At 57.1% G+C, this 115,343-nt stretch carries 89 protein-coding genes, 15 pseudogenes and 1 riboswitch (1 of these 105 running past the window's edge); of the genes and pseudogenes, 49 read left to right on the forward strand and 55 right to left on the reverse strand.

Features of this window, described 5'->3' with window-relative positions; translation table 11 throughout:
* On the reverse strand, nucleotides 1–3,567 hold the 5' portion of the coding sequence (locus tag N1937_RS27890; protein WP_311202857.1) for a DUF4082 domain-containing protein. Its footprint begins 3,444 nt before the window's first position; 3,567 of the gene's 7,011 nt are visible here — the first part of the coding sequence; its start codon is at nucleotides 3,565–3,567; its stop codon lies beyond the left edge, outside the window.
* 639 nt (nucleotides 3,568–4,206) lie between these two features.
* Between N1937_RS27890 and N1937_RS27895 the strand changes: the two genes are divergently transcribed.
* A complete protein-coding gene (locus N1937_RS27895; protein WP_170257028.1) occupies nucleotides 4,207–5,514 on the forward strand; it encodes an exopolysaccharide biosynthesis protein in 1,308 nt (435 codons plus the stop codon).
* Nucleotides 5,515–5,593: 79 nt separating this feature from the next.
* Complete coding sequence (locus N1937_RS27900; RefSeq protein WP_170260154.1) at nucleotides 5,594–7,102, forward strand: O-antigen translocase; 1,509 nt, start codon at nucleotides 5,594–5,596, stop codon at nucleotides 7,100–7,102.
* A gap of 73 nt (nucleotides 7,103–7,175) precedes the next feature.
* Here the strand turns inward: N1937_RS27900 and N1937_RS27905 are convergent, their stop codons facing one another.
* Genes N1937_RS27905 through N1937_RS27930 form a run of 6 tightly spaced genes read right to left on the reverse strand, consistent with a single transcriptional unit; the run spans nucleotide 7,176 to nucleotide 12,707 of the window.
* Complete coding sequence (locus N1937_RS27905) at nucleotides 7,176–8,393, reverse strand: DegT/DnrJ/EryC1/StrS family aminotransferase (RefSeq protein ID WP_260060225.1); 1,218 nt, start codon at nucleotides 8,391–8,393, stop codon at nucleotides 7,176–7,178.
* Nucleotides 8,390–9,361: an NAD-dependent epimerase/dehydratase family protein gene (locus tag N1937_RS27910; protein WP_130698480.1), complete on the reverse strand. Its 972-nt coding sequence runs from the start codon at nucleotides 9,359–9,361 to the stop codon at nucleotides 8,390–8,392. Before N1937_RS27910 ends, N1937_RS27905 begins: the two co-directional genes overlap by 4 nt.
* Nucleotides 9,358–10,077 (reverse strand): acyltransferase, encoded by a 720-nt coding sequence (locus tag N1937_RS27915; protein WP_170257017.1) that lies wholly within the window; start codon nucleotides 10,075–10,077, stop codon nucleotides 9,358–9,360. Before N1937_RS27915 ends, N1937_RS27910 begins: the two co-directional genes overlap by 4 nt.
* The gene (locus N1937_RS27920; RefSeq protein WP_170257016.1) at nucleotides 10,067–11,170 is read right to left on the reverse strand and encodes a DegT/DnrJ/EryC1/StrS family aminotransferase; all 1,104 of its coding nucleotides are present in this window, start codon (nucleotides 11,168–11,170) and stop codon (nucleotides 10,067–10,069) included. Before N1937_RS27920 ends, N1937_RS27915 begins: the two co-directional genes overlap by 11 nt.
* Entirely contained in the window at nucleotides 11,167–12,204 is a 1,038-nt protein-coding gene (locus N1937_RS27925) for a Gfo/Idh/MocA family protein (RefSeq protein WP_162116584.1), read from the reverse strand. Before N1937_RS27925 ends, N1937_RS27920 begins: the two co-directional genes overlap by 4 nt.
* On the reverse strand, nucleotides 12,201–12,707 hold the full coding sequence (locus N1937_RS27930; RefSeq protein ID WP_017969292.1) for an acyltransferase: 507 nt from the start codon (nucleotides 12,705–12,707) through the stop codon (nucleotides 12,201–12,203). The genes N1937_RS27925 and N1937_RS27930 overlap by 4 nt, the downstream gene beginning before the upstream one ends.
* 536 nt (nucleotides 12,708–13,243) lie before the next feature.
* On the opposite strand from N1937_RS27930, the gene N1937_RS27935 reads away from it, so the two are divergent.
* Nucleotides 13,244–13,999 carry a LuxR C-terminal-related transcriptional regulator gene (locus N1937_RS27935; protein ID WP_017969293.1) on the forward strand — a complete coding sequence of 252 codons (756 nt, stop codon included), beginning with the start codon at nucleotides 13,244–13,246 and terminating at the stop codon, nucleotides 13,997–13,999.
* A gap of 236 nt (nucleotides 14,000–14,235) precedes the next feature.
* On the opposite strand, the gene N1937_RS27940 is transcribed toward N1937_RS27935, so the two are convergent.
* From N1937_RS27940 to N1937_RS27970, 7 genes are all read right to left on the reverse strand, one after another.
* Nucleotides 14,236–15,225: a glycosyltransferase family 2 protein gene (locus tag N1937_RS27940; RefSeq protein WP_170257014.1), complete on the reverse strand. Its 990-nt coding sequence runs from the start codon at nucleotides 15,223–15,225 to the stop codon at nucleotides 14,236–14,238.
* 94 nt (nucleotides 15,226–15,319) lie between these two features.
* A complete protein-coding gene (locus tag N1937_RS27945) occupies nucleotides 15,320–16,330 on the reverse strand; it encodes a glycosyltransferase family 8 protein (protein WP_260060226.1) in 1,011 nt (336 codons plus the stop codon).
* Nucleotides 16,331–16,362: 32 nt separating this feature from the next.
* The gene (locus tag N1937_RS27950; protein WP_222281260.1) at nucleotides 16,363–17,415 is read right to left on the reverse strand and encodes a UDP-glucuronic acid decarboxylase family protein; all 1,053 of its coding nucleotides are present in this window, start codon (nucleotides 17,413–17,415) and stop codon (nucleotides 16,363–16,365) included.
* Between the two features lie 45 nt (nucleotides 17,416–17,460).
* A complete protein-coding gene (locus tag N1937_RS27955) occupies nucleotides 17,461–18,954 on the reverse strand; it encodes a sugar transferase (RefSeq protein ID WP_260060238.1) in 1,494 nt (497 codons plus the stop codon).
* Nucleotides 18,955–18,961: 7 nt separating this feature from the next.
* Nucleotides 18,962–19,828, reverse strand: a complete 867-nt coding sequence (locus N1937_RS27960) for a WecB/TagA/CpsF family glycosyltransferase (RefSeq protein WP_222304452.1) — start codon at nucleotides 19,826–19,828, stop codon at nucleotides 18,962–18,964.
* Nucleotides 19,829–20,557: 729 nt separating this feature from the next.
* A complete protein-coding gene (locus N1937_RS27965) occupies nucleotides 20,558–22,684 on the reverse strand; it encodes a right-handed parallel beta-helix repeat-containing protein (protein WP_260060227.1) in 2,127 nt (708 codons plus the stop codon).
* The gene (locus N1937_RS27970) at nucleotides 22,681–24,000 is read right to left on the reverse strand and encodes an O-antigen ligase family protein (protein WP_260060228.1); all 1,320 of its coding nucleotides are present in this window, start codon (nucleotides 23,998–24,000) and stop codon (nucleotides 22,681–22,683) included. Before N1937_RS27970 ends, N1937_RS27965 begins: the two co-directional genes overlap by 4 nt.
* Nucleotides 24,001–24,394: 394 nt before the next feature.
* Between N1937_RS27970 and N1937_RS27975 the strand changes: the two genes are divergently transcribed.
* From N1937_RS27975 to fcl, 7 genes are all read left to right on the forward strand, one after another.
* Nucleotides 24,395–24,610, forward strand: coding sequence for a hypothetical protein (locus N1937_RS27975; protein ID WP_260060229.1), 216 nt, complete (start codon nucleotides 24,395–24,397; stop codon nucleotides 24,608–24,610).
* A 9-nt stretch (nucleotides 24,611–24,619) separates the two neighbouring features.
* Complete coding sequence (locus N1937_RS27980) at nucleotides 24,620–25,570, forward strand: glycosyltransferase family 2 protein (RefSeq protein ID WP_260060230.1); 951 nt, start codon at nucleotides 24,620–24,622, stop codon at nucleotides 25,568–25,570.
* A complete protein-coding gene (locus N1937_RS27985) occupies nucleotides 25,567–26,667 on the forward strand; it encodes a glycosyltransferase family 4 protein (protein WP_017969304.1) in 1,101 nt (366 codons plus the stop codon). The genes N1937_RS27980 and N1937_RS27985 overlap by 4 nt, the downstream gene beginning before the upstream one ends.
* The gene (locus N1937_RS27990) at nucleotides 26,661–27,803 is read left to right on the forward strand and encodes a glycosyltransferase family 4 protein (protein WP_260060231.1); all 1,143 of its coding nucleotides are present in this window, start codon (nucleotides 26,661–26,663) and stop codon (nucleotides 27,801–27,803) included. The genes N1937_RS27985 and N1937_RS27990 overlap by 7 nt, the downstream gene beginning before the upstream one ends.
* Nucleotides 27,800–30,001, forward strand: coding sequence for a GumC family protein (locus tag N1937_RS27995; RefSeq protein WP_260060232.1), 2,202 nt, complete (start codon nucleotides 27,800–27,802; stop codon nucleotides 29,999–30,001). Before N1937_RS27990 ends, N1937_RS27995 begins: the two co-directional genes overlap by 4 nt.
* A 98-nt stretch (nucleotides 30,002–30,099) precedes the next feature.
* Nucleotides 30,100–31,203 carry a GDP-mannose 4,6-dehydratase gene (gene gmd, locus N1937_RS28000; protein WP_260060233.1) on the forward strand — a complete coding sequence of 368 codons (1,104 nt, stop codon included), beginning with the start codon at nucleotides 30,100–30,102 and terminating at the stop codon, nucleotides 31,201–31,203.
* Complete coding sequence (gene fcl / locus N1937_RS28005) at nucleotides 31,196–32,254, forward strand: GDP-L-fucose synthase (RefSeq protein WP_260060234.1); 1,059 nt, start codon at nucleotides 31,196–31,198, stop codon at nucleotides 32,252–32,254. Before gmd ends, fcl begins: the two co-directional genes overlap by 8 nt.
* Here fcl and N1937_RS28010 read toward each other — a convergent pair.
* A pseudogene (locus tag N1937_RS28010) lies at nucleotides 32,217–32,702 on the reverse strand (integrase core domain-containing protein); the annotation flags it as partial. The gene fcl and the pseudogene N1937_RS28010 overlap by 38 nt on opposite strands.
* 253 nt (nucleotides 32,703–32,955) lie before the next feature.
* Here N1937_RS28010 and N1937_RS28015 point away from each other — a divergent pair.
* Nucleotides 32,956–33,324: pseudogene (locus N1937_RS28015) on the forward strand (IS66 family transposase); the annotation flags it as partial.
* Nucleotides 33,325–33,941: 617 nt separating this feature from the next.
* On the forward strand, nucleotides 33,942–34,655 hold the full coding sequence (locus tag N1937_RS28020) for a GntR family transcriptional regulator (protein WP_003549684.1): 714 nt from the start codon (nucleotides 33,942–33,944) through the stop codon (nucleotides 34,653–34,655).
* 358 nt (nucleotides 34,656–35,013) lie between these two features.
* Here the strand turns inward: N1937_RS28020 and N1937_RS28025 are convergent, their stop codons facing one another.
* From N1937_RS28025 to N1937_RS28085, 13 genes and pseudogenes are all read right to left on the reverse strand, one after another.
* Entirely contained in the window at nucleotides 35,014–35,685 is a 672-nt protein-coding gene (locus tag N1937_RS28025; RefSeq protein ID WP_131586615.1) for a Crp/Fnr family transcriptional regulator, read from the reverse strand.
* 34 nt (nucleotides 35,686–35,719) lie between these two features.
* The gene (gene ccoS, locus N1937_RS28030; RefSeq protein ID WP_003549679.1) at nucleotides 35,720–35,878 is read right to left on the reverse strand and encodes a cbb3-type cytochrome oxidase assembly protein CcoS; all 159 of its coding nucleotides are present in this window, start codon (nucleotides 35,876–35,878) and stop codon (nucleotides 35,720–35,722) included.
* Complete coding sequence (locus N1937_RS28035) at nucleotides 35,875–38,160, reverse strand: cation-translocating P-type ATPase (protein ID WP_260060235.1); 2,286 nt, start codon at nucleotides 38,158–38,160, stop codon at nucleotides 35,875–35,877. Before N1937_RS28035 ends, ccoS begins: the two co-directional genes overlap by 4 nt.
* A complete protein-coding gene (locus tag N1937_RS28040; protein WP_131586619.1) occupies nucleotides 38,157–38,642 on the reverse strand; it encodes a FixH family protein in 486 nt (161 codons plus the stop codon). The genes N1937_RS28035 and N1937_RS28040 overlap by 4 nt, the downstream gene beginning before the upstream one ends.
* Nucleotides 38,639–40,207 (reverse strand): cytochrome c oxidase accessory protein CcoG, encoded by a 1,569-nt coding sequence (gene ccoG, locus N1937_RS28045; RefSeq protein ID WP_260060236.1) that lies wholly within the window; start codon nucleotides 40,205–40,207, stop codon nucleotides 38,639–38,641. The genes N1937_RS28040 and ccoG overlap by 4 nt, the downstream gene beginning before the upstream one ends.
* 176 nt (nucleotides 40,208–40,383) lie before the next feature.
* Nucleotides 40,384–40,568: pseudogene (locus tag N1937_RS28050) on the reverse strand (hypothetical protein).
* An 11-nt stretch (nucleotides 40,569–40,579) separates the two neighbouring features.
* Complete coding sequence (gene ccoP, locus N1937_RS28055) at nucleotides 40,580–41,443, reverse strand: cytochrome-c oxidase, cbb3-type subunit III (RefSeq protein ID WP_131586623.1); 864 nt, start codon at nucleotides 41,441–41,443, stop codon at nucleotides 40,580–40,582.
* Between the two features lies 1 nt (nucleotide 41,444).
* The gene (locus N1937_RS28060; protein ID WP_017969139.1) at nucleotides 41,445–41,597 is read right to left on the reverse strand and encodes a CcoQ/FixQ family Cbb3-type cytochrome c oxidase assembly chaperone; all 153 of its coding nucleotides are present in this window, start codon (nucleotides 41,595–41,597) and stop codon (nucleotides 41,445–41,447) included.
* Between the two features lie 8 nt (nucleotides 41,598–41,605).
* Nucleotides 41,606–42,340, reverse strand: a complete 735-nt coding sequence (gene ccoO / locus N1937_RS28065) for a cytochrome-c oxidase, cbb3-type subunit II (RefSeq protein WP_003549661.1) — start codon at nucleotides 42,338–42,340, stop codon at nucleotides 41,606–41,608.
* An 8-nt stretch (nucleotides 42,341–42,348) separates the two neighbouring features.
* Complete coding sequence (gene ccoN / locus N1937_RS28070; protein ID WP_131586625.1) at nucleotides 42,349–43,971, reverse strand: cytochrome-c oxidase, cbb3-type subunit I; 1,623 nt, start codon at nucleotides 43,969–43,971, stop codon at nucleotides 42,349–42,351.
* Nucleotides 43,972–44,372: 401 nt separating this feature from the next.
* Nucleotides 44,373–44,864 (reverse strand): annotated as a pseudogene (locus tag N1937_RS28075) (IS5 family transposase); the annotation flags it as partial.
* A gap of 941 nt (nucleotides 44,865–45,805) precedes the next feature.
* Nucleotides 45,806–46,639 carry a hypothetical protein gene (locus tag N1937_RS28080; RefSeq protein ID WP_011654238.1) on the reverse strand — a complete coding sequence of 278 codons (834 nt, stop codon included), beginning with the start codon at nucleotides 46,637–46,639 and terminating at the stop codon, nucleotides 45,806–45,808.
* Nucleotides 46,640–46,642: 3 nt separating this feature from the next.
* Complete coding sequence (locus tag N1937_RS28085; protein WP_003551831.1) at nucleotides 46,643–47,314, reverse strand: hypothetical protein; 672 nt, start codon at nucleotides 47,312–47,314, stop codon at nucleotides 46,643–46,645.
* A 1,056-nt stretch (nucleotides 47,315–48,370) separates the two neighbouring features.
* Here N1937_RS28085 and N1937_RS28090 point away from each other — a divergent pair.
* The 9 genes and pseudogenes from N1937_RS28090 (at nucleotide 48,371) to N1937_RS28130 (ending at nucleotide 56,832) form a co-directional block, all read left to right on the forward strand.
* Nucleotides 48,371–49,222, forward strand: a complete 852-nt coding sequence (locus N1937_RS28090) for an electron transfer flavoprotein subunit beta/FixA family protein (protein ID WP_131586627.1) — start codon at nucleotides 48,371–48,373, stop codon at nucleotides 49,220–49,222.
* Nucleotides 49,223–49,239: 17 nt separating this feature from the next.
* Entirely contained in the window at nucleotides 49,240–50,376 is a 1,137-nt protein-coding gene (locus N1937_RS28095; RefSeq protein WP_003551827.1) for an electron transfer flavoprotein subunit alpha/FixB family protein, read from the forward strand.
* Nucleotides 50,363–51,670, forward strand: coding sequence for an NAD(P)-binding protein (locus N1937_RS28100; protein WP_131586629.1), 1,308 nt, complete (start codon nucleotides 50,363–50,365; stop codon nucleotides 51,668–51,670). Before N1937_RS28095 ends, N1937_RS28100 begins: the two co-directional genes overlap by 14 nt.
* An 11-nt stretch (nucleotides 51,671–51,681) precedes the next feature.
* Nucleotides 51,682–51,978: a ferredoxin family protein gene (locus N1937_RS28105; protein WP_003551823.1), complete on the forward strand. Its 297-nt coding sequence runs from the start codon at nucleotides 51,682–51,684 to the stop codon at nucleotides 51,976–51,978.
* A 195-nt stretch (nucleotides 51,979–52,173) separates the two neighbouring features.
* Entirely contained in the window at nucleotides 52,174–53,724 is a 1,551-nt protein-coding gene (nifA, locus tag N1937_RS28110) for a nif-specific transcriptional activator NifA (protein WP_131586680.1), read from the forward strand.
* 191 nt (nucleotides 53,725–53,915) lie between these two features.
* Entirely contained in the window at nucleotides 53,916–55,409 is a 1,494-nt protein-coding gene (gene nifB, locus N1937_RS28115) for a nitrogenase cofactor biosynthesis protein NifB (RefSeq protein ID WP_131586682.1), read from the forward strand.
* 15 nt (nucleotides 55,410–55,424) lie between these two features.
* Nucleotides 55,425–55,619 carry a 4Fe-4S binding protein gene (locus tag N1937_RS28120; protein WP_003551816.1) on the forward strand — a complete coding sequence of 65 codons (195 nt, stop codon included), beginning with the start codon at nucleotides 55,425–55,427 and terminating at the stop codon, nucleotides 55,617–55,619.
* A gap of 135 nt (nucleotides 55,620–55,754) precedes the next feature.
* Complete coding sequence (gene nifT / locus N1937_RS28125; RefSeq protein ID WP_017991528.1) at nucleotides 55,755–55,961, forward strand: putative nitrogen fixation protein NifT; 207 nt, start codon at nucleotides 55,755–55,757, stop codon at nucleotides 55,959–55,961.
* A gap of 136 nt (nucleotides 55,962–56,097) precedes the next feature.
* Nucleotides 56,098–56,832 (forward strand): annotated as a pseudogene (locus tag N1937_RS28130) (hypothetical protein).
* Nucleotides 56,833–56,928: 96 nt separating this feature from the next.
* Here the strand turns inward: N1937_RS28130 and N1937_RS28135 are convergent.
* The 6 genes and pseudogenes from N1937_RS28135 to N1937_RS28160 all read right to left on the reverse strand — a co-directional run.
* Nucleotides 56,929–57,230: pseudogene (locus N1937_RS28135) on the reverse strand (DUF982 domain-containing protein); the annotation flags it as partial.
* A gap of 3 nt (nucleotides 57,231–57,233) precedes the next feature.
* Nucleotides 57,234–58,013 (reverse strand): ABC transporter permease, encoded by a 780-nt coding sequence (locus tag N1937_RS28140; protein WP_168285988.1) that lies wholly within the window; start codon nucleotides 58,011–58,013, stop codon nucleotides 57,234–57,236.
* Between the two features lie 3 nt (nucleotides 58,014–58,016).
* Nucleotides 58,017–59,051 carry a nodulation factor ABC transporter ATP-binding protein NodI gene (nodI, locus tag N1937_RS28145; RefSeq protein ID WP_131586684.1) on the reverse strand — a complete coding sequence of 345 codons (1,035 nt, stop codon included), beginning with the start codon at nucleotides 59,049–59,051 and terminating at the stop codon, nucleotides 58,017–58,019.
* 37 nt (nucleotides 59,052–59,088) lie between these two features.
* Nucleotides 59,089–60,366: a chitooligosaccharide synthase NodC gene (nodC, locus tag N1937_RS28150; RefSeq protein ID WP_131586633.1), complete on the reverse strand. Its 1,278-nt coding sequence runs from the start codon at nucleotides 60,364–60,366 to the stop codon at nucleotides 59,089–59,091.
* A gap of 22 nt (nucleotides 60,367–60,388) precedes the next feature.
* Nucleotides 60,389–61,039, reverse strand: coding sequence for a chitooligosaccharide deacetylase NodB (nodB, locus tag N1937_RS28155; RefSeq protein ID WP_131586635.1), 651 nt, complete (start codon nucleotides 61,037–61,039; stop codon nucleotides 60,389–60,391).
* Nucleotides 61,036–61,626, reverse strand: a complete 591-nt coding sequence (locus N1937_RS28160) for a NodA family N-acyltransferase (protein WP_131586637.1) — start codon at nucleotides 61,624–61,626, stop codon at nucleotides 61,036–61,038. The genes nodB and N1937_RS28160 overlap by 4 nt, the downstream gene beginning before the upstream one ends.
* Nucleotides 61,627–61,883: 257 nt before the next feature.
* On the opposite strand from N1937_RS28160, the gene nodD1 reads away from it, so the two are divergent.
* The 8 genes and pseudogenes from nodD1 to N1937_RS31615 form a co-directional block, all read left to right on the forward strand.
* Nucleotides 61,884–62,816, forward strand: a complete 933-nt coding sequence (nodD1, locus tag N1937_RS28165) for a transcriptional regulator NodD1 (RefSeq protein ID WP_131586639.1) — start codon at nucleotides 61,884–61,886, stop codon at nucleotides 62,814–62,816.
* 656 nt (nucleotides 62,817–63,472) lie between these two features.
* A complete protein-coding gene (locus N1937_RS28170) occupies nucleotides 63,473–63,751 on the forward strand; it encodes an acyl carrier protein (RefSeq protein ID WP_077988156.1) in 279 nt (92 codons plus the stop codon).
* Complete coding sequence (locus N1937_RS28175) at nucleotides 63,752–64,963, forward strand: beta-ketoacyl-[acyl-carrier-protein] synthase family protein (RefSeq protein ID WP_131586641.1); 1,212 nt, start codon at nucleotides 63,752–63,754, stop codon at nucleotides 64,961–64,963.
* Between the two features lie 379 nt (nucleotides 64,964–65,342).
* Entirely contained in the window at nucleotides 65,343–65,915 is a 573-nt protein-coding gene (gene nodL / locus N1937_RS28180; RefSeq protein ID WP_003551796.1) for a nodulation O-acetyltransferase NodL, read from the forward strand.
* Between the two features lie 571 nt (nucleotides 65,916–66,486).
* Nucleotides 66,487–68,313 carry a glutamine--fructose-6-phosphate transaminase (isomerizing) gene (gene glmS, locus N1937_RS28185; RefSeq protein ID WP_131586643.1) on the forward strand — a complete coding sequence of 609 codons (1,827 nt, stop codon included), beginning with the start codon at nucleotides 66,487–66,489 and terminating at the stop codon, nucleotides 68,311–68,313.
* Between the two features lie 77 nt (nucleotides 68,314–68,390).
* Nucleotides 68,391–68,876 (forward strand): MaoC family dehydratase, encoded by a 486-nt coding sequence (locus N1937_RS28190; RefSeq protein WP_003551781.1) that lies wholly within the window; start codon nucleotides 68,391–68,393, stop codon nucleotides 68,874–68,876.
* Nucleotides 68,877–69,043: 167 nt separating this feature from the next.
* Nucleotides 69,044–70,492 (forward strand): efflux transporter outer membrane subunit, encoded by a 1,449-nt coding sequence (locus tag N1937_RS28195; RefSeq protein ID WP_131586645.1) that lies wholly within the window; start codon nucleotides 69,044–69,046, stop codon nucleotides 70,490–70,492.
* Nucleotides 70,493–70,697: 205 nt separating this feature from the next.
* A pseudogene (locus tag N1937_RS31615) lies at nucleotides 70,698–71,055 on the forward strand (IS110 family transposase); the annotation flags it as partial.
* A gap of 134 nt (nucleotides 71,056–71,189) precedes the next feature.
* Here the strand turns inward: N1937_RS31615 and N1937_RS28210 are convergent.
* From N1937_RS28210 to N1937_RS28225, 4 genes and pseudogenes are all read right to left on the reverse strand, one after another.
* A pseudogene (locus N1937_RS28210) lies at nucleotides 71,190–71,543 on the reverse strand (ATP-binding protein); the annotation flags it as partial.
* Nucleotides 71,464–71,808, reverse strand: a complete 345-nt coding sequence (locus tag N1937_RS31620; protein ID WP_419425047.1) for a Mu transposase domain-containing protein — start codon at nucleotides 71,806–71,808, stop codon at nucleotides 71,464–71,466. The pseudogene N1937_RS28210 and the gene N1937_RS31620, both read right to left, overlap by 80 nt.
* 356 nt (nucleotides 71,809–72,164) lie before the next feature.
* Entirely contained in the window at nucleotides 72,165–73,019 is an 855-nt protein-coding gene (locus N1937_RS28220) for a calcium-binding protein (RefSeq protein ID WP_003551775.1), read from the reverse strand.
* A gap of 313 nt (nucleotides 73,020–73,332) precedes the next feature.
* Nucleotides 73,333–73,527, reverse strand: a pseudogene (locus N1937_RS28225) (SfnB family sulfur acquisition oxidoreductase); the annotation flags it as partial.
* A 938-nt stretch (nucleotides 73,528–74,465) separates the two neighbouring features.
* Between N1937_RS28225 and N1937_RS28230 the strand changes: the two are divergent.
* On the forward strand, nucleotides 74,466–75,116 hold the full coding sequence (locus tag N1937_RS28230) for an outer membrane protein (RefSeq protein WP_131586686.1): 651 nt from the start codon (nucleotides 74,466–74,468) through the stop codon (nucleotides 75,114–75,116).
* Nucleotides 75,117–75,141: 25 nt separating this feature from the next.
* Here the strand turns inward: N1937_RS28230 and N1937_RS28235 are convergent.
* A pseudogene (locus tag N1937_RS28235) lies at nucleotides 75,142–75,249 on the reverse strand (IS6 family transposase); the annotation flags it as partial.
* 362 nt (nucleotides 75,250–75,611) lie between these two features.
* Here N1937_RS28235 and N1937_RS28240 point away from each other — a divergent pair.
* Complete coding sequence (locus tag N1937_RS28240; protein ID WP_131586647.1) at nucleotides 75,612–76,355, forward strand: helix-turn-helix transcriptional regulator; 744 nt, start codon at nucleotides 75,612–75,614, stop codon at nucleotides 76,353–76,355.
* A 756-nt stretch (nucleotides 76,356–77,111) separates the two neighbouring features.
* Here the strand turns inward: N1937_RS28240 and N1937_RS28245 are convergent.
* Entirely contained in the window at nucleotides 77,112–77,699 is a 588-nt protein-coding gene (locus tag N1937_RS28245; RefSeq protein ID WP_245505357.1) for a phage tail protein, read from the reverse strand.
* A 121-nt stretch (nucleotides 77,700–77,820) separates the two neighbouring features.
* Nucleotides 77,821–78,516: a protein RhiA gene (locus N1937_RS28250; protein ID WP_003551764.1), complete on the reverse strand. Its 696-nt coding sequence runs from the start codon at nucleotides 78,514–78,516 to the stop codon at nucleotides 77,821–77,823.
* A 543-nt stretch (nucleotides 78,517–79,059) separates the two neighbouring features.
* Here N1937_RS28250 and N1937_RS28255 point away from each other — a divergent pair.
* From N1937_RS28255 to rpoN, 10 genes are all read left to right on the forward strand, one after another.
* Nucleotides 79,060–79,626 (forward strand): acyl-homoserine-lactone synthase, encoded by a 567-nt coding sequence (locus N1937_RS28255; RefSeq protein ID WP_131586653.1) that lies wholly within the window; start codon nucleotides 79,060–79,062, stop codon nucleotides 79,624–79,626.
* Nucleotides 79,627–79,962: 336 nt separating this feature from the next.
* Complete coding sequence (locus N1937_RS28260) at nucleotides 79,963–80,121, forward strand: hypothetical protein (protein ID WP_003551761.1); 159 nt, start codon at nucleotides 79,963–79,965, stop codon at nucleotides 80,119–80,121.
* 73 nt (nucleotides 80,122–80,194) lie between these two features.
* On the forward strand, nucleotides 80,195–81,793 hold the full coding sequence (locus N1937_RS28265; RefSeq protein WP_311202854.1) for an asparagine synthase-related protein: 1,599 nt from the start codon (nucleotides 80,195–80,197) through the stop codon (nucleotides 81,791–81,793).
* Between the two features lie 589 nt (nucleotides 81,794–82,382).
* Complete coding sequence (gene nifH / locus N1937_RS28270; RefSeq protein WP_003551759.1) at nucleotides 82,383–83,276, forward strand: nitrogenase iron protein; 894 nt, start codon at nucleotides 82,383–82,385, stop codon at nucleotides 83,274–83,276.
* A gap of 96 nt (nucleotides 83,277–83,372) precedes the next feature.
* Entirely contained in the window at nucleotides 83,373–84,869 is a 1,497-nt protein-coding gene (nifD, locus tag N1937_RS28275; RefSeq protein WP_131586657.1) for a nitrogenase molybdenum-iron protein alpha chain, read from the forward strand.
* A 97-nt stretch (nucleotides 84,870–84,966) separates the two neighbouring features.
* Entirely contained in the window at nucleotides 84,967–86,508 is a 1,542-nt protein-coding gene (gene nifK / locus N1937_RS28280; protein WP_260059731.1) for a nitrogenase molybdenum-iron protein subunit beta, read from the forward strand.
* Between the two features lie 53 nt (nucleotides 86,509–86,561).
* Nucleotides 86,562–87,983, forward strand: a complete 1,422-nt coding sequence (gene nifE / locus N1937_RS28285) for a nitrogenase iron-molybdenum cofactor biosynthesis protein NifE (RefSeq protein ID WP_131586662.1) — start codon at nucleotides 86,562–86,564, stop codon at nucleotides 87,981–87,983.
* A gap of 53 nt (nucleotides 87,984–88,036) precedes the next feature.
* Nucleotides 88,037–89,383, forward strand: a complete 1,347-nt coding sequence (gene nifN, locus N1937_RS28290) for a nitrogenase iron-molybdenum cofactor biosynthesis protein NifN (protein ID WP_131586664.1) — start codon at nucleotides 88,037–88,039, stop codon at nucleotides 89,381–89,383.
* Nucleotides 89,384–89,725: 342 nt separating this feature from the next.
* Nucleotides 89,726–90,049, forward strand: a complete 324-nt coding sequence (fdxB, locus tag N1937_RS28295) for a ferredoxin III, nif-specific (RefSeq protein ID WP_131586688.1) — start codon at nucleotides 89,726–89,728, stop codon at nucleotides 90,047–90,049.
* 305 nt (nucleotides 90,050–90,354) lie between these two features.
* Nucleotides 90,355–91,962, forward strand: coding sequence for an RNA polymerase factor sigma-54 (rpoN, locus tag N1937_RS28300; RefSeq protein ID WP_441005672.1), 1,608 nt, complete (start codon nucleotides 90,355–90,357; stop codon nucleotides 91,960–91,962).
* Between the two features lie 58 nt (nucleotides 91,963–92,020).
* On the opposite strand, the gene N1937_RS28305 is transcribed toward rpoN, so the two are convergent.
* Nucleotides 92,021–92,581, reverse strand: coding sequence for a hypothetical protein (locus N1937_RS28305; protein WP_131586666.1), 561 nt, complete (start codon nucleotides 92,579–92,581; stop codon nucleotides 92,021–92,023).
* A gap of 131 nt (nucleotides 92,582–92,712) precedes the next feature.
* Nucleotides 92,713–93,372, reverse strand: a complete 660-nt coding sequence (locus N1937_RS28310; protein WP_131586668.1) for a transcriptional regulator — start codon at nucleotides 93,370–93,372, stop codon at nucleotides 92,713–92,715.
* A 1,300-nt stretch (nucleotides 93,373–94,672) separates the two neighbouring features.
* Here N1937_RS28310 and N1937_RS28315 point away from each other — a divergent pair.
* Together N1937_RS28315 and istA are read left to right on the forward strand one after the other, a co-directional pair.
* A complete protein-coding gene (locus N1937_RS28315) occupies nucleotides 94,673–95,107 on the forward strand; it encodes a hypothetical protein (protein WP_245505360.1) in 435 nt (144 codons plus the stop codon).
* Nucleotides 95,108–95,311: 204 nt separating this feature from the next.
* Nucleotides 95,312–96,477, forward strand: a pseudogene (gene istA, locus N1937_RS28320) (IS21 family transposase); the annotation flags it as partial.
* A 353-nt stretch (nucleotides 96,478–96,830) separates the two neighbouring features.
* On the opposite strand, the pseudogene N1937_RS28325 reads toward istA, so the two are convergent.
* A pseudogene (locus tag N1937_RS28325) lies at nucleotides 96,831–96,981 on the reverse strand (IS5/IS1182 family transposase); the annotation flags it as partial.
* A 76-nt stretch (nucleotides 96,982–97,057) separates the two neighbouring features.
* On the opposite strand from N1937_RS28325, the pseudogene N1937_RS28330 reads away from it, so the two are divergent.
* The 3 genes and pseudogenes from N1937_RS28330 (at nucleotide 97,058) to N1937_RS28340 (ending at nucleotide 99,571) form a co-directional block, all read left to right on the forward strand.
* Nucleotides 97,058–97,881: pseudogene (locus tag N1937_RS28330) on the forward strand (IS5 family transposase).
* A gap of 211 nt (nucleotides 97,882–98,092) precedes the next feature.
* Nucleotides 98,093–98,440 carry a hypothetical protein gene (locus tag N1937_RS28335; protein WP_245505361.1) on the forward strand — a complete coding sequence of 116 codons (348 nt, stop codon included), beginning with the start codon at nucleotides 98,093–98,095 and terminating at the stop codon, nucleotides 98,438–98,440.
* 420 nt (nucleotides 98,441–98,860) lie between these two features.
* Complete coding sequence (locus tag N1937_RS28340; RefSeq protein WP_131586672.1) at nucleotides 98,861–99,571, forward strand: hypothetical protein; 711 nt, start codon at nucleotides 98,861–98,863, stop codon at nucleotides 99,569–99,571.
* 217 nt (nucleotides 99,572–99,788) lie between these two features.
* A riboswitch (TPP riboswitch) is annotated at nucleotides 99,789–99,900 on the forward strand.
* A 132-nt stretch (nucleotides 99,901–100,032) separates the two neighbouring features.
* Here the strand turns inward: N1937_RS28340 and N1937_RS28345 are convergent.
* A pseudogene (locus tag N1937_RS28345) lies at nucleotides 100,033–100,155 on the reverse strand (IS66 family transposase); the annotation flags it as partial.
* A 2-nt stretch (nucleotides 100,156–100,157) separates the two neighbouring features.
* Nucleotides 100,158–100,469: pseudogene (locus N1937_RS28350) on the reverse strand (transposase domain-containing protein); the annotation flags it as partial.
* Nucleotides 100,470–100,588: 119 nt separating this feature from the next.
* On the opposite strand from N1937_RS28350, the gene N1937_RS28355 reads away from it, so the two are divergent.
* On the forward strand, nucleotides 100,589–101,014 hold the full coding sequence (locus N1937_RS28355; protein WP_260059733.1) for an ACT domain-containing protein: 426 nt from the start codon (nucleotides 100,589–100,591) through the stop codon (nucleotides 101,012–101,014).
* Nucleotides 101,015–102,261: 1,247 nt separating this feature from the next.
* Here the strand turns inward: N1937_RS28355 and N1937_RS28360 are convergent.
* The 4 genes from N1937_RS28360 to N1937_RS28375 form a co-directional block, all read right to left on the reverse strand.
* Entirely contained in the window at nucleotides 102,262–105,519 is a 3,258-nt protein-coding gene (locus N1937_RS28360; protein ID WP_260059734.1) for an error-prone DNA polymerase, read from the reverse strand.
* Complete coding sequence (locus tag N1937_RS28365; RefSeq protein WP_260059736.1) at nucleotides 105,516–107,027, reverse strand: Y-family DNA polymerase; 1,512 nt, start codon at nucleotides 107,025–107,027, stop codon at nucleotides 105,516–105,518. The genes N1937_RS28360 and N1937_RS28365 overlap by 4 nt, the downstream gene beginning before the upstream one ends.
* Nucleotides 106,948–107,700: an ImuA family protein gene (locus N1937_RS28370; RefSeq protein WP_260059737.1), complete on the reverse strand. Its 753-nt coding sequence runs from the start codon at nucleotides 107,698–107,700 to the stop codon at nucleotides 106,948–106,950. Before N1937_RS28370 ends, N1937_RS28365 begins: the two co-directional genes overlap by 80 nt.
* A 91-nt stretch (nucleotides 107,701–107,791) precedes the next feature.
* A complete protein-coding gene (locus N1937_RS28375) occupies nucleotides 107,792–107,983 on the reverse strand; it encodes a hypothetical protein (protein WP_260059738.1) in 192 nt (63 codons plus the stop codon).
* Between N1937_RS28375 and ligD the strand changes: the two genes are divergently transcribed.
* Nucleotides 107,982–109,046 (forward strand): non-homologous end-joining DNA ligase, encoded by a 1,065-nt coding sequence (gene ligD / locus N1937_RS28380; protein ID WP_260059739.1) that lies wholly within the window; start codon nucleotides 107,982–107,984, stop codon nucleotides 109,044–109,046. The genes N1937_RS28375 and ligD overlap by 2 nt on opposite strands.
* A gap of 62 nt (nucleotides 109,047–109,108) precedes the next feature.
* Entirely contained in the window at nucleotides 109,109–109,882 is a 774-nt protein-coding gene (locus tag N1937_RS28385) for an SOS response-associated peptidase family protein (RefSeq protein ID WP_260059740.1), read from the forward strand.
* Nucleotides 109,883–110,172: 290 nt separating this feature from the next.
* On the opposite strand, the gene N1937_RS28390 is transcribed toward N1937_RS28385, so the two are convergent.
* The 5 genes from N1937_RS28390 to N1937_RS28410 form a co-directional block, all read right to left on the reverse strand.
* Nucleotides 110,173–110,499 (reverse strand): hypothetical protein, encoded by a 327-nt coding sequence (locus N1937_RS28390; protein WP_260059742.1) that lies wholly within the window; start codon nucleotides 110,497–110,499, stop codon nucleotides 110,173–110,175.
* Nucleotides 110,500–110,833: 334 nt separating this feature from the next.
* On the reverse strand, nucleotides 110,834–111,955 hold the full coding sequence (locus N1937_RS28395; protein WP_260059743.1) for a metallophosphoesterase: 1,122 nt from the start codon (nucleotides 111,953–111,955) through the stop codon (nucleotides 110,834–110,836).
* 98 nt (nucleotides 111,956–112,053) lie between these two features.
* The gene (locus N1937_RS28400) at nucleotides 112,054–112,923 is read right to left on the reverse strand and encodes an SDR family NAD(P)-dependent oxidoreductase (protein ID WP_260059745.1); all 870 of its coding nucleotides are present in this window, start codon (nucleotides 112,921–112,923) and stop codon (nucleotides 112,054–112,056) included.
* A gap of 73 nt (nucleotides 112,924–112,996) precedes the next feature.
* Entirely contained in the window at nucleotides 112,997–113,422 is a 426-nt protein-coding gene (locus N1937_RS28405; protein ID WP_260059747.1) for an RrF2 family transcriptional regulator, read from the reverse strand.
* A gap of 200 nt (nucleotides 113,423–113,622) precedes the next feature.
* Nucleotides 113,623–114,804 carry a Fic family protein gene (locus N1937_RS28410; RefSeq protein ID WP_260059748.1) on the reverse strand — a complete coding sequence of 394 codons (1,182 nt, stop codon included), beginning with the start codon at nucleotides 114,802–114,804 and terminating at the stop codon, nucleotides 113,623–113,625.
* Between the last annotated feature and the right edge of the window lie 539 nt (nucleotides 114,805–115,343).

Raw genomic sequence — 115,343 nt, forward strand, 5'->3', positions numbered from 1 at the left:
GTTGATCGCATAGCTATAGGCGCCAGATGCATTGAGAACGAGACTGCCATAGGTGCCGTTCAGCGCCGAGCCGAGCGTTCCTGATGTCGCACCGAAGACCACTGCCGTGACGGTCTTGGTGTCACCGGCGTCCGGATCGGTGTCGTTGGTCAGCACGTTGCCGCTGGCAACCACGCCACCCGAACCATTGGCAACCCCGCCCTTCTCCGTCGCATCCCCCGTATCGGCAACTGCCGTCGGCGTCGTGTTCGAGCTCGGCGTGGTAAACATCACATCGACCCAATAATTCGTCGACTGGTAGGTGCTTGTGGGGTACAGGCTGGCGCTCCCATAAGTGTACACGCCGTTGCCGCTGGCCGGCGCCGTGAGCGGGCCGCTCGTCACGTTCGAGGTGAAGTAGCTAGTGGTCGTGGAATAATGACCGCTACTCGTGTGATAAGACGCGGTGTAGTTTTGTCCAACGGTCAGCGATACCGGGCTGGTAAAATAGGCAGTCTGCCAGCCGCTGGCAGTCTCGTTCGTGAAGGTGAGGGTCGCAAGCTTCGTGCCGGTGCTCGACCATAAAGAACCCGTATGTGTACCCGTATCGAGGTCGCCCTTGTAGAAACGAATGCCGGTGATCGTGCCGGCCACGGAAGTCTGGAATTTGACGCCGAGTTCAACGGCTGAGGTATCGTTGGTGTTGACGACCGCTGGCGTCGCCGAACCGAAGAGAGAGGTGTAACTCGGCCCGCTGACGGTGACAGTGCGTCCCGCGGAGGGTGTTTCCAGATTGACGTTATCGTCGACTGCGCGTGACCGGATGGTGTATGTGCCCGCGGTCTGCGGCGACCAGGTATAAGTCCAGTTCTCATCGCCCGTCGCCGGATGCCAGCTCGCCCCGTTGTCGGTCGAGACTTCGACCGCTGCGATGACCCCGCCTCCCGTATCGGTAGCGGTGCCGGTAATCGTCACGGCGGATCCAACGGTCGCCGTGGCGGGTACCGTGATGACCGAGGTCGGTGCAGTATGGTCTGACGAAGCAGTCCCGGCAGTAAGCCCGGATTGCAATGTCCCCGGCTGAATGCCCATGTCGGCAAGCAGATTGACCATTGCCTGCTGCACGCGAGGATCGGTCGGAGTCGCCTGGTTGTCATGATTGTCGCTCAGGCCCCATGTCCAATAGACCGTACCGGCGCCGAACACCAGCGCACCGCTCGGCGCACGATAGAGCGTCAGATTGTGGGTCGCGGTCGCATCGCCGGTCGTATTTCCATAATCGAGCAAATAGGTGCTGACCGGAAGCGTCGTCGATGACAGCTTGACGAGACCAGCCGGATCGAAGCCATTATCGGACGCTTCGTCCCATTCGTAACCAAGATAGTTCTTGGTGAGCGTTGCCGTCTGGCCAGGCTGAAGATTGGCGACGCTCGTATTGCGCCAGAAGCGCAGATTGGCGTCGTCATATCCGACCGTGATCGCGCCGAGATTGCTGCCGACATCGTCGACCTTGAACAGCTGTCCGGTCAGTGAGTTTTCGGGGTTGCCGCCGCCGATAGCGGGTGGGCTGAAGCGTGGATCGCGGAAGGTGCCGGTCCATTCACTGGAAGGATCGATGCCGCTGTTGGCCCAGGTCTCCTTGTAGGTGATCAGGGTGCGATAGGGCGTGCCATCGGCGCTATACGCATTGCCCCAACGGGTACGCCAATAGACCTCGTTGCCGCTCCAGAACATGAGGTTGACGCCGGCATCGCGCGCGGCTTCCACATTGGTCCGCTGTTGACCGGACCAGTATTCGTCGTGCCCCGCATCGATATATGTCTTGTGATTGAGCAACAGGCTGCCATAGCGGTCGGCGTCGACACCCGACATGTAGGAAACATCATAGCCGTTCTGTTCCAGCCAGGAGATGCCTGCATATTCGGCGCCGAACAGATAGTCCTGTGGGCCGGCATAGGTGCCGACCCCGCCGCGGGTCGCGATCGGTCTGTTGTAACTGACCGCATAGGCGCGACCGGCACCCTGCCCCGTCGCCGGGCCGTTGCCGCCATAGAGGTTTGCGCCACCCCAGCCGTTGTAAGCCTGCCAGGTCTCGTCTGCCGTCTGGAAAACGATGTCGCTATGGCTGGTGTCGTCGCGCACGATGAAGGGGATATGGTTTTCGCCGGAAGTGCCATCCTGGCGCACGAGCTTGGCGATATAGACCCCTGAGACGGCATCATCGGGTACGGTCCACGATGCGGAGACGGCCCAGTTGCCGGCATCGACCGTGCCGGTCGTGGCATTACGCAGCGGACTGGGCTGCGTCTGCAACCCAGTATGCTGCATGGTCGCGACCTTGCGGGCGCCCATGCCGCCATAATAGCCGAGCCGATAGATGTCGATCCGGTAGTTGGTGGAATTCGTGTTTATCTTGAAGCTGACCGTCTTGCCGTTGTCGACGCTGATGTCGGTCGCAAACCCTTCGATGTTGGTGCTGCCCGCACCGTCGATACCCCACTCGCTCTCCGGATTGCCCTGCTTCTGGTTTTCCAGCACGATCGCGTTGCTGGCCGTCACCGCGGCCGCCGCCAGATTTTGCGTTGTCAGCGAGCGCTGCGCGGAAGGTTGAGGCGGCGTCGTCACCGAGCCGGAAAGGATGCCGACACCCTTCGTGGTGGTGCCCTTTCCAGTCTCTCCGCCACCGGGCAACGATCCGTTCAAGATCGTCGAATCCGTCCACGTTGCGGTCCCGCGCCAGCCCGAGAGCGGGGACAAGTTCCGATCGAGAAGCGGATCGCTGACCGAGGCGCCGATGGCCTTCTTGATCGTCGCCACGTAGTCCGGCCCTTCGGTCAGCCTGGTTCCCGGCAACTGGCCATCTTGCTGAAGCAAGGCGCCACCATGGGCCCAATCGAGAATCCGCGTGGGGGACGTATAGTAGCCGCACCCGCACACACCAAAGGGCATGCCAAACGCCAGCGCATTTGCCCCAGCATGCTGCCCGGTCGACTGCGCCGACGGCGTCGACTCGAGAATGACGACCTTGCCGGAGTGCGCACGCTCGCCCGTCACAGCAGCAGAACCTTGGCCCGAAGCTGTCGGTGCAGGGCCTTGCGGAATATACGGAGCCAAAGGATCATCGCCAATGAGGCTCATTCCAGCGTAGGTGCGATAAAGAGATGATTGGGCCCCGAACGCAACTCCGTTCGCGTTCCGCCCGAAACCTGCAATACTAGGCGTGTGGGCGGGCAACACAGACGCGGCAGTATCACCGCTTCGCACCCCCATCTCGCGATTTGTTGCGACAGCGTCGGGCAAGGGCGGCGATTCGCGGGTGATATTGGTCCGACCGTCCGGGTCGTCGATCACGTTCACTCTATGTTGCGAGTCATGCTCGTTGAGCGCCGCGTTGTTGTAGGGATTGTCGACAAGGCTACCATACTTGTTTCCATCCGCAGTTTGCACGGATGCCGCAAGTTGAGCACTGTCCTCGTGCCTTTCTGCAGGCTTGCGCGGCCTTCCCTTGCCGCCGACGGTCAGCCATGCGGGAATCAACGAATCCACCAGGAGTGAGCGCGAGATCCACCGACGAGCGTTGCGATACATGGCAGGCACCTTCCGCGAGATTGTGAGGATCGAATCTATGAGGACCGCTCGATACGCGGCCCTGAAGTGTAGTCGAAAAATGAGAGAGTATATGCTACGCCTTTCGCTCTACAGGCGGCATCCTTTGGGCAACCGGCCGTGTTGCGCGCCCACGTGATCGATGAGACACGCGGAGATCTGCCGCTTGCTGTGCAAAGCTTGCAGCCGCATAGGCCATTGAGATGGCGGCGTCTTCGGTCGTCAAGATCTGGCACGAGAACGGCCTTGTGCCGCACCGCTGGCGCTGCTTCGAGTTGTCGAACGAAAGGCGGCGACGCAGGTCAATATCGTCGTCCGGCAAAATTGGCGATGCGAGCATAAAGGCTCTGCCGCGGGGGATTACGGTTCTTCGAGGCTAGCGCGCCCGAGGCGATGCCTCTGCGTCGCGCCGAAGATATGTGTTTCTGCTCGATTTAGGCTTAAGCATCCTCCCCACCTCATCAATTGTGATTAGGCAAAGTAAACGACCTCCACCTTCCTCAAGGCTTCGACAGACTGCACACTAGCGATCTGGTTTCGGGCTTGGCGTCCGGCGTTTGAACAGCGCCTAAGGCATTGGACCAGCGTCCGTTGAAGGATGTTTTGAAGGCGAGACATGTAATGAATCTATCGCACCGTGCCCCTCACCCGTTCTTTCGCGCCACGTTTGTCATCAGCGCACTCGTCTTTCTTGCCGGGGCCGTGTCGCCGGCTCTCGCCGATAGCGCCCCTTTGGCTCCGCAAACGAAAATCCGCCTGACGGTCGTCCAATGGATGCCGTCCAAGGGCCAGTTTGAGCGATGGGATGCGATTGGCGGCGAATATACGGTTTCAGATGCAGGTGAAGTCTCCCTGCCCTTTCTGGGGCCGCAGCCGGTTGGACTGGACAATACGAGCCTCACCAACGAGATTGCCAAGCGCCTTCAGGCAAAGATGGGTTTGGCCCAGGCACCTGCTGTGACGATCGACGTTCTCGACTATCCGTCCATTTACGTCGTCGGAGACGTGACAGCGCCGGGACAATATAAATTTCACTCCGGCCTCAGCGTCCTGCAATCCCTGGCCATGAGCGGCGGCCCGTTGCGGGCTGCGGCACAGCAGCAATCGGAGACGATCAAGCTTGCCGGCGAGTTGCAAGAAATCGACCATTCGCTGCTACGCAGTTCGGCGAAGCTCGCGCGGCTGCAAGCGGAGATGGCCGGCTCGAAGGAGATCGTCTTCGATCAGCCGCCCGCTACCGATCAGCAATATGCCGAGAGTATCTACCAGGAGGAGCGGGTCATTTTTCAGGCGCGTGCAAACGCGCTGGACAAGCAGTCGGTGGCCCTCGTCGAATTGCGCAATCTCTTGACGGCAGAAATCGACACGCTGGAAGAAAAGCTAAAAGGCTCGGATGACAATATCCAATCGGTCGAAGAGCAACTGACGAGCGTGAAGACGCTGGTCCAGAAGGGCCTCACGATCACCTCACGCCAGATGGATCTGGAACGATTGCTCACCACCTATCGCTCCGACCGGCTCGACCTGGTCACCGCCATCATGCGGGGCCGCCAGGCGATCAACGAAACGACGCGAAATCTCGAGGGACTTTCCGACACTCGCCGCAGCGAGGTGGCTTCAGAGGTGCAGGCGGAAAAGGCCACTCTCGATCAGCTCAAGTTGAAGCGCGACACCACGCAACAACTGCTTCTCGAAGAACTGTCGAACGGCGCTAGGGCGAATAACCGTGGTGAGGACCTGCCGCTGACGTTCATTGTGAGCCGGCGGGACAAGGGACAGGTCAATCAATTCCAGGCCGCCGAAACGACCGAGTTGGTGCCGGGCGACGTGGTCAGGGTAACGCGGGCTCGCAGCGCCGATGCGCTGTCCGAGGACGCCGCTGCGCTGCCTGTTCAGACAGAGGCGCATGTCAGTCAGGTAAGCCGGTGATCCGCAAAATGCATGTGCTGCAATCGAGCCCGCGGCGGGAGATTGAACGCTGGCCCGGGATAAACGGCCAGGGTTTCCGATGACTTTGAGGATGACCCCACCCAGCAGTTCGACCTACACCCAGATCCTCAAATCGACGATGTTGATGGGCGGGTCTTCGCTCGTCAACGTCGCACTCAGCATTGTCAGAAACAAAGCCATGGCTGTTCTGCTTGGGCCGGAAGGCGTGGGGCTGATGGGCCTTTACGGGTCGATCCTCGATATCGCGCAGGCGATTGCCGGGCTTGGTGTGGGCAGCAGTGGCGTGCGCCAGATTGCCGAAGCTGCTGGCACCGAGGACGCAGAAACGATCGCACGATCAGCAACAGTGCTGCGACGCATATCGGTGGTGCTCGGGTTGCTTGGTGCGCTCCTTCTCGCCGCGTTGGCATTCCCGGTCTCAAATTTCACTTTCGGCGGCTACCAGCATGCCGGTGCGATTGCATTGCTGTCGCTGGCAATCTTCTTTCGACTGGTCTCTGCAGGGCAAACTGCATTGATCCAGGGCCTGCGCGGCATTGCCGATCTTGCCCGTATCAACGTGCTTGCCGGGCTTATCGGCACGGCTGTCAGCATCCCGCTGATCTATCTGTTCGGCCTGCAGGCGATCGCACCGTCCCTCGTGGTGATTGCGGCTGCTTCAATCCTTCCGACCTGGTGGTACAGCCGGCGGATCTGCCCGCATCCCTCGCCAATGCCCACGCGCCAGTTCGGTCGGGAAGTGTCGGCACTGCTCAGGCTCGGCTTCGTCTTCATGGCAAGCGGGCTTCTGACCTTCGGCGCAGCTTATGCCATCCGCCTCATCGTGCTGAAGGAGGGCGGCGTCATGGCGGCTGGATTATACCAGGCGGCCTGGGGCCTTGGCGGTCTCTATGCCAGCTTCATCCTGCAGGCGATGGGGACGGATTTTTATCCGCGCCTGACTGCGGCAGCCGAGAACAATGCCGAATGCAATCGGCTGGTCAATGAACAGGCGGAAATCAGCATGCTGCTCGCTGGCCCCGGCCTGCTCGGCACCTTGACGCTTGCGCCGCTGATGATGAGCCTGTTCTATTCGGCGGAATTTCAAGGGGCAGTCGATCTTCTGCGCTGGATCTGCCTTGGAATGATGCTGCGGATTATTTCCTGGCCGATGGGTTTCATCGTCGTGGCGAAGCGTACCCAGGCGATTTTCTTCTGGACGGAGGTTGCGGCGGCAATCGTGCATGTGGGGCTTGCCTGGCTCTTCGTATCGCTGCTCGGTACGCAAGGAGCCGGCATGGCGTTTTTTGGCCTCTATGTCTGGCACAGCATCCTGATCTATGTGATCGTGCGGAAGCTGACCGGTTTTCGCTGGTCCGCCGCCAATCGCAGACACGCGCTGCTTTTCTTGCCCGCATCGGGACTGGTGTTCCTGATGTTCTCGATTTTGCCGCTATGGCCGGCGACGGTGATTGGCTTCGTCGCCGTCGCTCTCTGCGGGCTCTATTCGCTGCGCATGCTGATCGACCTGCTTCCGCCAGAGTCCGTGCCAGCAACCATCCGCGGATGGATCACCAAATTAGCATAACGAAACAATGCGCGCATCCCGCGATACGCGCATTGTTTTGCTATGCAAATTGCTACGTCAGGCAAATGCGGGTTCAGGCGACAGCGACATCCATGGCACGTTGCACGCTGGCGGCTCCGACGGTCGCTTCCGCAAGGGCTGCGCGAAGGGCCTCCACGACCCGGTCCAGGTCAGACACGGTCATCTGGGCATAAAGCGGCAGGATTATCGTTTGCTGTTGCGCAGATACGCTTCGCATCAGGCTGGTGGCAGCGCGGTGGGAGCCCTCACCAGAATAGGCTTTCTCCAGATGAATGTTCATCACCCCGCGCCTGGTCGAGATCCCCTGATCGAGCAGGGCCTGCATGACGGCCCGCTGGTCGATCGTATCGGATAATCTCACACAGAAGCTCTGCCAGTTGCTGCGAGCCCAGCGCGGCTCGGCCGGCAGAGAAAGCCCGGCAATCGTCGACAGACGTTCGCAATATTGCTCGGCAAGCAGCCGGCGCTGGGCAACCAACTCCGGCAGCCGCCGCAACTGCTCGCGTCCGACGGCCGCCTGAAGATCGGTCATCCGGTAATTGTAACCCAACTCGTCATAGTCTTCGAAGATGACCTGTTTCGAGCCGTGACGAACGGCATCGGTGACGCTCATGCCATGCTGGCGCCAGAGCCGGAATTTCCGATCATATTCGGGATTGGCCGTCGTCAACATGCCGCCATCGCCTGTCGTGACGACCTTCCTGGGGTGGAAGGAGAAGCAGGCAATATCGCCATGCGCTTTGCCGATCTTTTCCCAACGGCCGTCCCAGAGGATTTCGCTTCCCGTCGCACAGGCTGCATCCTCGATGACCGGTATCTGGTGGCGCTTGCCGATGTCAACGATGGCGCGGAGATCGCAAGGCATGCCGAGTTGATGCACGCAAAGAATTGCCTTGGTGCGAGGCGTGATTGCCCTTTCGATCAGACTGGCTTCGATGTTGTAACCATCTTCTTCAATATCGACGAAAACAGGCACCGCATCGCAGTAGCGAACCGCGTTTGCGGTCGCGATGAAAGAATGGCTGACCGTGACGACTTCATCACCGGCGGATATGCCGACCGCCTTCAGGGCCAGATGCAACGCGGTCGTGCAATTGGACATGGCGCAAGCATGCGCGGCGCCCACAAAGGCGGCGAATTCACGCTCGAAAGCCGCGACTTCCGGCCCTTGCGTCACCCATCCCGACAGAATAACGCGGCGCGCAGCCTCAGCCTCCTCCTCCCCGAGGACGGGTTTGGCGACCGGAATTGTGGATTGAGATGAGCTCATGCAGCCGCCCCCCCTGCGTTGGTCTGCATTTGCCACCAGGCAACGAGATCACGAAGCCCTTGCTCCATGGAGATCTCCGCCTTGAAGCCGAGGAGCCGTTCGGCCTTGCTGATATCGGCAAGGCGACGGGTCACACCGTTGACCGTGCGGGCCTCTTTGTGCTGCGGTTCGAGTGAGGAACCCATAATGTCGCTCAGCATCTTGGCGAGTTCCAGCAGGCTTATTTCCTTGCCGCTCGCGACGTTGAACACTTCGTCCGTGACATCGCTTTTGGCCGCCAGAATGTTTGCGCGGGCGATGTCGCGTGCATCGACGAAGTCCATCGTTTGGCTACCATCCCCATAGATGAGGGGCGGCATCCCGGCCATCAGGCGTTCCATCCAACGGATCAGAACTTCCGTATAGGCGCCGTAAACGTCCATGCGCGGCCCATAGACGTTGAAATAACGCAGCGCGACATAGCGCAGGCCGTACATCTCCGCAAAGCTACGCATCAGCCCCTCGTTGAATGTTTTCGCCGCGCCGTAGATCGTCCGGTTATTGTACGGATGATGCTCTTCGGTCGTTGGAAAATTCTCGGCAAGCCCCAGAACGGAGGCGGAAGAGGCAGCAACGACCTTCGATACGCCCGCCGTGACGGCGGCTTCGAGAACGTTGAACGTGCCCTCCGCAAGGACATCGAAAGCCAGCCGTGGCTCTTCGGCGCATTGCGTGATGCGGATCGCGGCCTGATGAAAGACGATGTCGACGCCTTCGAAGACTTTTGCCAGAAGCGCTCTGTCGCGGATATCTCCGTCGATGATCTTTAGAGGCGCGCTTGATATCGCCGAGCTGAGATTGTCCCGGCGCCCGCGCACGAAATTGTCGAGGACAATGATCTCGCGAGGTTTTTCCAATGCGACAAGATCGGCAATATGCGAGCCGATCAGACCGGCACCGCCGGTAATGAGCACCCGTTTGTCTCTCATGATCTTCCCTCACGCGACATGTTCGTCATCGGATCATTATCCGAACGCCAACGTATGAATTTCGCAGGGACACCTGCGGCGACCGAGAACGGCTCGACGTCGGAAACGACAACTGCCCCGGCTCCAACGATCGCCCCCTTCCCGATGGTCACGCCGGGAAGAATGGTTGCATTCGTTCCGATATCGGCCTCTGCACAGATTCGTACCGGCTTGATTTCAAGATCCGTGCGAATGATCGGCACATCCAAGGGCAGTGCCGTGTGGGCCGAGCCAAGCACCTTGGCGCCGGGTCCCCACCCGACAGAATCCTCGATCACCAAATCGCGAGCGTCGAAATAGGCCATCGGCCCGATCCAGACATTATCGCCGATCTTGCACCGGCCGTCGAAGCGACCCTGGATATAGGCCTGAGCCCCGATGAAGACGCCATTGCCGATGTCGAACGTCTCGGGATGTTTGAAACCGGCACCGCCTGCAACCTGCAATCCTGTGCCACAACTCCGCGTGATGGCTTGCCAGATGGCTTTTCGCATCAGAGTATCGATGACACCGTCACCGGTCGCGAAACGACCGTAGAGCTCGATCAGGCCAGCGCGCCCGTATGACTGCCTGAGTTCTTCAGCCAGCCCGGCCTGGTAGGCAGGGTCCGCCGGCCTTTTATGACGGCCATGGACCGCTTGCACGATCCGGGCCTCGCCCGCACGATTAGCTGACATAGGTGTTCTCCAGCGCGGCGGCCACCTGGTCGACGTGCCACGCCGGCATCTCGGGATAGATCGGCAGCGAGAGGACCTCCCTTGCGGCAGCTTCCGATATTGGGAAATCGCCGGCCTTGTAACCAAGGTCGGCATGGGCCTTCTGCAGATGAACTGGGATCGGATAGTGCAGCCCGGACTGAATGCCCTCTTCGCTCAATACGCGCTGAAGCTGGTCGCGATCGCGGCTTCTGACGGCATAGACGTGATAGACGTGGCGCCGGTCGGCGATTTCGACAGGCGTCCTGAGATTCGCCGAACCGCCAAGCAGCAACGAGTAGCGACGTCCATGGGCGCGCCGCGCTTCGGTCCAGGCTTCGAGATGCCGGAGCTTGATGCGCAGGATCGCACCCTGAATGGCATCCATGCGGTAGTTGAAGCCCTTCAGCAGATGGTGATAGCGCTGTTCCTGACCCCAGTCGCGCAGCATGCGCATCGTCTTGGCCTGATCGTCGCTGTTCGTGACCACGATACCCCCCTCGCCGCAAGCGCCGAGATTTTTGCCGGGATAGAAGCTGAAGCAGCCGGATGTGCCGATGCTGCCGGCGCGCGCGCCTTTGTATTGCGCTCCGTGCGCCTGGCAGGCGTCCTCGATGACCGGTATCCGGTAGTGATCGGCAATCGCCTTGATCGCATCCATATCGGCCATCTGACCGTAGAGATGGACGGGAACAATGGCCCTGGTTCGGGGTGTAATCTTTGCCTCGAGCTGAGCCGGATCCATCGTGAGCGTCACCGGCTCGACATCGACGAATACCGGTCGTGCACCTGCGTAGCAGATCGCCGATACGGTCGCGACGAAGGTAAATGGCACGGTGATGACTTCATCGCCGGGGCCGACGCCTGCCGCGAGAAGCGACAGATGCAGGGCACTCGTCCCGGTGTTGACGGCTATCGCATGTTTGACGTTGCAATAGTCCGCGAATTCCTGCTCGAGGCGAGCGACCTCCTCGCCCAGTATATATTGCCCCGAGGCCAGGACGCCAAGCACGGCGGCGTCGATTTCGCTCTTGATGGATTGATATTGTGCCTTGAGGTCCAGGAACGGGATCATGCAATGCGCCTCGCCTCTTCAAGCTCGATGATACGACCGCGCTGGGCGAGCGATCGGCTTGCGGCTTCAAGGATGCGAACGACCCGCAGCCCGGCTTGGCCATCCGTAATCGGCCGCAAGTTTTGCTCGATGCAATCGACGAACTGATCCAGTTCGCGCTTCAACGCCTCGGTCATGTCGAGCTTGGGCGCCCACATGTCGCCGCTGCGGTAGCCCACCAGCATCTGATGCACCTTCTCGCCGTAGGCTTGAGAATTGGGGTTCATCGTGATGCCCTTGTCGTAGACCTTGATCTTTTCGCTGGGCTCCAGATCGTCATAGACGATCATCTTGTTGCTGCCGCCGATCAGCGTTCGGCGCACCTTGACCGGCGCCAGCCAATTGACGTGGATGTGGGCAATGAGCTTGCTCTCGAAGAAGAGCGTCAGATAGGCGATGTTCTCCGGCTCGCCGAGTACATGGCTCATGCCCGTCGCAGAAACAGCCACCGGCCTTTCCTGCAGGACATGGTCCAGGATGGAGAGGTCGTGCACGGCGAGATCCCAGATGACGCTGACATCGTGCTGGAAGAGCCCCAGATTGACCCGCACAGAGTCGTAATAATACATGTCGCCCAGGCCGCTTTCGACCAGTTCGCGCATCTTGCGGACGGCGCCGGTATGGACGAACGTATGATCCACGGCCAGCACGAGGCGTCGGCGCGCGGCTTCCTCGACCATCCGCGCGGCCTCCTCCGTCGTCGATGCCATCGGCTTTTCGACGAAGACATGCTTTCCGGCCATCATCGCCTGCATTGCGAGCTTGAAATGGGCCGAGACCGGCGTTGCGATGGCGATTGCATCTACGCGTGGATCGCGCAGGACTTCCTCGAACTTGTCGGTGATCGTTACCGCGGGATACCGGCTTTTAACAGCCGCCAACCGTTCGACATTCAGATCACAAACTGAAACGAGGTGCGCGCCGGCCGCTTCCGAGATGTTGCGAACCAGATTCGGACCCCAATACCCATACCCGACAACAGCGATTCCGATCATTTCATTCCTCCCAACGCATACATGTCGACTGGCCCGTCATTGACGCGACCGATCACCCTGGCTGGAACGCCCGCGACAATGGCGCCATCAGGCACGTCCTTTGTTACAACCGCTCCGGCGCCGACCTGGGCAGCCTCTCCGATGGTCACGCCAGGCAGAATGGTGGCGTTGCTGCCGATCGATGCGTGGCGCTTGACCAGTGTAGGGATGAGGATCCAGTCGGCTTCCGTCTGTAGGCTGCCATCCGGATTGACGGCGCGCGGGTACATGTCGTTCGTAAACATGACCCCGTGGCCTATGAACACGCCATCTTCCAGCGTCACGCCCTCGCAGAGGAAGGAATGGCTGGAGATCTTACAGTCTTTTCCGACGATGACGTTCTTCTGAATCTCGACGAAGGTGCCGATGCGGGTTCCTGCTCCGATCGTGCAGCCGTAGAGATTCACAAGATCTCGATGGTGAATGACGCTGCCGTCACCCAGCTTGACGTTTGATGCAATCATCCCTGCAAACCCCTACTCATAACAGGCCCGATTTTCAGTTAAACAAAGGTCGATTGCGTCCAAGGTTATCCAGGACAAATACTTCTCTCCGTTCCAAAGAGAATTGTTTTCTTCATCTGAGTAAAGAAACAAATCGTTTAAGCTTATCCGCCGAAAGGCGTATCTACTTATGATGACTTACGTCCTGGTTTATGGCCCTGTCCAACATTGGTGGCGGGTACCTCTCGCACTCGTCGGCTCGCCTACGCCGGAGACAGCGATTGTTTCCATGCATTTAGGGGTTCATTGCCAAACGGTGGGGTAACAAGCGAGATTATCCCGCAATCGGCCCAGTAAGACCTAAGTCTATACTCAGGCTTATCTTCATTTTCTTATCCAATAATAGAAGTTGTGTAGTACTTAACCTATATTAGCTACTGCAACGCCCGTCGAATTGTGGTAATCGATTCCTACTTTAGAGTTTCATAAACCCCCGTATTGAGAGGGGTTGGTACTCGGGCCGTAGTGGCGTAACGTGTTAGAGGGAGGGTGAAGCTGTGAATTCAGCACTTATACCGAATCTAGACCGCAGGCAGGAAAACATCTCTCTTCCCCTTAAGATAGAAAATAACGCGCACCTGTCGGCAAGGCACACGCATTCGCTTGTCATTCTCGATAATCGTGAACTTGATAGGCAATGCTTGGCGCAATGCATGGCTGCCGAAAAGGCGGATTTGGAGATTCTGGCATTTGGATCAATTGAGGAGTGGAAGCAGAAGCGCGACGAACATCCTCCGCTTTCGGCAATCCTCTTGAACGTCGGCGGCAAAAAGATCGATGAACCGGCCGTTTCGGAGCAAATCCGCAAGCTTGCGTCAGAATTTACATCGACGCCACTCATCGTATTGGCTGATAGCGACGATTTCGGCCAAATCGTCAGGGCCCTTGAGTACGGAGCCAAAGGGTTCATACCCGCCTCAGTCAGCGTCAGTGTCTGTATGGAGCTGATCGCGCTGTCAGTGGCAGGAGGAATTTTTGTGCCTGCAAGCGCCCTGTTCGCCATGCGTCACTTGCTGGACTCGAGCAATTCGACCGCCCGCCCGCTCTCCGGCATATTCACGGATCGTCAGGTCGAAGTCGTGGAGGCGCTCCGACGCGGAAAGGCGAACAAAATTATCGCTTATGAGCTCAATCTGCGAGAAAGCACGGTAAAGGTGCACGTTCGCAATATTATGAAGAAGGTCAAAGCGACGAATAGGACGGAAGTCGTGTTCAAGCTCAACGACCTGTTCCAGACCAGTATTCCGGCATGAGCGTGAGTAAGGTGTTGTACTGATCGTTGTTGGGGTATAACTTTTCGTATCTTGTAACCATGTCTTGCTCAAATCACCCGGTGGCGCGAATGCGTCACCGGGTCTTTTGATACCGGGGGGCCTTCCATCGCGTCCCCCCGCGATCTTGGCGCGATCTTGGCATGAGTAGCGATCGAGCGCTCAACCACCCGACTGTCGTTTGCGTACTTGCGGAGACCTGGGTCGGACCTCCCTATTCATCCTGCAACTCGTCGCCCGATAGAATTCAAGGCGCACCAGTACTTTGGGCCGATTGTTTGCTTGCAGACCAACTTGATCCAGGGCAATGAATTTCGCACCTCGGGAGAAACCTCGAGAGCAAAACGCTGAATAGCCGCGGCTGTGGGAACATCGAAATTATTAAATGCCATGCCCGCCAGCCGAAGCGCCTCTTTGCCGAGATCCCTGGTAAGAAAACGTCTTAATTTCTCATCTTTCCTGAGGCTTTCAGCGCCTTGGCGAAATAGAATATCGAAAGCCTGTTTTCGTTGCCGGAGGTCGGGAAGGATACTTTGGCCATAGTATTGTAGCGACATGTTCGAAGCATGTCTGCGGTATACTGCCTGGTCTTCGTTGATGTAGCCCACTCCGGCATGTGATGCGAGCCGCAGCCACATCTCCATATCGCCGGCATGCGGCAGTTCCATATGATAGCCGCCGACCTGTTTTTGCAGTGTCGTTCTCACGACGGCCGTCGGTGTCGGAACCAGGTTGTTTGCTCCACTCAACCGTATGAACTGCGGACCGGACAAGACCTGCATAGGAGGCACACAATTGTCGCCGAGAGGATCGACGCGCTTACTGACGCCACTCGGTTCAGCTATGAGCGCGTTCCCGAACGTAAATCCCACATGCGGATGATTGCGCATCAGCTCGGAAGCGCGCCCTAGCGCGCCAGGCAAGAGATAATCATCCGCAGAGAGAAGCAGGAATAGGTCGCCGCCCGCCCACTCGATTCCCCCATTATAGGTGGCGATGTGGCCCTTGTTTGCCGCGTGCCGCCGATAGGTGACCCGTTTGTCCCTGGATGCCAGGGCCGTTCCGACTTCCGGCGTATTGTCTGGCGAGCAGTCATCCAGAATAAGCACGCGCACATCGACGCCTGCTTGTGAAAGAACACTACCAACGCATTCCTCGAGGAAATGAGCGTAGTTGTAGCAGGGAATGACGACATCAACGCGTTGCAACCTTGTTCCTCCGCAGGCAATCGTTTCGTTCGGAGCATTTCATGGAACCCGAACTCGGCTTCGTTTCGCTCTTAAGCGTTCCTCGCTCCGCGATTCACTGGCGCGGCGTCGATGCATGCGCTCGCATAGCCGATTTCGCGCAGGACCATGCCGCTCTCAACAAGGCGGATCGGGCAAGCAGCCGCGAGCCTGCACGCTTAAGGCCACTCTGAACGCGCGCCCAACGGCTAAGCGCAAAACGGGTCCGGGACCGAAACGTATCGTAAAAGGCGACGTTAGGGCTCAAGCTTCCTGATTTCCAGGGCTTCACGTTGGTCACGAAATGAACGATCGCGACCTTCTGGTCGAGCGCGATGCGGGTGATCGCCTGCGTTGGTTCGAACTGAAAATTCCAGGCACGGTCCAGGATCTTCCACTTTCCGTCGCAAGCAAAGTTAAGAGCGTCCTGATCCGAATATTCCGTCGTCGGAAAGCGGTCGAGATAGTCCAGAGATCGTTCCGATATTCGCTCGTTTCGCCATTTTTCAAGGTCGATAAGGAGAATGCCGGCGTTGAAATAACGTTCGACCCGAGGGCCGCCGGTTGCACCTGGTCCGTTGCGCATGACATTGTCCAGCCAGTAATCCGGCACGGCGCCGATCACTGCCTCGCCGAGATCGATATTCCACAGCTGTTCAAGCGCAGTCAGGACCAGGATGTCGCCATCCAGATACAGAGCCCGATTGCAGGTCTGCGGAAGGAACTGCGGCAAAAGGAGTCTCGCGAAGGTCATCCTCGAAACGCCGGGGCGAGTGGAAAATCCGCTTGCGAAGGACAATGTGGCGATGGGATGCCACTGGATGACCGCAGAATTTGCGGGCAGAGAATCAAAGATCAGTCGCTTTGTTTCTTCGCCTATTCCCTCGTGAACGACATGGATGTTCAAGGGCCATGCGCTTCGGTTATTCTCGGCGACCGATCTAAGAGCGGTCGCCAAGGGAACGGCGTAGGCCGCATCGACCGCAAAGACGATGGGCCCCAACCGCTGTGTTGCACCCGCAAGGGCGGCTCCTGTTCGTATGCTATGCACATTCATGTTTCCCGGCACTATCCCATCGAAAGACATCAGCTTCGACTTGCAATGATCGACGTTGCAGTTCACGGCCCGATTGATACGGCTTCCTGAGCGGGAAGGCCGACGGCCGGGCTAGGCAGATAGGTGTAGGCCGTTCGCGAGGACTGGACACCAAGCGTGCTCTTGACTCCGCCAGAAAGCTTCCACTCGAAATACGCGATCGTTTTCTCGAGCCCCTGTCGCAGGTTCACTGTCGGCTGCCAGCCCAGGTCCTGCTTTGCGCGGCTGATGTCTGGCTTGCGCTGCGTCGGATCGTCAATCGGCAGAGGCTTGTAAACGATGCTTGATTTCGATCCCGTCATCTCGATGACCATTTCGGCCAGTTCCCGGACCTGGAATTCTCCCGGGTTACCGAGATTGATCGGACCCGTAACGCCAGCCGGCGCCCCCATCAGGCGGATGAAGCCCTCAATCAGATCGTCTACATAGCAGAAGGAGCGCGTTTGGGTGCCGTTGCCGAAGATGGTGATCGGCTCGTTTTGAAGCGCCTGAACGATGAAATTGGAGACGACGCGGCCGTCATTGGTCTGCATGCGCGGCCCGTAAGTATTGAAGATGCGGGCTACGCGGATTTCCACGCCATATTGACGATGGTAATCGAAGAACAATGTTTCGGCACACCGCTTGCCTTCGTCATAACATGCCCGCGGCCCTATGGGATTGACGCTGCCTCGATATTCCTCGGGCTGAGGGTGGACTGCCGGATCGCCATAAACTTCGCTCGTGGATGCCTGGAAGATCTTCGCCCTGGTGCGTTTTGCCAAGCCGAGCATATTGATGGCCCCGTGCACATTGGTCTTCACGGTCTGTACGGGGTCGTGCTGATAGTGGACCGGAGACGCCGGACAGGCGAGGTTGTAGATCTCGTCGACCTCCACATAGAGCGGGAAGGTAATGTCATGGCGGAGCACCTCAAAGCGAGGATCGTCAAGAAGATGCAGCACATTGTCGCGCGAACCGGTGTAGTAATTGTCCACGCAGAGGACGTCATTGCCCTCTCGCAAAAGCCTTTCGCATAGGAATGATCCTAGAAAGCCGGTACCGCCGGTTACCATAATTCGCTTTTGTCCGTGCATTGGTGTGCTCCGTTGTTGACGGTTGCCTCGCGAAAGCGAGGATGGTCAGTAGGCTCCCCTGCGCTTGAAGACCGCAGGGATTGTGCTGAGGAGAATCTGGCAGTCAAACCACAGCGACCGGTTGTCGATGTAGAACTCGTCGAGTTGCTGCTGCAGCTCGATATCCGCATTGCTTCGTTCGGATATTTGCCAAAGGCCCGTGAGCCCCGGCGTGACGGAACGGCGCTTGTTTCGAAATTCGCCGTCCATAGCCAGGAGGTGATATTCCGGGAACGGACGCGGCCCGACGATGGCCATCTGGCCGGCAATGATGTTTGCCAATTGCGGGAGCTCGTCGATGCTCGAAGAGCGCAGCATATGTCCTATAACCGGAAGGATGCGCGGATCGTCCTTGAGCTTGAAGTGGCTCAACCACTCGGCGCGCATCGTAGGATTGTCTCGGAACAGTGCTTCTAGGCGCTGTTCTGCATCTTGGTACATCGTCCTCAATTTCAGGACGTGCACCGGCTTGCCGGATCGCCCTTCCCTAGTATGCCGGAAAAAGACGGGACCTGGATCGATGGCATAGATTGCGGCCGCTGCAAACGCGATAAATGGCGCGACCACGATCATTGCAGGGATGGCGATTGCGAGATCGAGGATTCGGCGAACCGGATCCGAGTTGACCCAACTCCCACCGGTGGTGAGGCGAATACCGATCTCTCCGCCGACGTCCGCAGGTCGCAATCCGCTTACCTTGAGGCTCGGCGTGTCGGACAGCAAAATGACTTCGGCAAACTTCCGACGCAGCGCCGCCAAGTCGGGTACAAGCGAGCCTGTGTCACCCGCAATCACGGCAATGGATGGCACGCAATCGGGCAATGCCTCCAAAGTATCGGGGGAAAAGGGCTCCGGCCTGATGCCATACTGCCAGTGGTTCTTGAAATGGGCCACGAGAGCGGGAGTAAGGTTGCACCCCCCTATGACAACCGCACGCTCGCCCCACATTCCAAGTTTCCAGCACAGGCCTCGCGCCAGCCAATGCACAAATGGCTGAACAATCAGCCCGAGAGCGAGGAACCCAATAACGGCAAGCAGCAGTCGTTCCCCCTCGGGCAGGATAATTGCTCCGAATGCCGCCAGGACAGCCACCTTGGCGGCAGCTATGGTGCGCCGCCGTAGGTGTTCGTGGTCATGTAACCGATATCCAGGATAGAGGCCGGCCGATGCGTAGAGAACGATCGCAGCAAGCGCTGCGATCGAGAAGGTGCGCTCCACTATCGCGCCGTCCGAACCATTGGGGAGAAAGGACAGGAGAGCAAAATAGGCAATCAAATAGCTTGCGATGTCGCCGCCGATCAGGAAGGACGAGGTTGCAAACCGAGGAAGCCCACGCCGTAGTGCGACGGGCATATTCGGTCCTGCCCATACAAAGGCATCGGTGGGCTTAGCTGCTATGGGTGGCACGGAACCTGCCGGAATCGCCCGCGCCGTCATGTCATTTGATATGGCTGCTTTCGACGGGCCCGGTGTCATTGCTGGCGACGCAAATAAGGACATGATGGCTTTACACCTTTGCAGCTGCTGCTTTTGGCGCGCTTGATCCAAAAACCGCGTCTTCGATCGGAAACTTCCGAAGCCCCAGTCTCTGGAATGCCGTCAGTGAGATGAAGGTCGGCACGACGAGCGCATAGCGCCGCCATAGCCGTCGCGGCTCGCATAAAAGACGAAACGCCCATTCGAAGCCGCTTCTTTGAATGAACCTTGGAGCCTGCCGCTTGAGGCCGGCGTGGAAATCGAATGCGGCTCCGACACCGATGAGCATCGATGCTTCCAGACTATCGCGCATGCGCGCCATCCAGAGTTCCTGCTTGGGACTGCTCAGCCCGACCCAGATGATATCGGCGCCCGACCGATTAAGCCGGTCAGCAATATCCGTTTCCTCCTGCATCGACAGTTTGCGAAAAGGCGGCGCATAGGAGCCGACGATCCGTGCTTGCGGAAATTTTGCCAGAAGGCGCGCCTGCAGTTGTTCGAGCGTTTCGGCCGTTGCACCATAAAGGAAGTGGCGCAAGCCCTTAGAGCGGCCGGCATCGAAAACCGATAACATGAGATCCGGTCCATAGACCCTGTCGCTTTCGGCATGACCAGCACGCTTCAATGCCCAAACAAGCGGCATGCCGTCGGGGGTTACGAGGAACGCCCGGTTATGTATCGACCGGAGCTCGGGATCATCTTGACAGCGGACGATGCCGTGCGCGTCGCGAACGCACACATATTCCTTCCTGCCGTCTTCGATCGCATTTTGAATAAATCCAGTCGCGCTTTTGAGATTGACTGCCGAAACGCGAACACCAAGGACATTCGTCCATTCAAAGGAACCCTTTGGATGAAGAACTGAAGTTTGGCTGCTGCCTGCTGGTTGCTTTCCCATGACCTACGCTTTCGCGATCGAAACTATCATCAGAATATCCCGGCAGGCCGATTGCCTCCATACTTGCAGCTCCAGCTATTGGACGTAGACGAGATTTCATATTTACGTCTTATGCCACGATGACGTACAATATTCGAAGTAAGTCTATGTACCCTACAGCTTACCCTGTTGCTCTTTTTTGATGACCGTTGCCGCGAAATGGCGCTTCGACCCGCGCAGAGCCGCAGAAGCTATTCACTCTAGTGCGATCAAAGCTGGTGAGGTTCGAGCGCGAGCAAAGCCGGGGAGAGACATGGTCAACCCAATAGGCGAGATGAGGCCCCGGCTGGCGAACATTCAAAGTTGTCCGACAGAACCAACCGGCTGCGGAAAGATCCAAGTTCCAACGGCTATGTGTCATATGGTCATCAGGGAATTCCTGACAGCTGAGCAAGTGAAACGCTTGAGCCTGGCAGGATCTTCGAACGGATCTGGCCGCGGCTTCGCCTGGACGCTCAAAAGGCCTTCACCTTGACGCGATCGATCATTCGACGGCTCGGCAGAAGCCTCGCGCAGGATGCGAGTTGGGCAAGGGTTGGAATTTCGCTTTGAAATCGGCGCCACTCAGATGTGGTCACCGTTCCTGCCTGCGGCAGTTAGCAGCAGCGCGTGCACGCCATGATTGAAGGGATAAGTCGCCATAGCTGAGGACTTTATCGCAGCAGAACACCCTCGTCGCGACGCCTTTTGTTATTCGGGCGGCGTGACTACGCTTCCGGTGTCCTCCCCAGCCTTCTGAAGATCTCCTAGACTGCCAAATTCTCCCGGACGCATGATCTCCGGATGTACCCTGAAGCTCTTGTCATTCAAGTTGCCGCTGTAGCGGTTGCGCGCGAATTGCACAAATCCAAGCCCAAGATCGGGAGCGTTGACATACGCTACAACGCCGCTGTCACTGTCAACCGATACAACATTCTCCTCAATACGATTAGGGCGTGCCCATGGCGGACGCCAACCCCTGCCGGTACCGTCATCAACGCGAAAAGCCGCGCCTGATCCGTGTGTGATGACGTTGCCCGCTACCAGGTTGCTCCAACCGCCGTTGATACCAATCGCCGCGACGTTGCCCGAGAGCGTATTTCCCTCGATACGCAGCCCGCTCGCCTTCCCATCCGTATAGATCGCCCAGCTGATAGGCGACGGCCATTCGCTGGTGTCCTCATATCCGGGAGGCCAGAACGTCCCATCGACCCTGTTCATAAGATGACCGGTCCCGGTCACCAGATTGGAGCGGATGGTGCTGTTGAGAGGATCTGCCTGCTCGCCCATCATCTTGATGGCGCCGCCATCTGCGGTCTGCTGATTGGCGTTACGGATCTCGTTATGCTCGATGACAGCGTTATAGACGGCGTCGTTAGAACCCCATAGCGAACCGCCGGCGATTCCGAACTGCGCCGTGTTTTCGATCAGGTTGTCGGCGATCCTGACATTGTCAGCCGCCTGGAACCATATTCCTGCGGTTTCAATGTAAACCTTTCCGATGTCATGGATATGGTTTGAAAGGATCCTGGAGCCGCTCGACTTGCCGAACGTGCCATAATTTGTGCCGACGTAAATCCCGTTGCCAGCGACGTCCGCAACCACATTGCCGGCAATCAACGCATCCTTGCTTTCCGTCACATGGACCCCGACGCCGACATTTTCGATGCTGTTGCCGAGAATCTTGACGCCATCAGCGTGTTCGATCCGTATGGCGCCAAAACCTCTGGTTTCCGTATAGAACTTGCCGCTGCCTTCAGGAGCTCCGTCTCTAAACTCGAGCCCTGATATGACCATCCTATCGGCCCCATCCAATTTGAAGAATGTCGGCAGAATGCCAGCAACGACGACGGAATTGGGTAACGACTGATCGACAGGGATATACTGAAGCTGGCCCGCGACAAGGTCATACCACCACTCTCCGGGAGCATCGAGCAAGCCCTTGGCTCCGGTTAGGAAATAGCGGCTGCCTTCTGCGGTAAAGAAATAGCCTGTGCCTTTCGTATGCACAGTCCGGCCTGCGCCATCGATGGATACAACTGGGAGCGTGTCATTGCCCCACTGGCTTCCCGGTTGAAACCCCCCGACGATGTCCACGACCAGCCCACTTGTATCAGCCATTGCCGGAAGATCGCCGGCATGGAAACAAAAGCGCGTGTTTCCTTCCCACAGGTCGATGGCAGGCTCGCACTTTGCGGCAAACAACCATCCCTTGCGTGGATCGCCATCAGCGGGAGCATTGGGATATCGTGCCCGAGTTTGGCGTTTCCCATTGACGAAAAGGTCACCGACCCCTTCATCCGGTGGCAATTTCAGCGGCGCCGTCCAGCGACCATCGGCCTGCTGCGCCCAGTTACGCACGCGCAGCCCCCCATGCAAAATCGGCGCTTCATTGCACCTTGCCGTGAGCATCAAGCCCGTATCGCGGGAGTCAAAGACGATCGGCTGAGTAAGGTAGTAATCGCCTTTACCCAGCGCGATTGTGTTGGTGCCGCCCTTCTCACGGGCAGCATCACGGGCTCTTTCAATGCTGGCGAAAGGACCGTCGCCGCCCTGCTGATTTGCTGTCGGAAGGAGGCCACTCCAGGTGTCTTTGCCATCGGGAGAAACGTAGAATATCGTCCGCGCCCCAGCGCTGCTGCTCAATATGTCGCTTAAAGAAGTCCCATTCAACTTGGCTGAGAAAGTCGCGGGAGCTTCCGCACAAGTCGCCTCCCTGACGAGCATCTGCAAGCGCTCAGGCGCATCTATCTCTGTCCCGACTGGAGCCGGATTGCCGGACTGCGGATAGAGCATGACAGGCAAAATGCTCAGGATCAGTCCAAAATGCCGCCTCATGATATCTGCGACCCGCTCGCAAGGCCACGCGAGGGCGCCTGCCAAGGTGGCGAACGGCTGAGCGAAACGACGGGCGCGTACAGCGAAAACATGATGATGGCTGCTGTAAACAGGATGAAGATGGCGTCATTCTGAACGAAAAAAATACTCTCGGTCAGATTCATCACCAGAATCATGATTGTAAGGACGTTAAGCCAGAGCCACCCGTACTGCGTATCGTGACAGTGAAGGACCGCACCCCGGCGGATTGCCTGGGGAAGCATCAGAACAAACGGAATCATTCCCATTATTCCAAAGCTTAACAAGATATCGCGATATCCATTATGCGCATGGGGCGCCGGCCATCCGAGCTTTAACCACATGTGCGTCGCTTCTGGGTTCGCGGTTGTCCAGAAAGCCTGGTAGCCATAACCAAGAAACCAACGATCGGATATTTCGCGATCAACCAGTTCCCACAATGGCACCCGACCGGTCAGAGTCGCGTCCTTGCCGAGCGCTTCAAGGGCCGGAACCAGGAATTCGTGAAGCGAAATCAGAATGCCGAGAGCTAGCTGAATAAAAAACAGGACGATGACGACGCGGCCAATGCTGCTGCTTCTTTGCAGGAGGGAATAAAAGCCGATCAGGCAATACGCCACTGACGTTGCAATGATCGCGGTCATTGATCCAGAGCTTGCAAGACAGACCATACCCGCGGCCAATACGATGAACGCGGTTCGCCGCAGGCCAAGCCTCCCGTCTATCAGCACGGCCGTCGCGACCAGGATCGTCAGAGCCGCATACCAGCCCAGGACGTTCTTGTGAATGAAGACGCCCCGCATAGCACCATCCGGCATACTGGCGAGGGCTGGTGACACCAAGGAGATAGCCACACTGAGGACGCTGCAGGTTCCCAGGGTCACGAATAACAGGAACAGCAGCTGCCTTGGCGTGAACCGTATCGCCAGAACGTAGGAAAGAAGTACGCAAAACAAGAGGCCAATTGCGCGCCTCAAGGTCGTTTGAGGTGCTATTGACCACAGGGTAGACAAAAACGGCAAAACAAGGATCAGGGGAACAAGCAGATTTCGCCTGAGCGCCGTTAGAAATTGCGGAAAATTGCGTATCAGGATCACGATTGTAAATGCATACACAGGAAAGCAAGGAAGACGCAGTATGGATTTGGCAGATTCGCTGAGCGTTCCGTCCGCATCTGACAGGATGAGGGGCAGAAAGGCGCCTGCCTGAAAGAATAGGGATATACCGGCGCCCCAGCATTCTATGGCCCGCCAACTGATAGTAGGTCCGCTGGCAGTTCCGAGGCTATATACTCTCATTATCCGTCCCGACTGACTTGAAAAGACGAGCGATTGTTGATCGCCGCAGATCAAAAAAACAGGTGTCGGCCTTCGTGCTGCACTGCTCTCAAGCAATCATCTAGCCACATCCGCAGTCAACCTGTCCTAGCGAAGGGCGGGCTACGCCTAATGCACCTTCGCTCCACCCAAAGACGGTGTTGTGCGTAAGCTTTCAGCCGGCATTTACCCAAAAGGCGGGTCTTCATGTCCGCCGATTGCCCATAAGAGCAGATGTTGCGCATGTCCGTTCACCGCTACCGTGGCGATGAGTGTCTTGTAAGCGTGGTGGGTAAGCCGCGGTTCCACTGGAATGAGGCAACAATTCTGACAGAGGCTCTCTCTGCAGTCGAAGCCTGGAAGGTTTAGGATTACTATGTTTCTGCGTCACGATCCTAGTTCTCTATGCAAGACGACGGGCGCTCTCCTCGTCGTGGCGATCTTATCGGCTCTGCGCGAGATGCTGTTCGGCCGACAAGGTCTTTTGGATATCACCGTCACCGAGGCTCCGAACCTCGATGGCTGCGTAGAGGTCGACGTCCTAAGCAACTCTGCGCTGCTGTACAGCGGTGCATCGCCGCAACTCGCCTGAGAGCGCGTCATGGAGCGGCCGGCCCTCAGTGTCCTCATCAATAATTACAACTACGCTCGCTTCGTTGGGCGGGCGATAGACAGCGTGTTGAGCCAAGACGCGCGCAACGTCGAGATAATCGTCGTCGATGACGGCTCCACCGACCAATCGCGGTCCGTTCTGGAAGCGTATGACAGCCGAGTGAAGGTGATCTTTCAGGAGAACGCAGGACAGGCCGCTGCGATCAATACCGCTGTGGGATTAAGCATGGGCGAGATCCTCTGTTTTCTGGATGCCGACGACTGGTGGGCGCCGGGCAAGCTGTCGGCGACGGCTGCAGCGTTCCGCGCAAACCCTCAAGCATCGCTCGTCTATCACCGACTGCAGCCAACGCTTGTCGATGGCACGCCGACTTCCAAGCCGATCCCTCGAAGCCTGTGTTCGGGCGCTTTGTCGCCGCTACTCACCAGATCGGCGGGTTGGTGGCCTTTTCCGATGACGTCAGCCATCGCGGTACGACGTAGCGCGTGGAATGCTGCGGGCAGCATTCCCGAACAATTCCGCATATCAGCCGACGCCTGGCTCGTGGGGATCTATCCGTTTCTGGGGGACGTCATTGCCATGCCGGATGCGCTTGGATTCTACCGCATCCACAATAACAACTGGTATCGCGCGACCGAGGATGCGACCACGCTAAGGAGGCGGATGACGCACTGGCAGCATACCGTCGAAGCAACGAACCTGTTTCTCTCAGCCCATAAGCTACCGGCAAGACTACATCTGACGGATCACTATCCCTATCGCATCGCGTCGGCAAAGCTGCAGGGAGCTGATGCACGCACCCGGTTCAAGCTTGCCCTCGAAGGTCTCTTCTTTGCCGGCGAACCGAACCTGCTCAGGCGGACGCGCGATAGTTTGCGCTCGGCGCGCGGCCTGTCACGGCTCGGTCTGGACGTCGGCTTGTCGGAGGCGGCGAAATGAAGGCGCTGCTATTGGTTTCCGAACTGGAAGACTATACCATCTCATTTGCCAGCGGCGTTGCCCAACACCTGAACGTTGTGCTTGCCGTACCGCGCCGGCGCTATGCACATCTTGCCTCTTCCATCGATCCGGCTGTCGATCTGCACCTTCTGGACTGGCCGAGACACCGTTCTCTCTCCAATCCCTGGTTTCTGTACCAGCTTACGCGTCTGATCCGGCGGGAACGGCCGAACCTCATTCATCTCCTCAGCAATTCTACACTTTGGCTGAACCTCGCCGTGCCGTTCTGGCGCCCGATCCCGCTTGTGACGACCATTCATGACGTGGAAATCCATCCCGGCGATTCCGATACGCGTACGCTGCCCGGCTGGGCCCCCGAATTGATGGTGAAGCAATCCGGACATCTTGTCGTCCATGGCGAGGGACTGAAGCGGCTGGTCCTTAATCGATATGCAAAATCGGCGGACTGTGTCCATGTCCTGTCGCATCCCTCCATCCTTCGCTATGCGGAGCTCGCCCGGCGACAGAAGATGACGCCGCGCGAAGCGGATGGAACTATACGCGTCCTGCTCTTCGGACGGATTTTTGCCTATAAGGGCCTCGAACATCTGGTCCGGGCCGAGGCGATGCTCAAGGACGTACTTCCCAACCTGCGCATCACGGTCGCAGGCCGTGGCGACGATCCGCTGATCTTCCAGCCGCTCATGGGGGATGCCGGCCGCTACGACATTCGCAATCGTTTTATCGAGGATGCAGAGGTCGCCCAGCTTTTCCTGGACACCGACATCGTCGTGCTTCCTTATACGGAAGCATCCCAAAGCGGTGTGCTCAACCTTGCCGCCGCATTTGGCAAGCCGGTCATCGTTACGGATGTCGGCGAGTTGCGGGGCACCGTTCAGCCCAACGGGTTGGGAATGGTGGTCCCTCCCGGAGATGCCAACGAGCTCGCGGCAGCAATCAGGACATTGGCAGACAGCGGCGAGCTTAGAAACAATTTCGGTGCCAATGCGCTCGAATGGGCCAAAGGACCCAATTCGCCTGAACGGGTCGGCGCCCAGGCCGCGGCCGTTTATCGGGAGGTGGTCGGGTCATGCTGACGGAGGCCCTCACGGACAGAAGTCGAATGGCAGCACGGAGCGCGGCTAGCGTCCGCCACTATGTTCCGGGCGGCTACGAGAACGGCGGCGGCATTGGCAGGCTGGTCGGCTATATAACAGAGACAGCGAAAGAGACCGGCACGAAACACTTCGTCACCGATACCAGAGGGGCTCGATGGTCTAAGGTGACGTCGCCCGCACGCCTGCTCGGCGCCATCCTGACGATGGCAAAGGACCGGATTGTCGCGCCAGGCCGCATTCACCATTTCCATATCGCTGGCCGCGGCAGCACCTACCGAAAACTGATCCTGAGCGAGGCTGCCCGTTTGTTCGGGTGCTGCCACATATTGCACCTGCACGACTACGACTACGCCGGCGACTTTGCGAAACGCACGCCGCGCCAACAACGGCTCATACGTCGGATGTTTCAGAATGCCGATCGCGTTGTGGCGCTCGGCCGGCGTGATTGCATGACGCTGACGACACTTTTGGGCGTAGACGAGCGCCGCACGGTCGTTGCCCATAATTGCGTCCCCGATCCTGGGGCGCACAATATTCGCGTCGGTCAGGTCCCGTTGATCGTATTCCTTGGCCGGTTGAGCGAACGCAAGGGGGTCACGGAGCTTCTGTTGGCCCTGAGCCACCCAGTCATGAAAGAACTCCGGTGGCGGGCCGTACTGGCAGGCGACGGACCTGTCGAGGATTATCGCCGTCAGGCTGACGCCATGGCGCTTTCAAATCTGGTAGAGATGCCCGGCTGGCTTGACGCCGGTGAGGCGCGAGCCCTGTGTGCGCGTGCAGATATCCTGGTCTTGCCTTCGCACGCCGAAGGTCTGGCAATGGCCGTGCTCGAAGGGCTGTCCCACGGCCTCGCCGTCGTCACCACGCGTGTCGGGGCGCATGACGAAGTCATTACCGATGGCGAAACCGGGCTCTTCGTCCCAGTCGGAGATCAGGATGCCTTGGCTGCAGCCCTGGCGAAGCTGGTGTCCGATCCAGAGATCTGCATCCGCCTTTCGGTCCAGGGGCGCGCACATTATCTAAACCACTTCAGCATGACGGCCTATATGCGGTCGCTCGAGAAACTTTACGAAGCCGTTTCCGCGAAACCTCAAGCAATGGTTGGCGCACGATGACGATTTCCACTGTTCCGCCGGACCGCAACCTTCCGATCTCACAGATGCGCTACGATCCTCGCTTTCAGGTGGAGACCAAGGCGGACAACTTCGATCTGGCAGCCGCCTTCCGTCTCATCCGGCGAAGAGCGATCATGATCATCGCGATAACCGCGCTTCTGATGGCGCCCACGGTGATTATTATCTCTGGGTTGAAGCCCGCCTATCAGGCCTGGGCCCGATTAATTATCCACCAGCCTCTCGCAACATCACTTGGTGCCGACGATAGCCACAGTGATCTACTTGACGCGAAATCGGAGACTGAGCGGCTTCTATCCAGAAGCATCGCAGAGCGGGTCGTCCACGAACTGCGGTTCAACCTGCGGCCGGAATTCAATCCAGCGCTGCGCGAGATCTCGTTCATTGACAGGATCCGGGCAAAATTGCGCGGCCTGTTCGACACGGAAAAACCCACCTCGCCTGTACGGGACAACATCGACGCCATCATCCCGGAATATTTTAGGGCGCTCGGCGTCTGGCACGAAGACAAGAGTGACGTGATCCAGATCAGCTTCACGTCGAATGATCCTGAACTCGCAGCCGCGGTCCCGAACCGGATCATCAGCATCTACCTTGATGAACGGAAGGACAATCTCGGTGGCCGTCTGGATTCAGCGCAAAAATGGATCCGACAGCGCATCACCGAACAGCAGGCGCGCGCGGATGTTGCTCGCGACGCTGCTCGCAACTACCAAGAATCGATGGACGTCGTCTCGAAAGAGGATGCTCAGGATGAACGGATCAAGTCAATCATAGAAGTCACTGGCCGTGAAGGGAAAATCGAAGAAAGTCGGCTTGAAGTCAAGGCGACGATATCCACGTTGGAAGCAACGGATAACGCTTCGGTCGCTGCGGAGAATATTGCCGTCCCCGACAACATTGCCACAAAGCAACGCGATCTTCGCGCACAGGAGCAAGATCTCGGCCGCCTTCTTCAGACATATGACGGCAATGCCGAGGCCGTGGTGGACTTACGTGGGAAGATCAAGGAATCCCGTGCCGATCTCAACCTTGCGACCAAGCAATATCTCCAAACGATGCGCGCCAAGCTCGCCGCACTTGATCACGAAGCTCAGTCAATACAATCCATCTTGGCTGAAGCTCATGAAAAACGCACACGCGATGCCATGGTGCAGACGGAATTGACGCGACTGCAACATATCGCCGACTTGGAACAAACGGCACTCGACAAACTTGAGGATCAGCGCCGTGACCTTGCCGCGAAGGCCATGCTGCCGGGGGCGGAATTGGAAGTTTTATCGCCGGCTTCAGTACCGATCGCGTCACAGGGACGTGGACGGCTTTTCTATCTGGTGGGTGCGCTCCTGGCTGCAATCTCGGGAGCCGTAACGGCTGCTTTCGTGATCGAAATGTCGGACCGGACGGTCCGGAGTTTCGACCAAATGGCTGCAATGGCGCGCACGATCCCGGCTGGACTTATCCCGCGTCTAGCGCGGTGGGAAAATTCGAAAACGATGTTCGAACATATGCCGGTCCCGATGTTTGACGAAGCAATCCGTACCGTGGTGCTTTCACTCAAACAGTCCAATGGCGGCAAATTACCGAACAGTATCGTCGTTACCTCGGCCCACAGCGGGGAAGGCAAGTCGCTTGTCGCGAGATCGCTGGCTATCGAACTTGCCGCCGCCGCAATTCCGGTGCTGCTGGTCGATGGCGATCTTCGGCGGGGAAGACTCAATTCGTTTTTCAGGTCGGGGTTAATGTACGGACTGAACGAATTCCTGACTGGTCAGGCCGATATCCGAGACATCGTCTACCGCCATCCAAGCGGTATCGACTTCATTCCATCTGGAAGATTCAGTCTCCAGCGGCGCACCCGTTCGAACGGCCTGGCAGAAATCATTGAGATGGCGGGCGCGGCCGGCCAGATTGTCATCTTCGACAGCGCGCCTGTGCTCGCCTCGACAGATACCGTGCATTTGACTGCCCTGGCGGAAAGAACATTGGCGGTCGTTAGATGGGGAAAGACGAGCCGCCGCGCGGTCGAGTTCAGCCTGCAGCAAATGAAAAGCTCGCGAAATTCGGAAATTGTTGTCGCGATCAACAATGTAAACCCCAAAAGGCACGCGTTGTATAATTTCAGCGACTCGGAACTGTTTTCGAAATCCCTCATGAAATACTACAGGTTAAAATCATGAATACTTCTGTATAAGGCGCAAGCGCTCAATCTTACGAAATTGTACGTACTAAACATCATAATATGCTTCTGCATTAGTATTCGAGTTGGAGGGCAATCATGGATACGGGAATGACAAAGAACCGAAAAGTCGCGCTGATTACGGGTATAACAGGTCAGGACGGTGCGTATTTGGCCGAATTGCTCCTGGAGAAGGGCTACATTGTTCACGGCCTCAAGCGACGCTCATCATCCTTCAACACCAGTCGCATCGAACATCTCTACGAGGATCCCCATGTTGAGAATCCGCGCTTTATTTTGCATTTCGGGGACATGACAGATTCTACGAATCTCATCCGTGTCATTCAGGAAACGCAGCCGGACGAGATCTACAATCTCGCCGCACAGAGCCACGTTCAAGTCTCTTTCGAGACGCCGGAATATACAGCCAACGCAGATGGAACCGGAACCCTTCGGCTACTTGAAGCAATTCGCCTCCTGGGGCTGACCGGGAAGACCCGCTTCTATCAAGCGTCCACCTCAGAGCTCTACGGCAAAGTCCAGGAAGTCCCGCAGAGCGAAACGACGCCGTTCTACCCTCGATCACCCTACGCGGTGGCCAAGCTCTATGCCTATTGGATAGTGGTTAATTACCGCGAGGCATATGGCATGCACGCCTCGAACGGCATTTTGTTCAATCATGAAAGCCCGATCCGCGGCGAAACGTTCGTGACGCGTAAAATCACCCGGGCGGCGGCGGCGATCCATCTTGGGCTGCAGGAAAGGCTCTATCTCGGCAATTTGGATGCCAAACGCGACTGGGGACATGCACGAGAATATGTCCGCGGCATGTGGCTGATGCTGCAACAGGACGAACCGGAGGACTATGTCCTTGCGACCGGCGAAACGCACTCGGTTCGTTCCTTTGTTGACAAGGCCTTTGCCAAGGTGGGCATGGCAATTGATTGGCGCGGGAACGGGGTTGAGGAAAAGGGATATGATAAGATATCCGGTCAGTGTGTGGTGGAGATCGATCCAGCTTACTTCCGTCCAACTGAAGTCGATCTTCTGATTGGCGATCCGACGAAGGCGCACACGAAGCTTGGCTGGAAACATGAGACCAGTCTTGATCAGCTGGTTGCGGAGATGGTTCGCGAGGATCTGAAAGTCATGGCACGAAATGTTCCGTCGGTCGGTGTAACCAAAGGTTTTGCCCATGCCTGAGGTGATCTACAGCCTTGCCGGAAAAAGGGTCTATGTCGCGGGTCACCGCGGCATGGTGGGCTCTGCGATCGTGCGGCGTCTCGCTTCCGAGGGCTGCGAGATTTTGACGGCCACCCGCGCCGAGGTCGATCTCAGACGGCAGGACCAGGTGGAGGCCTGGATGAGTAAGAATCGTCCCGACGCCGTCTTCCTGGCTGCTGCGAGGGTCGGCGGTATTCTGGCGAACGCTACCTGTCCGGCCGACTTCCTTTACGACAACTTGATTCTGCAAACGAACGTCATCCACGCAGCCCATAGAGCTCACGTCGAAAAACTGATGTTTCTGGGCTCGTCCTGCATCTATCCGAAATTCGCCGATCAGCCGATCGTCGAGGACTCACTTCTGACTGGATCGCTTGAGCCCACGAATGAATGGTATGCAATCGCCAAAATTGCCGGATTAAAGCTCTGCCATGCCTATCGCAAACAGCACGGTAGAGATTTCATCTCGGCCATGCCTACCAATCTTTATGGTCCAGGGGATAATTTTGACCTCGGGTCGAGCCATGTCATGCCGGCGCTCATACGCAAGGCGCATGAGGCCAAGATCAACCAGCAGCAAGAGATATGCATCTGGGGGACTGGCACGCCGCGGCGCGAATTCCTGCATGTTGACGATTGCGCCGACGCCTGCCTCCATCTCATGAAGACCTATTCCGCCGAAAGTCATGTGAACGTAGGTTCGGGCGAAGACATTACCATCCTGGATTTGGGATACCTCGTCTCCAAGGTCGTGGGTTTCGAAGGCAAGATCACGCGTGACCTCACCAAGCCAGATGGCACGCCACGTAAACTCTTGAGCGTCGGCAAGCTTCGCACTCTCGGCTGGTCGCCTAAGATAGGTCTGAAGGACGGTATCGCGGACGCCTACCGCTCCTTCCTTGATGGGCATTATCTCGAACGCAGCAACAGGGCTTTGCCGGGCGACTTGATCGGTCAAAGCGATATTCCGGCCATCCATCAGACCGTGCATCCTAGGTGTTTAGTCCCTGCATTTGATGGACGGGGTTGATGATGAAACGATCCTGCTCGGAAGTCCACCTTTTGCAGATGAATTCGTAGGGGGTGAGAGTCCCTTTAGTGTCTTGAGCCTGCGCCCAAAATTGTAGGCTTCGATGAAGTCGGCGAGATGCTTTTTCAGTTGTGCGTGATCGTCGTGGTGGAGGCGCTTGACAGTGGGTTCCTTGATCGTTCGGTTCATCCGCTCGACCTGCCCATTGGTCCATGCGTGCTTAACTTTGTCAGGCGATGCTCGATCTCGTATTCCTCACAGGCCCGGTCGAGGATGTGCTGGAAAGCATTTTGGTCACACGCCCGGTTGGTGAACTGGATGCCGTTATCGGTCAGGATAGTATGAATGGTGTAGGGCACCGCCGCGATCAGGTTGCGCAGGAACTGGGCGGCATTCATCTTGCCGGCTTTGGATAGAGATCGGCGAAGACGAACTTGGTTGTTCGGTCAAAATCTCCATCGTCATCAAACCCGGGGAGAGTGACATTCCAACTTTGCAGAAACAGGACACTTCAACTTTGCGGTTACATGAAATTGCAGCATATGCCATATTTATGGAACTAGGTTGTTCCCCCGACAATGCGGTATGCATGGCGGTTTGCCTGGTAGGAAGTGCGGGCGATCACAATTCTTTTTCAATCAACAGAAACAAAACGAAGCCGACGGTGACGCCGCTGTGAAGTGACGCGGAACGTCGGCATCTGCCCGACCTGTGGTGGCGCATCGTTCCTGAAGGCGGCCGACAGGGTGGTCCAGGTGTTGGAGCACGTGCCGGGGTCGGTTAAGATTGTCCGCCATGTCGAAAAGCGCATGATCTGCAGGGATGGCGATACGACGGTAGCTGGCGAGATGCCGATCCTGCCGATCGAGCGCGGCAAACCCGGGCCGGGACTGCCCGCCCATATCATGATCGCTAAATTCGACGATCACATTCCCCTCTATCGCTTATCCGAGATGTACGAGCGGTTAGGGATAGACATCTCGCGATCCGTAATGGCTGACTGGGTCGGTCGCGCATCCAGTCTGCTAGCTCCTCTCGTCTCGGCTACTAGGGCCCATAGTGCCTCCCTCCATTCTAACGAAAATAATGCACCATCAAATGCCGGGACTAAACACCCAGAGCTTTTTCGATCCGCCAACCGGAATCGCCAACTCGGAAATCCGCGCAAACCTTTCAGCGGGCTGGATAATGCGTCACTAATTAGACGCTGCCTGAGTTCTTTGCCAACAGCAGAAAAAACAAAACGTTAAGGTGGCGCGATAGGCCAAAATATATCAAAAAAAATATCAATGTTATGTGTTGATATATCGCGGAGCGCCGTCTAGATCTGGTCAACAAGCGGCACGGGGGTCTACCCCGGTCAGCGACGGGAGGCTTAGGTGAACCGACGTGACAACATGCACCCAGACAAAATCAGATCCGACAGGCCAGAGATGAAGATCGCCCTCCTAGATGGAGAACGTGACAGCTTCCTCTTGCCCCATTCCGTTGAACTCAGCGGCGAGAGAGTGCGATAGCGGCCAGCTGCGGCCGCGGCTGTTATAAAGGTCCCGAATCTCGCCTGGGTTAAAACGCGTGCCGATATGGTGAGGCCAATTAATTCGGCCTTGAATCGGAACGCCGCCCGATATCAATGAATAAGCTCCTGTAGGGTCCCCGAAGGACATCGACAGAGGAAAACCATCAAATGCGGTGTTGCAAGAACGCGCCCCCACAGCGTGGGGCTGACACAAACTTTTCTACTGAACCAGAACCTGCAAAGGCCGATATTGCCTACGATGCTATTCGACGAATTCTCCACAATAACGGCCGTGTGCCGGGGCAACATCTCAGGGAACAGGATCTGGCGTCTAATCTTGATCTTGGTCGAACACCAATTCGCGAAGCACTTCAGCGACTAGCAGCTGAAGGGAAGATCCAATACATCCCTCAGAAGGGCTTTTTCACCAGGCCGATGTTGGAGGGTACTCTGTTAGATTTTTATGTTGTTGGAAGTGAGACGCTAATCTCGGCGTTGAATCGAAAGCGGCCGCAGATCCCAGAGAGCTGGGCCGTGGCAGATAAATTGTCCCCCGACGAACTCGCCCTAACGGCAGAAGCGATATTTACTAGAATCGCCGAAGAAGCATCGAATTGCGAGGCATGTAAAATCGTTCAACGATTCTGTTTTTGCACTCACCCTCTACGAATGGAAATAACTGCGTCGGAACTTAGGCCCGCATTTGTCGAAAGCCTCGAGAAATTAATTGCCGCAATGTCTGAACTAGGCGCCGCGACAAACTTGGTGGAGTCCGCGTTGATGAACCACCTTGACCTAGAACGCGATGCCGTCCCAAGGGTCGTACAAGAGGTGAACGAACGTGGGTTAACAGGGCTTCCTGGGCACGCGAAAAGCTTGTGATATCGCCGTAATCTGAAGCACTCGGCTCGAGCATTTAAAGCCTATGTCGGAATAAATGCCCGCATCATTGCGTTACTAATAGGATCGACACTATTGGGCTAGTCGGATTCTTCCGGTTCCCCGAACTCCGCGATAGATAATAAAATGATTGGCACGCGCTGGATGTTTAGACCTGGCATTAGATAGAGCGAATCTGGTGAAGCGCTCGGGTTATGAAGCCCATGCTTTGCAAATGAACTCGTAGTGTGTGGAGGCCTTGAGAGGCTTGAGTCTGCGGCGAACAGGTACCCCATTGACATGGTAGTTAATGGCAGGAACAGCGCGGCGAACTTCAACATGTGGCCCGGTGATCCAATGGTTAACATGCCTCCCGCAGCAGGTCGACGCTATCGACGAGGACGACCTTGCCTCTGACTTCGACCCCCGACGGGGCGAGCGCCGCAAACGCGCGGGAAAGGGCTTCCGGCGCCAGTCCCAGTTTGCCGGCCAGGATTCGCTTTCGGTAAGGAAGGCGGAACGTAACCCGCGAGGTGGCCGCCGAGGCGGGGCAGCGGCTCATAAGGTAGTTTGCCACCCGTTGCGCGGCTGTGAGCAAGCGGTCTCCGGCAATACAATCCATCGCGCCCAGCAGGTGCCTGCCCATGATGCGCATGACGTTCCTGTGTACGACCGGATGTTGGTCGGCGAACGCCTGCAACTCCGCAAGCGCAAACAGCGCGACCTCGGCCCCGTCGGCGGACCGCGCGCTATAAGCGTAGGAGCCGCCCCCCGCGAGTAGATATTCACCAAAGGTGTCGCCCGGCTCGCACACGCAGATATCCGCCTCGCGCCCGGCGGATTCCGATTTTGAAAGTCGGACAAACCCGTTCATGACGCAGTAGACGAACGATGCCTGCTGGCCCACGGCTACGATCTTCTCGTCAGCGGCGAAGGCTCGAAACTCAGCCGTTGCGGTGAATTGCTCCACAGTCGCCTGATCCAAACCAGCAAACAGGTCAGACTGCAGAAGCATAGAATTTTTCGCAAGCATCCATCTTCCTTTCGTGTTTGGACCCACTGTGCGGTCAGGGTTCTCGTTGATCGGTTTCGTCCTCGGCGAGGATCCGCCAGGCGGCGCCTTGAAGGTCGTCATACTGGCCGCTCTTCAGCGACCAAAGGAATGCCAGGAGCCCTATTCCTCCCATCAACAGCGCGATCGGTATGAGATAGATCAACATGTTCATGCGGCTTTGACCTCCGCACTCCTGCCGATCCGCCCTCGAATGTGCATATCCCGACGCTTGCCGAAGGCGTTCAGGCGCAGGGCGTTCGTCACGACGATGATCGAGGATGTCGACATTGCCACCGCCGCTATCAGCGGCGTCGCCAATCCGGCGATGGCGATCGGCACTGCTAGAACGTTGTAACCGATGGCGAGAGCGAAGTTCTGCCGGATGAGGCTGGCGGATCGTCGCGCAACGGCGATCGCTTCCGGAACAGCGTCAAGGCGATCGTTGAAGAAAACCAGGTCGGCCGCCTGTCTGCCGATATCGGAGGCTGTGGCCGGCGCCATCGAGACATGCGCGGCAGCAAGTGCCGGGGCGTCGTTGATCCCGTCGCCAACCATGAGCACGCGACGACCTTCGCCATTCAGCCTCTGGCATTCCTCGACCTTCTGTTTCGGCGTCAGAGAGCCCAAAGCCCTGTCGATACCCAGGGCATGCGCCGTATTGTCGACGACGGTCTGCCTGTCTCCGGACACGATCAGCGTTTCAAGGCCGGCTGCATCGAGCCGGTCGATGGCCTCGCAAGCACCCGGACGAAGCGTGTCATCGAAGAAGAAGCGAGCAAGATCGACGCCATTCTTCGACAGGACCACTTCCGAGAACGGACTGTCGGCGGTGCGGGGCACGACGCTGGTTCCGCAGGCAAACGCCGCGTTGCCCAATCGATAGACATCTGCTCCGTTCCTGGCTTCCAGTCCCCCGCCGGGGATTTCCGTGACGATGTCGAAGGACATGAGGTCGGTCTCGGTGTCTCGTACCAGGGCCCGAGAAAGGGGATGCCGTGAATGCGCCGCCAATCCACGGGCGATCGCGGTGGCGCTCTCGTCCATGGCGTCCACTCTGACAAGGCGCGAACTGCCGATCGTCAAGGTGCCCGTCTTGTCAAAGGCCACGGTGTCGGTCTCGGCCAGTCTTTCGAGTGCTGAGCCGTCCTTCACCATGATGCCCTTCCGGAAAAGTTCGCCCGCGGCGACGACCTGGACCACGGGTACGGCAAGACCCAATGCGCATGGGCAGGTAATGATCAGCACCGCTACGGCGACCAGCATGGCCTGTTTCCAGTCTCCGCCCAGGAGGCCCCAGGCAAGGAAGGAGACCAGCGCCAGCAGATGCACGACCGGGGAATAGAGCGTCGCAGCGCGATCGGCGATCCTGCGATAGCGAGCTCTTCCGCCCTCGGCGGCTTCCATGAGGCCGATGATCTCCGAGAGAAGCGAATTCTTGGCAATTCTCGTCGCCCGCAACACGAGGGAGCCGGTCAGATTCATCGCCCCGGAACTCACTTCGCTGTTGCTGACGACGGCGACCGGGCTGCTCTCGCCGGTGACGATGGAGAGGTCCACGTCACTTTCTCCGCTGACGACGATGCCATCGACGGGAACCCGTTCGCCTGCGGCTATCGAGATTTCATCCCCCGCCGCGATCTCTTCTACCGCAATGTAGCGTCGCGACCCGTCCGGATTGATCAGCAATGCTCCGCGCGGCGCCAGTCTTGCGAGTCCGTTGATCGCCGCCCGAGCCTTTTCCCGCATGACATGATCGAGGGTTCTGCCGATCAGCAGGAAGAAGAGCAGCGAGACCGAAGCGTCGAACCAGGCATGCTCGCGGTGATGGACGGTCTCCCACAATGAAACGGCATAGGAGAGCGTCACGGCGAGCGAAATCGGAACGTCGATGTTGGTGCGCCAGTGCCGCAGCGCATTCCAGGCCGATCTGAAGAAGAAGCGCCCCGCATAAACCAGCGCGGGCGCTGCTATCATCGCCGAGATCCAATGAAACATGTCGCGCGTCGCAGCATCTGCGCCCGACCAGACCGATACCGAGAGCAACATGATGTTGGCGGCCGCAAAACCGGACACGCCGATCGCGAGGAGAAGTTGATTTCTGGTCTTGTCGTTCTCGGGAGCTGAGGGCGTGAAGAGATGCGCGCGATATCCGGACGAGTTGATCGCTGCCAGGATCTTGGACGGATCGGTTGCGCGTGTCTCCATCTCCTCCTGGTAGACGCAGCTCACCCTTCGAGCCGTGAGATTAACTCGCGCTGTCTTGACGAAGGAAAGCGCCAACAACGCCCTTTCGATGGTCGAAATGCAGCCACCGCAGTGGGCGTCGGGGACGCTCAGGTCCAGCTGGCGCAATCCTTCGCCGAGCGGCTGGCTGGCAAGGCGAACCTCTTCGGCACTGAATGATGTCGTGCTGAGGGCAAGCACGCTTTCCGCGTCCATGGTACAGCAGCTCACTGGCCTAACTCCGCGGTATCGATGCGTTTTGCCTCATGCATGACGACCACGCCGCCGTTTCGCGAGATGGCCTCGACGATCCAGTCACCGTCGGCTAGATCATGCTCCGCTTCGAACCGCCCCGCGGCTGTCTTCATGAGCGTAAGGAGGAAGTCCTCGTGGTCTCCGACCGGACGTTTGAAATTCAGAATGACGTCGTCGACGATCGCAGGCGATCCGCTCTTGTCGTGAATATCGTAGCGGATCTCGTGCCCCTTTATGGAGAGCTCGCCCTCGATGCCGGAAGCGGCCATTGCCTTCATCGCCGCCGCTTTGCGGTTGAACTCCTGACTGGCGACATAGGTGTTTTCCACGACCAGACCGCTCCAGCTGGAGGAGGCATAGAAGGCCATGGTGACGTTCACCGCGATCACCACGCCAAAGAATGCCGAGGTCGCAAGCAGCATGTGCAGGCCTGTAAAACCTTGAGCGGAGGTCTTCATTTGATGTCTCCCGGTGCATTGAACGCCGCGCGGTAGGTTGCCCGATCGCCATGTTCGGTATCTTCGATCACGAACAGAAATTCATTGATCGCGGCTCCGGTAGGCTTGCGCGTAACGAAGACCTTCAGCGTCGTGGCCGCGTCGGGTTCGGCATGGACCGTAAAGCTGCGAGCGTCTTCCTTGCCGAACTCGGGAATGCGCATCGTCGCCCCCTCCAGCCCGACCAGGCTTATGTTCACATCCCTCGGCTCCGGCACCATGTTCAGGACACGAAGCGTGTAGCCATTCCGCAGCGAGCCGTCGCTTTCCAGAACATATTGGGGGTTTCGGTCGTGAACGACGTTGAGTTCAAGGCGCTCCCGAAAGGTGAGATGGACGAGCATCGCCACGCCGACCGACGACCAGGCGATTGCGTAAAACACGGTTCTCGGACGAAAGATGATCCGCCAGTTGAAGTGCCGGATCGCCGGAACGAAGGTCCCATCCTCGTTTCGAACTCTGGACGGTTGGACGGCCGTTCGTCCTTCGTCGGTGGCAAGCGACATGTTGCCCGAGTATTCGCTTAGCGTGGCGTAGGCGATCAGGCCGCGAGGCTTTCCGAGCTTGTCCATGACACCGTCGCAGGCGTCGATGCAGAGCGCGCATGTGATGCACTCCATCTGCTGTCCGTCGCGAATGTCGATTCCCATCGGACACACCGCCACGCAGGCATTGCAATCCACGCAATCCCCGACCGATAGGCCATTGACCAAAGCCTTCTTGGCGTGACGCGACCGCTGCTCGCCTCGCCAGTCATTGTAGGTGACGACGAGAGAATTTTCGTCGAGCATCGCACCCTGGATGCGTGGCCACGGACACATATAGGTGCACACCTGCTCGCGCATGAGACCGCCGAGCACATAGGTCGTCGCAGTAAGGATGGCGACGGTGGTGTAGGCGGCTGCAGGAGCGTGGCCGGTGAACAGCGAAACAAGCAGGCTCGGCGCGTCGGCAAAATAAAAGATCCACGCTCCGCCTGTGACGATGCCGATCAGCAGCCAGATCGAGTGTTTGACGACACGCTTCCTCAGCTTGGCCAAGCTCATGGGATTAGCGTCAAGCTTCATTCGCGCGTTTCGATCGCCTTCGATCGCACGTTCGACGACGAGAAAAAGATCAACCCAGACCGTCTGCGGACAAGCGTAGCCGCACCATGCACGGCCAACCGCGGAAGTGACGAGAAACAGCCCGAACCCGGCCATGACCAGGAGACCCGCTACATAATAAAATTCCTGAGGCCAGATCTCGATGAAGAAAAAGAAGAAGCGCCGTGAGGAAAGGTCGATGAGGATTGCCTGGTCAGGCGCGTAAGGACCGCGATCCCAGCGAATCCATGGCGCGAGATAGTAGATGCCGAGCGTAACCAGCATGACGATCCACTTGAACCGACGGAATTGTCCCTCTGCACGTTTGGGAAAAACCTTCCTCCGAGGTGCGTAGAGAGGCTGCCGGTTGCGACGGGCATTGACCGGCTCGACATTGAGCCGCTCGATGTTATCGGGATCTGGTGCAGTGTAGAGGTTCATGGGACCTATCCGATTTCACCCACCCTTGTCCCATCTGCCGCGCATTCGTTCCTTGATGCAGATCAAGAGACAAGGCCTTCCCGCGAAAGGAAAAGGCCACGCCCTGGAGAGAGGGCGCGGCCTGCAGGAGCTGCGGGGGAACAACCACCGCTGGGACGTCCTCGACAAGTCTACAGCTAGCGGCTTGTCTGCCCGTGGTCTTTGAGACAGGTCAAACTGACAATCGAACTGCCGATCTTTGCCGGGTCGTCCTGATCGGACGGGGCGGCGTGGCCTTGGCGCGCGCCGACACTCGCGATCGTATGGTGGCGCGCGGCGTGCCATAGAGATCGAGGATCGGGTTGTGGCCGTGAACTGCCATGGCTTTTCTCCTCACGTCCCGCCGCCAAGCGAATGGACGAAAATGGTAAGTTCCTTGACGGTCGTATCGCCGAGACGCCCTGTCCAGGCAGGCATGACGCCATGCTTGGGAGCAGCCACCTGACGGATGATCGCATCCTCGCCGCGTGCCTTCAGCCAGATCGCATCGGCGAGATCCGGCGCGCCCATTTCCGCTTTTCCTTTGGCGTCGTCGCCGTGACATGCGGCACAGTTATCGACGAAGACCTGTTTTCCGGCCTCTGCGAGGCCGGGGTCCGACGGTGTATTGGTCAGTCCCCAGACGTAAGCCGCGACCTGCCTTGTCTGGAGGGGATCCAGAACATCGGCAAAGGGCGGCATCTCGGAAGCATGAGTGTCCGTATCCTCGTCGAAGCGAATTCCATGCGCGATCGTCGCCTGGATGGCATCCAGGTCTCCACCCCACAGCCAATCGTCGTCGTTGAGGTTCGGAAATCCCGGACCGCCGCTTGCTCCCGAGCCATGGCACGGCGCGCAGTTCACCTTGAATGCAGATGCGCCGCCGGCGACCGCGAATTCGCGAAGGGCTGAATTGGAATCGATCTCGTGCACCGTCTTGGCGGCGATCAGATCACCCAGCGTCGTCTGCGATGCTTTGGCCTGATCCAGGTTCTGCTGCAACTCGGCGCGGCTGGAATAGCCCAGCATGCCCTTCGTGGCGCCGGTAATCATCGGGATCGCGGGATATGCGATTGCATAGCCCAAAGCCCAGACGATGGTGGCGTAGAAGGTCCACACCCACCAGCGGGGCATCGGATTGTTGAGTTCGCGGATGCCGTCCCATTCATGTCCGGTCGTTTCGACGCCGCTAAATTCATCGATATGTTTTTCCGACATCTCAGTCATCCTTCAAAGGAATATCGGCGGCCTCTTTCGCCGTTTGCTTGCTGCCCGGGCGAAGGGTGAACACAACGACGCCGACGAAGAATGCCGCCATTGCCAGGAGGCCCCAGCTGTCGGCGAAGTGTCTCATTGCAGTGTAGGTTTCCATGGATCACCTCATCGGTAGCCGGTCGCGTCGTCGTAGGTCGAGAAATCGACCAACGTTCCGAGCATCTGCAGGTAGGACACCAGGGCATCCATTTCGGTCAGCGCAGCAGGATCGCCGTCGAAATCCCCGGTCTTCGCCTTCGGATAGCGGGCAAGCAGGGCCGTCGTATCCGCGTTCGGATCGGCTTGGGCCTTCATGTCGGCCTCTGCGTTCGCCAGCATGTCGTCGTTATAAGGCACGCCCACATCCTCGTTGGCCTTCAGGTCCATTCCCACGTCCTTGACCGTCACCCTCTGTTCTTTGAGGAAGGCGTAACTCGGCATGATCGACTCCGGCACGACTGCCCGTGGATCCGCGAGATGCTGGACATGCCATTCGTTGGAGTAGCGTGCGCCGACACGGGCCAGATCCGGCCCGGTTCGCTTGGATCCCCACTGGAAAGGATGATCGTACATCGACTCGGCCGCGAGCGAGTAATGGCCGTAACGTTCGACCTCGTCGCGGAACGGCCTGATCATCTGGCTGTGGCAGAGGTAGCAGCCTTCGCGGATGTAGATGTTTCGTCCGGCCAATTCGAGCGGCGTATACGGCCGCATGCCTTCCACCTTTTCAATCGTATTCTGCAGGTAGAACAGCGGTGCGATTTCGACAATGCCGCCGATGCTCACGACGAGCAGCGAGCCGACGAGAAGAAGCGTCGCGTTCTTCTCGAGGATCTGATGTTTATCTAGTATCGATGCCATGTCTCACCTCATTCGGCAGGCTGTGGTTGGGGCACGAAAGTGGTTGGGATTGCAGCTTCGTCGCGCAGATGGCCGCGGATCGTCATGAACACGTTCCAGGCCATGACGAGACCACCCGCCAGGTAAAGCGTTCCGCCGACCGCACGCAGCACGTAGTAGGGGAACATCGCCGCGACCGTCTCCGCGAAGGAATAGACGAGGAAGCCCTGGGAATTGTACTCGCGCCACATCAGCCCCTGCTGGATGCCGGCAACCCAAAGCACGGCGGCGTAGACGACGATCCCGAGGGTTGCGAGCCAGAAGTGCCAGTTGACCATCCGCAGGCTGTAGAGACGCTCGCGTCCCCATAGCTTCGGCGTCAGGAAATAGATCGCTCCGAAGGTGATCATTCCAACCCAGCCGAGAGCGCCGGAATGAACGTGACCGATTGTCCATTCGGTATAGTGGCTGAGCGAGTTGACCGTCTTGACCGACATCATCGGACCTTCGAAGGTCGACATCCCGTAAAAGGCGATGGCGACAATCATCATCCGGATGATCGGATCGGTGCGGATCTTGTCCCAGGCGCCTGAAAGGGTCATGAGACCGTTGATCATGCCGCCCCAGGAGGGCATCCAGAGCATGATCGAGAAAACCATGCCGAGCGTTTGGGCCCAGTCGGGCAGCGCCGTGTAGTGCAGATGATGCGGGCCGGCCCAGATGTACATGAAGATCAGCGCCCAGAAGTGGATGATCGAGAGCCGGTATGAATAGACGGGTCGGTTGGCCTGCTTCGGCACGAAGTAGTACATCATGCCCAGGAAGCCGGCGGTGAGGAAAAAGCCGACGGCGTTGTGGCCGTACCACCATTGGGTCAGCGCGTCCTGGACGCCCGAGAAGACAGAATAGCTCTTGGAGCCAAGGAACGAGGTGGGAACCGCCAGGTTGTTCACCACGTGCAGCATCGCGATGGTGACGATGAAGCTGAGATAGAACCAGTTTGCCACGTAGATGTGCGGCTCTTTGCGCTTCAGGATCGTTCCAAGATACACGGCGAGATAGGCGACCCAGACGATGGTCAGCCAGAGATCGACGTACCACTCGGGTTCGGCATATTCACGGGCCTGGGTGATTCCGAGAACGTATCCGGTCGCAGCCATCACGATGAAAAGCTGGTAACCCCAGAATACGAACCAGGCCAGGCTACCGCCGAAAAGACGTGCGCGACAGGTGCGTTGCACCACGTAGAACGACGTCATGATCAGCGCATTGCCGCCAAAGGCGAAGATGACCGCCGATGTGTGAACGGGCCGCAGCCTCCCGAAATTGAGATAAGGGGCGATGTTGAGGTCGGGAAAGGCCAGTTGCAGCGCGATGACCACGCCAACCAGGAAGCCGACCACGCCCCAGAATACCGTGGCGATCAGGCCATACCGTATCACCTCGTCGAAATAGCCTGATATGTCGACTTTCCGCCGTTGGCCTGCCGGCGAAAAATCAACATTCCTGATCAGCACAGCAGCGCCCGCGGCAAGGCAGAAGCAAAGTATCCCCATATGGACCGCAAAGAGATGATCATGCGCGAATGCGGCTAGTAGCAGCGCTAGAAACGCCGCGACCGCGATCACCATCGTTTCCGTTGTGTAATTCATGATGTCGTCCCCAGTACGCCGACGACCGCGTCGCGGCCGTCTTTCTCGCCAGGACTGTCATGAAGCGGCAAATTGCGCCTTGATCTGCGTCAACGAGAGGGTCGGTAAATGGGACAGCGCTACGCGTCTTAAGTCGTTGGCACATTCCGACTGTCATACCGTCACGCAGGGTGTTCTTGGTTCGATCTCGCGTTTTGCTGGTGGATCAGTTCTCTGGATTGCCGGAAGCATGTTGCTTTCAGCTTGTCGGTCATTCCAGACATTGCGCTGACCACGGCGATAATCTTATTTCTTCCTGCACCGCAACTCAGCTAAATGCCGAACAACTCGAGCGTAATGACAAAGATCTCGAAAACTCGACTCTCCGAATTTGACAATGGTCGTCTTTATGTTTCACCTAGAATATCGGCGCTGTGAACCACCAGGCCGACCATCAGTCCAAGCGTGTCGACGACGATATGACGCTTGCGTCCCTTAATCTTCTTGCCCGCGTCATAGCCCGAAATGCCGCCGCTTTCCGTGGTTTTTACGCTTTGACTGTCGATCACGCCCGCAGACGGCGAGGCTTCCCGGCCTTCCAATTCACGCGCCTCCATCACAAGATGATGGTTGATCCGACCCCATAACCCTGTCGCTCGCCATTCATAGAAATAGGACTGCACAGTTGTAAAAGGCGGAAAATCCTTGGGCATCATCCGCCATTGGCACCCAGTCGTGGCGATGTAAAGCAACGCATTCACGACCTCGCGAAGATCGGTGCTACGCGGCCTGCCCAGTCGCCTCGGTTCGGGCAGGCAAGGCGAGATCAATCCCCATTCCCGGTCCGTCAGATCGCTTGCATACCGCATTGCGCGTCGGGCATATTGGCGACGGGTGAAATCAGTCCAGCCCATTGTGGTCTCCGTTCGTCCTAAGCAAACAAACAGAACCACAACTGGCTGATTTCACTCAACTCTTTTTCGGTCAGGCTCTTAGAGATCCTTACAATGTTCTTATGAGAACTTTTACTCAAATCACTGCCAGCTTTATTCTATTCTAAGCTTTATGGCCGCCCAATGCTGGCGGGAATGCAAATCGTCAGCGTCTGGGCGGCGCGCATGACGAAGGGCTGGTTGACCGACGGAGGCCGCTGTCGCGGCCGCCGTCAACAAGACCCTCGGAGCAGGCAAGATTACATGCACGCCGGCCACCGCCTATGAACTGCTGATTAGCTGCAGTTTCTTTCATCCGCCGATTGCTTCGTAGCGTGCAGAATTGGGGCCTCAGGGTGACGAGCGCGCGACAGCGGGCGGAGGTGGATATTCGACTTTCCGCCTCAACCTTCGCGCAAGACCAGAAGAGAATTGTGGGTGTAGGAAACCCCTTACTGGCAGGCGGTCAGGCCGCCCGGATTTCGAATGGCGGCAAAACCGACGCCGTCGATCGTGTTGTCGTTACGGACAATGAAGCAGTAATTCATCGGCGGGAGGTGCGGCGACGATGCAGGAGTTGGCCCCAGCCGGAATGACATAGGTGTCCGCTCCGACGATCGCAAAGACGGAGGCCGTTCCATTCGGATGGGGCACCGGCTGCTTGGTGAACAGGATCGCATCGTTCGGCGGTGCGACCGCAATGGCCTGGTAGTTCCGGCAATCGGACGAAAATACGAGTTGTGCCGCGTCGGGCAGCGCTGTTGCGAGGATAGAGACGGTGGCAATGGCAGCCCGGCAGCGATTTTACCGCGACGTGCTGTTTGGCCAGTGGATTTCAATGTAATACGTAACGTTGCTATATTTCTTTTGTTCAAGGGTTTATTGGCTTGCTCAAGCGTCAGTGATGATCCGGATCTCTGGGTCTATGGTCCTCCTGTCGCCGAAAAGGTTCCGTCAGCTTTGTAAGTCACGGTGTAGGCCGCGTAGCCCATGGTGAAATCGCAGCATGCCGAGTTGCTCTCGTCATAAGCGACGGTGCTTCCGACCGGCTGGTAGCCCATCTTCACGAAAAAGATCTGCTTCGGTATGCAGTTCATGACGGCGTTGGGGACAGGAGCGACAAAGCTCGAGAGTATAACCGCCTGATTGTTGTTCAGGGCGACGACGCCGCAATAGAGTTCGGGATGCGGCAACGGGGTATAGGAAGGCACGTTCATGCCAAACCCTCCGATCGCAATTCCGGCTTGATTGGCGGGCGCGGAAAGTCCGAGCGGATCGAGCGTCAAGGTCGTGCAGTTGTCCGGCGAACCGTCAACCGTGGTGAGCGTAACCGGTCGGAACGCCGATGTGCTACCGACCACGGATAGTGTGGCGGCATTGAGCGAGAGAAGCGCGATCAGCTGCGAGGGCGACGCCGCCTGTTTGGTGCTGAATGCACCTGCATAGACCTGACTGTCCAAACCGAAATTGACTTGCGCTCCCGAACTTGCGTAATTGCCGATGCTTTGGCAGCCGAGACTGCCGCTGAAGACGAGACCAGGGCTCGGCAGCAACGGAAATGCGGCCTGCTTCTGGAACACATAGAAATATTGCGTCGTCTGCGAAAAGTTCCGAACGATGATCTGGTAGGACGAACTGGTCATTGCGTGTGACAATCCCCTTAGAGATCCAGCCTGTCCGCGCCCGGGCGGCGGCGGCAACCGCGAGGATGGTGCGCAGGTGAAGAGGGGACGGTTCTTCACCTGCATGGGTGCCAAGGCTTACTGGAGCTGCGTGGTCCAGGTGCCGTCAGATTTCAGGCTGACGTTGCAGACGGAATAGCCGCCGGTGAAATCGGAAAGCGCCGCGTTCACGCTCGATTGCGTGAAGTTCATCACGACACCTGGCGTGTAGGCGCCGGTCTGGACATAATATTTAAGGATCGGCTGGCAATCGGTATTGCTGGCAGGGTTTGCCTGCACGAAGTTGGAGAGCACGATGCCGCCATTGACGGCAACCGCCGAGCCGACATTGAAATAGGGCGGCGCGTTGAAGACCGGCGTGGTGATGCGGAAGGCGCCAGGCTGCACACCCTCCCCGTAGATCGGCGAGGATAGTCCGAGCGGATTAACCGTCGCGGTCGTCCAATCGTTCGGTTTGCCGCTGCTACCGGAACTCGTAGCAAGATCGATGGCGCGGCTGGCTGACGAGTAGCCGGAAGAGGCGCCGATTTGCGGCGGTGTGTTCGCCGGCTGGATGCCGGCATAATATTGCAGGTTAACCTGGAAGGTCAGGATCGCGCCCGTGTTGTCATAGTTGCCGAGCGATTGCGAGAAAAGGCTATTCGAATAGACTCGCCCCCCGCCGGTATAAATGGCCGGCTGCTGGAAGAAGTAGAAGGTTTGCGTCTGGGGTTCGCAATTTTTCACGTTGATGGTCAGCATTGTAGACATGTCGGCAACCCTTCTGCCTGAGGGATTTTGCACTTACGTGCAACAGTCGATTTGTGAGATACTCACGGCTGGTCGGCGTGGCATGTTTCGTTCCTGTTGTTTGATCTGCGACACGTTTCAGGTGCTGTGGGGTGTTAAATGCCGCACCCGATCCTCCTTCTCATTTATTTTCCTCCACGTGTTCGAACCGATGCGGTTATCCCGCAACGCGGATGCGAAAGCCGTTCCGCTGCCTCGCAATAGCTCACAAGATTCGTGCCAAGCAGGCCGATAGAGATGACGAACAATAATTTACTGCGATTCCAGTTATGTGGGCGCAAAATGCGCGATTGAGAACAGGAACGCTTGTCACGTAAACGACAAAGGTGATGACAATGTCGCAAATTGTTGTATGCGTCTGAAGGACCACAAGCTGGCGCTGGCTCAGCAGTAAGGCGCGTCAGATCAAGTGGCTTCGGCTTTGGTTATGCGGTAGCTCGCCCAACCGATCAGAACGGCGTTGATGTAACGATTGAGGCGGAGAAAAGCCAAGACCTCGACGCGCTGCAGCAGCTTTTATGGACGGCTTTCGATTGATATTTCCAGCAAGGGTTACTCGACGCTTCTGGCAATCATCCTGTTCACGCCCGCAACATCAGCTAAACCGCTTGTCCAAGCCTCACTAGGCGCCCGCAGCGTTATTTTCTCGATCGCTGTGCTTCTGATCGCGCATACGGTGTCGCTAGTCAGATTATCAACGGCAAACCGAAGCGCGATACACGCCCACCGCACCAGAGCTTCAGTCCCCGTGCTATCTCCCGGGAGATTATTCGGCGTTGAAATCTTCCAACTCGTGGCGCAGCTATCATGGACTTGTCCGACCTGAAGGCTATCGAACCGCCCCTCCGGGGCGGATTGCGACACGACATGTCGGCAACCCTACAAAACCCCTTCGCATAGCGACAACGAAACATGTGCAATCTCGAAGGCTTACCGGCGCAACTTTATTGGCACGAGCAGTGCTCAGAGTTAGCCGGGTCCCTGAAGCCCGAATCCGATTGGGGAGCTTAAACGACTATGCACATCGTGGTCTGTATCAAACAAGTGCCGGACTCTGCGCAGATACGCGTCCACCCGGTGACAAATACGATAATGCGCCAAGGCGTACCGACCATCATTAACCCTTACGACCTGTTTGCTCTCGAAGAGGCACTTCAAGTTCGTGACCGCTATGGGGGCGAGGTGACCGTTCTCACGATGGGACCGCCCATGGCTGAGCAAGCGCTACGCAAAGCCCTTACCCACGGCGCAGATCGCGCAGTGCTTCTGACCGACCGCCTCTTTGCTGGATCTGACACGCTGGCGACGTCGTATGCTCTTTCTCAAGCAGTAGGGAAGATTGGCGAGAGCTACGGGGCGCCTGATATCGTCTTTACGGGAAAGCAGACAATTGACGGCGACACGGCCCAGGTCGGACCCGGAATTGCAAAGAGGCTGAACCTCCAGCAACTGACTTACGTAACGAAGATTGTCTCCATTGATCCCACTTCGCGCGAGCTCATGGTTGAACGGCACGCGGAGAGCGGCACGCAGATGCTGAAGAGCACGTTTCCATGTCTCATCACCGTGCTGGAAGGTGTCAATGCTATCCGCCGGGGCTCTCTCGATGACGCCTTCCGTGCCGCGCGAAGCCCGGTTCTTAAATGGGGGGCCGCTGACGCCGGCATTGGGGAGTTGACCAAATGCGGCCTAAGGGGATCGCCGACGGTCGTGAAGCGAGTATTCGCCCCTGGTCCGCGCGCCGAAAAAGCTATGCAAATGGACATTAACGACAAAACATTGGCGGAGGTCGCCGCGGACACGGTCGCTGCAATTTTTGCCTGCCAGCCTGTTTTGGAACGCAAGCTCACGTCCCATGGCAATCGGTGAGCAGCGAGGAGTAGATTTTGGTCGCTAGAAAAAATGAAACGCCGGCAAATGCGGTCGGCCGCGCCAGCTCAGGGAAAAAGCTGCTTAAGTGTTTCGAAGATCACCGGCACGTCTGGGTCTTCATGGAACTTGAGCGCGGCAATGTTCATCCCGTATCGATTGAACTCCTCGGCGAAGGCCGCAGACTAGCTGACAAGCTGGGTGTCCAACTGGCCGGGGTAATCCTCGGTTCGTCTGAAGGCGTGGGCACCAAGCCTGCGATCGAAGAGGCCTTCGCTTACGGAGCTGATGTCGCCTATCTGGTAGAGTCGCCCCTCCTCGCCGACTATCGAAACGAACCCTTCACCAAGGCTTTGACGGATCTGGTCACTACTCACAAACCAGAAATTCTCCTTCTCGGCGCGACCACGCTCGGCCGCGACCTCGCCGGTGCTGTAGCAACGACCTTACAAACAGGGCTTACGGCTGATTGCACCGAGCTGGATGTTGATGGAGATGGTTCACTCGCAGCGACGCGGCCAACTTTCGGCGGGTCCTTGTTGTGCACGATCTACACGCTGACCAGCCGGCCGCAAATGGCAACGGTGCGGTCCAGGGTCATGGCGACGCCGCAACGTGCGGATAAGCCAATTGGACGCGTTATCCAACATCAACTCCTAATGGTTGAGGAGGAGATCGTCACCAAAGTGCTCGCGTTCCTTTGTAACAGCGGGTCTGAGCAATCCGATCTGGCCAACTCCGACATCGTGATCGGGGGCGGTCTCGGCCTCGGCGCTGCAGGAAACCTGCAATACTTGAGAAACCTGGCAACGACGATCGGCGGGGGTGTCGGGTGCTCGCGCCCACTGGTCCAAAAAGGCTGGATGCCTGCTGATCGACAAATTGGTCAGTCCGGCCATACCATTAGACCCAAGCTCTACATCGCGGCGGGAATATCTGGCGCGGTCCAGCATCGCGTTGGAGTCGAAGGAGCCGATCTGATTGTCGCTATCAACCTCGACCAGAACGCTCCGATCTTTGACTTCGCCCACATCGGCGTTGTCGCTTGCGCGCTGGAGTTCTTGCCGGCGTTGACAGAAGCTTTCGCCAAGCGAATGCCACCGCACAACTCTATCAAGGGTATGGACCGAGGAAGGCTAGATGACCAAGAGTAAGTTCGACGCGATCGTGATTGGTGCCGGTATGTCCGGCAACGCAGCAGCCTATTCGATGGCTAGTCGCGGTCTAAAAGTGCTGCAGCTGGAGCGCGGAGAACATTCGGGCTCTAAGAATGTTCAAGGGGCTATATTGTACGCCAACATGTTGGAGGCGATTATCCCAAACTTCCGCGATGACGCTCCTCTTGAACGGCATCTAGTCGAGCAACGATTCTGGCTAATGGATGACTCGTCGCACACGGGCGTGCACTATCGCTCTGATGACTTCAATGAACTGAAGCCAAACCGGTATACGATCATCCGCGCCCAGTTTGACAAATGGTTCTCACGCAAGGTGCGCGAGGCGGGTGGCACAGTCCTTTGTGAAACGACAGCGACCAGACTCGCTTGGGATCTGAGCGGTAAAGTAATAGGCGTTCACACGGACCGAGAGGGCGGTGTGATCCTCGCGGACGTGGTCGTTCTTGCCGAGGGCGTGAACGGACTGCTTGGAACACGAGCCGGCTTACGCGATATGCCGAAGCCAGAAAATGTGGCCCTCGCTGTCAAGGAAATGCATTTCATGCCGGAAGAGGTGATCGCAGAGCGCTTCGGCCTCAGCGGTAGCGAAGGCTGTGTGATCGAAGCCGGCGGCACGATCTCACGCGGAATGGCCGGACTGGGCTTCCTTTATACCAACAAGGAGTCAATCTCGTTGGGGATCGGCTGCCTCGTCTCCGGTTTAGCGGAAGGCATGGAAAATCCGTACCGCATCCTTGAAGCCTTCAAGCAACATCCCTCGATCCGACCATTACTGGCCGGATCAGAGATCAAAGAATACGCCGCGCATCTTATTCCTGAGGGCGGCTTCAAGGCAATCCCTCCGCTCTTTGGCAACGGGTGGGTCGTCGTGGGCGACGCGGCGCAACTAAACAATGCCGTGCATAGGGAGGGATCGAACCTTGCGATGACATCCGGCCTCATGGCGGGTGAAGCGATCTTCCAGATAAAGAGCCGTGGCGGTCTGATGACGAAACGCAATCTCTCTCTCTATAAGGGCATACTGGACAAGTCGTTCGTCATGAAAGACCTGATCAAACACAAAGATCTTCCAAGCCTCCTCCACACCGACAGTCACAATTTTTTCATGACCTATCCAACGCTTATATCTCAAGCAGCGCAAAATTTTGTGCGCGTCGACGGTGCACCTAAAATCAACAGGGAGAAGGCTACAGCTGCCTCCTTTATCAAGGCACGATCCCGTTGGGGGTTGATTAGCGACGCGGTCCGCTCCGCCGCATCTTGGCGTTAAAGGAAAATTCGATGAAGGCGACCATCATTGAGCGCATTGAGGACAAGCTGTACCAAAACCGATATCTCGTCGACACTGGACGTCCGCATATAACAGTGCGACCGCACCGGTCGCCAAGCCCGAACCTGCTCGCCTTGACGCAAATCTGTCCGGCCAAATGTTACGAGGTGAACGAAATTGGTCAGGTGGCGATTGTTCCCGATGGCTGCTTGGAATGCGGCACATGCAGAGTGTTATGCGAAGCGAGTGGGGACATAAAGTGGAATTATCCCCGGGGCGGGTTCGGGGTCCTCTTCAAATTCGGATGAGGAGTCCCTACCTCCGGCGGGATAGCAGCGACCGATGCAGCTGCGTTAGCGGCGGCGATTGAATGTGCATCCACTCAACCTTTCGAAAGGCAAATTTTCTATGCCGCCGGGAACACGATTTTGACTTAGGAATATGCGTTTAGCATATTTCGCGCACCAGGGAAAAAAACAGTGCACCCTCCCCTGTTTGTAGGCATGATTAAACCAGAGGCGCGGCTCCATATACTCTACGACATATCCAAAGAGCTTATCTCTTCTTTTCCTCTAGACAACGTGCTGAAGGCTGCGATGAACGCCCTCGTCGAGCATCTGCGATTGCGCGATGGCGGAATCGTGATTCACGGCTCCGGAGGAGAGCCCTGGATAAACGTACGGGCTCCCATTGGGCACGACGTTCGCTCACGTTCGCTTACGATTGAACAGGCGGACACAATAAATCGTGTCATCGCTAGCGGAGAGAAGCACTTTGGGAAAAATTCTGTCGTTCTCCCCGTTAAAGTAAACCGGAAGACAATCGGCGCATTGTGGATTGATTTCGCGCAGAAAAGCGGAGATCAGGACGAAACCCTTCTGGCAATGATTGCCGTCCTGATCGGCTTAACCTGCCAGCGCTATCGCGAATTGTGCAGCGATGGCGGCTCAGTCGCCGAGGAACAACAAGCAGGACAGATTCCGAAAATCGGGCCGAAGCCTCATCCCACCCAACTCGATAAAATCGACTGGATCGTCGGGGAAAGCCCCGCGCTCAAGAGGGTATTAGCGACGGCCAAGATCGTGGCCGCGACGAACTCCGCGGTGCTCTTGAGAGGAGAGAGCGGCACTGGCAAGGAATGCTTTGCAAGAGCAATACATTCGTTATCGATACGGAAAAGCAAGGCGTTTATTAAGTTGAATTGCGCCGCGCTGTCGGAGACCGTTCTGGAATCCGAATTGTTTGGCCATGAGAAGGGCGCTTTCACTGGCGCTCTGCTTCAACGAGCTGGACGTTTCGAACTGGCCAATGGCGGAACGCTGTTGCTTGATGAAATTGGCGATGTATCACCACAATTCCAGGCAAAGTTATTGCGCGTGTTACAGGAAGGCGAATTCGAACGTCTCGGCGGAACGAAGACATTGAAAGTAGACGTTCGAGTTATATGCGCCACCAACAAGGACCTTGAAGTGGCCGTCCTTCGAGGGGAGTTCAGAGCCGACCTCTATTACCGGATCAATGTGGTGCCCATCATTTTGCCGCCACTTCGGCAGCGCGACGGAGACATTTCGCTTCTAGCGCAAGTGTTCCTCGAGCAATTCAACAAGTCAAATGATCGAAATTTCGACTTCGCGCCGTCGGCAATAGGCATTTTGTCGAAATGCGCCTTCCCCGGCAATGTTCGCGAGCTGGACAACTGCGTACAAAGGACCGCAACTCTCGCCAGTTCAAATACCATCGCTTCATCAGATTTTGCCTGTCAGCAAGACCAGTGTTCTTCAGCGCTCCTCTGGAAAGACGCCCCCGACGACTACCCGGTGCATAGTCTCAACCCGCGAGATACAATGTTAGGCGGACTGGGGGCCAACGCAGGTACTCCTAGCGGTTCCGCAGCCACAATCGAGGCGCCGGGTCTCACTGAGCGTGATCGGCTGATCAAGGCAATGGTGAAGGCTGGTTGGGTACAGGCCAAAGCGGCTCGTATTCTGGGTAAAACGCCGCGGCAGGTCGGCTATGCGCTGCGCCGGTTTGGTATCGATGTGATCAAAGAGTGAAGGTGAGCGATGTCAAGAACATCGTAAGCTTTGGTTGGTTGCTGGAGAAGCGACTTCGGGCGCGATCCTGCCTTGATTGCTACAAAACATCTACGACAGCGAGCGCGGAAACGGGCGGTAAAGGCGACATGTCGACCGGAATCTATCTTGCTTTTGGAGGTTTAACCTTTCCTCACCAATGGAACAATGCGATGTCGGAACCGGAAATAAAGGTCGGGACGACCAGCAGTGCTCTCTTCGACCGGGCGCCGATGGCTCCCGCTATGCCCGGTGGCCGCGCATCTTCGTCCCATGGCCTTTCGGTGACGGATGACATAGATGCGCGGATCTGGGAGAGAATCAAAGACCATCCCTGCTTTTCAGAGCAAGCCCATCACTATTTCGCTCGCATGCATGTCGCGGTCGCGCCAGCCTGTAACATCCAGTGCAACTACTGCAATCGCAAATATGACTGCACCAACGAAAGCCGTCCCGGGGTCGCATCAGTAAAGCTAACTCCCGACCAGGCACTACGCAAGGTGCTTGCCGTCGCCCGCAAAGTGCCGGAGCTTTCGGTAGTCGGCGTCGCCGGACCGGGCGACGCTTGTTACGACTGGAGGAAAACAGTAGCGACGTTTGAAGGAGTTGCCAGGGAAATTCCTGACATCAAACTATGTATCTCGACAAATGGGTTGGCGCTTCCGGACCATGTCGATGAGCTAGCTGACATGAACGTCGATCACGTGACGATCACTATCAACATGGTGGATCCGGAAGTCGGGGCGAAGATCTATCCATGGATACTCCACAGGCATCGTCGATACACTGGGATAGAAGGTGCCAGGATCCTTCACAAGCGCCAAATGCTGGGTTTGGAAATGCTGACCAAACGCGGCATTCTCACCAAGATCAATTCGGTTATGATTCCAGGCGTCAATGACACGCACCTCGTGGAAGTTAACCGATGGATTAGAGACCGCGGGGCTTTCATGCACAATGTGGTGCCCCTGATTTCCAAGCGTTCACATGGTACTTATTACGGTCTTACGGGTCAGCGTTGCCCGGAGCCGTTCGAACTGAAGGCACTTCAAGACTGTCTCGATGGCAACGTTAAGCTTATGCGACACTGCCAACAGTGCCGGGCCGACGCCATCGGTTTGCTGGGCGATGATCGCGAGCGAGAGTTTGCCCTCGACCAGATCTCCACCAAAGTTGAATTCGACACCAGCAAGCGCGAGGCCTATCGCAAGCTGGTCCAGCATGAGCGAGGGGATCAACTGGCAGCAAAATTGGACGCGAACAAAGCAGTCAAGTCACTGGGTTCTTCGGGAACCCTTGCAGTTGCCGTGGCGACTAAAGGTGGCGGCCGGATCAACGAACATTTCGGTCAGGCAAGGGAACTCCAAGTGTATGCAGTCTCACGAAAGGGGATCAACTTGGTGGGACACCGCAAGGTCGAGCAGTATTGCCTCGGTGGTATAGGCGAGAAGGCCACTCTCGATCACACCATCGTTGCACTCGACGGCATCGACATTCTGCTTTCTTCCAAAATCGGCGATTGCCCAAAGAAGCGGTTGGCAGAAACTGGCGTGCGAGCCAGTGACGCATTTTCCTATGATTACATCGAGACTGCGATTGGCGCGCTATACGCCGCCGAGTTTGGCGGCAAACCGGCAATGCCGACGGCTTTAGGCCCCTCTAATTGAATCAGGAGCTAAAACATGGCCTTCAAGATCATTGTATCCCAATGCACCCAGTGCGGCGCTTGCGAATTTGAATGTCCCTCAGATGCGATCAGTTTCAAAGGTGAGGGATATGTTGTGGATCCAAAAAAATGTACCGAGTGCAGGGGTGAGTTTGACACGCAACAATGCGCTTCGGTGTGTCCGATGCCGAAGACCTGCGTCCCTGCCTGATCGCCACCGGACTAAAGCGCAAAGACAGAGCCACAACGGAGATATCGGCCTGCGCATATGTCGTACTAAAATAGCAGGCTTTGATAGCGCTCGAATTCCGGAGCTCCAAAGCCGCCGCAGCGAGAAGGGACATGCATGAGAGTGACAATCAGCAGAACTGACGTCGGTTTATCGGCCTATATTCACAAGAAAGACCTTGAGGAACCGATCATTTCGGTTGAACACAAAAACCTATGGGGCGGCTTTATTTTGCTGAAGAATGGATGGCGGATAGCCCTCCCCGACCTATCGCAGAACAGGCGCCTGCCCGTTACTGTCGACGCGAGGAGGCTATCCAGTTAGGGCGTGCGCAGGTTGATAGATGAGCGTCGATGCCAAGCGCAAGCGGGCATACAACCCAAATAGAGGGCATCGAGTTCCCGATCCCTTGAGGGCGGCCATCGGCAAGAGGCCGCCCGTAAATCAGCAGGAATCCGATATGATGCAATTCAACGAAACAACGCTCAAGGACCCCGTGGTCCCCATCCTTAGCGATATTTGCGGAGCTGTCAGCGTGCCGCTGGTGCGGATCGGAGATGCTCACGGGCTATACAGGACGCTGAAGGCAGTCGGGCCGGTGAAGGCCGACGAACTTGCCGATGCCTCGGATGCGCACTCGTTATGTGCGGGAGTGGCTGGCGGCACGGGCCGCCTCAGGCTGTGTGCACCATGAGCGAGGATTGTTCTCGCTGGCACCCGAGCGGGCCCACGTGTTCGCCGAGCCGGGCAGCCCGGTCGACCTGATTGGCGCGTTCGATACGGCTGCCGCGATGGTCGAGAACCAACTGCAAGCCGCCTTCAAAAACGGCCGGGGGTTGCCTGGGGCGACCAAGCTGGCTGCATGTTCTGCGCCGTCGCGCGGCTGTTCCGCCCTGGTTACGTCGATGCCCTCGTCCTGGAGTGGCTGCCGGGGCTCGATGGTGTGATCGACAAGTGGAAAACCGGTGCTACGGTTGCCGACGGAGAAAACATCAATCCGGTTGAGGGGCTTTACTGCTTTACTACTCAGCCTCGACGATGATCTGCGTTCCGACCTCCATCGCACAAGAGACAGGGCTCGCGCTTGGTGCGCAAGCGGGAGAGAAGCGATTGACGGAGGTGATCCGGTCGGGCGGTTTCACTCATGTCCGGCGCTCAGCCCACGCCCCTCAACATGGTTCTCGAGGCGACCTGATGAGAAGGAGTGGCGGGTCGGGGTCCAGCCAGATGTGCAGGTTCTCGGTGCAAACATGACGCCGAAAAGCGGATAGTCCTTGAAATTCGGACTATCTTTGCACGCTTGAGGCAGATTCGGTGGTCGCTCTCCAACTCCCTGCTGGACGAGCGAAAGAGCGGGCGATACCCGCCTCATTGGCCGCACGCAGAAGCGATTCGGGGAATTGTTGCCGAGGCAATCTTCCCGCTCAATGCGTCGACGCTAGCTTTGATAGCAACCACGTATTCCTCGCCGTCATCGCAAGGCCATGCGTTGATCAGAAGACGCGCCGTGTCGCCCAGCGTCCATGCGATCTTGCGGGATGCCAGGCCTCGCCCCCAACCGGCGTGAGTGCTGATGATGATGTGAGGTGGCATTCATCACCGCATTAGTCGCCGCCGAAGCAATGCGGTCGACACGAGGAATGGTACGACTATGTAGATGCAGAGAACGCCGATATGCAGGCAGACATTGGCGATTGGTTGGCCCAGCATCGTCGGGCGGATAACATCTATCGAATGTGCCAAGGGCAGGAAGGCCGCTATCTGTTGGAATGCTACGGGCAATTGGTCTATAGGAAAGACTGCGCCTGACAAAAACAACATCGGTGTGATGACAAGGGTTTGGTAAAATATGAAGTAATCGTAGCTGGGCGCGAGGGCCGTTACGACCATTCCAAGGCTCGCAAAGGCTAAGCCAGTTAGAGCGATGACCGGAAGCGCATAGAGAAGGCACAACCAGTGTGTGTACCCCAGCGTGGCGGCGACGATACCAATTCCGGTGCCCGCCAGCGCCGCCTTAGTTGCCGCCCATGCCATTTCCCCAACGACTATATCCCCTAGCGTGAGCTGTGTGTACAACATTGCTTCCCAGGTGCGCTGGCCCTGCATTCGGCCAAAGGCCGCATAGATAGTCTCGAAGGTTGCAGCAGTCATCGCGCTTGTCGCGATCATTCCGGCCGCCAAAAATGCAGTGTACGATACGCCGTCAACGCGCCCTACCATCACTCCCAATCCAGCGCCGAGCCCGAATAGGTATATTATGGGATCGGCTAGATTTCCGAGAATGGATGCCAGCGCCGCTTTTTTCCAAGCCAGATAGTTTCTGCGCCAAACTGCGAGCCAGTTTAAACCGCCGGCGGGTAATGTTGCTACGCCCATCGTCTACTTCTCCATCTCGCGTCCGGTTAACCGCAAGAAGACATCCTCTAGATTTGGTGGACGCTCCAGCAAGCGCAGGCCCGAATATCTACGCAGTTGCGCGCGCACCTGCTCTGGATCAGGCGTGTAGCAGAACAGGGTCTCTCCGCTGATCTCCAGTCGCCTAGCATTCGGCCTGATCAAAAGACTAAGCTCCTGCGGATCGCCACCATAAATTTCGATCACGGGACAGCCAATCTGCTCCTCGATCAGGGCATGCGGTCGTCCTTCGGCGATCTTTCGCCCCGCTTCAAGCACGCACAGCCGGTCGCACAACCGCTCAGCCTCTTCCATGATATGGGTGGTCAGAAGAATTGTCTTGCCTTGTGCCAACAGCGATCGAAGTCGTTCCCAGATCAAGTGTCGCGCGTGTGGGTCGAGGCCAGTGGTCGGCTCGTCCAAAATGAGTAGCTGCGGGTCATTGATGAGCGCACGCGCCAAAGTGAGGCGCCGCTTCATCCCTCCAGATAGGTCAGCCACACGCGTATTCGTCTTGCTCTCAAGTCTCGCAAATTCAAGCAGCGACGGGATGACCGTTTCGATTTCTCGGGTGCTCATGCGGAAGTAGCGGCCGTATACTAAAAGGTTCTCGCGGACCGTGAATTCCAGGTCGAGATTATCGAACTGAGACACGATCCCGATTTTCGCTCGTGCCAAGCGAACTTGGCCCGGTTCCTGTACTCCGAGTACAGTGATCGTGCCCGCACTTGGCGACGTCATCCCTAGGATCATACGGGTGATCGTACTTTTACCTGCGCCGTTCGGCCCTAAAAGACCAAAACATTCTCCGGCGGCGATCGTAAACGACAAGTCATTGACGACAACTTTACCACCATATGACTTCGAAACGTCGGCCAAATCAATTGCAACTGGGGACAATGCGCCAGACTGCCAATCCACTGCCTTGCATTTCGAACCGCCCTGCCGCTCCGATAGGATGATATGATCCTGGTGCGGATCAGCGATCGTCGTCTTCAAATTCGCTAATTGCCCGTTCATTTCTTGTCCCAAATTTTGAGCTGCGGTGACGAGTTCATCACTCGCCACTATAAGCAATTTCAGATGTCGCCCGCCCTGGCATTTTAATAGCGCCCTGCTGACCAACAGCGGACGCAGTAGAGACTGATCCGCGCGACAGCCATGCGCTATTGGATAAGGTACAAAGGGCATAGGCCTTCAAGGGAATTAAGAGAAAGATGTTCAGGAGCGTGTGGAGAGCAAAACCCAGAAACCTAAGTTCGCGGGCACGATAGGCAGCCACGCTACACCGTACAAGGGTCATGGATCCAATGACCAGGATCGTCCACCAGGGTACTGTGGCGGTCAGCGCAAACTGACCAATTCCTGTCAATACCGACAGCGCAAGAAGTAGAAGGCCGACATTTTGCCCGATTGCGTCCAGCGTGAGATATCGATCGAGACCTGGTAGTACGGGAAGCGCAAGCAAAGTATCCCGAAAAGTGCTGCGTGCCCACCGTAGTTGTTGACGCAGATAAACTCCCATTGTGTCTGGAACGACTGTCGCCGCGATGGCGCTCGGAACATACTCAGTTCGAAAGCCTGCGCTCAGCATGAGAATCGTCAAATGGCGATCTTCGCCGAAGTCACTCGGCTTGCCGCGATAAAGCTGCGTCTCGTACTGATCAAGCAGCGAAAGCATAGCAGACCGACGGTACATCGCACATGGGCCGCAGCAACACATAACTGCACCGAAGCGAGCTTGCGCCGCGCGCTCCTCATTGCAGGCAAGCCAGTACTCCATGTCAATCAAGCGAGTTAGCCAGGTGTCCGCCTGGTTGCTGGCTTTCATTTGGCCCATCGCCGCACCGACTGCTGGATCGCGCATTTTATGGGCAAGCTTCGAGACGACGTCGGGGGCGATCGTGGTGTCTGAGTCCACATTCAAGATGAGGTCCCCAGAGGACTGGGTTATAGCGGCGATTTGCGCTTTGCGCTTTCCCACATTTTTAGGGAGAATTGTGAACTTGAATCTCTCATCGTCTGCATAGACAGCGCGCTGAGCCACAACCGCGTCGCGATTTTTGGAACCGTCGTCGACTACATAGATGCGCAATTTTCCGGCATAATCTTGCTCCGCAAGCGACGCGAGGCATTCCGAAAGAACGATTGGGTCCTCGTTAAAGCACGGCACAATGACATCAACGCTTGGCACGGGGGTGGCATTGATGTCTTTCGCAGGTGTTGTTGAGATCGTTGTCCGCCGAGCATGAAAGACCTGCGCGCTCTTGTAAACGGTGGAGAGCATTGCATAAAGCGAGACGGCGGCGATGCTGGTTGTTGCGAGCAGGGTCATGGTTTCTCGTTTGTCCAGTGTTTCAGGGAAGTGAACGAATCTCGAATCCGCGGCTATGCAGTGCCGGAATAATTCGAGAGAGTGCTAAAAGCGTCTGGTCACGCAGTCCGGCAAGCGAGCATTGCTCAACCTCATCGGGAGGACACCCGTCGTGCAAAAGCACGATTGCCCCAGGTCGAGCAGCAGCAAGCACCTCATCAACGATCACGTCGACGCCCGGGCAAGACCAGTCTCTAGGGTCGGCCGACCAGTGAACGGCTCCAAGTCCAGCCCTCATCGATGCTGAAAGCACGTCTTCAGTCCAAACCCCGTAAGGCGCTCGTAAGTGCCGGACCAAGGCTTGGGGACAGGCCGAGACAATAGCTTGATGCGCCTCGTCTATTTCACGTTTGACATCCTTGGGATCGCAGGTGGCGAGGTCGGGATGCGTCATGGTATGATTGGCGACATCATGACCTTCCGCCACAAGACGCCGAATGAGGTCGGGGTGATCCTTCACGTATGAACCGATAGCAAAAAATGTCGCCGGGACGCAGTGCTCAGCTAGAACATCAAGGATTTGCGGCGTGCAGAATGGGTTAGGACCATCATCGAACGTCAAGTAAACGCAGCGATCTTCCTGGCCGCTTGTGTGATTGACCGGTACTTCGCTCATATAGGCAGGCCGCTTCATAGTTCCGACCCGTTTCGTTCAATCAACGAGCCCGCAGGCCATTCCGTCATCGGACGGTCGACGGGAACTACCAATACGAGGACATCTTCAGTGCGCGTGGCTGGCAGGTCGGAATGCGCGTCTGGAAGCGTGGAGCGCACACGCAGCCCGGTCATGATATTGGCGGTACCGTCTCGGCAGTACCTTTCCATATGATTCCGCATGGCGTGGCGAACTGTTCCAAAAGCAAATGGAACGCTCAACTCGCGCAGAACCGGAAACATGGCGCGGACCGAGTGAGCGATGCCTAATCCTTCTAGATCCGGTCGCACTCCGTACAGGCCTAGCTCGGCCACAAGCAAATCAGTCGTACCGACCCTTATGAAGCGGCGTAACAAGCCCATGTGGCTAGCGACGCCGCGGGAGTCATATGCGATTGCGCGGCGTTCGGGTCTCGCACCACCCCAGCTTCGGCCAGTCTCGAACGGCTTGGCATTGAAAGCTCCCGTCGGCCCATAGGTCTTGCAAAAGAAATCAGCGAGTTCCGCGTGGTCTGAAGCTTCCAGCTCATTTTCCCAGCATATTTTCCACCGCACTTCAGAAGACATCCAAAAGCTCCACGTTGTTTCTTCACCCAGCCACGATCAAAGCTGCGCGAGATTGTTGCGCATGACGATTGGATTGTCGGTTAGACAATCGAGCGGTTAGGAGAAGTAAAGAATTGAAAACGGGCCCTCGCCCGGCATTTCGATTTTTCGTTCCCGGCCTTGATATTGATCAAGTTCCGGCTTTTCTATAAGCGATCCGAAAGATTGGTAAAATTGATTGTTTGGATGGCAATCATCTATGGAATGGATATACACTTATGCGTTTTAAAGGCCTTGATCTCAACCTTCTTGTAGCGCTCAACGCTCTAATGACCGAGCGCAAGCTCACAGCAGCGGCACGCAGCATCAACCTCAGCCAACCCGCCATGAGCGCTGCCATCTCCAGGTTGCGCGCCTATTTCAACGACGAGCTTTTTATCATGCAGAGACGGGAGCTAATTCCGACCCCGCGTGCGGAGGCACTCGCCCCCGCTGTTCGCGATGCTCTCTTGCATATTCAGCTCTCCGTCATCGCATGGGATCCAATAAACCCCGCGGAGTCCGATCGCCGATTCAGAATTATCCTTTCAGACTTCATGGCACTGGTCTTCTTCGACAAGATCATCTTGCGCTTAGCTCGAGAGGCGCCGGGGGTCAGCTTCGAGTTGCTGCCACTTGACGACGATCCTGAGGAGCTTCTCCGCCGTGGGGATGTTGATTTTCTGATCCTTCCGGATCTATTCATGTCTGGTGCCCATCCGAAGGCAAGGCTTTTCGAAGAGGAACTGGTGTGTGTCGGCTGCCCTACGAACGAGCAGCTGCCAGCGAAGCTCTCCCTGGAGCAATATATGTCCATGGGGCATGTTGCGGCTAAGTTCGGACGTGGTCTTAAGCCTTCTGTTGAGCAATGGTTATTGCTGGAGCACGGCTTCAAGAGGCGTATTGAACTCGTCGTGCCGGGGTTTAACTTGATCCCGCCGTTGCTCGCAGGCACCAACCGAATAGCAACCATTCCACTCCGGCTGGTCAAACATTACGAACAAACTATCCCCTTACGGATCATCAAGCATCCTTTGCCACTTCTTTCGTTCACTGAGGCTGTCCAATGGCCGGCTCTTCACAACACTGATCCTGGAAACATATGGATGCGAGAGATTATGATTAAAGAGGCTTCGCGCATGGAATCTGAGATGAAAGGTTGTACGTCGTAAGCGACCCCGCCGGGGTCATTTCACAGCTGCAGCAGTTAGATGGGCGCTGATCATTGGAACCTATGCATTCGGTCCCCAAACGAGGCATCACGTTACAGGCAGGCCCCGCTGCCTCAGCTCATCTAGCGTAGCCATTGTGCCGAGAGCGATCGTTTCTACCTGAGAAGTTGCCATTTGTCTGCTTTCCCTGGCTTAATGCAAAAGTGATCAGAACTTTATTCCTGTCACTTATGTTCGGCTCATTGCTGAAAACCAGCATCACGTCGCGGCGACTTCCCCGACCTCCCGCACATGCTTCCTGCGCCGCACTGACAACGCGCTGGCGCGGGAAAGCGGCCAAAGCTCAATGCTTTCGAACCGCGTAATCACGCTTTTCCTCGAGGATTAGCAACTGCGCTGGCGCATGAATTCAACTGCGGCAAAGCCCGAGCTAAATCCATAGCGTGGATGCTTTTGATCCACACAATCAATTTTACCAATCATTCCGTATGATCCATAGCAGGGTAACCGCGCGATGACGTTCCGGTAAGTTTATCGGTATCTCTCGTCACTTCGCAGACGAGCCGGAGCATCTTCCGATGTTAGCAGAAATTAGATCGAGCCTTCTCGCAAGGCCGTCGGCTTGTCGAAATTAGGCATGATGGAAAGGAATACAAATGGCTGATCAACTCACACTGGAAATTATCAGTGCGATCAATAAGCTCGTCAAAGCTGAAAACGGCGAGAGAACGACCGTAGCGCTCGGCGAAATAACGACTGACACTGAGTTGACTTCGCTTGGCATCGATTCGCTGGGTTTGGCCGATGTCCTTTGGGATCTGGAGCAAATCTACGGCATTAAGATCGAGATGAATACGGCCGATGCCTGGTCGAACCTCAACAATATCGGCGACGTGGTGGAAGCCGTCCGTGGCTTGCTCACCAAGGAGGTCTGAATGGACAGGCGCGTCGTTATCACCGGATTGGGCGGACTGTGCGGACTGGGCACCGATGCTTCCTCTATCTGGACGGAGATGCGCGAAGGCCGCTCCGCCATCGGACCGATCTCAAACTCAGAGATTCATGAGCTGAAGGGGATGATCGGGACCGAGATCAAGGTGCTGCCTCAACACGACATTGATCGCAAGCAGCTCATCTCCATGGACCGCTTCAGCCTGCTTGCCGTGCTTGCAGCTAAAGAAGCCATGCGACAGGCCGGCGTTTCGTGCGATGAAGGAAATGCCCACCGTTTCGGCGCGACAGTGGGCGTTGGCTTTGGCGGCTGGGACGCTACCGAGAAGGCCTACCGCACCCTCCTGTTGGGCGGCGCGACCCGCACTGAGCTATTCACTGGGGTAAAGGCAATGCCTAGCGCGGCTGCCTGTCAGGTAAGCATGAACCTCGGGCTGCGGGGGCCAGTCTTCGGTGCCACCTCTGCCTGCGCCTCGGCCAACCATGCGATCGCTTCAGCGGTAGATCAGATCAAGCTCGGTAGGGCGGACGTTATGCTAGCTGGAGGAAGCGACGCGCCACTCGTGTGGATCGTGCTTAAGGCATGGGAAGCAATGCGGGTACTCGCTCCAGATACTTGCCGGCCATTCTCCGCCGACAGGAAAGGACTAGTTTTAGGCGAGGGTGCGGGCATGGCCGTGCTGGAAAGCTATGAGCATGCTGCCGCCCGCGGTGCAACGATGCTTGCCGAGGTCGCCGGCATCGGCCTTTCCGCCGATGCCTACCACATAGCTGCACCAGCTGTACATGGGCCGGAGGCGGCGATGCGCGCCTGCCTTGTCGATGGGGGTTTAAATGCCGAGGATGTAGACTACCTCAACGCCCATGGCACCGGCACCAAGGCCAACGATCAGATCGAAACGACGGCGATTAAGCGCGTTTTTGGTGACCATGCTCGATCGATGTCCATCTCTTCTACCAAATCCACTCACGCTCACTGCCTCGGGGCAGCAAGTGCGCTCGAAATGATAGCCTGCGTGATGGCGATCCAAGAAGGTGTCGTGCCGCCGACCGCCAACTATCGCGAACCAGACCCCGATTGCGATTTGGACATCACGCCAAATGTGCCCCGGGAGCGCAGGGTGCGCGTGGCCATGAGCAACGCTTTCGCCATGGGAGGCATGAATGCTGTCCTTGCGTTCAAGCAGGTGCAATGAAGTGAAGACCGTCACGACTAACCGTTGTAAGACCAGCGGCACATGCTTGAAGCAGGCACCCCCGATTCCCGTCAGCAAGATCTAGCTCCAATTCCCCAGATACTCGCGCATCTGAAAAATGGTCCTCCGCTCAGCCACGTTATTCAGCTTTCACGTGTCGCGGGGGAGCTGGAGCCTGACTATTCTCGTCGCGGGAGTTCTCACTCGGCTCGCCGGTCGACTAAAGTTGACGCCTCATCCTTTCTGCCACGAACAAGGAGTGTTACTATGAATTCCACCTCCGCCTCCGCCCGATATCGTGCCAGGTGCTAGCTAGCTTGATCGCGAAGTAGTCGCATTCAAGTACCGTCCTCCCGCGAACAAGATGTGAGAAGTGACGATGACACGCAGCCAAAAAGAGAAGATGCTGGCAGGCGAAATGTACAACGCAGCGGACCCCGAGATCCAAGCCGAGCTGCTCCTCACCGGGGCTTGGTTGAAGCGGTATAATGACACGCTGGGCGACTCCGCCGAGCGGTGGAATGGGCTCCTTTTAGAACGACTGGGGGCAGTCGGGCTTGGAGCGGTTATTCGTCCTCCGTTCCACTGCGATTACGGGTTTAACATCCGGATCGGAGCTTGGGTTTACATCAATTACAACTGCGTCATTCTTGACGTGGCAGCGGTAACTATCGGTGACGGAACCGCAATAGGGCCTGCTGTGCAGATTTACACCGCGGACCATCCACATGATCCAGAGCAGCGCCAGGCTGGACTGCAGTTGGGACGACCTGTCAGCATTGGCAGGCACGCCTGGATTGGCGGTGGAGCAATCATTCTCCCGGGCGTGACAATTGGCGATCACGCTGTCATTGGCGCTGGTAGTGTGGTCACGCGAGATGTTCCTGCAGGAAGCACGGCCATGGGAAATCCAGCTCGGGTCAAGGCTGGTGGACGCTTGCCGAAATCATAAAAGCAGGCGTTGGGGTAAATCCGGCGGTAAAGGGGTAGCTTCTTTGCTTCTGCGAACGGACTTCTGGCCGCCATGGCCCTTTCGATTCCAACTGTCGGCACTTTCACTCTGACGCCCTCTTTGCAAATGCGGCTGGGCAGTCCTGCTGACCGATTCGTGATCACGTTTGCATGCAAAGCGGCAACTACGCCTTAGGGTCAGCCCGCAGACACATACCGCTTCACCTGCAGAAAGACGAATTGCCTTTCAGTCCGTGCGCCGACGAAAGACAATTGGCGGCATGTCGTCGGCAAATAGCAATTCCTGTTGGCGCGAACATTTTCAGAGGCAGGCGCCCAACACCCCGCGCGTAGCTTATCAGTCGACACTTTGCAGAAGGCATCGTTCGCTGCCCACAGCGTCTAACCGACGCAACCCGAGTGCGCGACATCCATATCGTGGATGATAGCTATCGCAACAATCAATTTTACTAATCTGGTTGGATTTAATAGCACCCGCTGGAGGACACGCACCGAGCGGCGTCCGCCTTCCTGATTACCGGTCGGGGGCTCTTGGGACTTGGGTGACGAGCATGTGTGGGATTGTTGGCATAGTGGGACGGAAGCCCGTGTCGGAGCGGCTGATCGAAGCCTTGGAGCGACTGGAATACCGTGGCTATGATTCAGCCGGCGTTGCTACGATCTTCGAGAGAGAATTGCACCGACGCCGCGCAGAAGGCAAGCTCGTGAACCTTAAAACGAGATTGAAAAAAGAGCCCCTGAGCGGCACCGTCGGCATCGCCCACACGCGCTGGGCGACCCATGGCGCACCGACAGAATGCAACGCACACCCGCATTTTGCCGATGGCGTTGCCGTTGTTCATAACGGCATCATCGAAAATTTCTCCGAGCTGAAGGACGGATTGGCAGAGGTAGGGGCCAAGTTCCAGACCGACACGGATACCGAGGTGATTGCGCATCTCCTGACAAAATTCCGTCGGGATGGCATGGGATGCCTTGAGGCCATGCATGCCATGCTGAAGTGCGTTAAGGGCGCCTTCGCTCTTGCCATCCTGTTTGAGGATGATCCCGCGACCATTATGGTAGCGCGCAATGGACCACCATTAGTGATAGGCCATGGCGATGGTGAGATGTTTCTAGGCTCCGACGCGATCGCTCTTGCTCCGTTCACCAATGACATCACATATCTGAACGATGGCGATTGGGCTGTTGTAGGCAAAACGAGTGTCCAGGTTTTCGATATCGAAGGCAAAGTCGTTACGCGCCCGCGGCACAGATCGATTGCTACCGCCGACCTGGTCTGCAAGGGCAATCACCGGCACTTTATGGAGAAGGAAATCTACGAGCAACCGGAGGTCATTGCCCGTGCTCTTGGTCACTACATCAATGTCAACGATAGTCATGTCACAACGCCTTCAACCGACATCGATTTCGCCGGGGTTGAGAGCCTCGCGATCGCCGCCTGCGGCACGGCATATCTTGCGGGGTTGATTGGCAAATATTGGTTCGAGCGCTACGCACGCTTAATGGTTGAAATTGATGTCGCCTCTGAATTCCGTTATCGAGAAATCCCGTTGTCGCCGCGGTCAGCAGCTCTCTTCATCTCTCAGTCTGGTGAGACGGCTGACACGCTTGCATCGCTGCGCTATTGCAAAGCACAGGGTCTGAGAATAGGCGCTATCGTCAATACCCGAGAATCAACTATTGCCCGCGAGGCAGATGCCATCTTTCGGATCCTCGCCGGGCCAGAGATCGGCGTTGCTTCTACCAAGGCATTCACTTGCCAGCTTGCTGTTCTCGCGGCGTTAGCCATCGGCGCAGGCAAGGCGCGGGGCACAATCACAGTCGACGAGGAACAAGTGCTCGTCCAAAGTTTGGCGACGTTGCCGAGCGTTATGCGACAGGTGCTGAACGACATCAAGCCGGGGATCGACCTCTTGTCACGGGAATTGTCGAATTACCGCGACGTGCTCTATCTCGGCCGCGGCACGAGTTTCCCATTGGCCATGGAAGGTGCGCTGAAGCTCAAGGAGGTTTCCTATATTCATGCTGAAGGTTATGCGGCAGGAGAATTAAAACACGGTCCGATCGCCCTGATCGATGAAAATATGCCAGTCATCGTCATCGCGCCACATGATCGGTTCTTCGATAAAACTGTCTCCAATATGCAGGAAGTGGCCGCGCGCGGCGGCCGCATCATTCTGATCACCGACGAGACGGGAGCTTCGATGTCAAAGCTTCCCACCATGCACACTATCGTATTACCCGATGTTGCGGAGATTATCGCGCCGATGATCTTTTCTCTGCCGCTGCAGCTTCTTGCGTATCATACCGCGGTCGTTATGGGGGCAGATGTGGACCAGCCGCGGAATCTCGCTAAATCAGTCACAGTCGAATGATTGTGACGATTGGTTAGATCGCAAATCGCCTCCGAGAAAATCCACGACTTGATCAGACATCAAATAAGTGAGGTCGTATGCACGAACTTTCGCTCGCCGACGTGCCGTCGCGAATTGGCCAGGAACTCGGTAAGTCCGAATGGATCACCGTCGATCAAACTACAATCGATCTCTTTGCCGATGCGACACACGATCATCAATTCATCCACGTGCACCCGGAACGCGCGGCAGTCGAAACCCCGTTTGGTGGCACCATCGCTCATGGCTTCCTGACACTCTCGCTTCTGTCGGCGATGAACTTCAGCGGCATGCCAAGGATCCGCGAGCAAACCTTGGGCCTTAACTACGGCTTAGACCGGGTACGTTTCATGTCACCGGTTAAGACCGGCAGCCGTGTGCGCGGTCGCTTCGTTCTCTCTGAATGTCAATTTCGCGGCGCAAGCATGCTGGTGACCACTTACGAGGTGACGGTCGAGATCGAGAACGAGAACCGACCGGCACTCACCGCTAATTGGATCACTATCATTCAGTTTGATCCGAACGACAGGCCTAAAGGGATTTGACGCCAGCTCGCGCCAGCGGGTGTCGACTTGTTGTTTTGGCTGCACGCGATTTTGTAGTGTCACGCCGGAATTCTCGATCTGCTGCGTCGGTAATTGCGCGCTGGCATCATCCTTCGGGCAGGCGAAACGGGTTTGACTTGAATTTCGCTGTAATAGAGGCTGATTGATTGCATTCGTTCCGTCTGGCCGCTGCGGTGTTGCCGCTACTTTTGTCATCTTGCATGCTCGGGCCCGACCATGCACCGCCGGAAACGCCTTTACCGGAGAAGTTTTCCGAGGGTGCAAAACAGAGCGCCGGCGATGTTGCGGTGTCGGCGTGGTGGGATTCGTTTTCAGATCGTACGCTCGACCAGTACGTTGCCTCCGGCCTGGATGAGAACCTCAGTGTTCAGCAGGCGCTCGAAAGGGTTAATGCCGCCGCCGCGGACGTCACCATCGCTGGCGCCGGGGGCCTTCCCAAGGCATCACACACGACAAGCGGCGAGATCGGCAAAGGGGGAGATGTCACGAGCACACAGAATGTCTCGAGCGTGCAACTATCGTTGACCTGGCTGCTGGACGTATTCGGTCAGTACCGGCGCAGCACTGAAAGCGCACTGGCTTCTCTTGATTCTGCGCATGCGGCTGTCGACGCCGCAAAGCTAGCTCTAATCAAAGATCTTGTTTCCTCCTACATCGACGCCCGGTACTACCAGCGGCGCATCTCGATTTCCCGAGCGAACCTGAAGTCGCGCCAGGAGACCTACGATTTCACGAATTTTCAAGTCGAAGCGGGAGCGGCTTCCCGGCTGGATGTCTTGCAAGCCGAAGGACTTGTCCGATCGACGATTGCCGAAATACCAAGGCTAGAACTGAATTTTCGCGTGTCGGCGCATCACATTGCGGCCCTCCTCGCTTTGCCGTCGGAAACAGTGATCAAGCAACTGCAGAAAAGTGAAGGGCAGCCGGTCTATCGCGGAAAGATCAATGCCGGCATTCCCGCCGATCTTATTCGCAATCGATTCGATATTCGCCAGGCTGAACGGGATCTCGCCGCCGCGACTGCACAGATCGGCGTGGCGGAAGCACAGCTTTACCCCGCGATAACGCTCTCCGGCTCGATCACCCCTTCCTATACCAAGCAGCGCGGCCGTCACGGGGGTATCTTGAAATGGTCCTTCGGGCCGAGCCTCGACCTACCAATTCTGGACGGCGGCCGTTTGCGGGCAAACGTGGAGACTTCTAAATCGGACGCCGCAGCAGCCTACATAAGCTGGAAATTAACCGTCCTGACAGCTGTGCAGGAAGTCGAGGACGCTTTGACAGCCGTCCGACGCGACGTTCACACAGAGAACTCACGTCGCAGGCAAGTAGAAACGATCGAAGAAGCACTGAAGCTATCGACGGCCTCGTACATGGATGGCGCCTCTTCTCTCCTCGATGTTCTCGAAGCGCAAAGGCAGGTGTCCAGCGCTCAGGCGAGCCTCGCTGCGGCGATCCAACAACTGGCCAAGGATCACGTGCGGTTGAATGTAGCAATCCGCGGTGGTTTTGCGGCTCCCAAAGTCGCGTCACCCAGGGAGGCCTCGACGGTTGCAGCCGCAAATGCAAACATCCAATCCGCACATTCGCAATAGCCGAGCGCTGGATGCGGGATGGTTTAACCTGATCACGTCATTAGCGCGCCAGCGCCTGAGTTGTATTGGCGCCGGCCGGGAGGTCGTCCAATCGCGGCACATGCCCTTCACCACCTCCCGCTTACGAGCAGGGCTTAGAGCTAATGGGATGGTCCGCCCTGTCTCCCGAGAGCATAACGGAGGTGGGCAAAGGAGGGCTGAAATTATGGATCGCAACCAACTGCGCCAATGCGCCGTCTTCGGCATCGATATCGGAAAGAACCTCTTCCACGTGGTCGGCCTGGATAGTTCCGGCGCGAGACGCTACTGCAGTTCTTCGAACGAGCGAACAGAACGCTTGTCGAATGGAATCCCGTCCGGGTTCCCAATGGCTTGCGCCAAGTTGCAGACGATGGGGCATTCCGTCCGCATCATCCCGGCGCAGTGAAGTCTATGTAAAATCGAACAAGAATGACATCATCGATGCTGCGGCGATCGCAGAAGCTGCAAGGCGACCGACGATGCGCTTCGTTGGCATTAAGCAAGCCGATCAGGTCGATCTTCAGATGTTGCATTGGGTGCGTATTCCGATGAAACCGGCCACCGATTCCGATTTGAAGCCGGCCATTTTTCGGGCTGATCCTGGGTCTGTTTGATGTTTGGATCGGGTTTTGTGCCACGTCAAGCTTTGCTGTGTTTCAAGCGCCATCGGTGAACGCTGTTTGCGCATACTTTCGCCAATGAGATCGATGCCTCGGCGTTGTGAACGAGGCGATCCAGTATCGCATCGGCGGCGTTGGGTTTGAAATAATTTCCCACCAGCGATCCAGGGGCACCTGGCTTGTGACGATCGTCGAGCGACGCTCGTAGCGGTCTTCGATGATCTCGAGAAGATCGCGGCGCTGATCATCGCTGAGTTTTTCCGGTCCCAGTCATCGAGGATCAGCAGGTCGGTCTTAGCGATAGATTTGGGGATTCTGCCGTATCGCCCGTCACCCCTTGCAAGCGCGAGCGTGGCGAACAGCCGGGGAACGCGGTGGTATGCAACGGAGAAATCCTCGCGGCATGCTTTGACCGATGGATGCGCCCCAGCGCCGAAAGCGATCTGGTATCCACTCAGCGTATCGCCGGTGGGAACTGGGCATGTGATCTGGGTCGGTTCCATGACGACAGCCGCCATAGCGGCGCTGATGGACGGCGATGCGCTTGCCGCGGTAAAAGATCTCGATGGTTCGCGCCGTTGCTCTAAGATCGACCTGCTGGCGAATGAGGGCATGGGGGACGGAATAAAGGAAGCTTTTGAACTCGACGTGATAATCGGTCGAGACACGGACCAGACGCCATTCGGCGAATTCGTAGTTTCACCCGGGAGGCTAGCGAGCGCAGCACGTTCGACACGTTCAAATACTTGCCGCCGGGTAACACCCAATCGACGCATGAGGTGATCGTTGATGCGATCAAGTGCCAATAGCGGCATTGGCCTCAGCCAGCGAGAAGAAAGTCAGCTTGCGCAACCGCCCCAGGATGCAGGTGGCGCATGGCGCCGTCGTCATCGGCGACGAGAACTTGTTTCAATGGCGTACCTTTACTGGTGCAGTCGATCAATAAATCACGTCGTTTCTATTTTCAGTTCCCTGCGCCACGTTGGGAAAGAGAAGCGCCCCAAGGGTGGAACGCTCCTCGGATCTTCGAATTAAATGAAGCCGAAATTTTCCGCCGTAAGCGAGGTAAGATCCGACATGTCGTGCAGATTGTCGACATGAGCGAAGGCATGCGCGTGGTTCGCAGAATCGACATAGGCTAGTGTCGCACCGTGAGTTTTGCCATCTTGACCGAGAGTTTTTTCGTCATGGTAGACAATGATGTCACCGGGGACTTCGTCGTGAATAGCGGTCGCGGCGGCAGAGCCAGACGTGAACCCTCGATCCGTGATTACCACGACGTGCTGACCGTGCGCTTTCGCGGCCTCGCCATTGTAGAAAGTGTCCACAAATTCGCCTGGGAAACCCTTCGAGTGGTTGATGAAATTTGCGCCAAACAGATCCCCTTTGCCGAAGTCACCGGCGTCCATGACAAAACGGTCTTGCTTCGGGTCGAAATCCGTCACAGTCGTATACCAGTGCGTTGTTCCAACCATAGGATCGTGGAACCGGAACACGAAGGCGTCGCCGTCTTCGCCGCCAGTCAGAACATCTGCGCCGTCGCCGGCCACCAGGGTATCCCTTCCCTTACCGGCGTCGAGCCTGTCGTCGCTCTCGCCGCTATGTGGTATTACGCGGCGCACTTCGAAGGGGTTGAAGGCTTCGATTGAGCCGTCGCTATACAGGAGGTCGTCACCAGGACCAGCATGGACTATGTCTGAGCCATCCCCCGCATAGACAATGTCATGGCCGTCACCGGCCTCGATCGTGTCGTGGCCGCTTCGAGCCACAATCCGATCATCGCCGCCACCGGCTTTGATCCAGTCATTAAGATTGCGTGCATAGATTGTGTCGTCGTCATCGGATCCGTTAATAAAGGGGCTGTTATCAGTGCCTTTGATCATCATCTCAAATACTCCTTATGAGGCAACGGGTGCCGCCTGTGCCCCTTATCTTTTCCAAGAGCGATTTAGTGAAATCCATTGTTTTGATATGAACGATTTGAATGACGGATGCCGCAATGTTTATCTCGGCCGAACGGTGCGCTCTTCGTGGATGGCCGGGAATATGAAAAAGACTTGGGGCAATGACAATCGGCGGCCAAGCAGTGGCAACACTGTCCGAGACGCCTCGTGGCGAAGGCGAAACTTCCTCCCTCGTATACGCTGCAGACAAATCTGCAGAGCACCTGATCTCAGGGTGCTTTGCAGGTCGAAAACGTCAGCTCCAGGCATGGAGCGGTGGCTTCTCGCCATTCAGGAAATACTTACCCAAAATGGCGTACTTCCAGCGGACCGGGTCGTGCAGAGTATGGGTGCGGGCGTTGCGCCAGTGGCTATCAAGCCCGTGCTCTGTAAGTTTGAGCGCGTTGAGTATCTTCGCTTCGGCGGTAACGATCTGGGCTTCCGCAACGGTTCAGGAAGAACAAATTGGCGATGCTGATCACCAGCAGGAACAGCGCCGAGATACTGGTCTCGACGACGCCGTCAATGTTGTGAATATCCTCAAGCCGACCCGACGCGTCCCTATGACACGCTTCTCCACCACGGTGAGCCCAACACGGCTGGGTGGGAGTCGGACGGGCGTCTCACCCATCACTCGCGAGTTGCCCAGACGGCAGAGCCGGCCTCGGGATCGGGCATCGCACCGCAGGGTCGGCAGCCGCTCGGCCCCACCCAGTGGCTGACCGACGATCATATCACTGCGAAATACAGGCTCCTGGACTCGCTGCGGATTACAGGCTCCTGGACCAGGAGTGGCAGGGACGCTCTGCGGATCTGGCCGCCCGGACGAGCGTCGTGAATTCTGTCGTGGCATAAGCTCAGCTACAGTCGCGCTTTCGTTGTGCGAGCCTAATTTTGTTGGCGCGGCAAATGCTTGTGCCACCAGCTGGAAAATAAACCATAATATATATGAAAATATATTGTCGTATATTTTCCTTTAAACGGTGAAGTATCAATCCATTCCCGTTTTTGATATAACATAAACGAATATATTCTTAAATATATCCTCTGCGTCTCTTGTCTTAAATCAGGTAATTGTAGAGAGTCTGCTTATGAAAGAGGTTTGACAATGCTGAAATATTCAACAGGCGAAGGGCTGTCGCAGGGAGGAACGTCGGCTATGGTCCAGGAGGAAGGCTCCAGCACAGCAGGGACAACGCCTCCTATGTCCCAAAGAGCGTCGGGTCGACCCAAGACCCAGCGGACGCGATGCGAAACTTGATCCAGTCGAGCGATTTGGCTTTTCTCATGGAAGCTGATGATGCCCTCTCCGCGGGTAAGGCGGGGCCTGCAGACTTTGGGCGTCCAGCCCAGCACCGGATGTTAGTTTCGCTCGTTATGGAGTTACATATGTCGCTAATTAAAAGAAAAATCTTCTCCGTAGGTGTCTTGACGCTAATGGCATGCGGCGCGTCGGCGGCCGATCTAGCTGACCACAGCGTTCCGAGCGCCCCCTCTTATGACGCACCGGGAACCTTCTCGTGGGCCGGGGCTTACGCCGGTCTTCATGGAGGTGTCGCAGCCTCCAAATTCAACCCGTTCAACAATGGTCGCGCCCCAGCGGTGGGCGCTCAGGTAGGTTACAATTTCCAGGCTGGATCGGGCGTTTTCGGCGCCGAACTGGAAGGCTCTTACTTGAACAACGAAGTGCGTGTGCCCGGCGGCAACGTGGAAAGCCGCTTCCGCGGCGGCGCGAAAGCGAAGGCTGGCTTGGGCTTTGATCGCACTTTCGTCTACGGCACCGCGGGCGTCACAACGACCGAGTTCGAGGGCCGCCGCCTCGTATCCGGATCGGACAAACGGAAATCCGGGCCGGATAGCTGGAAACAGGGCTACCTCTTCGGTGGCGGCGTCGAGCACGCGTTTTCGGGCGGCGTGTCGGCAAAGATCGAGTACAACTACGTCATTAACAACGCCGTCCCGACCACGAGCGGAGGCATCAGCTCGAAGTCCGACCTCAACGATAATGTAATTGAGGCGGGCCTTAACTTTCGCTTCTGACGAACTCGTCTGAAGCCTTGAGCAAACGCAAACACCAGGCAACCGCCCGCACGATCGGCCATGCCTCGAAATGCCGGCCCTTGAAATCTTCTATCGGTTGCCGCTTCAGCTTTTCGGTAATCGCATTCAGAATCGTCGGCTCGCTCCACAACTTTTGGAGGGACAATCTCTCGTCCCATGGTCCACATACCGTTAAGCGCCCAAATTTGCCACAGGCCCTGCTTCGAAGTTGTCAGTCATCTGCCGTACGGTTCCGAGTCAATGCCAAGCTATAGCGATCGGGCTGACGCACTCGGTTAAAATTGACGGCTCGAATTGTTTTTCAGACGAGCGGCGCCAAACGGTTGCCGACGACGATCCCGTCTGGAAGATGCGCTTTTTGGTTGTATATATCAAGGGTATCTAATATGGTTTTCAGAGTTAGCCGCCCACCGAACTGGGCACTTACTGCTTAGATGTGACGAAGTTAATCTTGCGCCGAACCGGGAGGTTGTCGTGAAGGAAGAATCCTCAGCGGTCTCGAATCTGGTGTTCGATTTCCTGTCAGAGTCAGCCAGTGCAAAGAGCAAAGACGATGTGTTACTCCTACTTGGAAAAATTTCACAATATTTCGGGTTTAGTTATTTCGCGATATCCGGCATCCCCTCGCCTCCGGAGCGAATTGATCCCTATTTCGTATTGGGCAATTGGTCAGCCGGGTGGTTTGATCGCTATCGTGAAAACAACTATGTCCACGCCGACCCCATAGTGCAGCTTAGCAAGACATGTGATCACGCATTTGTTTGGTCGGAAGCTCTGCGAGATCAAAAACTCGCTCGGCAGAGCCGTCGTGTCATGAATGAGGCACGCGAATTCAGGTTGATTGACGGCTTTAGCGTTCCTTTACACACTGCCGCCGGGTTTCAATCGATTGTCAGTTTTGGAGCGGAAAGGGTAGAGCTCTCAACCTGCGACCGAAGCGCGCTCTATCTGATGGCGGCTTACGCGCACAGCTTGCTCCGCGCCCAAATTGGGAATGATGCCAGTCGAAAGATTCAGGCCTTACCCATGATCACAACGCGAGAGCGCGAAATCATCCATTGGTGTGCCGCAGGCAAAACAGCAACAGAGATCGCAACGATTCTCGGACGATCCCATCGAACCATTCAAAATGTCATTTTGAACATCCAGCGAAAGCTCAATGTGGTTAATACACCTCAGATGATTGCCGAAAGCTTTCGTCTCAGAATCATTCGCTGAAACATATGCAGATTCGGGCACTTCAAAGATCGGGCCTGTTGGATCACGACAACCATCATGATCAGATAGTAGCCCCGTTGAAATGCAGAGCTAAATTTGCGCCTGAATTGATAGACAGGCGCAACACAGTTTTCGGTGGCTCGAGCAGAGAGCATCCATTGGGTGGCTGCGAGGACGTGCTTTGAATTTGTTTCCTCAGAAGTCGTCCAATGACCACCTACCGCCAGACGGCCCCCCCGAATTGACCAGTCGCGTCTTTTGGGGTGATCCCCGACAGATCGCAGTGGTTGGCATTTTCTGGTCGGGCAGCTTGGATTAGCCGCGCACTTTTGACCGGCGCATTTATCATGCAATACGCGTTAAAGCGTGCGGGTAGCCCTGGCAATGTATTCGCCAGGTTACCATTTGGTCTGCAGTTGACGCTTGCCCCCTCCAAACGTCCGGATGGATCCACGGGCTCACCGCTGAAGTCGCATGTTTTCCCGGTTGACGTTCCCGGATTTCCAACCGGGCCGGCAAGCGTGACGCCGCGGATCACAATGCCAGTTTCTACGGGCTTCGCTGCGACCTTGCCTTTTTGATGCTCCTCAGCCGCGGCCGCCTGCGCGAAGGTGACCGTCAGAGCGAAAGCAGCTAGGCATCCGAAAGCTCTCAAAGTAGCAGTCATTAAAACTTCTCCTCTTTTGCCGGCCGGCAAGATGTCGCTTCCGGACCGATGTCTCTGAATCGAATGAAAGGACCTGCGCCCCTTTCAAGTTACCGAAATTTGATCAGGTAGTTCACGGCCACGTTCTTGGGACGCGTCTCAAGAGCGGTGCGTGCCGGACTTTCCGGCGCGCCTGTCGATTTGCTTGAAATGGAAGTTCCCGCGGCACTGCCCTGTTGCGAAATTCCCGACGGCGTCGTTATCTCATAGGGATGCAAATGAATTTGCAGAGCATCGCATTGGAGTGATCCAACAACATTTGCAACATTATTGCCAGTTGGATCTAGCCGTCGTTTCGCGTCGGGGTCCATACCGGCACCGGCATCGAAACCGCGCAGGAACAGTCCACGGTAGTCTGGAATCCGAAATTCCAGATCGGCCGTAGAATTCCGCTCTCCATAGAGTCCACCGAGAACGGCGTAGAGTTCTGGATAGGCGGCTGCCTTGAGATAGCGCCCATCGCAAAGTATCCATCCCTGGGCTTCGACGTAGCTGATAGGAGCTTCCGCATTTGTACCCGCAGCCACGCCAGAGCTTGCGCAGGGTGTGTTGCTCCAGATCGTATTGACCGAGCTCGAGATAGGGGCAACTTGCCCTGCAAAGGGACAAATCGCACCGATTGGAGGCCCTGCAAACATCGTTGGTTCCTCGGGCAATATTGATGTGTGAGGAAAGGAGTGCCAATTATCAGCAACAACAGGCACTCCCATGTATTAGTTCCGCCCTGACGGGCGGAGCTGAAGCCAATTCACCCTGCCATCAAGCCGGGTTGACGTCCCAGGTATTGTCCTCTTGGAGCACGCCTACGAGATTGAAGACGGCAGAGGGAAACTTGGCTTCCCTGGTCTGGGTGATCGTGTCGATGCTGAGCACCGACCCGATAGTGACATTCGTTCCCGCCGCAATCCAATAGCTCGGAGTTGGCGTGAACGTGTGGAGCAGATTGGTGCCCGCTTGTGCAACATAAGTCCCTGTTCCGGACATGCCGATGCCCACGGAGAACCGGTTGTTTGGCACATTGCCAGCATCGTTGATGACCAGTGATCCTGCAGGATCCCCCTTGATCGGCGCGGTCAGGCCAGGTCCATCGCTTAATGAAAAAGTAGTGGTGTTTCTCCCGCTGGGGCTGCAGTCCTCCACCCCGGAGGCAAAAAAGTCCACGCCAGGAATCAGTTGTCCCGTGTCGCTCCAGACGAAATTATAGGCGAGCTCCCAAGTGAACTTGATTTGATTGCCAACCCGAATTTGATACGGAGAGCAGAACCATGCCAAGGAGAAGACATTGGCAACAGGTTGAGGCATCTTTTGATAGACATAGAAGGTCCAAGGTTGCGCCGATTGATTCTTCAGCAATAACGAATATTGCGTTCCTTGGGCAAGCGCTGCGCTTCCCGGCTGTGATGCACGGGCATGATCCGTCATTTCCTTGTCTACGTAGCTGACATGCAAGGACATTTAACTCTCCCTTTCCATTGATTTTCTGTCTTCACGCCAGGACTGGTCCAATCGCTTGGACCGCTTCTTGGCCCAGCTCCAACTGAGGCGAGTGTTATTGGAGACACCAATTCAGCTATAATCATTTCCGGGTGACGTAAATGAGTAGATTTACTCCCTGACAGACCACGATTAACCCATAGGCATGCCCCCGAAACCCGGGACGGTAAGAGCGGCCGAAGTCTATTTGGTCGGTAGCAGATAAGCACCGGCCGAGATGGCTTTCTAACGTGATCCCATCAACGAAAAGCGGCCTGAGAGGCGGCTTGATCGAGTCCCTGGCGTCTTTGACGCACACCATATGCTCTGCAAATTTACTCTAGCGGTACGAGATGATGGCATTCTTGAGCCCGTTTTGGCGATCTTTCCGTTACCGCCATTTCCCATGCCGCGCGGATTGTCTGATTTCAAACTATGGTTCCGCGACCTGGCGCAGAGATGAGTATTTCTACTCATTTTGGAGGACAGTAAGATCGTGCATAGTGATCCGGGGGTCAGCGAGCGATGATCAAGATTTGCATTGGGCACTCTCGGGCTAACGCCGTAATCATGGAGAAAATCTGGCGATTTCGACACCAGCAATTTGTGGAACGACGTGGGTGGGAGGCGTTACGCAAGAGTGACAGACGGGAAATAGATCAGTTTGATCACGATTGCGCTATTCATTTTAGCGTTCTCAAGAACGATGCGGTGATCGGGTATTCTCGGCTCCTTCCTACTGTGCAGCCACATCTTCTATCAACCGTCTACCCGCAAATCATGCGAGGTCAAAAGTGGCCAAGGTCGCACGACGTTTTCGAATGGACGCGGTGGGCGATTGCAAGCGGTGACGAAAAGATTGACGGGATTCCAATATCGCGTGTTCTGATGATCGGGTTGATGGAGTTTTGCCGTGCTGCCGGAATCACCTCGCTCATCGGCGAAACGCACCCAAAGCTGATAAACTCGTTGCGCACCAATGGGTGGCGAACACACATCCTCTCAGAGCCTAGCATTTTCGAAAAAGAATTAGTCGTGCCGCTCGAAGTCATCCCATCGTCCTCTCCGCAGACGTTTTATGCAATTAGCTAGCATAGGGAATTCCGCTCGATGTTTGAACCTTACGGCTCAGGAAGTTTTGGTCACCAATTCGCCGCCAGTCCGGCTCATAAGCGAGCACGAGTCCCTGCCTGGATTTCTGTTGTACAAGCGGCGCCACATCACAATCAGACCCGCTTCTTTACCGGGCGATTGTCGTACGCTCAATGCTTAGGTCAGAGAGCCAACCGCGTAGCCGCCCGGATCGATTGCAGCCAAATAATTTCGCAGTCCATGCCACCCTAGAACGGCATGCGACAGTGTACCTCAGTCAATCGCGTCATTGGCCCCTTAGGGGGACGGCGAGGAAAACCAAAGGAGAGTCATAACATGGAAACGATAACTACCCGCAAGCCAATTGATCCAATCGGCAGCGAGTTGAGCGTCTTTGCCAAGACGCCGCGCGTCGGATCGACCCCTTCGACTACAGAAATTGCTGCCATGATCAAGGGGGGCAAGCCAGGCGACATGGACAAACTGGACGTTTAAGTTTCGTCCGTGTGACCGTCGCCAAGGCGGCGGTCACTGCCCCTTTAGATTTTCATCAAATAAGCGATCACTCATGTTCAAGGGAACGATTGACCGAGGTCATCTCGAGTGCGTGGCTGAGCCCCCGATGGACTCGCTGCCCTACCCCAACATCTCTATCAAGATCCTAGACCATCCTTTGCTCGAGAGCTTCCGGTGGGACACCACTGATCAAATCGTCCTGATCTGTCGCGAGCGTTCCGCCGAAGCGAATGGGCAGGTTGTGGCACTCAGGGATTGGCCGATAGAACGAGCGCATGATTTCTGTGCTTTTGGGCGATGGCCATTGGACTATCAGACAATTTCGATCAATCGCCATTCCGGCACGGTGACCTTCAGCGCCGGACATGGGGGTGTTGCGCCACTTTATATGAAGGTCAGCGGCGAGCGCATTGATCTCTCCTGGTCGATAGCGGACTTTTATTCGGGCATGACTCTCGCCGACGTCGACACGGACCGAGCTGGCCTGCGTCTTGTGGGGACGCTCCCCTATGCAACAACCACGATGTTTCGCGGTGTTTTCATGCTGACGGAGCGCGCGTCACTTTGCATCGACAGGATGGGAGCCGTGGAGACGAAATATCCCCCTCCGGCACCGTATTTCATTCCGACCCCACTTGTGGATGGGGCCGATGTTGCCGCCGCAGCATGCCATTTGATCGACACCCTGCTGCGTCGCTGGCCGCTCACGCCCGCTCTCACGGCTAGCGAATTCAGCGGAGGATTGGATTCGGCGGTCGTTGCCGCCATTTTGGCGGGGCAGCATCCTGACGCCCTGCAAACCTATGCCTTGGAGGTCGAGGGACCAGCTCGTAGTCAACAGACTTCGCGGCGCGAAATAGCAATCGAGCACTTCGGCTTTCGCGACCAAACGCTGCGTGTTGACACGATACCAATGGTTCCGTGTGGGTTCGAAGTGAGTAGCGACTACGTCCCCGCTCCCTACAATGCCGATCTGCAGCGGCCTCTCCATCAACTATTGAAGTCGCTCGCAACTGCCTCAGCCCCGCGGGCGGTCGCAACCGGTACAGGCGGTGATGAGTTGCTAACGGCCCATGCTTTCGAGCAAAATCACGAGCAGTTCGCTCGTAATGTTAGCGATGCATTCCTTCCTGCGATCTTTCCCTCCGCCATGACGCTGGTGCTCAAAAACCAATTGCCCGACTATGCAGCAAGCTGCGATCGGGCACCCTTTCCTATTCTGCCGATCTCGGTACTGGAGGCACACGCCGCGCGGGCTCCTTTGTTTGCGAGCCATGGCATATGGCCAATTAGCCCATTCGCCCAGCCAGAAGCCGTACGATTTTATCGGAGTTTGCCTTTGGCCTGGAGGCACGAAAAGGCGCTGCATCGCCGGATGTTGGAACGGCTTGGATATCCAAAACGGTTCTTCGGAGTTTCTACAAGAGAAAATTTCGAACACTATCTGACCGGCTCGCTGACTATCGGTGCTAGCGAGATCACTAGTCAATTATCCCGCCGTTGCCTGCTGCATGAACTGGGACTGATCGATGCTGACCGCCTGATCGCCACAATAGACGACATCCGATACGATTCTCCGCTTGGCGAGCTCGGCTTTATCTTCCACGCAATTAACGTTGAACACATGCTTCGGCGAATTGACGGAACTTGAAGGAGATCACCCGCTAACGCAGCGGGGACCTCAACACGCCTGGAATTGGTAACCCGTGCATCGCCGCGGAACGAGGCCGATGGGTTCGCTGCCACTTTGAAATGTCGTGCTTCTGGAGCGAGACTTATATGAACATTTGCCATCGCTCGCGCCCAGACGCCGCGTCAATGACATCTTCCTCGTGAAGTGGATCGCTAGCCGTGGCGTAGTCGAGTGACATGACGCTTGATCATCGCCGGAAACAGCCCTTTGCGGCAAGCGATCAGAATTCGTTACTGCTGGTCTGGTGATGGGATACAGGCTGTTCGAACAATGGTCCTAGAAGCTACACATGGATAAATGAGACATCTTGTCGGCTGGTCAGATATTCGACATTGTCATCACCTTTGTCGGTTACGTGACAAGCGTTCCTGTTCTCAATCCCGCATCTTTGCGCCCACATAACTGGAATCGCAGTAAATTATTGTTCGTCATCTCTATCGGCCTGCTTGGCACGAATCTTGTGAGCTATAGCGAGGCAGCGGAACGGCCTCCGCATCCACGTTGCGGGATAACCGCATTGCCTCGAACACATGAAGGAACGCCAAACATGGCAGCTCTGCGTCAGATCGCATTCTATGGAAAGGGCGGCATTGGCAAGTCCACTACATCCCAAAACACGCTAGCCGCCCTTGTGGACCATGGGCAGAAGATCCTCATCGTCGGCTGTGACCCTAAGGCCGATTCTACGCGCCTGATCTTGAACTCGAAGGCCCAGGATACGGTTCTTGATCTCGCTGCAACGAGAGGTTCGGTTGAAGATCTTGAACTCGAAGACGTGCTCAAGGTAGGCTATAAAGGTATCAAATGCGTGGAGTCTGGCGGCCCGGAGCCAGGCGTCGGCTGCGCGGGACGCGGCGTTATCACGTCGATCAACTTTCTCGAGGAGAACGGCGCCTACAACGATGTCGACTACGTGTCTTATGACGTGCTCGGTGACGTTGTGTGCGGCGGCTTCGCGATGCCGATCCGTGAAAACAAAGCTCAGGAAATTTATATCGTCATGTCCGGCGAGATGATGGCGCTCTATGCCGCCAACAATATCGCCAGGGGCATCCTGAAATATGCTGCAGGCGGCAGCGTACGCCTGGGCGGCCTCATTTGTAACGAGCGTCAAACCGATCGCGAACTCGACCTCGCCGAAGCGCTGGCTGCCAAACTCAATTCTAAGCTCATTCATTTCGTGCCACGCGACAACATTGTCCAACACGCCGAGCTTAGAAAGATGACGGTGATCCAATATGCGCCGGACTCTCAGCAAGCGGCCGAGTACCGGACACTTGCCCAAAGAATACATGACAATTCGGGCAAAGGCACCATCCCGACCCCCATCACCATGGAAGAACTTGAGGACATGCTTCTCGATTTCGGGATCATGAAAACCGATGAGCAGATGCTTGCCGAACTTCAAGCCAGGGATGCCAAGTTGATAGCTGCCCAGTGATCACACTGACGCGCAGCGACACGCAAGGCGCCCGCCATCCCGTGAGGGAGGTTTCGCCGATGTGGCTTCAGCCGGATTTTCCAAGGGGTTGGGTTAATGACCTTCAAATACGCCAATGACAGTGATTTACATGCGAAGCTTATAGCGGATGTGCTGTCGCAATATCCGGACAAAGCAGCGAAACGCCGAAGTAAACACCTTAGCCTGGCAACGAGCGAAAAGGACGCCGGCGAGGAACCAAACGCGATTAGCGAATGCGAGGTAAAGTCGAATATCAAGTCTGTTCCAGGCGTGATGACGATCCGCGGCTGCGCCTATGCCGGTTCGAAAGGTGTCGTCTGGGGACCAATCAAGGATATGGTTCACATTTCACACGGGCCTGTGGGTTGCGGTCAATATTCCTGGTCGCAACGTCGCAACTATTACGTCGGCCTGACGGGCATCGACACGTTCGTAACGATGCAATTTACATCCGATTTTCAGGAAAAGGACATTGTTTTCGGTGGTGACAAGAAATTGGAAAAGGTCATCGATGAGATCGCTGAACTTTTTCCGCTAAGCAATGGCGTCACCCTGCAATCAGAATGTCCGATCGGCCTGATTGGCGACGATATCGAGGCCGTAGCGCGAAAAAAGGCCAAAGAACACGCGACGACCGTCGTGCCGGTACGCTGCGAAGGCTTCCGTGGCGTGTCGCAATCGCTTGGCCACCACATCGCCAACGACGCAATTCGAGATTGGGTCTTCGACAAGAAAGACATAAAATTTGATCCAAGTCCCTACGACGTAAATGTCATAGGCGACTATAACATTGGCGGCGACGCATGGGCCTCGCGCATCCTGCTCGAGGAGATCGGATTGCGCGTGGTCGGCAACTGGTCCGGAGATGCAACTCTCGCCGAAGTGGAGCGCGCGCCGAGAGCGGCACTCAACCTCATTCACTGCTATCGGTCGATGAATTATATCTCCAGGCACATGGAGGAAAAATATGGCATCCCTTGGATGGAGTACAATTTCTTTGGACACTCCCAAATCGATGCCTCGCTGCGCGACATAGCCAAGCACTTCGGGCCGGAGATCCAAGAAAAAGCCGAAAAGGTCATAGCCAAATACCAACCCCTCGTTTGGGCCGTAATCGACAAATACTGGCAGCGCCTTTCCGGCAAACGGGTGATGCTCTACGTCGGGGGATTGCGTCCTCGTCACGTCGTCACCGCCTATGAGGACCTCGGGATGGAAATCGTAGGAACCGGCTACGAATTCGGTCACGGCGACGACTATCAGCGCACTGGCCATTATGTAAAAGAAGGCACGCTGATCTACGACGATGTGACTGGCTATGAACTTGAGAAATTCATTGAGGGAATTCGGCCCGATCTCGTCGGGTCCGGCGTTAAAGAAAAATACCCGGTGCAGAAAATGGGCATTCCATTCCGTCAGATGCACTCATGGGACTATTCTGGTCCGTATCACGGTTATGACGGCTTCGCGATTTTCGCTCGGGACATGGACATGGCCATCAACAATCCAGTTTGGGGTCTCTACGACGCGCCCTGGAAAAATGACCGCGCTTTGGCGGCGGTTGCTGGGTGAGAACATAGCGTTCGCGCGTAAAAAACGCGCAACGGCTTAAGCGACGCATGTTTCTGGACCGCCCTTGAGCCGCGGCCAGATCGAAAGAGGTGACCCTATGCCGCAGTCAGCTGAGAAAACTCTCGACCACGCGCCCCTATTCTGCGAGCCGGAATACAGGAAGATGTTGGCCAAAAAAAAGCTGAAATTCGAGTGCCCACACCCGGATCAGGTCGTGTCGGACCAGCGCGAATTCACGAAGAGCTGGGAATACCGCGAGAAAAACTTGGCCCGCCAAGCCCTTGTCGTCAATCCAGCCAAAGCCTGCCAGCCCCTCGGCGCGGTCTTCGCAGCGGCGGGATTCGAGCGAACGATGTCGTTCGTCCATGGCAGCCAAGGTTGCGTTGCCTACTACAGATCGCACCTATCGCGCCATTTCAAGGAGCCGTCATCGGTGGTCTCGTCATCGATGACGGAAGACGCCGCTGTATTTGGCGGCTTGAAAAACATGGTCGACGGTCTCGCCAACACATACAAACTCTATAACCCGAAGATGATCGCGGTGTCGACCACATGTATGGCCGAGGTCATCGGAGATGATCTGCATGGTTTTATCGAAAACGCCAAAAGTGAAGGTTCGGTCCCGCGCGATTTCGATGTCCCCTTCGCCCACACGCCTGCCTTTGTCGGCAGCCATGTCGATGGCTACGACAGCATGGTAAAAGGTGTGCTGGAGAATTTCTGGAAGGGCGCCGCGCGAAGTGAAGCCACCGCTTCTATCAACATCATTCCTGGATTTGATGGCTTCTGCGTTGGGAACAATCGCGAACTAAAACGCCTGCTTGACCTGATGCAAGTGACTTACATGTTCATCCAGGACGCATCAGATCAGTTCGATACGCCTTCCGATGGCAAATTTCGGATGTATGACGGCGGGACCAGCATCAATGACGTGAAGGCGGCGTTGAATGCGGAGTGGACATTGTCCCTGCAATATTACAACACTCGCAAGACGTTAGATTACTGCAGAGACGTTGGACAAGCGGCGACTTCCTTCCACTACCCTCTCGGCGTCGAAGCTACCGACGAACTTCTGATGGTGATATCGGAAATTTCCAGCAAAGAAATTCCCGAGGCGATCCGTCTAGAGCGCGGCCGACTCATCGATGCGATGGCGGACAGCCAAGCTTGGCTATACGGAAAGAAATACGCGATCTACGGCGATCCAGATTTCGTCTATGCGATGGCGCGCTTCATCATGGAGACCGGCGGCGAGCCAACCCACTGCCTGGCCACAAATGGCACCTCAGCTTGGGAGGACGAGATGAAGGAACTCCTCGCATCCTCGCCCTTCGGGAAGAATGCACAGGTTTGGCCAGGCAAAGATCTCTGGGCACTGCGCTCGCTACTGTTCACAGAGCCGGTGGATCTCCTGATCGGAAATTCTTATGGGAAGTATCTCGAACGGGACACCGGTACCCCACTGGTTCGGCTGATGTTTCCAATTTTCGACCGGCACCATCATCATCGATTCCCCCTCATGGGGTACCAAGGCGGACTGCGTCTTCTAACGGCGATCCTCGACAAGATCTTCGACAACCTCGATCGCGAAACAATGCACGCGGGTGTGACAGATTATTCGTATGACCTCACTCGCTAAGAGCGACGGTCGGCCGGGCGGCCTATCTCTCAACCAGATATGAAGGCAGACGAATGTCCTCGCTCAACGCCAAAAACAAAGATGCCTTCCACGCGCTAGCGAGTGAAAGGAGCGGCAGCAAGGGTCCCAAGGCGCGCCGAAGAAATTGCGCGAGGCCAATGGCCCCGGGAACGGCCGTCGGCGGTTGCGCTTTCGACGGCGCCAAGGTCGCACTGCAGCCGATCACCGATGTCGCACATCTGATTCACGGGCCGCTCGCCTGCGAGGGAAATTCCTGGGACAACCGTGGCGCTGCCTCGTCAGGTCCAACACTTTGGCGGACGAGCTTCACGACTGATCTTACGGAAATCGACATTGTAATGGGACACAGCGAACGGAGGCTCTTTAAAGCGATCCGGGAAATCAAGGATGGGTATGCGCCCGCGGCAATTTTTGTCTATTCAACCTGCGTTACAGCGATGATCGGTGACGACATCGACGTTGTTTGCAAGCGAGCGACGGACGAATTTGCTTTACCGGTGGTGCCGGTCAATGCACCAGGTTTTGTCGGATCTAAAAACCTCGGCAACAAGCTAGCGGGCGAGGCGCTGCTCAAGCATGTCATAGGTACGGTTGAGCCCGATGAACCGGGCCTTTGCGACATCAACATACTCGGCGAATTTAACCTCTCGGGTGAGTTCTGGCAGGTGAAGCCGCTCTTGCATAGGCTCGGCATCCGCGTCCGCGCCTGTATTCCCGGAGACGCGCGATATCTGCAAGTCGCCTCCGCCCACCGCTCACGCGCGGCGATGACGGTGTGTTCGACAGCGTTCGTTACGTTGGCACGTAAGATGCAGGAACGCTGGGATATTCCGTTTTTCGAGGGCTCCTTCTATGGCATCTCCGGCACCTCGGAGGCGCTCCGGCGGATCGCCGATCTGCTTGTAAAGAAGGGTGCTGACCCCTCGCTTTTGCATCGCACGGAAATCCTTGTAGCGGAAGAAGAGGAAAAGGTGTGGAAGAGGCTGGAAGCGTACCGACCTCGCCTTGAGGGCAAGCGCGTGCTTCTAAATACAGGCGGCGTGAAATCCTGGTCGGTCGTCCATGCCTTGATGGAGATCGGCATGGAGATCGTCGGCACATCAGTCAAGAAATCGACGCTCGAAGATAGGGAGCGAGTGAAACAGACCCTGAAGGAGGAGAACCTCCTGTTCGAGTCGATGTCGCCGCGCGAGCTTTTCTCGCTTCTACTCGAGAGAAAGGCTGACATCATGCTGTCGGGCGGACGCACCCAGTATATAGCGCTAAAGGCAAAACTGCCCTGGCTTGACATCAACCAGGAGCGTCATCACGCTTACGCTGGCTATGAGGGTATCGTGCAACTTGCTCGACAAATTGACCTGGCAATCCACAATCCGGTGTGGCCGCAGGTGCGCGAGCCGGCGCCATGGGAGCCGGCATTGGTCGTTGAAAAGCGAGCGAAAAGGGAAGCGTAAGCGCGTCGAACCAAAACCGCGAGATCACTCGCAAAAAATGTTGAGGTCGTACTATGGCACGCGTCGTATCTCAAACCAAGTCGGCGGCGGTCAACCCCCTGAAGTCGTCTCAGCCGCTTGGTGCTGCCTTCGCCTTTCTGGGCGTCGACGGCGCAATACCTCTGCTCCATGGCAGCCAGGGATGTACGAGCTTCGCGCTCGCACTGCTCGCGAGGCACTTCAATGAAGCGATCCCGCTGCAAACCACGGCGATGAACGAAGCCGCGATAATCGTCGGCGGCGCGGATCGTCTTGAAGAGGCAATTCTCAGCCTCAAAGCCCGCACAAGGCCACGACTGATCGGGATATGCACGACCGCATCGGTAGAGGCCCGCGACGAGGATGTCGTCGGTGACGTCGAAAACATCAAACGCAGGCGGGCGATAGAACTTGTGGGCACCGAAGTCGTAGTCGCCAACACGCCTGACTTTGACGGCGCCATAGAGGAGGGTTGGTCTAAAGCTGTTACCGCCGTGATCGAGGCAACAGCGCGACCTGACAAGCAATATCGCAATCCGAGGAAGATCGCGATACTGCCTGGCTGGAACTTAACGGTTGCTGACATAGAACATCTGCGCGAAACGGCCGTAAGTTTCGGCCTCGACCCGGTTATTCTGCCCGACGTATCCGGAGCGCTCGACGGCTCCATCCCCGAAGAATGGATGCCGATAACGAATGGCGGCACGAAATTGCAGGAGATCCGCGATCTCGGTGCGACGATGCAGTGTATCGCAATCGGTGAGCATATGCGGCGACCGGCTGAAGCGCTGCAGAGACTGACCGGCGTGCCGTACGTGCTGTTTAGATCGCTGACGGGCCTAGAAAACGTCGATCGCTTCATTCGCGTGCTTGCCGCTATGTCACGCAAACAGACACCGCTCAATGTCCGCCGCAACCGAATGCAGTTGCAGGATGCCATGCTCGACGGACATTCCCATATGGCAGGCAAGAAGATCGCAATCGCTTCGGAGCCCGATCAACTTTTCCAGCTCTCCAACTTTTTTGCTGCCATGGGTGCGGAAATTGCGGCCGCGGTCACCACGACCGGCACTTCGAAGGCGCTCGAGATGGTACCGGCGAAAACCGTCAAAGTCGGCGATCTCAGTGATCTGGAAAGTCTCGCCGCAATGGCCGATCTTATCGTCACGCACTCGCACGGCCGAGAAGCTGCCAGACGTCTCGGCGTTCCGCTGATGCGGGTGGGTTTCCCCATGTTCGACCGCTTCGGCAGCCAGCACAAGCTTACAGTATTATACCGGGGAACCCGCGACGTGATCTTCGACTTCGCGAACATCATTCAGGCTAACCACCCTCCGAACCCCGGCCCACTTGACTCAACCGATAGGCGGGAATCGCAATAATGAGATCAATTCGTCGCGTCTCGCTCTTCAATGGCGGACTTCATCAACGCGGACGAAACGGCAGGTGGGCACTTCGCGAATTGCCATCGCCACACAAGATATGAAGGGACTGACAGCGCAGTTTGAATCGGTCAGACGATTTGACGCGACATGCGACTCGAGGACCTTCGTGGAAGCCGCTGGGTTCGAAAGTACAAGATCGGAAGACAGAAGCGAAGGTGGAGGACCGCACTGGGTAAAGATTGCGGCGTTAGACAGCTGCCAACTCGCGTTTGTCTGACAATTGGCGGGCCTTCCTCAGCCACTTTGTCAGTGGCAGAACACGATAAATCGGAGGAATCTATGACAAGCTCATCCGTGACCCGCGACGGGTCCCGATGGATGCCGGAATATCTGAATTCGATCAACCCTGCGATGTGCATCGGCTGCGGTCGCTGCTTCAAGGTTTGCTTACGCGAGGTCATGCATCCCCACGGCATCGATGAGGCAGGTGACATGCTCGGTGTTTGCGATGGCGAAGACGACTTTAATGGTGAGCTCAGTCGCGTGATCATGGTCATTGATTATCCCGGCCGATGTATCGGCTGCGGAGCGTGCGCCCGCGTCTGCCCCAAGAACTGCCAGACTCATATCGCCGTCGATCATCGTCCAGTGCACGAATCTTGAATTCCGTTCCGAGCGGTAAAAGGCGCCGGCGACATACAAAGTGCGAGACAATCGCATCGGTCGAACGCGCGGAGAAGGCAGCATGGCAGCTTTGCGTGAAAGTAAATCCGGAAATGCGACGCGAAGCTCTTTCTGGGCATCCAATCTGCTTCGGAGGCAGTGGTTACTGGAAACACCACGTCGAAAACCGACGACCAGAGATAGGAGGCACTGAAGTGTGCATCAAGCCGCGACCTACTTCTCCGAAAGTGAGGTGATTTCTCAGCGTCGCCGAAAGCAACTGTCGCGACTTGAGAAGATCAGGCATGGCCCCGCGAATTAAGTGGAACTTTATCGTGAAACAATCCGCCAATCTTTTCCTGCGCCAGACCCAGTCCCTGGTGATGACACCGCAACTGATGCAATCCATCCAGTTGCTGCAGATGACGCATTTTGAACTCACCCAGTTCATCGCCCAGGAAGTGGAGAAGAACCCGCTGCTCGAATTTCCGTCGAATGACGGCGAGGCGGGCGGCGAACGTGGCGATGCCGAAGATGGAGAGTATGCTCATCAGCCCGAGGATGCCGGCTCCGACGATGGCTATGACAACCGCGCCGAGGCGCTCTCCAGCGACTGGTATGACAATGGCGGCAGCGCCAGCACCAGCCGGCTGAACGACGAACTCGACGCCAATTACACCAATGTCTTTCCTGATGACGGAGTCCCGCAGCGCCTCGATGCGCCGGAACTCGTCAGCCAGTGGAAGTCGATGCCGGGCAGCGGTGAGGGCGCCGACTATGATCTCGACGATTTCGTCGCCGGTCAGGTGTCGCTGCGCGATCATCTCGCCCAGCAGATCCCCTTCGTCCTGCCTGACATGGCCGACCGGCTGATCGCGCAGAATTTCGTCGACCAGCTCGACGACTGCGGTTATCTGCAGGCCGATATCGTCGAGGCGGGCGAGAGGCTGGGCACGAGCCTCGCACAGGCCGAGCGCGTGCTTGCCACCCTGCAGAGCCTTGATCCGCCAGGTGTTTTCGCCCGTAGCCTCGCCGAATGCCTGGCGATCCAGCTCAGGCAGAAGGACCGGTATGACCCGGCCATGCAGGCTCTGGTCGAAAACCTCGAACTGCTGGCCCGGCGCGATTTTGCCTCGCTGAAGCGGCTCTGCGGCGTCGACGAGGAAGATCTTCTCGACATGCTCGGCGAGATCCGTCAGCTCAATCCCAAGCCCGGCAGCGGCTTCGAAGCGGGTGTTTCCGAAGCAATCACGCCGGATGTAGTCGTCAGGCCCGCCTCGGACGGCGGCTGGCTGGTCGAGCTCAATCCGGATACGCTGCCGCGCGTGCTGGTCAACCAGTCCTATTTTTCCCGTGTGACGAAGAACGGCGAGGACCACGCCTTCCTCTCCGATTGCCTGCAGAGCGCCAACTGGCTGACGCGCAGCCTCGACCAGCGGGCAAAAACCATCATGAAGGTGGCAAGCGAAATCGTCCGCCAGCAGGACGCCTTCCTGCTGCACGGCGTCGATTACCTGCGCCCGCTGAACCTGAAAACGGTCGCCGAGGCGATCAAGATGCATGAATCCACCGTCAGCCGCGTCACGTCGAATAAATATATGCTGACGCCGCGCGGCCTCTTCGAACTCAAATATTTCTTCACCGTCTCGATCAGCGCCGTCGCCGGCGGCGACAGCCATTCCGCCGAGGCTGTGCGTCACAAGATCCGTGCGCTGATCCTGCAGGAGAGCCCGGAGGCGGTGCTTTCCGACGACGATATCGTCAACATGCTGAAGAAGGGCGGCGTCGATCTCGCCCGCCGCACGGTTGCGAAATACCGGGAGGCAATGAACATCGCCTCTTCGGTCCAGCGCCGCCGCGAGAAGCGGGCGCTCGCCAAGGTCGCAGGCCAAGTGCGTTTTTGGCCAAGCTAGGAAATGCTTTTGACACGCCGCTCATGCCCAAGGTCCGGAGCATGGGTTTATGACAGCTTCAGCGTTCGAACCGCTCCAGCATCCTCTTCAATTGTGCATTTTGCATTTGAAGCTTGCGTGCCAACTGCCCCCGGAGAAGCCTGATTTCTTCGTCGAGATCGATTGCATCGTCAAAAGCGGTGGGAGCGCTTGGAGAAGGTGGGACAACGACTGCAATAGTTTTCGGTTTCTTGCCCCGCATGCCCCGCTTTCGCGTTTGACCTTCGCTAACTCGAAAGACTTTTGGTGCTGCATGCGCGGCTGTATCGGCCTCATTGGACAAAGCCGGGTCAGCCGCTTCCACGGGCCTGGCGCTTTCGACATCTGCCGTATCGTCAACAATGCTTACCGCTTCCTCGGCATGATGCGGGTCCGCTGACACCGCCTCGCGTTCTTCGTGAATGAAGGGCTTTTCGTTGGCCGCACGATCCACGGCGTTCAACCGATTGTCGGCCGGCGTTTCAGTCAGCTCGGCGATGGATGATACGTCCGGCTTCACATCATCGGTCGAGCCGTGTTCTTGCTTCTGCTGGCGTCGCCGTGACACCAGCCCAGCAAGAAGTTTCCATGGAGACGCCATTTTATTCGACCTCGAATTCTACTGCGTATGCAAACTGCGAGCAAAAACGTTGGCGGCAGAAGGATCCGCCGCCAAAATATTCACTTCAATAAGCATGAGAATGCGGCCAGCGCTTGATCGTCTGCTGCCGATCAACCGAGGTTCAGTCGCTTTCGCAGATCGGCATTTTCAGCGCGGAGCTTCTCCGCCAGCAGCTTGCGCAGTCTCTGGTTTTCCTCTTCGAGCTGCAGAAGATCCGCGATCTCATCAACTGCCGCCACCGACGGTGCCGCCGCTGTCGACACAGCCTTCGAAGCACGTTTGACAGGCGTGCGCTTGGCACTCGGCGTACCTTCGTCAGGCTTTGCCTTACGTCCTCTTTTCTGTTTTCCAGCTGCGGCACCCGAAGCAACTGCCGGTTCCGCCGAAACGGTGACTGGGGCCGTTGCAGGGACCACCTTCTTGGCGCGAGGTTTGCGCACCTTCTTCGGTACATCGGGCGCCGCGGCGGCCGGCGTGTTAGCATTGGTCATCGTATCGTTTTCGTCGGCCATTATGGTCTCCTGTAAAGCCGATGCATTTGTCTCCTGCTCAATCGGCAGTGTCAATAACGGCCCGGCCTGTTCTTCTCCGGGTACAAGCATCTCGCTACTTTTTGCCTGAGGGGCTAGTGACATAAATGGCATTGCCTCGTCCTGCAGATCTTGAGCAACGGACTTGAGATCGGTGTCTCCCCAAATCGAGTTCGGTTTGGAATTCAGTTTTCGCCGACCTGATTTGTACTCGACGGCAAAGCTGCGCTCTTTTTTCACTTTAAAGAAGCCTCTGGTGTCTGTGGTAATTTTTCAGCGACGTCTTCAGCATCGCAACAAGCCTTCAGATAACGACTGCGGTCCATTCGGTCTATCCTTTTTGAGTATTCGGCTCACACGCGGCTCCAATCGCAGAAAACCACTTATGGACGCAACCGTGACAAAACGATCGAATCGCAGCCGTCGGGATATAGTTCCGTTGACGCCGCTCATTGTGACTGATTCTTGTGACTACTTCGCGTTTTCGCCGGCCCCGGCGCTCGTCGCACGAAGTGCACAACTCTCTACGACCCATATGGCGAGCGATTGCATGGAGAAGAGGCTGACGACCCCACCGAGGCCTTAGGTGATGGATTCAAAAATTCGGGCTACTCGTTGCAGCAAGACCTTTGAACTTGGAAAACCAATTTCGATTGGATTGAGGTCGGGCGAATGGCGGGCAAGACGAGGAGCCGGGCGCTTTTTTTCTTTGACCAATTGATTGGCCTGTCGCTTTTGTGGGAGCCAACGTTGTCGACGATGAACGGGTGACCCTCAGCGTCAGTCAGGGTGTGGCACGGCGTGCAGAGATGTGATGAATGGAGTTACGCCGCGGCGCATTTATCAGACGATGATCCGCAAGCGTACTCTGATCCTCAGACGCCGAGCGCGATTTATTCGGGCGGATCGACCGGCCGAGCCGCTTGCGGAAATCCGGGTACTTGCGGGTGATCTTTGAAAGAAAAGCTGGGGAAGCACCCCGGTGGTTGCCGCGTCAGATGCTCCTGCTTTGCAACAAAATCAGCAATCGGCCTCCCCCTAGAAAATTCAAGACAATGCGATCTCCGCTCAATTTCTTCTGCACGGATCGTAAGTCGCAGTCCCGGACGGCCCGATTAACCGAGATTCTCCACGTCCAACTTACGACATTGTCGTCACCTTTGTCGGCTTCGCGAAACGCATTCGTCTTCGCCCAATCACGTATTTTCCGCTAGGAAGTTGAAATAGCAGCAAATAATTGTTCGTCGGCTGTATCATCTTGGTTGGCACGAATCTTGAGAGCTATTGCGAGGCAGCGGAACGGCCGCGGCATCCGCGTTGCGGGATAACCTCATTGGGCTGAACACATGAAGGGACACAAACTATGGCGGGAAGTGGCGGGACTGGCAACTCGCCGAGAATGTCGGCAAGTTCCAAAAGGGGGTGGACGTGCTCGCCGGCATCCGCGACGAGGATGTCGATGTCGGAGCGGCGCCGAAGACGTATCATGCTTCACGCACGGCCAAGGCTTTCTGAGCTCGAGGCGATCTGGAGATTAAAGATGTCCAAAACTGAACCTAAGCGTTTCGTTGGCGATCATACATCATCAGGAAGCACGAAGGAGTTCATCATGCCGTTGACCAAGACGAACACCAACAACGCAATTCGGAGAAGAGTTACCCCGAACCATGAGCAGCGGAATGACTGTAGCGCTGCCATTGCACAAATCACTTTCGCCGATCTGGGACGTGGGGCTGGCACACTGCATACCGTGGGCGTTGCCCGTGTCGACATACAGGGACGAACCGCGGCGGGTGATGCGAACATCCAAGTCCAGATGGGTGGACGTACGGTCGCTGCTGCAATGATCTTCAATTCCGTGCAACAGACGACGGATCCCGCCAATCAAAGGGGAGCGGCCAACGGCACCATCTCGGTGCTCCGTCAGAGCATGGACAGCGGGACGGTCTGGAATTTGACAGGAACGCTTCCATGACAGTCTAGCGCGCAGCAGAATGCGCGGCGACAAACAAGTTGAGACTCAGCGTCAATCAGGATGAGACTCGGCGGCGGGGTGTGACGAAGGGAGGGCGTAGGCGGACCGGAGTTACACCCCCGCCGCGGCGCAATTTTTCGCCGTCTCATGATCGCGGTTGGCCCGGTAGCGTCGGTGATTTTCTGAGAATGGAGAATCACCTTTGTGCCGGGTCGCCATTTAACCGATCATCAGACGAGGCTTTTTATGAAGTACCGACAACACAACCCGACTGAGGTCGCTGCCGCGAAGGTGTCGATCAGTCGGGCGACGGCTTACCGCATCGAGAAGGATGCGCGGCTCCCATCGCAGACCAAGCCGCCGCGCGACCGGCGTCGCCCGATCCCCTTGAGCACATCTTCGACGCCGAGATTGTTCCGCTTCTCAAGGCCGCGCCCGGCATCCGAGCAATTGCCGTTTACAACGAGATGCTGCGGCGTCATCCAGAGTTGTCAGAAGCTGTTCGCCGTACGATTGAGCGTCGTATTCGATCATGGCGGGCTGTTCACGGTCAGGAGCAGGAAGTGATCTTCCGTCAGATGCACGAACCCGGTCGGTTAGGACTGTCGGGTTTTACCGACATGGGCAGCCTCGGTGTGACGATCGCCGGCCAATGGCTCGATCATCTGCTTTATCACTTCCGGCTGGTCTGGTCGGGCTTCGAGCATGACTATGTCATCCTGGATGGAGAGAGCTTCGTCGCTCTGGCCGAGGGGCTGCAGAACGCCCTGTGGTCGGTTAGCGGTTCGCCGCTCTATCATCGCAGCGACAGCTTATCGGCCGCCTTCCGCAACCTCGATGCCGACGCCAAGGTCGATCTGACGCAGCGCTACGAGGAACTGTGCGCTCATTGCCGCATGACACCGACGCGCAACAACAAGGGCGTCGCGCACGAGAACGGCTCGATCGAAAGTTCCCACGGCCATCCCAAGAATGCGATCCGCGATGCTCTGCTGATGCGCGGAACCAGGGACTTTGGCGACCTCGGATCCTATCGCGCCTTCATCGATGAGATCGTCAGCCGTCGCAATGCCGCACATGGCAAGCGCATCGATGCCGAGCGCACGCATCTGCAAGCTCTTCCCGATCGTCGCACCACCGACTTCGAAGAGGTCATCGTCACCGTATTGAGCACCGGCGGCTTCGCGTTGCGCAAGGTCTTCTACACCGTGCCTTCCCGCCTGATCGGCCACCGGCTGCGGGTGTGTCTGTTCGACGATCGCCTCGACGTCTTCATCGGCGGCACGCATCTGCTGACACTACCCGGAGGCCGCCCCCATGCGAGTGGCAATCACGATCAAGTCGTCAACTATCATCACGTCATTCATTCCTATTAAGCGAGTCCTTCAAGAAGCTTACTGGACGATCAATCGTAACAGCTGTTCGGTTCCCATGTTTTCTCCCCACCCCAGAGCGTGTGAGAAACTTGCCGGGCGCTGCTGACCGGCCGTCGTCTTGACGAGATTGCTGAAGAACGGCGCATCGGGATCAAGCGCGGCCTGAGCTCAGGGGTCGTTCATAGTCATGGCACCTTGGAGATTGTGGAACTTCGAACGCCACACAGGATGCGAGCAAACTCCGCGTCCTGCGTGGCGTCGACGCCGCCCACGACGACCTTGCTCATATCCCTTGCCGGTCTTTTGAAACGGCTGATCATACCGTGGTGCCTTGCGGCCCACGGACTTGGGCGTGCGCAGTCAAGCATGGGTTGAGAACGGCGCAGCCGATGACGCCTTCGTCTGCTGACCAGGCCGCGACCTCGCCCGCAGACGCCGCCCGATGATGGACTTGTATCGTGCCGTTTCGACCAGCGAGCGTTTGCCGTACCCGTTAGAGCCTGACCGAAAAAGAGTTGAGTGAAATCAGCCAGTTGTGGTTCTGTTTGTTTGCTTAGGACGAACGGAGACCACAATGGGCTGGACTGATTTCACCCGTCGCCAATATGCCCGACGCGCAATGCGGTATGCAAGCGATCTGACGGACCGGGAATGGGGATTGATCTCGCCTTGCCTGCCCGAACCGAGGCGACTGGGCAGGCCGCGTAGCACCGATCTTCGCGAGGTCGTGAATGCGTTGCTTTACATCGCCACGACTGGGTGCCAATGGCGGATGATGCCCAAGGATTTTCCGCCTTTTACAACGGTGCAGTCCTATTTCTATGAATGGCGAGCGACAGGGTTATGGGTCGGATCAACCATCATCTTGTGATGGAGGCGCGTGAATTGGAAGGCCGGGAAGCCTCGCCGTCTGCGGGCGTGATCGACAGTCAAAGGTAAAAACCACGGAAAGCGGCGGCATTTGACGCGGGCAAGAAGATCAAGGGACGCAAGCGTCATATCGTCGTCGACACGCTTGGACTGATGGTCGGCCTGGTGGTTCACAGCGCCGATATTCAGGATCGCGATGGTGCACCTGCGGTCCTCAAAACCATTCTCAAGCGCTGGCCGTGGCTGAGACATATCTTCGCCGACGGTGGTTATGCCGGACCGAAGCTGAAGGGCGCACTGGAAAAAATCGCAAAGTTCACTCTCCAGATCGTCAAGCGGACCGACAAGGCAAAAAGCTTCGAGGTTCTGCCACGTCGCTGGGTCGTGGAGCGCACCTTCGCGTGGCTTGGCAGATGCCGACGTTTGGCCAAGGATTGGGAAAAGTCCCTCGCTTCAGCCGAAGCATGGATCACTGTCGCCCACATCCGCGTCCTGACACGACGCTTGGCAAGATACCGATATCGTTGAAACCTTTTCGAGTCAGGGTTCTTAGAGATCTGCCATTTCATCCGGCCGCCAAGATATGAAGCGCGATATAAGTAACATATATTATAACGTATTCCGTAACTTACGCGTTTTCAAAACGGAAAGTAAGAGCTGACAAATTTCAAGAAATATACTTTAACATATATCCCACACATCTGTTGCGTTGTTCGTCGTTTTCATAAAGTGTCCCGTTATGAGTTACGATAGTGCAACAGGCAAATTCTTTCCGATGAATCCTGAAATCTTGCCGGCGACGTCATCGTCGGGAGGCTTGCACAAGGAGCACGACGACATGAATCACCAAAAGAAATCAGCTAAGCGTCTTGACTACTCGCATCTGCGGTTGGCAACCATCGACGGCATGTCGCTGCCTGGTCTACAATTGTCACTCGACCTGAAGGAGGGCTCTGCGTCGCCGAAGAAGACGTTTTTCCAACAATTGCTCCTCGAGTTTGCTTTCGGTTGCGAGCTATTTTATCCGCTCCAGCTATATGAACATTCCGCAACGAGGGAGGGGGCGACAAAGGCGCTAAACCGTTAAGCGAGAGTTACGATATATGATTAGGGGAATTCGGACCGGCCGCCACGTTCCTCATTTGAAATCCACGTCTATCGGGTTTCCATATTCCAGGATGGAAGCGCCGGCTCAGTCGCCAACGCTTGCAAACTCCAACAACAGGTCGGCGAGCGGATGGAGATTGTCATGGACGACGTTGATGCGACGCAAGCAAAGGACGGGTCGGGACACGGCTTCAACAGGTACGGACTAGCACGGCAGCAACATCGGAAGATGGTAAGAAAGTCCATCAGGGACCCAACCGTTAAGCGGTACACGCAAGGTGCAGTTCAAATCTAGCGGCCTGCATCAAATAAGCTGACAACGCGAGCTCGCCTCAAAATCAAGGAAATTTGACGCGCAGGGTTCGCTCATCAAATTTACTGCAGAAAGGATTCGTTCTCCGTGTCATTTTGTTCTTCGAAACGCATTCGCATCGCCGCACTTGCAGCGGCCGCCATCGTGCTGGGCAGCAAGATCGTAATTGCGCAAGAGCCGTCTACAGGATCTCAGTGGCTGAACACTCCGGCATCTCGAGTGGAAGCGCTTGCGGTCCTCCAGACCTTGAATGCCAATCTCCTGAGTAACGCCAGTGCTACGTTGACCCTTGACCGTTGGTGCGCCGCGCATAAGCTCGCACCGGAAGGTTCCAAGATCGTAGCTCAGCGTGTGGGCGGGCAAGTCAAACCGGCCGATGAGCACATCCGTGAACTTCTGACCGTCGGACCCGGTGAGTTGATCGCTTATCGCCGCGTCCGTCTGGTCTGCGGCGACCGCGTCTTGTCCGAAGCCGACAACTGGTATGTCCCTGCAAAATTAACTGCAGAAATGAATCAGGCGTTGAATACCAGCGATATCGCGTTTGGCAGAGCCGTTCAGGCTCTCAATTTCACTCGCACAAACCTGTCTGCCAAGTTGCTCTGGTCTCCTCTATCTGAAGGCTGGGACATGGACGGCTCAATAGCGCATGAAACAAGTTCCCTTAGCCTGCCGCCGTTCCTGCTCGAACATCGTGCCGTACTGAAACTTCGAGACGGCACGCCGTTTAGCGCCTTGGTCGAAAGCTACACGGACAAAATACTAGACTTTCCAGTTCCGCGCCTGCTTTCCCAATAGCGCTTCGGTATCTCGGTACAATTGGCGAACTGCTCGGGATAAATCGACAGCCAATGCATACGACAGCGGCGTCTGTCTTGCGGAAGCGTGCCGGTCGAACGATTGCTTTTGTCCATTCGTTTGATCGCGGCGACCACGCAGCCTGAGTGTAACTAGGCCCCGAGCCATCGCAGATTGTCGCTTGACAGTCCCCTCGGCCAGGGCCTCTACCCTTTTTTGCATTCACCAGGGGTGTCCCGGCAAGGGGCTGAGATACTGCTATCGCGCGCAGTGACCCGTTGAACCTGATCCAGTTCATACTGGCGTAGGGACGGTGCAAGCGCTCAAAAGCAGTGGATTCACGCGTGGAATCCTTTTCGGCGTCTTCTCATCATTCCGGCTGAGGACTGGTTCTCCAATCGAAATTTGGAGCATCAAATCATGAATATCGCAGCCACCCCAACCGTCACCACCGGCCCCTTGCCGGCATCCGACCCTGCGAAGAGTGCATTTTTCCGATTGAGGGCAATTGGCCTGATTGACCGTTCGACGACGTTGGAGTCGATCTCGATCCGGCCATCGTCGATGAAGCGGGTCAATCCGTCCCGACCACGATCTCCACGCGCGGCAGATGCGCTGGCAGCGAACCCCGGTTGGTGCGCCGTTTGGCGACCTGCGCCTGGCGCAGAGCAGTCGAGCCCTGTTCCTTCTCTTCCAGCCCGGCAGCCTCGATCTGTTCGGCTTCTTCAAGCCCAAGCAGAAGCTGGTCCTCGGGAAGCGTCTCTGCCCGTCGACCAAAGCGGTGACGCTGTAATTCCTTGATGATCTGCCGCAGCCGGGCATTCTCCGCCTCGCGCGAAAGCACCATCGCTTTCAGCGCGTTCAGGTCATCCGGAAGTTCGGCCGCCGTTATCGTCATGGATCAAGAACAGCATATTTTACCGCTCGGATCGAGAGGCTGGATGTTGCTGATTCAATTGGTGCCTTACACAATGAAGAGCTAAGACATCATGATGATAGACAAGGAGGCCGCCAAAAATGACTACTGTTTTGCGAGACAAGTTCGAAATGCTGTCGAACATGACGCCCTCGCTCATAGACGGCGAGTATGTGTTCTGCTCGATACCTTATGATGGGAGCAAAGTTCACGATCTGAATCCGATTGCGACATTCCAAGAAAGGGAAGGCTTGACACTAGTCCTTGAGAAAGGAGAAGCCCACGAAGCGGGGTTCGAAACTTCGCTTGCGATGCGCCAGATCACCCTCAACGTGAATTCTGCGCTTGATGGCGTCGGCCTTACGGCGGGGGTCGCTGCCTGTCTCGCAGACGCGGGCATTCCGTGCAACATGGTGGCAGCATATCACCACGACCACATTTTTGTGCCGGCGGGCTTAGCTGACCGAGCATTGCATCTGCTGGCAACATTGCAAGCCGAGTCTGCAGGGGCGACGCGCAAACGTTGACGAACAGTTAGTCCCCGCACATAACCGGCGAAACATCAATAATTTCGCGGGCAAGGGGCAGCACGAGCAGACCGGGCGTTCCTCGCCGAGGCTCCGTCGCGATTGACGGAGAAGGTCCGAAGACCGACGCTACGTGCGCGATCATTGTTTTCGCTAAAAGCTGTGCGCACTCGCCTGAACCGACAGCACATCGAAGTTGTTGTAGGGAGCACGCCAGTAGATAACATCGGCCTGGTTCGGGCACTCCACGATCTTTGGAATACGGGTGATTTAAAGCTGTGCGTTCAAATGCACGCTACGGATTTTGTCGCACATTGGCCGGCGAGTGCGCATGAACTGACAAGGCGTGGCATCAGGGGCTACGCCATGTCTATGCCTACCACCATCTCACAGCCAGTTGCTGGCGGCGCCCCAGCCGATGTTATACGGCTCATCGCAATCACCATTGCCTTCGCCACATGATGATCCTAGTTTCGCGCCGCGACGCTCCGGCGCCTTAGACCGTATGTTCATGGGGATTCTGGCCGACATCACCGCAATAAGCACGAGAAGGGCTTTGGAGAATGCATGAATTCGGACCGACTGGTGATGCCCAACCGGTCGGCTGGTAGATCCGTCCGGGCGAACGGTCAGACCACTGCGACTTCCGCTGTACCTATCGTATGACGGAAGATTCAGCGCTCCGGCTTGCAAGAATCGAATTGCCGGAGTTTATCGTGGCTCGCAAGGTTCCGGTGGGCGCAAGCGCCTTGCCGGAATCGGACATTGGATATCGGTCATAAAGGTGTCCAATAGCGCGTTGTCAAACTACGGGGCATTCTGCCGACGGCGGCTAGAAAACTTTTGGTTGGCTTTTCGCAAGGACGTATTTGGCCCTCTCCCGTGATTGCAGAGTTCGTGCGATGTCTTATCGTAGCCGAGCCGCCCAATTTCCTCGAGATGACGTTCCTCGCGCCAAAGAAGAGGGGCACCTCGAAGCGACGGAACGATGACCTAGAAAAGCCAGAGGACCGTTAGCGCTGCGCAAGGAACATGTTCTCGTGGGGCTAGGGAACTCATACGCTCAGTGTAATTCTCAACGATGCCAGTCGCAACTCTCCATGCGTTGAAACGAGGTGGCGACATGCCGGCACGTTTGTCAATGCCTTCTCGGGAACGACGCTCGGCCGCCATGAGTTCGTCGTCTCCACTCACCACTATGGGAAAGAGGTGCTGCTTTTTGCGCGTTCAGGCCAAAAACCAGGCCGTCAATGAAAATTCCTGCTCTTCACCTTCAGCGTATCGATATGAAGGTCAGGCACGAACATGTCGCGCGGGGCTACAACAGGCTTCGGCTTGTCCCGCGGATCCGGCCCACCGCCCCTGGCGAACTCATCGCCACGGCCGGCCGGCAGCTTGAACTCCTCATCCCGATCGGCAAGGCCGACAAGGTCGCCTGACAAGTCGAAGAGCTGCTGGGCGACAAGATGCACGACCTCTCCTTCCCGCTGGATCCGGCCATTGATCGCCATCATTGAAGAACCGAGAACGACACGCCGGCGCTTTTCAAACAGCGTCGGCCAGACAACGAGATTGGCAGGCCCGGTCTCGTCCTCGATGGTAATGAACATGACACCCTTGGCCGATCCGGGCTTTTGCCGCACCAGCACAAGTCCGGCAGTATAGACCCACCGCCCGTCCCTCGAATTCATCGCCTCGGCACAGGTGATGATGTTGCGCACTGATAAATCCTTGCGCAGGAAGGCGATCGGATGCTGCCGCAATGTCAGCCCGGTATGGCTGTAGTCCTCGATGACGTTATGCCCGTCCGTCATCTGCCGAAGTGCCACCTCCGGCTCCTGCTGCTCGGCAATCGCAGCCATCTCCCGTTCGGCAGCCGCGGCAAACAGCGGCAGAGGTTCATCGCGCAGCGCCTTGATCGCCCACAGCGCGTCGCGGCGTTCAAGCTTCAGCGACGGCAGAAATGCATCGGCCTTCGCAAGCTGGACGAGCGCTTCCGATGGCACACCGGATCGTCGCCACATGTCGTCAACCGAGGCAAAAGCATTGTTCATGCGTGCCGCGACGATGCGCGCCGCGTCAGCGACCGCCAGTCCTTTCACCTGCCGGAAACCGAGCCGTACAGCGTGGCGGCCAGAATTGCCGATCCGCTCCAGCGTGCAATCCCATCGGGACCGATTGATGCAGACCGGCCGCACCTCGACGCCGTGCGCTCTCGCATCGCCGACGATCTGCGCCGGCGCGTAAAAACCCATCGGCTGCGAATTGATGAGCGCCGCACAGAAGGCTTCCGGATAATGGCATTTGATGTAGCTCGACGCATAGGCGATCAACGCGAACGACGCCGCATGGCTCTCCGGAAAACCATAGGAGCCAAAGCCTTCGAGCTGGGAGAAGGTCTTTTCGGCGAATTCGGGCGTGTAGCCGTTCCTCACCATGCCGGACACGAGCTTGTCCTTGAACCGCGAGACGCCGCCGGTAAACTTGAAGGTCGCCATCGATTTGCGCAGCTGGTCGGCCTCGCCGCCGGTAAAGCCGGCGCAGACCATCGCCACCCTCATCGCCGACTCCTGAAACAGCGGCACGCCCAACGTCTTGCCGAGCACCGCCTCAAGCTCGGGCGTCGGATATTCGACGGCCTCTTTGCCTTCGCGCCGGCGCAGATAGGGATGCACCATGTCCCCCTGGATCGGGCCGGGCCGGACAATGGCGACTTGTACCACGAGGTCGTAGAAGGTCCAGGGTTTCAGCCGCGGCAGCATCGCCATCTGCGCGCGGCTTTCGATCTGGAAGGTGCCGAGCGTATCGGCCTTGCGGATCATCGCATAGGTCGCAGGATCCTCCTGCTCGATGTCAGAGAGGTCGAGATCCCGATCCTTGTGCTCGCGGATCAAGTCGAAGGCCTTGGCCATGCAGGTCAGCATTCCAAGGGCCAGGATGTCCACCTTCATGAATTTCAGGGCTTCGACGTCGTCCTTGTCCCATTCGATGATCTGACGGTCCTTCATCGTCGCCGGTTCGATCGGCACGAGATCGTCGAGCCGATCATGGGTGAGGACGAACCCGCCGGGATGCTGGCCGAGATGCCGTGGCGCGCCCATCAATTGCTGCGCGAGCTTCAAAGTCAGCACAAGACGCCGGTCGTCTGGATTGAGATTGAGCTCGCGGACATTGCGGTCGCAAACCTCCTCCGACCAGGCCCACATGCCGGAGGACAGAGCCTTGATCACGTCTTCGGGGAGGCCGAGCGCCTTTCCGACATCGCGGATCGCGCCGCGCGCCCGATAGCGGGTGACGGTGGCGCAGAGCGCTGCCTTTTCTCTGGTGTAGGTGCGATAGATCCACTGGATCACCTCTTCGCGCCGCTCGTGCTCGAAATCAACGTCGATATCCGGCGGCTCGTCGCGCTCCTGGGACACGAAGCGTTCGAAGAGAAGATCGTTGGTCGAGGGATCGATACTGGTGATGCCGAGAATGTAGCAGACGGCGCTGTTGGCTGCGGAGCCCCTGCCCTGGCAAAGAATGCCCTCAGACCGCGCATAGCGCACGATCGAGAAGACCGTCAGAAAATAGGGCGCGTATTTCATGGTGCGGATCAGATCGAGCTCGTGCCGCACGACCTTCAACACATCGGGCGGCAGACCTTCGGGATAGCGATCGGGCACGCATTGCCAGACATAATGCTCCAGCGATGCCTGGGCATCCTTGCCCGGTACGATTGCCTCCTCCGGATATTGGTAGGTAAGCTCCTCGAGCGAGAAAGTGCAGCGACGGACGATCTCCATGGTTCGCGCGAGGGCTTGCCGGTATCGCGGAAACAACCGCTCCATTTCTTCTGGCGGCTTCAGATAGCGATCAGCGTGGCGCTCGCGCTCGAAACCGACATCGTCGATGGTGGTGCGGGTACGAATGCAGGTGACGATGTCCTGCAACTGCCGGCGGCCTGGCTCGTGGAAAAGGACGTCATTGGTGACGACCGTCCGCACCTTGAACCGTGTGGCGAGATTTGAGATTTCATGCAGCCGCAGCTGGTCGTTCTGCCGGCGCCGCAGACAAAGCGACACATAGGCCCGATCGCCGAACAGCTCGGCCATCTTGCGCAGCTGGATCGCGCAGACGTCATCCGGCAGGTCCGGCACCAGGATGCCGATCATGCCGTCGTTGTATGCGATGACGTCGTCCCAGTGGAGGATGCAGTTGTTCTTGCCGCCCCGCGATTTGCCGAGCGTGATGAGGCGGGTCAGCCGGGAATAGGCAGCCCGGTCGGTCGCGTAGACCAGCAACGACATGCCGTCTTGCAGATCGAGCCGGCAACCGACAACCAGGCGCAGACCGGTGGCGCGGGATGCTTCAAGTGCCCGGACAATCCCTGCCAGCGAATTGCGGTCGACGATGCCGAGGGCTTCGATACCAAGAGCCTTGGCGGTCTCGAACAGTTCCTGCGCCGAGCTTGCACCGCGCAGGAAGGAAAAATGGGTCGTGACCTGCAGCTCGGCATAGCTCATGCGAAGATCCCATGGCAGAACCAGCGGTGGCTTCCGGTTTCAGGATCGATGCCATCACCGGAGCGAAACACCCAGAGACGCTCGCCGGCCTCGTCTTCAATGACGAAATAGTCTCGCACCGCCTCCATCTCGGCGTCACGCTGCCACCACTCGCCAAAAATCCGTTCCGGACCATCGGCGCGCTTGACCTTCCGCCGCTTGCCGCGCCAGGTGATCGAGACCGGCGGCCGGTCCGGCAGCAAGGCAATGGCCTCGATCAGTTCGGGACGTGCCAGCAGCCGGACCGGCCGGCGCCAATGGCTGACCCAGGTGACCGCGATCGGATCGGCAGCAGGACTGATGCGTTGGACGGAGCGCTCTGGCACGTCGGAGGCAACCGGTGCCACCCGATAAACACGCTGGCCACGGTTGCCGTAAATATCGATCAATGGCGTGACGTCGGTGACATCCTCCTCGACCAGCGAGGAGGATTTCTGGCGCTCCTCCAGCGGCTCGACTATGACCGCAACCAGGGTGAGCTTCTCGATCCCGAACCCGGGCTCGATCTTTTCCGTCCGGTCGCGAAACAGCTTGGTCAACCAGGCGACATCGCGCACCGGCTTCACCGTGCCGGCGCGGATTGCCTGCCTGACACCGTCGACCTTCTCGACGATCAGGTCGGCGCGCCGAACACCAAGGCCGCGCCTTTGCAGCTCCTCGATCAGTTGCACCACCAGCCGGCCGACATATTTGTTGATGGTTTCGGCAGCACCGATCGGCTCGGCGAAGGCGCGGCTCACCTCGACGAGCTCAGGGGTACGGATTGGATCGATCTGTTCGCAGACGCGGCCGAACATCTGGTCGAGCCGCCGGCCGATCTCCGGGCCGAAACGAAGCGTCAGCGGCGCGCGCGGCGTATTGGCCAATTCGCCGATGGTCTGGAAGCCGAGCGTGCGCAGATCGCTGACGACTTTCCCGGGAAGGCGCAGCAAGGATATCGGCAGCTTTTCGACGGCGCGGACGGTCTCACCTGAAGGCACGATGATCGTCTCGCGGCTGATGGCACGGGCGCAGGCGTGAGCTGCCCCCCAAGTGTCGGCGATTGCGACCCGGGGAGTGAGTTTCTTCGCCAGGAACTGATTGGCGATCTTGGTCACCATGGCGAGCTCGCCGCCCTGCAGGTGATCGGCACCCTCGGTGTCCATGACGATGCCGTCGATGCCATCGACCGCGACGATCGGCGAATAGAGTGTCAGCGCCCAAAGGGTAATGCGTTGAAGTGCTGCGGCATCCTTTGCAGGATCCGCCTCGACCAGCATCGGACCGCGGAACAGCGCCTGTGCTTTCGCCGCCGGCATGCCGACATGAACGCCGGCTTTTCGGGCGGCGGCGTCCGCAGCCGACACCCAGCGCTTCGAGCCGCTCCTGGCGATCACGGCGATCGCCTGTTCAGGCGGAATGGAGGGATCGGCGCGACGAATGCGATCCGTCGGCAGATCCGGAAGATAGATCGAGACGACCCTTGTCATCGCACGCCCTCACGAGAAACTCAGCACATTCACCCGCTTTCACGCGCATCAATTCCAGCAACCATTGGGCCCTGCCGATACCCGGCACCGGCAATTCCTCCGACGGCATGACGCTCACCCGCCATCGCGTGGTCGACGCCGTCGGCTGCCCGAAATCATTCGCCTCCGTCTGCCGTCGCCAGCGTCGGACGGCAAGCGCCATCGTGCCTGTCCGCTCAGCCGCCAGCTGCAGCCGGCGCGAGCCGACCATCGGCAGGCGAACGAGTTCACCGACGACGGCGCCGAGCCCGCCAAAGGACAGCCCCTCCTCCATGTTCGCCAGGACGTCCTCCTCCTTGTCGGATTCCACGAAGATCACCCGGTCGGGATGAAGACCGACCTGGGCGAGCGCAGGAAAGAACAGATCGGGGCGCGTCAGGCACCAGACGATCGGGCCTCTCGTCCGCGCTGCGATGCCTGCGGCACAGAGCGCTGCTGCTGCACCATCCACCGTGCCCGACCCGCCGCCTGCAAATTCGTGCAGGGCGCCATAGGCCAGACCACCTCCCGGGAGCACTGCATCGATTTCCGGCACCCCAAAGGACAGACAGCCAGCCTTTCTGGCTGATACGCCTTCAAGCGATGCAATGCGCTCGCGCAAATCGGAAATCACCCTTTGACGGGCAGCAGTCATCGTTCACGGCTCCCTTCAAGGTCGTGTTGGCGGCCGACATCATGTCAGACAAATGCAGATGTTCTCTTTCTGTTCCGACCCATTTCAAGAGTCAAGCAACCAGAGGGATGGGAATATTATCCTGAACATTAGAAATCAGCAGAATACCCATGGGAATCAGCTGAATAGCGGGCGGCGTATTTTTTTCCGAGTGTTTGCGAGCGCTAATCCCTTTGTGTGAATTGCGGGGACAAGTCGGTATCGTCACAGTGTCTTTAAGATTTTTCTGCTGAACTGTCGGCATGCCGAAGCCTCCGAGATCAAAACCCCTCCTTCGTGACACCGAGGCCCCGATCCGTTCCCGGCCGCGAGGCAAGCGAAATCCAGCTCAACCGCAGCTGCTGTTCGATCCCATGCCTGAGCGTGTCGAGCCTGCGCTGGCGGAATTGAAGTCCCATCCCCCAAAGGGAAGCGAATGGAGCTGGGAGCTGAAATGGGATGGCTATCGCCTCGCAGTTCACATCGAGCCGCAGGGGATCCGGATCCTCACCCGCGGCGGCCATGACTGGACGCATCGTTTTCCGGCAATCGCAGAGGCCACCCGAGCGCTCGGGCCGGCGACGATGATCATCGATGGCGAGGCCGTCGTGCTCGACGAAGAGGGTCGGCCGGAATTCGGGCTGCTGCAGCAATCGCTGGGCGCATCCGGCAAGCAAGCGGGCAACCGTGCTTCCGACGCCGTCCTTTACGCTTTCGATCTTATCTATCTGGACGGCCACGATCTGCGCGGTGTCGAATACCGTTCGCGCCGACACCTTCTCGAGGACACGTTAAACGTCGCAAACAAGGATGAAGCCGGCGCCATCCGGCTATCGGAAACACTCGATGCTGAACCAGCTGTCCTGCTGGAGCATGTCTGCCGCCTCGGGCTGGAAGGCATCGTCGGCAAGCACCTCGACCGGCCCTATCGTTCGGGCCGCACCGGGGATTGGGTGAAAGTCAAATGCATCCAGAGCGAGGCCTTCTTCATCGTCGGCTATGAGAGGTCGGCAGCGTCGCCTGCCGGCTTCGGCTCGTTGGTGCTTGCCGCGTATCGTGGTGATGAGCTCGTCCACGTCGGAAGTGTCGGCACGGGATTCAGGCAAGCCGAGATCATAAGGTTGCGGAAGATGCTGGACACGCTGCGATGGAAGCGAAAGCAGCCGCCCCTGCCCTATTCCGGAAGTGCCGATATTGTCTGGGTCGAACCGACCCTGATCGCCGAGATCGAGTTTCGCGCCTGGACGGCGGACGGGAAACTCCGTCATCCGTCGTACAAAGGCTTGCGAGAACACCAGGACAATGCCGACGTCTTCCGGCTCGACTAGCGAAACCGGCGCCATCCGCTAGATTGTCCTCCACTAAGCTCACGCGGAGTAGATGGCCTGCTATGTGTAACCTCTATCGCATGGAAGACAGGGACTGGGTCGCCAAATGGGCCCAGGACGCTGAAAGCCTGATCAATCTGATGCCAGCCTACCAGATGAACCCCGATCAGATGGGGCCGATCGTCCGCAACACCGCCGACGGGAAGAAGCAACTGGTCCATGCGCGCTGGGGACTGCCCTCGCCGCGCTTCGCACTTGAGAAGGCGGCCAAAGCCAAGGCGGAGAAACTTGCGGCCAAGGGCAAGCCGTTCGATCTCGAAGAACTGATCCGCATGGAGGCCGACCGCGGCACGACCAACGTGCGCAAGCTCAGTTTTCCGCACTGGAAGCGGTGGTTCGGCGTCGAAAACAGATGCCTCGTCCCGGTCACCAGTTTCGCCGAGCCGGATCCGGCCAGCCGGCAAGATGGCGGCAACGTGCCCAATGCCTGGTTCGCCCGCGATGAGCAGAAGTCGCTGATGTTTTTTGCCGGTCTCCATGTGCCGCAATGGCTGAGTGTCCGAAAGGTCAGGGACGGGCTGACTACCGACGATCTCTACGGTTTCTTGACCACGGATCCCAACGACCTGGTGAAGCCGATCCATGAGAAGGCGATGCCGGTCCTGTTGCTCACCAGGGAAGAGACCGACACCTGGATGCGGGCGCCCTGGGAGGAGGCCAAGGAACTGGCCCGTCCATTACCCAATGACGCGCTGATCATTTCGTCGCGCGAGCCGTACGGATCGACGATCGTCTCGAAATCCGGAGAGCTGGTGGAACAGGGCAGTCTGCTTTGACCCCTGAGTTCCGGACTTGAATCGGAAACGAAAAAGCCTGCCGCGGGAGGAGGTGCGGCAGGCTCTTCGAAAGAATTGAACAACGGCTGGGAGGAGGAGGGCCGTTGTTCCGTCAGGTTCCCTTTGGGAGGAGGATCGGGTCGCCTGAAACACGAAGCTCTGCGGGAGGAGGTGCATTGCTTCGTTGATCTGAAGATATCAGAGGCTGTCCCGACCGCCAGCGCTCAGATCGCAGTGCAGCCATGCGTTTGTTGCAACGCAATATAACTCCTGTGCTTATTTTTCGGCCATTATGGGCGAGACGCGGCTTTTGCTGGGCTCGGCTCGAAACCGAGAACGAATTCGATCACCTTGGCGGAAGACATTTCGCACGGCTTCAGGATCGACCCAGGTCCCGCCAATCGATAGAGGTTGAAGCTGACGATATCGGTTCCGCCGAGCTCCTCGCCATAGAGCCATGTCCGTTTGCCATCCTGCGACCGCTTGACGGTCACGCCCCATGATCGATTGCCAAAATGTCCGTCGACATAGCCGTCCGGCAATTTCGCAAGCGCGTCTTCGAACGTCGCCTGAATTGTTGGAGGTGTTTTGCCGTTGGCCGTCATGGTGCGAGGCATTCGTCGCAGATCCCGCAGCCATCGTCATCCATGCTTGAGGCCGGACGTAACCTGCGACAGCACGGACACGTCGTTGCATCCGGTGCACACTCTTCATCGCGGTCCGGGGGAAGAATTTCAATCTGGATCAAATGGAGTAGTACGGCAACACGTCAGCAGCCGATACACGCAAAGCGAATGAATGATTGACGGACCGCCGAGGCATAGTATTTCCGCCGTTAGGTTCACAAACCAACATATGTGCGCCGCTTTCGCAACCTCGGAATCCGGTCAGACACGCACCTGCGCCTCCCTCGGCGACAGGCGCAAAACCCAATTACATGCACGCCTGCAATCACTTCGTTCTCGCGCGGAGGGTGATTCTGGTCAGTTCCGATGGCACACCGAGCCTTAACGCGAATCCAGGCCATATGGCCGTTCCGTTGTTTAAATACAATGTCATGGCTCCGATTTGGTATCGACCCGAAACAAATCCTCCATTGGCGCGCGCGATCAAGCGGTCGAGGCCGAGAACCATGCCACCATGTGTATGCCCCGACAGCTGAAGCGCCACACCGGAGGTGGCCGCTTTCTCGGCCATCATTGGTTGGTGATCGAGCAATAGGATGGGAGTGTTCGCAGGAACTCCCTTGATTGCCGCGGCGAGGTCAGGCGGTGGAGCGCTATGCCCGCGGGCTGACACGTCGGTCACGCCCGCCAGTACGATCTCCGCATTGCCTCTCTTGAGGACGACGTGGCTGTTGGACAGCATCCGCATGCCCAACATCTCGAGGTGGCGCATCCATTCTTGGTAATCGAAGAAATATTCATGGTTCCCCGGAATTGCGTAGACACCGTCACGTGCCCTCAAACCCCAAAGCGGTGCGACATCGTCTTTGCGGTGAGCCACGTCACCGTCGATGAAGTCCCCGGTGATGACGATCAGGTCCGCATCGAGCGCATTGGTCCTCGATACGACCTCTTTAGTCCATGCGGCTGGGAACAGACGGCTGACGTGAAGGTCAGTCAACTGAATCAGCCGATAGCCATCAAATTCGGGAGACAATCCAGCGATGGCAATTTCTATGTCGTTTAGCGGTGGCACTCTGATTGCCTGGTTGACACCGTACGCTGACATGCCAAGGGCCAAAGCTCCGATCGCATATCGCAGACCTGCCGGGGCAGAGGGGAAGCCTCCCTTGAACGGGATGATCGCGAGTGAGACCACATCCAGTGCGATCTGAAACACTGCTAGCAACACGATCGCGCCGAAAAGGACACTGAAAGCAATGACCAAAGGGCGCGGAAACTCTGGGTCGAAGACCGAGCCGGAAGAGAGGCGACTAACCAGATGAAATTGCGAGGCTACCAACAAGAGGATCGCCAGGGATGCCTTTGCCGACCAGATCCATGGCAGTGGCTGAATGAATCGTACCACGACGACCAGCCAGGGAATTCCGAAAATGAGGTGGAACATCAGATGCTTTCATCTGGGTGGGCTGTTGCCACAGCTTATAAGGTGCTGTCAGTCTTATGGGCTGACAGGCCCTCGTTCATCGCAATGCTCATGTCCGATCAGCGAGGGCGATACTGCTGCATGAGCTTGCCAAATTTCCGCAGACCCATCGCGTCGGCAATGGACGGCGATATGGCGTTCGCGATCGTAAGCATTTTGAGCGTCCCGCCGCCCATGACGTGGACTTGACGACGTTTGCGGATGGTGGCGAGGATCTCGCGCGCGACCTGGTCGGGTTCGCAGAGGTCGACGCCCAGCTTGCTCCACATGTCGAAGAAAGGCGACTCGGCCTCGGTGTTGGAGGGAACAGGCCCGAAGAAGGAAAGCATTACGTTGGTCCCGGCAAGCTCGCGGTTGGCGCTTTGCACATAGCTCGCCAGCGCGCCGCGGCTCGCGGCATAGGAGCTCATAAACGGCAGCGCCACCCGGCCGTCCATGGCACCGCTGACGTGGACAACCACTGCGTTACCGGCTTGCTTGCGCAGTCCAGGCAGGAAGGCCCGGGTCACGAACATGGGCCCCTTGACGTTGATCGCGAACAGATCGTCGATGTCGGCCAAAGTGTATTCCTCAATGGCTTTGCGCGGCGAGATGCCCGCAAGGTTCACCACCGCATCGACCCGGCCGAGGTGCTCGAAGGCCACTGCCGCCAGCTTCTCCATGCTCGCCGGATCTGTGACGTCTGCTCTTTGGTAGATCGCCGAGCCGTCATTTCGGCCTGTCAGCGCAGCGGCGTCGTGCTCTCGCCGCGCGGCGAGTACCAACCGGAAGCCCTCGGCCGCGAGGAGCCTGGCCAGCGCGTGACCAAGTCCTCCCGTCACACCGATGAGAACGGCGGTGGGCGCGTCCTTGCCGTTCTTTGTCGCGGCGGTCCCGGCCCCGGTAGCGCCACCGGTAATCACAGGAGATTTTTCGTTCAGTTGCGTCATTTCGTGGTCCTTTTTTGATCGTATTGGTTACGATGAAAGTATCTATTATGGGCAAAAAAATCAGGGCAAAGCCCTAACTGGCCTTGGCTCTGATTTTCGATACCACATCCGCCAACGTCGTCTGTCTCAGATGGCCATGGACGGCCTCCTCAGTGCCAACCAGCACGTCCCCCATGACTTCCTTGATGTTAGAACTGATAATACACTCCTTGCTCACGGGATAAGCATGGATGGCAAAAGCGTCTGGAGGGTTTACCGCCACGTAGATGTCTAGGAGCGAAATCTTATTGGGGCTTCGTGCCAGGCCATAACCGCCCGACTTACCAACCGTCGTCTTCGCCAGCTTCGCCTTCGAGAGTTTAACGAGGACTCTTTTAACGAAAACCGGATTCGCATTCACGCTGCGCGCCAGAACTTCGGACGCGAAAACTCCGTCGTGATGTGCGATTGCCGCCATGACGTGGACGGCAATCGAAAATTGAGTGTTTACTGAAGCCATTTTTTAGATACTATATTAGTATCCGTATGGATGCAAGAGCAGTGCGACGGCGCGCGACTTCTGGTCGCCCCATCTGATTTTCGGATGATGGCGTGTTCTGGTGAACGCGCCACCATTGCCCGCTTCAGTCAGCATAATGCGGAAATTGTCTATGTCGCCTTGATGGGACTCGAACCGCAGACCGGTGAATTGGTTGGCTTTCAAACTGCTGCGGGAAGAGGATCGGTGCCTTCACTAAGGATCGCGAGATACCGCCTATAGCTGAAAACGCGACCACGCCTGCGGCCGGTCACCTCCTCAACTATGCCGAACCGCTCCAGATCGGTGAGTGCCGCATTGACGGTAGGGGCCGATAGGCCCGTCTTTTGAACAAGCTGATTTGCCGTCAGGAACGGATTTTGCTGAAAAAGATCATGGATGCGAAGCGCTGAACCGGCTCGGTCGCTTTCAGTTGTGATGCGCTCGCGGTCTTCCTTGAACACCTCGACGATCCGAGTGGCGGCGTCAAATGCCTGGTTTGCGGTGTCGGCGACGCCGGTAAGGAAGAAGTCGAGCCAACCTTCCCAACTGCCGTGTTCGCGGACCTCCTGGAGCAGTCGATAGTATTCCGTTCGATGGGTCTTCAGGTAAAGACTTAGATACAGTAGTGGCTTACGGAGAACCCCATTCATGCAAAGGTAGAGCGTGACTAGCAAGCGGCCGATACGACCGTTGCCATCCAGGAATGGATGGATCGTTTCGAACTGGACGTGCAGAAGGCCGGCCTTGATGAGTGCAGGCAGCCGCGACCGATCTTCATGCATGAAACCTTCGAGCGCATCCAAGCAGGTGTCCATCTCCGTGACAGGCGGCGGCACGAAGAGCGCATTGCCAGGTCGTGTCCCCCCGATCCAATTCTGCGAGCGCCGGAATTCGCCGGGATTCTTGGTACCGCCGCGCCCACTTTGCAGCAATCGCGCGTGCATTTCACGTATCAGGCGTAGGGACATTGGCAGAGATTCCAGTCGTTCCAAACCATACATCATGGCATCGACGTAGTTCGAAACTTCGCGGATATCATCGACAGGTTGTCCCGCCTGCGCTTCCGTCTCAAAACGCAGAAGATCGGAGAGCGTTGACTGTGTTCCTTCGATCTGCGAGGAAAGAACAGCTTCCTTCCTGATATACATGTAAAGAAAGAGCTCCTGACGAGGGAGCAGCATCGTGATACCATCTAGCCGTCCGAGAGCTCGCTCCGCCAAGCTAAGACGCTCCAGAAGTGAAAGCACATCAATGGCAGGCATAGGCGGCAATGGCGGAGGTACGAATGCCCGCACGGTTTCGCCAGCAACTGCTGTTTCGACAAAGCGGCCGAACCGCTGATTTAGCTCGGAATCAGACATGGGCTGATTATGCTTTTCAGCTGCTATTTAAGCAAGTTGGCCTTCACTTAAATAACGAAGCAGGTAAGGTAAGCGCTCTTAAATAAGGGTACGCCCCAGTCGAGCGCCTTGAAAGGATGCGACCCGTAGACTTCATCATCGGTTCGAGTTGGATAACCCAAATTTATGGAACTGGATTCGAGCGTACCGGTGAGATAGTCAAACGGATCAAGGGAGGCACTGAGTGATGGTGTCACCTCGTCACTGACATCGACGAGTTATTGCGAGCGGGTCGGACTTCGGTCCGATGGTAGACAGCAATCTCTCTGCTAATTTCCGTTCCGCTGAGACTGCAAAACTCAGCACGAAAAGGGTGTCTGCCCCTGATCCGGAACACCCTTTTCAAACTCGCTTTCGGAAGTCCCGCAACTGGTCATACGGTAATCAGTCGGAGCATCTTGCGTGCGATAGTGTTGCCGGTTCCTTCGCACTAAAGCGGGCCGTCATCAAAGTCGAAGTCTGTGATTTGCTCGGCTTCTGCGAAGGGCGGCATCGTGAAC

The sequence above is a fragment of the Rhizobium sp. WSM4643 genome, from assembly GCF_025152745.1.
Taxonomy (GTDB): Bacteria; Pseudomonadota; Alphaproteobacteria; order Rhizobiales; family Rhizobiaceae; genus Rhizobium; species Rhizobium leguminosarum_I.

Coding starts and splice junctions, on each gene's coding strand:
- ligD (WP_260059739.1), top strand. CDS start 107,982: ATGCCGAAGCCTCCGAGATCAAAACCCCTCCTTCGTGACACCGAGGCC.
- N1937_RS28060 (WP_017969139.1), bottom strand. CDS start 41,597: ATGGAAACCTACACTGCAATGAGACACTTCGCCGACAGCTGGGGCCTC.
- N1937_RS27985 (WP_017969304.1), top strand. CDS start 25,567: ATGAAGGCGCTGCTATTGGTTTCCGAACTGGAAGACTATACCATCTCA.
- rpoN (WP_441005672.1), top strand. CDS start 90,355: ATGGCCCCGCGAATTAAGTGGAACTTTATCGTGAAACAATCCGCCAAT.
- N1937_RS28085 (WP_003551831.1), bottom strand. CDS start 47,314: ATGTCTACAATGCTGACCATCAACGTGAAAAATTGCGAACCCCAGACG.
- N1937_RS27995 (WP_260060232.1), top strand. CDS start 27,800: ATGACGATTTCCACTGTTCCGCCGGACCGCAACCTTCCGATCTCACAG.
- nodB (WP_131586635.1), bottom strand. CDS start 61,039: ATGAAGCGGCCTGCCTATATGAGCGAAGTACCGGTCAATCACACAAGC.
- N1937_RS27900 (WP_170260154.1), top strand. CDS start 5,594: ATGACTTTGAGGATGACCCCACCCAGCAGTTCGACCTACACCCAGATC.
- N1937_RS27930 (WP_017969292.1), bottom strand. CDS start 12,707: ATGATTGCATCAAACGTCAAGCTGGGTGACGGCAGCGTCATTCACCAT.
- ccoO (WP_003549661.1), bottom strand. CDS start 42,340: ATGGCATCGATACTAGATAAACATCAGATCCTCGAGAAGAACGCGACG.
- fcl (WP_260060234.1), top strand. CDS start 31,196: ATGCCTGAGGTGATCTACAGCCTTGCCGGAAAAAGGGTCTATGTCGCG.
- N1937_RS28395 (WP_260059743.1), bottom strand. CDS start 111,955: ATGTTCCACCTCATTTTCGGAATTCCCTGGCTGGTCGTCGTGGTACGA.
- N1937_RS28260 (WP_003551761.1), top strand. CDS start 79,963: ATGGAAACGATAACTACCCGCAAGCCAATTGATCCAATCGGCAGCGAG.
- N1937_RS28255 (WP_131586653.1), top strand. CDS start 79,060: ATGATCAAGATTTGCATTGGGCACTCTCGGGCTAACGCCGTAATCATG.
- N1937_RS27915 (WP_170257017.1), bottom strand. CDS start 10,077: ATGTCAGCTAATCGTGCGGGCGAGGCCCGGATCGTGCAAGCGGTCCAT.
- N1937_RS28220 (WP_003551775.1), bottom strand. CDS start 73,019: ATGATGATCAAAGGCACTGATAACAGCCCCTTTATTAACGGATCCGAT.
- N1937_RS27975 (WP_260060229.1), top strand. CDS start 24,395: ATGTTTCTGCGTCACGATCCTAGTTCTCTATGCAAGACGACGGGCGCT.
- N1937_RS27920 (WP_170257016.1), bottom strand. CDS start 11,170: ATGATCCCGTTCCTGGACCTCAAGGCACAATATCAATCCATCAAGAGC.
- fdxB (WP_131586688.1), top strand. CDS start 89,726: ATGACAAGCTCATCCGTGACCCGCGACGGGTCCCGATGGATGCCGGAA.
- N1937_RS28390 (WP_260059742.1), bottom strand. CDS start 110,499: ATGCCTCGCACCATGACGGCCAACGGCAAAACACCTCCAACAATTCAG.
- N1937_RS27990 (WP_260060231.1), top strand. CDS start 26,661: ATGCTGACGGAGGCCCTCACGGACAGAAGTCGAATGGCAGCACGGAGC.
- N1937_RS27965 (WP_260060227.1), bottom strand. CDS start 22,684: ATGAGGCGGCATTTTGGACTGATCCTGAGCATTTTGCCTGTCATGCTC.
- ccoN (WP_131586625.1), bottom strand. CDS start 43,971: ATGAATTACACAACGGAAACGATGGTGATCGCGGTCGCGGCGTTTCTA.
- N1937_RS28105 (WP_003551823.1), top strand. CDS start 51,682: ATGAAGGCGACCATCATTGAGCGCATTGAGGACAAGCTGTACCAAAAC.
- N1937_RS28020 (WP_003549684.1), top strand. CDS start 33,942: ATGCGGTGTTGCAAGAACGCGCCCCCACAGCGTGGGGCTGACACAAAC.
- N1937_RS27895 (WP_170257028.1), top strand. CDS start 4,207: ATGAATCTATCGCACCGTGCCCCTCACCCGTTCTTTCGCGCCACGTTT.
- N1937_RS28265 (WP_311202854.1), top strand. CDS start 80,195: ATGTTCAAGGGAACGATTGACCGAGGTCATCTCGAGTGCGTGGCTGAG.
- N1937_RS27950 (WP_222281260.1), bottom strand. CDS start 17,415: ATGCACGGACAAAAGCGAATTATGGTAACCGGCGGTACCGGCTTTCTA.
- N1937_RS28170 (WP_077988156.1), top strand. CDS start 63,473: ATGGCTGATCAACTCACACTGGAAATTATCAGTGCGATCAATAAGCTC.
- N1937_RS28315 (WP_245505360.1), top strand. CDS start 94,673: ATGTCCAAAACTGAACCTAAGCGTTTCGTTGGCGATCATACATCATCA.
- gmd (WP_260060233.1), top strand. CDS start 30,100: ATGGATACGGGAATGACAAAGAACCGAAAAGTCGCGCTGATTACGGGT.
- N1937_RS28140 (WP_168285988.1), bottom strand. CDS start 58,013: ATGGGCGTAGCAACATTACCCGCCGGCGGTTTAAACTGGCTCGCAGTT.
- nifE (WP_131586662.1), top strand. CDS start 86,562: ATGTCCTCGCTCAACGCCAAAAACAAAGATGCCTTCCACGCGCTAGCG.
- nodD1 (WP_131586639.1), top strand. CDS start 61,884: ATGCGTTTTAAAGGCCTTGATCTCAACCTTCTTGTAGCGCTCAACGCT.
- N1937_RS28230 (WP_131586686.1), top strand. CDS start 74,466: ATGTCGCTAATTAAAAGAAAAATCTTCTCCGTAGGTGTCTTGACGCTA.
- N1937_RS28245 (WP_245505357.1), bottom strand. CDS start 77,699: ATGTTTGCAGGGCCTCCAATCGGTGCGATTTGTCCCTTTGCAGGGCAA.
- N1937_RS28355 (WP_260059733.1), top strand. CDS start 100,589: ATGACTACTGTTTTGCGAGACAAGTTCGAAATGCTGTCGAACATGACG.
- N1937_RS27955 (WP_260060238.1), bottom strand. CDS start 18,954: ATGTCCTTATTTGCGTCGCCAGCAATGACACCGGGCCCGTCGAAAGCA.
- N1937_RS28370 (WP_260059737.1), bottom strand. CDS start 107,700: ATGACTGCTGCCCGTCAAAGGGTGATTTCCGATTTGCGCGAGCGCATT.
- nifB (WP_131586682.1), top strand. CDS start 53,916: ATGTCGGAACCGGAAATAAAGGTCGGGACGACCAGCAGTGCTCTCTTC.
- nodC (WP_131586633.1), bottom strand. CDS start 60,366: ATGACCCTGCTCGCAACAACCAGCATCGCCGCCGTCTCGCTTTATGCA.
- nifA (WP_131586680.1), top strand. CDS start 52,174: ATGATTAAACCAGAGGCGCGGCTCCATATACTCTACGACATATCCAAA.
- N1937_RS28040 (WP_131586619.1), bottom strand. CDS start 38,642: ATGAAGACCTCCGCTCAAGGTTTTACAGGCCTGCACATGCTGCTTGCG.
- nifN (WP_131586664.1), top strand. CDS start 88,037: ATGGCACGCGTCGTATCTCAAACCAAGTCGGCGGCGGTCAACCCCCTG.
- N1937_RS28385 (WP_260059740.1), top strand. CDS start 109,109: ATGTGTAACCTCTATCGCATGGAAGACAGGGACTGGGTCGCCAAATGG.
- N1937_RS27910 (WP_130698480.1), bottom strand. CDS start 9,361: ATGAGAGACAAACGGGTGCTCATTACCGGCGGTGCCGGTCTGATCGGC.
- N1937_RS27970 (WP_260060228.1), bottom strand. CDS start 24,000: ATGAGAGTATATAGCCTCGGAACTGCCAGCGGACCTACTATCAGTTGG.
- N1937_RS28360 (WP_260059734.1), bottom strand. CDS start 105,519: ATGAGCTATGCCGAGCTGCAGGTCACGACCCATTTTTCCTTCCTGCGC.
- nodL (WP_003551796.1), top strand. CDS start 65,343: ATGACACGCAGCCAAAAAGAGAAGATGCTGGCAGGCGAAATGTACAAC.
- N1937_RS28400 (WP_260059745.1), bottom strand. CDS start 112,923: ATGACGCAACTGAACGAAAAATCTCCTGTGATTACCGGTGGCGCTACC.
- nodI (WP_131586684.1), bottom strand. CDS start 59,051: ATGAACGGGCAATTAGCGAATTTGAAGACGACGATCGCTGATCCGCAC.
- N1937_RS28335 (WP_245505361.1), top strand. CDS start 98,093: ATGAGTTACGATAGTGCAACAGGCAAATTCTTTCCGATGAATCCTGAA.
- N1937_RS28410 (WP_260059748.1), bottom strand. CDS start 114,804: ATGTCTGATTCCGAGCTAAATCAGCGGTTCGGCCGCTTTGTCGAAACA.
- N1937_RS28160 (WP_131586637.1), bottom strand. CDS start 61,626: ATGTCTTCTGAAGTGCGGTGGAAAATATGCTGGGAAAATGAGCTGGAA.
- nifT (WP_017991528.1), top strand. CDS start 55,755: ATGAGAGTGACAATCAGCAGAACTGACGTCGGTTTATCGGCCTATATT.
- N1937_RS28250 (WP_003551764.1), bottom strand. CDS start 78,516: ATGTCCTTGCATGTCAGCTACGTAGACAAGGAAATGACGGATCATGCC.
- N1937_RS28365 (WP_260059736.1), bottom strand. CDS start 107,027: ATGACAAGGGTCGTCTCGATCTATCTTCCGGATCTGCCGACGGATCGC.
- nifH (WP_003551759.1), top strand. CDS start 82,383: ATGGCAGCTCTGCGTCAGATCGCATTCTATGGAAAGGGCGGCATTGGC.
- N1937_RS28175 (WP_131586641.1), top strand. CDS start 63,752: ATGGACAGGCGCGTCGTTATCACCGGATTGGGCGGACTGTGCGGACTG.
- ccoP (WP_131586623.1), bottom strand. CDS start 41,443: ATGTCGGAAAAACATATCGATGAATTTAGCGGCGTCGAAACGACCGGA.
- N1937_RS27945 (WP_260060226.1), bottom strand. CDS start 16,330: ATGTCTTTCGATGGGATAGTGCCGGGAAACATGAATGTGCATAGCATA.
- N1937_RS28090 (WP_131586627.1), top strand. CDS start 48,371: ATGCACATCGTGGTCTGTATCAAACAAGTGCCGGACTCTGCGCAGATA.
- N1937_RS27980 (WP_260060230.1), top strand. CDS start 24,620: ATGGAGCGGCCGGCCCTCAGTGTCCTCATCAATAATTACAACTACGCT.
- nifK (WP_260059731.1), top strand. CDS start 84,967: ATGCCGCAGTCAGCTGAGAAAACTCTCGACCACGCGCCCCTATTCTGC.
- N1937_RS27905 (WP_260060225.1), bottom strand. CDS start 8,393: ATGAGCTCATCTCAATCCACAATTCCGGTCGCCAAACCCGTCCTCGGG.
- N1937_RS28375 (WP_260059738.1), bottom strand. CDS start 107,983: ATGCCGACAGTTCAGCAGAAAAATCTTAAAGACACTGTGACGATACCG.
- N1937_RS28120 (WP_003551816.1), top strand. CDS start 55,425: ATGGCCTTCAAGATCATTGTATCCCAATGCACCCAGTGCGGCGCTTGC.
- N1937_RS28305 (WP_131586666.1), bottom strand. CDS start 92,581: ATGGCGTCTCCATGGAAACTTCTTGCTGGGCTGGTGTCACGGCGACGC.
- N1937_RS28405 (WP_260059747.1), bottom strand. CDS start 113,422: ATGGCTTCAGTAAACACTCAATTTTCGATTGCCGTCCACGTCATGGCG.
- N1937_RS27925 (WP_162116584.1), bottom strand. CDS start 12,204: ATGATCGGAATCGCTGTTGTCGGGTATGGGTATTGGGGTCCGAATCTG.
- ccoG (WP_260060236.1), bottom strand. CDS start 40,207: ATGAACCTCTACACTGCACCAGATCCCGATAACATCGAGCGGCTCAAT.
- nifD (WP_131586657.1), top strand. CDS start 83,373: ATGACCTTCAAATACGCCAATGACAGTGATTTACATGCGAAGCTTATA.
- glmS (WP_131586643.1), top strand. CDS start 66,487: ATGTGTGGGATTGTTGGCATAGTGGGACGGAAGCCCGTGTCGGAGCGG.
- N1937_RS28100 (WP_131586629.1), top strand. CDS start 50,363: ATGACCAAGAGTAAGTTCGACGCGATCGTGATTGGTGCCGGTATGTCC.
- N1937_RS27960 (WP_222304452.1), bottom strand. CDS start 19,828: ATGGGAAAGCAACCAGCAGGCAGCAGCCAAACTTCAGTTCTTCATCCA.
- N1937_RS28025 (WP_131586615.1), bottom strand. CDS start 35,685: ATGCTTGCGAAAAATTCTATGCTTCTGCAGTCTGACCTGTTTGCTGGT.
- ccoS (WP_003549679.1), bottom strand. CDS start 35,878: ATGAACATGTTGATCTATCTCATACCGATCGCGCTGTTGATGGGAGGA.
- N1937_RS28190 (WP_003551781.1), top strand. CDS start 68,391: ATGCACGAACTTTCGCTCGCCGACGTGCCGTCGCGAATTGGCCAGGAA.